General features: G+C 63.5%; 105 protein-coding genes, 2 pseudogenes and 1 riboswitch (1 of these 108 running past the window's edge). Of the genes and pseudogenes, 64 read left to right on the top strand and 43 right to left on the bottom strand.

Translation table 11 applies throughout. The features are described from left to right. From J7573_RS07365 to J7573_RS07345, 5 genes are all read left to right on the top strand, one after another. Positions 1 to 653 carry the 3' end of a VWA domain-containing protein gene (locus J7573_RS07365; RefSeq protein WP_294331811.1) on the top strand. It extends 958 nt beyond the left edge of the window, so the window shows 653 of its 1611 coding nt (coding positions 959–1611); its start codon lies beyond the left edge, outside the window; it ends in the stop codon at positions 651 to 653. Then, positions 650 to 1945, top strand: a complete 1296-nt coding sequence (locus J7573_RS07360; RefSeq protein ID WP_294331809.1) for a hypothetical protein — start codon at positions 650 to 652, stop codon at positions 1943 to 1945. The genes J7573_RS07365 and J7573_RS07360 overlap by 4 nt, the downstream gene beginning before the upstream one ends. 42 nt (positions 1946 to 1987) lie before the next feature. Beyond that, positions 1988 to 2983, top strand: a complete 996-nt coding sequence (locus J7573_RS07355) for an HAD family hydrolase (protein ID WP_294331806.1) — start codon at positions 1988 to 1990, stop codon at positions 2981 to 2983. 107 nt (positions 2984 to 3090) lie between these two features. Then, positions 3091 to 4659, top strand: a complete 1569-nt coding sequence (locus tag J7573_RS07350; RefSeq protein ID WP_294331804.1) for an arylsulfatase — start codon at positions 3091 to 3093, stop codon at positions 4657 to 4659. 145 nt (positions 4660 to 4804) lie between these two features. Then, positions 4805 to 7261 carry a fused MFS/spermidine synthase gene (locus J7573_RS07345; protein ID WP_294331891.1) on the top strand — a complete coding sequence of 819 codons (2457 nt, stop codon included), beginning with the start codon at positions 4805 to 4807 and terminating at the stop codon, positions 7259 to 7261. Here J7573_RS07345 and J7573_RS07340 read toward each other — a convergent pair whose 3' ends face one another. From J7573_RS07340 to J7573_RS07330, 3 genes are all read right to left on the bottom strand, one after another. Then, positions 7262 to 8560: an outer membrane protein transport protein gene (locus tag J7573_RS07340; RefSeq protein WP_294331801.1), complete on the bottom strand. Its 1299-nt coding sequence runs from the start codon at positions 8558 to 8560 to the stop codon at positions 7262 to 7264. It abuts the gene before it with no gap. An 18-nt stretch (positions 8561 to 8578) separates the two neighbouring features. Next, positions 8579 to 9388: a transporter gene (locus J7573_RS07335; RefSeq protein WP_294331799.1), complete on the bottom strand. Its 810-nt coding sequence runs from the start codon at positions 9386 to 9388 to the stop codon at positions 8579 to 8581. A 259-nt stretch (positions 9389 to 9647) separates the two neighbouring features. Beyond that, positions 9648 to 10598 carry an AraC family transcriptional regulator gene (locus J7573_RS07330; RefSeq protein WP_294331796.1) on the bottom strand — a complete coding sequence of 317 codons (951 nt, stop codon included), beginning with the start codon at positions 10596 to 10598 and terminating at the stop codon, positions 9648 to 9650. Between the two features lie 222 nt (positions 10599 to 10820). Between J7573_RS07330 and J7573_RS07325 the strand changes: the two genes are divergently transcribed. Beyond that, on the top strand, positions 10821 to 11849 hold the full coding sequence (locus J7573_RS07325; RefSeq protein WP_294331794.1) for an alpha/beta hydrolase: 1029 nt from the start codon (positions 10821 to 10823) through the stop codon (positions 11847 to 11849). A gap of 81 nt (positions 11850 to 11930) precedes the next feature. Next, positions 11931 to 13106 (top strand): MFS transporter, encoded by a 1176-nt coding sequence (locus J7573_RS07320; protein ID WP_294331791.1) that lies wholly within the window; start codon positions 11931 to 11933, stop codon positions 13104 to 13106. Here J7573_RS07320 and J7573_RS07315 read toward each other — a convergent pair. Next, positions 13103 to 13843 carry a carboxymuconolactone decarboxylase family protein gene (locus J7573_RS07315; protein ID WP_294331888.1) on the bottom strand — a complete coding sequence of 247 codons (741 nt, stop codon included), beginning with the start codon at positions 13841 to 13843 and terminating at the stop codon, positions 13103 to 13105. The genes J7573_RS07320 and J7573_RS07315 overlap by 4 nt on opposite strands. 55 nt (positions 13844 to 13898) lie before the next feature. Further along, complete coding sequence (locus tag J7573_RS07310) at positions 13899 to 14342, bottom strand: cupin domain-containing protein (RefSeq protein WP_294331788.1); 444 nt, start codon at positions 14340 to 14342, stop codon at positions 13899 to 13901. A 104-nt stretch (positions 14343 to 14446) separates the two neighbouring features. Between J7573_RS07310 and J7573_RS07305 the strand changes: the two genes are divergently transcribed. Then, positions 14447 to 15349 carry a LysR family transcriptional regulator gene (locus J7573_RS07305; RefSeq protein ID WP_294331784.1) on the top strand — a complete coding sequence of 301 codons (903 nt, stop codon included), beginning with the start codon at positions 14447 to 14449 and terminating at the stop codon, positions 15347 to 15349. A gap of 87 nt (positions 15350 to 15436) precedes the next feature. Here the strand turns inward: J7573_RS07305 and J7573_RS07300 are convergent, their stop codons facing one another. The 3 genes from J7573_RS07300 to J7573_RS07290 all read right to left on the bottom strand — a co-directional run bounded on the left by J7573_RS07300 (position 15437) and on the right by J7573_RS07290 (position 17919). Further along, complete coding sequence (locus J7573_RS07300; RefSeq protein ID WP_294331780.1) at positions 15437 to 16444, bottom strand: zinc-binding alcohol dehydrogenase family protein; 1008 nt, start codon at positions 16442 to 16444, stop codon at positions 15437 to 15439. A 135-nt stretch (positions 16445 to 16579) separates the two neighbouring features. After that, entirely contained in the window at positions 16580 to 17098 is a 519-nt protein-coding gene (locus J7573_RS07295; RefSeq protein ID WP_294331778.1) for a peroxidase-related enzyme, read from the bottom strand. A gap of 23 nt (positions 17099 to 17121) precedes the next feature. Further along, positions 17122 to 17919 carry an SDR family oxidoreductase gene (locus J7573_RS07290; RefSeq protein WP_294331776.1) on the bottom strand — a complete coding sequence of 266 codons (798 nt, stop codon included), beginning with the start codon at positions 17917 to 17919 and terminating at the stop codon, positions 17122 to 17124. 105 nt (positions 17920 to 18024) lie between these two features. Here J7573_RS07290 and J7573_RS07285 point away from each other — a divergent pair, with 105 nt between their 5' ends. Then, a complete protein-coding gene (locus J7573_RS07285) occupies positions 18025 to 18975 on the top strand; it encodes a GlxA family transcriptional regulator (RefSeq protein ID WP_294331774.1) in 951 nt (316 codons plus the stop codon). A 34-nt stretch (positions 18976 to 19009) separates the two neighbouring features. Here the strand turns inward: J7573_RS07285 and J7573_RS07280 are convergent, their stop codons facing one another. The 3 genes from J7573_RS07280 to J7573_RS07270 all read right to left on the bottom strand — a co-directional run bounded on the left by J7573_RS07280 (position 19010) and on the right by J7573_RS07270 (position 20842). Further along, positions 19010 to 19912: an alpha/beta hydrolase gene (locus tag J7573_RS07280; protein WP_294331769.1), complete on the bottom strand. Its 903-nt coding sequence runs from the start codon at positions 19910 to 19912 to the stop codon at positions 19010 to 19012. A gap of 119 nt (positions 19913 to 20031) precedes the next feature. Then, positions 20032 to 20256: a hypothetical protein gene (locus J7573_RS07275; RefSeq protein WP_294331766.1), complete on the bottom strand. Its 225-nt coding sequence runs from the start codon at positions 20254 to 20256 to the stop codon at positions 20032 to 20034. A 172-nt stretch (positions 20257 to 20428) separates the two neighbouring features. Next, on the bottom strand, positions 20429 to 20842 hold the full coding sequence (locus J7573_RS07270) for a hypothetical protein (protein WP_294331764.1): 414 nt from the start codon (positions 20840 to 20842) through the stop codon (positions 20429 to 20431). A 268-nt stretch (positions 20843 to 21110) separates the two neighbouring features. Here J7573_RS07270 and J7573_RS07265 point away from each other — a divergent pair, with 268 nt between their 5' ends. The 11 genes from J7573_RS07265 to J7573_RS07215 all read left to right on the top strand — a co-directional run bounded on the left by J7573_RS07265 (position 21111) and on the right by J7573_RS07215 (position 34229). Further along, entirely contained in the window at positions 21111 to 21722 is a 612-nt protein-coding gene (locus tag J7573_RS07265; RefSeq protein ID WP_294331762.1) for a class I SAM-dependent methyltransferase, read from the top strand. Between the two features lie 166 nt (positions 21723 to 21888). After that, positions 21889 to 23403: a glycosyltransferase family 39 protein gene (locus J7573_RS07260; RefSeq protein WP_294331759.1), complete on the top strand. Its 1515-nt coding sequence runs from the start codon at positions 21889 to 21891 to the stop codon at positions 23401 to 23403. Positions 23404 to 23812: 409 nt separating this feature from the next. Continuing rightward, the gene (gene arnB, locus J7573_RS07255; protein WP_294331755.1) at positions 23813 to 24964 is read left to right on the top strand and encodes a UDP-4-amino-4-deoxy-L-arabinose aminotransferase; all 1152 of its coding nucleotides are present in this window, start codon (positions 23813 to 23815) and stop codon (positions 24962 to 24964) included. Next, the gene (arnC, locus tag J7573_RS07250) at positions 24961 to 25983 is read left to right on the top strand and encodes an undecaprenyl-phosphate 4-deoxy-4-formamido-L-arabinose transferase (RefSeq protein WP_294331752.1); all 1023 of its coding nucleotides are present in this window, start codon (positions 24961 to 24963) and stop codon (positions 25981 to 25983) included. The genes arnB and arnC overlap by 4 nt, the downstream gene beginning before the upstream one ends. Then, on the top strand, positions 25980 to 27986 hold the full coding sequence (arnA, locus tag J7573_RS07245; protein WP_294331750.1) for a bifunctional UDP-4-amino-4-deoxy-L-arabinose formyltransferase/UDP-glucuronic acid oxidase ArnA: 2007 nt from the start codon (positions 25980 to 25982) through the stop codon (positions 27984 to 27986). The genes arnC and arnA overlap by 4 nt, the downstream gene beginning before the upstream one ends. After that, a complete protein-coding gene (arnD, locus tag J7573_RS07240) occupies positions 27986 to 28870 on the top strand; it encodes a 4-deoxy-4-formamido-L-arabinose-phosphoundecaprenol deformylase (RefSeq protein WP_294331747.1) in 885 nt (294 codons plus the stop codon). Before arnA ends, arnD begins: the two co-directional genes overlap by 1 nt. Then, on the top strand, positions 28867 to 30516 hold the full coding sequence (arnT, locus tag J7573_RS07235) for a lipid IV(A) 4-amino-4-deoxy-L-arabinosyltransferase (protein ID WP_294331745.1): 1650 nt from the start codon (positions 28867 to 28869) through the stop codon (positions 30514 to 30516). Before arnD ends, arnT begins: the two co-directional genes overlap by 4 nt. After that, positions 30513 to 30857, top strand: a complete 345-nt coding sequence (gene arnE, locus J7573_RS07230) for a 4-amino-4-deoxy-L-arabinose-phosphoundecaprenol flippase subunit ArnE (protein ID WP_294331742.1) — start codon at positions 30513 to 30515, stop codon at positions 30855 to 30857. Before arnT ends, arnE begins: the two co-directional genes overlap by 4 nt. Further along, entirely contained in the window at positions 30854 to 31267 is a 414-nt protein-coding gene (gene arnF / locus J7573_RS07225; protein ID WP_294331740.1) for a 4-amino-4-deoxy-L-arabinose-phosphoundecaprenol flippase subunit ArnF, read from the top strand. Before arnE ends, arnF begins: the two co-directional genes overlap by 4 nt. Next, positions 31264 to 32637 carry a UDP-glucose/GDP-mannose dehydrogenase family protein gene (locus tag J7573_RS07220; RefSeq protein ID WP_294331738.1) on the top strand — a complete coding sequence of 458 codons (1374 nt, stop codon included), beginning with the start codon at positions 31264 to 31266 and terminating at the stop codon, positions 32635 to 32637. The genes arnF and J7573_RS07220 overlap by 4 nt, the downstream gene beginning before the upstream one ends. After that, on the top strand, positions 32634 to 34229 hold the full coding sequence (locus J7573_RS07215; RefSeq protein WP_294331736.1) for a glycosyltransferase family 39 protein: 1596 nt from the start codon (positions 32634 to 32636) through the stop codon (positions 34227 to 34229). Before J7573_RS07220 ends, J7573_RS07215 begins: the two co-directional genes overlap by 4 nt. 3 nt (positions 34230 to 34232) lie before the next feature. Here the strand turns inward: J7573_RS07215 and J7573_RS07210 are convergent, their stop codons facing one another. After that, positions 34233 to 34508: a hypothetical protein gene (locus J7573_RS07210; RefSeq protein WP_294331733.1), complete on the bottom strand. Its 276-nt coding sequence runs from the start codon at positions 34506 to 34508 to the stop codon at positions 34233 to 34235. Between the two features lie 182 nt (positions 34509 to 34690). Here J7573_RS07210 and J7573_RS07205 point away from each other — a divergent pair, with 182 nt between their 5' ends. Continuing rightward, complete coding sequence (locus J7573_RS07205; protein ID WP_294331730.1) at positions 34691 to 35386, top strand: ATP-binding cassette domain-containing protein; 696 nt, start codon at positions 34691 to 34693, stop codon at positions 35384 to 35386. Beyond that, positions 35383 to 36177 (top strand): iron export ABC transporter permease subunit FetB, encoded by a 795-nt coding sequence (fetB, locus tag J7573_RS07200; RefSeq protein ID WP_294331728.1) that lies wholly within the window; start codon positions 35383 to 35385, stop codon positions 36175 to 36177. The genes J7573_RS07205 and fetB overlap by 4 nt, the downstream gene beginning before the upstream one ends. A 10-nt stretch (positions 36178 to 36187) precedes the next feature. Here fetB and paaX read toward each other — a convergent pair whose 3' ends face one another. Beyond that, on the bottom strand, positions 36188 to 37111 hold the full coding sequence (gene paaX / locus J7573_RS07195; RefSeq protein ID WP_294331724.1) for a phenylacetic acid degradation operon negative regulatory protein PaaX: 924 nt from the start codon (positions 37109 to 37111) through the stop codon (positions 36188 to 36190). Between the two features lie 77 nt (positions 37112 to 37188). Beyond that, positions 37189 to 37788 (bottom strand): phenylacetic acid degradation protein PaaY, encoded by a 600-nt coding sequence (paaY, locus tag J7573_RS07190; protein ID WP_294331718.1) that lies wholly within the window; start codon positions 37786 to 37788, stop codon positions 37189 to 37191. Positions 37789 to 38067: 279 nt separating this feature from the next. Here paaY and paaF point away from each other — a divergent pair, with 279 nt between their 5' ends. From paaF to J7573_RS07110, 16 genes are all read left to right on the top strand, one after another. Continuing rightward, complete coding sequence (gene paaF / locus J7573_RS07185; RefSeq protein WP_294331715.1) at positions 38068 to 38841, top strand: 2,3-dehydroadipyl-CoA hydratase PaaF; 774 nt, start codon at positions 38068 to 38070, stop codon at positions 38839 to 38841. 38 nt (positions 38842 to 38879) lie between these two features. Beyond that, entirely contained in the window at positions 38880 to 39671 is a 792-nt protein-coding gene (gene paaG, locus J7573_RS07180; RefSeq protein WP_294331710.1) for a 2-(1,2-epoxy-1,2-dihydrophenyl)acetyl-CoA isomerase PaaG, read from the top strand. 2 nt (positions 39672 to 39673) lie between these two features. Then, positions 39674 to 41191 (top strand): 3-hydroxyacyl-CoA dehydrogenase PaaH, encoded by a 1518-nt coding sequence (gene paaH / locus J7573_RS07175; RefSeq protein WP_294331705.1) that lies wholly within the window; start codon positions 39674 to 39676, stop codon positions 41189 to 41191. Continuing rightward, the gene (gene paaI / locus J7573_RS07170; RefSeq protein ID WP_294331703.1) at positions 41184 to 41639 is read left to right on the top strand and encodes a hydroxyphenylacetyl-CoA thioesterase PaaI; all 456 of its coding nucleotides are present in this window, start codon (positions 41184 to 41186) and stop codon (positions 41637 to 41639) included. The genes paaH and paaI overlap by 8 nt, the downstream gene beginning before the upstream one ends. Beyond that, complete coding sequence (pcaF, locus tag J7573_RS07165) at positions 41632 to 42852, top strand: 3-oxoadipyl-CoA thiolase (protein WP_294331700.1); 1221 nt, start codon at positions 41632 to 41634, stop codon at positions 42850 to 42852. The genes paaI and pcaF overlap by 8 nt, the downstream gene beginning before the upstream one ends. 113 nt (positions 42853 to 42965) lie before the next feature. Further along, a complete protein-coding gene (paaK, locus tag J7573_RS07160; RefSeq protein ID WP_159410491.1) occupies positions 42966 to 44285 on the top strand; it encodes a phenylacetate--CoA ligase PaaK in 1320 nt (439 codons plus the stop codon). A 203-nt stretch (positions 44286 to 44488) separates the two neighbouring features. After that, entirely contained in the window at positions 44489 to 45478 is a 990-nt protein-coding gene (paaA, locus tag J7573_RS07155; RefSeq protein WP_294331692.1) for a 1,2-phenylacetyl-CoA epoxidase subunit PaaA, read from the top strand. Between the two features lie 25 nt (positions 45479 to 45503). After that, the gene (gene paaB / locus J7573_RS07150) at positions 45504 to 45785 is read left to right on the top strand and encodes a 1,2-phenylacetyl-CoA epoxidase subunit PaaB (protein ID WP_004374528.1); all 282 of its coding nucleotides are present in this window, start codon (positions 45504 to 45506) and stop codon (positions 45783 to 45785) included. An 8-nt stretch (positions 45786 to 45793) separates the two neighbouring features. Further along, on the top strand, positions 45794 to 46552 hold the full coding sequence (gene paaC / locus J7573_RS07145; RefSeq protein WP_294331469.1) for a 1,2-phenylacetyl-CoA epoxidase subunit PaaC: 759 nt from the start codon (positions 45794 to 45796) through the stop codon (positions 46550 to 46552). After that, positions 46539 to 47072: a 1,2-phenylacetyl-CoA epoxidase subunit PaaD gene (gene paaD, locus J7573_RS07140; protein ID WP_294331467.1), complete on the top strand. Its 534-nt coding sequence runs from the start codon at positions 46539 to 46541 to the stop codon at positions 47070 to 47072. The genes paaC and paaD overlap by 14 nt, the downstream gene beginning before the upstream one ends. A 15-nt stretch (positions 47073 to 47087) precedes the next feature. Continuing rightward, positions 47088 to 48164, top strand: coding sequence for a 1,2-phenylacetyl-CoA epoxidase subunit PaaE (gene paaE / locus J7573_RS07135; protein WP_294331464.1), 1077 nt, complete (start codon positions 47088 to 47090; stop codon positions 48162 to 48164). Positions 48165 to 48345: 181 nt separating this feature from the next. Beyond that, positions 48346 to 48654, top strand: coding sequence for a DUF485 domain-containing protein (locus tag J7573_RS07130; protein ID WP_110637637.1), 309 nt, complete (start codon positions 48346 to 48348; stop codon positions 48652 to 48654). Then, on the top strand, positions 48651 to 50213 hold the full coding sequence (locus J7573_RS07125; RefSeq protein ID WP_294331461.1) for a cation acetate symporter: 1563 nt from the start codon (positions 48651 to 48653) through the stop codon (positions 50211 to 50213). The genes J7573_RS07130 and J7573_RS07125 overlap by 4 nt, the downstream gene beginning before the upstream one ends. A 27-nt stretch (positions 50214 to 50240) precedes the next feature. Beyond that, on the top strand, positions 50241 to 51473 hold the full coding sequence (locus J7573_RS07120; RefSeq protein ID WP_294331459.1) for an OprD family porin: 1233 nt from the start codon (positions 50241 to 50243) through the stop codon (positions 51471 to 51473). Between the two features lie 24 nt (positions 51474 to 51497). Further along, on the top strand, positions 51498 to 53546 hold the full coding sequence (gene paaZ / locus J7573_RS07115) for a phenylacetic acid degradation bifunctional protein PaaZ (RefSeq protein ID WP_294331456.1): 2049 nt from the start codon (positions 51498 to 51500) through the stop codon (positions 53544 to 53546). A gap of 214 nt (positions 53547 to 53760) precedes the next feature. Then, positions 53761 to 54060 (top strand): hypothetical protein, encoded by a 300-nt coding sequence (locus J7573_RS07110; RefSeq protein ID WP_159410483.1) that lies wholly within the window; start codon positions 53761 to 53763, stop codon positions 54058 to 54060. Here the strand turns inward: J7573_RS07110 and J7573_RS07105 are convergent. Further along, a complete protein-coding gene (locus J7573_RS07105; protein ID WP_294331450.1) occupies positions 54047 to 55708 on the bottom strand; it encodes a hybrid sensor histidine kinase/response regulator in 1662 nt (553 codons plus the stop codon). The genes J7573_RS07110 and J7573_RS07105 overlap by 14 nt on opposite strands. Positions 55709 to 55824: 116 nt before the next feature. On the opposite strand from J7573_RS07105, the gene J7573_RS07100 reads away from it, so the two are divergent. Together J7573_RS07100 and J7573_RS07095 are read left to right on the top strand one after the other, a co-directional pair. Next, positions 55825 to 56439: a response regulator transcription factor gene (locus J7573_RS07100; RefSeq protein ID WP_294331447.1), complete on the top strand. Its 615-nt coding sequence runs from the start codon at positions 55825 to 55827 to the stop codon at positions 56437 to 56439. A 147-nt stretch (positions 56440 to 56586) separates the two neighbouring features. Next, positions 56587 to 56757: a hypothetical protein gene (locus J7573_RS07095; RefSeq protein WP_294331445.1), complete on the top strand. Its 171-nt coding sequence runs from the start codon at positions 56587 to 56589 to the stop codon at positions 56755 to 56757. A gap of 4 nt (positions 56758 to 56761) precedes the next feature. On the opposite strand, the gene J7573_RS07090 is transcribed toward J7573_RS07095, so the two are convergent. Both J7573_RS07090 and J7573_RS07085 read right to left on the bottom strand, forming a co-directional pair. Continuing rightward, a complete protein-coding gene (locus tag J7573_RS07090; RefSeq protein WP_294331442.1) occupies positions 56762 to 57031 on the bottom strand; it encodes a DUF6555 family protein in 270 nt (89 codons plus the stop codon). Between the two features lie 138 nt (positions 57032 to 57169). Then, positions 57170 to 57385 (bottom strand): general stress protein, encoded by a 216-nt coding sequence (locus J7573_RS07085; RefSeq protein WP_103447403.1) that lies wholly within the window; start codon positions 57383 to 57385, stop codon positions 57170 to 57172. Positions 57386 to 57697: 312 nt separating this feature from the next. Here J7573_RS07085 and J7573_RS07080 point away from each other — a divergent pair. Then, positions 57698 to 61470 (top strand): annotated as a pseudogene (locus J7573_RS07080) (CheR family methyltransferase). Positions 61471 to 61502: 32 nt separating this feature from the next. Here J7573_RS07080 and J7573_RS07075 read toward each other — a convergent pair. Then, the gene (locus tag J7573_RS07075) at positions 61503 to 62054 is read right to left on the bottom strand and encodes an ATP-dependent Clp protease proteolytic subunit (protein WP_294331435.1); all 552 of its coding nucleotides are present in this window, start codon (positions 62052 to 62054) and stop codon (positions 61503 to 61505) included. Positions 62055 to 62076: 22 nt separating this feature from the next. Then, positions 62077 to 62451 (bottom strand): low affinity iron permease family protein, encoded by a 375-nt coding sequence (locus J7573_RS07070; protein WP_294331432.1) that lies wholly within the window; start codon positions 62449 to 62451, stop codon positions 62077 to 62079. 170 nt (positions 62452 to 62621) lie between these two features. Here J7573_RS07070 and J7573_RS07065 point away from each other — a divergent pair, with 170 nt between their 5' ends. From J7573_RS07065 to J7573_RS07055, 3 genes are read left to right on the top strand one after another with little or no spacing between them, the layout of a single operon-like run. Further along, positions 62622 to 63407: an endonuclease/exonuclease/phosphatase family protein gene (locus J7573_RS07065; protein WP_294331426.1), complete on the top strand. Its 786-nt coding sequence runs from the start codon at positions 62622 to 62624 to the stop codon at positions 63405 to 63407. Then, entirely contained in the window at positions 63404 to 64606 is a 1203-nt protein-coding gene (gene clsB / locus J7573_RS07060) for a cardiolipin synthase ClsB (protein ID WP_294331424.1), read from the top strand. The genes J7573_RS07065 and clsB overlap by 4 nt, the downstream gene beginning before the upstream one ends. After that, positions 64606 to 65553 carry a lysylphosphatidylglycerol synthase domain-containing protein gene (locus J7573_RS07055; protein ID WP_294331421.1) on the top strand — a complete coding sequence of 316 codons (948 nt, stop codon included), beginning with the start codon at positions 64606 to 64608 and terminating at the stop codon, positions 65551 to 65553. Before clsB ends, J7573_RS07055 begins: the two co-directional genes overlap by 1 nt. A gap of 25 nt (positions 65554 to 65578) precedes the next feature. Here J7573_RS07055 and J7573_RS07050 read toward each other — a convergent pair whose 3' ends face one another. Beyond that, positions 65579 to 66040: a phosphotransferase system, HPr-related protein gene (locus J7573_RS07050; RefSeq protein ID WP_294331419.1), complete on the bottom strand. Its 462-nt coding sequence runs from the start codon at positions 66038 to 66040 to the stop codon at positions 65579 to 65581. 126 nt (positions 66041 to 66166) lie between these two features. On the opposite strand from J7573_RS07050, the gene ligD reads away from it, so the two are divergent. The 5 genes from ligD to J7573_RS07025 are packed head-to-tail and all read left to right on the top strand — an operon-like array spanning position 66167 to position 71711. Then, on the top strand, positions 66167 to 68665 hold the full coding sequence (gene ligD / locus J7573_RS07045) for a DNA ligase D (RefSeq protein ID WP_294331416.1): 2499 nt from the start codon (positions 66167 to 66169) through the stop codon (positions 68663 to 68665). Next, the gene (locus J7573_RS07040; RefSeq protein ID WP_294331413.1) at positions 68662 to 69705 is read left to right on the top strand and encodes an acyl-CoA dehydrogenase family protein; all 1044 of its coding nucleotides are present in this window, start codon (positions 68662 to 68664) and stop codon (positions 69703 to 69705) included. Before ligD ends, J7573_RS07040 begins: the two co-directional genes overlap by 4 nt. After that, a complete protein-coding gene (locus J7573_RS07035; protein WP_294331411.1) occupies positions 69702 to 70457 on the top strand; it encodes a PIG-L family deacetylase in 756 nt (251 codons plus the stop codon). Before J7573_RS07040 ends, J7573_RS07035 begins: the two co-directional genes overlap by 4 nt. A 10-nt stretch (positions 70458 to 70467) precedes the next feature. After that, positions 70468 to 71067: a class I SAM-dependent methyltransferase gene (locus J7573_RS07030; RefSeq protein ID WP_294331408.1), complete on the top strand. Its 600-nt coding sequence runs from the start codon at positions 70468 to 70470 to the stop codon at positions 71065 to 71067. Further along, on the top strand, positions 71064 to 71711 hold the full coding sequence (locus J7573_RS07025; protein WP_294331405.1) for a glycosyltransferase: 648 nt from the start codon (positions 71064 to 71066) through the stop codon (positions 71709 to 71711). Before J7573_RS07030 ends, J7573_RS07025 begins: the two co-directional genes overlap by 4 nt. A 115-nt stretch (positions 71712 to 71826) precedes the next feature. On the opposite strand, the gene J7573_RS07020 is transcribed toward J7573_RS07025, so the two are convergent. The 5 genes from J7573_RS07020 to J7573_RS07000 all read right to left on the bottom strand — a co-directional run bounded on the left by J7573_RS07020 (position 71827) and on the right by J7573_RS07000 (position 75137). Beyond that, the gene (locus J7573_RS07020) at positions 71827 to 72666 is read right to left on the bottom strand and encodes a Ku protein (RefSeq protein ID WP_294331402.1); all 840 of its coding nucleotides are present in this window, start codon (positions 72664 to 72666) and stop codon (positions 71827 to 71829) included. Positions 72667 to 72757: 91 nt separating this feature from the next. Beyond that, entirely contained in the window at positions 72758 to 73348 is a 591-nt protein-coding gene (locus J7573_RS07015) for a nucleosidase (protein ID WP_294331399.1), read from the bottom strand. A 133-nt stretch (positions 73349 to 73481) separates the two neighbouring features. Continuing rightward, a complete protein-coding gene (locus J7573_RS07010) occupies positions 73482 to 73652 on the bottom strand; it encodes a KGG domain-containing protein (RefSeq protein ID WP_294331396.1) in 171 nt (56 codons plus the stop codon). A gap of 201 nt (positions 73653 to 73853) precedes the next feature. Beyond that, positions 73854 to 74045 carry a hypothetical protein gene (locus tag J7573_RS07005; RefSeq protein ID WP_294331394.1) on the bottom strand — a complete coding sequence of 64 codons (192 nt, stop codon included), beginning with the start codon at positions 74043 to 74045 and terminating at the stop codon, positions 73854 to 73856. A 210-nt stretch (positions 74046 to 74255) separates the two neighbouring features. Then, a complete protein-coding gene (locus J7573_RS07000) occupies positions 74256 to 75137 on the bottom strand; it encodes a Dyp-type peroxidase (RefSeq protein WP_294331392.1) in 882 nt (293 codons plus the stop codon). Between the two features lie 192 nt (positions 75138 to 75329). Here J7573_RS07000 and J7573_RS06995 point away from each other — a divergent pair, with 192 nt between their 5' ends. Further along, on the top strand, positions 75330 to 76217 hold the full coding sequence (locus J7573_RS06995; protein ID WP_159410454.1) for a bile acid:sodium symporter family protein: 888 nt from the start codon (positions 75330 to 75332) through the stop codon (positions 76215 to 76217). Here the strand turns inward: J7573_RS06995 and J7573_RS06990 are convergent. Beyond that, positions 76174 to 76647, bottom strand: coding sequence for a sterol desaturase family protein (locus J7573_RS06990; protein ID WP_103447428.1), 474 nt, complete (start codon positions 76645 to 76647; stop codon positions 76174 to 76176). The genes J7573_RS06995 and J7573_RS06990 overlap by 44 nt on opposite strands. A 385-nt stretch (positions 76648 to 77032) precedes the next feature. Here J7573_RS06990 and J7573_RS06985 point away from each other — a divergent pair, with 385 nt between their 5' ends. After that, entirely contained in the window at positions 77033 to 77746 is a 714-nt protein-coding gene (locus J7573_RS06985) for an MgtC/SapB family protein (protein ID WP_294331376.1), read from the top strand. On the opposite strand, the gene dksA is transcribed toward J7573_RS06985, so the two are convergent. After that, on the bottom strand, positions 77743 to 78150 hold the full coding sequence (gene dksA / locus J7573_RS06980; RefSeq protein WP_294331372.1) for an RNA polymerase-binding protein DksA: 408 nt from the start codon (positions 78148 to 78150) through the stop codon (positions 77743 to 77745). The genes J7573_RS06985 and dksA overlap by 4 nt on opposite strands. 110 nt (positions 78151 to 78260) lie before the next feature. On the opposite strand from dksA, the gene J7573_RS06975 reads away from it, so the two are divergent. Continuing rightward, entirely contained in the window at positions 78261 to 78770 is a 510-nt protein-coding gene (locus J7573_RS06975) for a GNAT family N-acetyltransferase (protein WP_294331369.1), read from the top strand. A 38-nt stretch (positions 78771 to 78808) separates the two neighbouring features. Here the strand turns inward: J7573_RS06975 and J7573_RS06970 are convergent, their stop codons facing one another. Next, positions 78809 to 79789, bottom strand: a complete 981-nt coding sequence (locus J7573_RS06970) for a DNA-binding protein (RefSeq protein WP_294331367.1) — start codon at positions 79787 to 79789, stop codon at positions 78809 to 78811. Positions 79790 to 80171: 382 nt separating this feature from the next. On the opposite strand from J7573_RS06970, the gene J7573_RS06965 reads away from it, so the two are divergent. Continuing rightward, positions 80172 to 83354: a trypsin-like serine protease gene (locus J7573_RS06965; RefSeq protein WP_294331363.1), complete on the top strand. Its 3183-nt coding sequence runs from the start codon at positions 80172 to 80174 to the stop codon at positions 83352 to 83354. Between the two features lie 197 nt (positions 83355 to 83551). Here J7573_RS06965 and J7573_RS06960 read toward each other — a convergent pair whose 3' ends face one another. Beyond that, positions 83552 to 83695, bottom strand: coding sequence for a hypothetical protein (locus tag J7573_RS06960; protein WP_294331360.1), 144 nt, complete (start codon positions 83693 to 83695; stop codon positions 83552 to 83554). 265 nt (positions 83696 to 83960) lie between these two features. Here J7573_RS06960 and J7573_RS06955 point away from each other — a divergent pair, with 265 nt between their 5' ends. Next, positions 83961 to 84155, top strand: a complete 195-nt coding sequence (locus tag J7573_RS06955; protein WP_294331355.1) for a hypothetical protein — start codon at positions 83961 to 83963, stop codon at positions 84153 to 84155. Between the two features lie 13 nt (positions 84156 to 84168). On the opposite strand, the gene tenA is transcribed toward J7573_RS06955, so the two are convergent. Together tenA and J7573_RS06945 are read right to left on the bottom strand one after the other, a co-directional pair. Then, on the bottom strand, positions 84169 to 84828 hold the full coding sequence (gene tenA / locus J7573_RS06950; RefSeq protein WP_110637991.1) for a thiaminase II: 660 nt from the start codon (positions 84826 to 84828) through the stop codon (positions 84169 to 84171). Positions 84829 to 84830: 2 nt separating this feature from the next. Next, a complete protein-coding gene (locus J7573_RS06945) occupies positions 84831 to 85478 on the bottom strand; it encodes a TenA family protein (protein ID WP_294331349.1) in 648 nt (215 codons plus the stop codon). A 30-nt stretch (positions 85479 to 85508) separates the two neighbouring features. Further along, positions 85509 to 85623: riboswitch (TPP riboswitch) on the bottom strand. Positions 85624 to 85875: 252 nt separating this feature from the next. Here J7573_RS06945 and J7573_RS06940 point away from each other — a divergent pair. From J7573_RS06940 to J7573_RS06920, 5 genes are all read left to right on the top strand, one after another. Continuing rightward, complete coding sequence (locus J7573_RS06940) at positions 85876 to 89265, top strand: multicopper oxidase domain-containing protein (protein WP_294331347.1); 3390 nt, start codon at positions 85876 to 85878, stop codon at positions 89263 to 89265. 66 nt (positions 89266 to 89331) lie between these two features. Then, a complete protein-coding gene (locus J7573_RS06935; RefSeq protein WP_294331344.1) occupies positions 89332 to 90318 on the top strand; it encodes an SCO family protein in 987 nt (328 codons plus the stop codon). 80 nt (positions 90319 to 90398) lie between these two features. Then, positions 90399 to 92726 (top strand): EAL domain-containing protein, encoded by a 2328-nt coding sequence (locus J7573_RS06930; protein WP_294331341.1) that lies wholly within the window; start codon positions 90399 to 90401, stop codon positions 92724 to 92726. After that, positions 92714 to 93586, top strand: coding sequence for a phosphate/phosphite/phosphonate ABC transporter substrate-binding protein (locus J7573_RS06925; protein ID WP_294331338.1), 873 nt, complete (start codon positions 92714 to 92716; stop codon positions 93584 to 93586). The genes J7573_RS06930 and J7573_RS06925 overlap by 13 nt, the downstream gene beginning before the upstream one ends. Positions 93587 to 93663: 77 nt before the next feature. After that, positions 93664 to 94644 (top strand): tyrosine-type recombinase/integrase, encoded by a 981-nt coding sequence (locus J7573_RS06920; RefSeq protein WP_294331335.1) that lies wholly within the window; start codon positions 93664 to 93666, stop codon positions 94642 to 94644. Here J7573_RS06920 and J7573_RS06915 read toward each other — a convergent pair. Then, on the bottom strand, positions 94634 to 95743 hold the full coding sequence (locus tag J7573_RS06915; RefSeq protein WP_363263358.1) for an SMP-30/gluconolactonase/LRE family protein: 1110 nt from the start codon (positions 95741 to 95743) through the stop codon (positions 94634 to 94636). The genes J7573_RS06920 and J7573_RS06915 overlap by 11 nt on opposite strands. Further along, positions 95723 to 96337 (bottom strand): annotated as a pseudogene (locus J7573_RS06910) (SDR family oxidoreductase); the annotation flags it as partial. The gene J7573_RS06915 and the pseudogene J7573_RS06910, both read right to left, overlap by 21 nt. Before the next feature lie 147 nt (positions 96338 to 96484). Between J7573_RS06910 and J7573_RS06905 the strand changes: the two are divergent. Next, positions 96485 to 97501, top strand: a complete 1017-nt coding sequence (locus J7573_RS06905) for a LysR substrate-binding domain-containing protein (RefSeq protein ID WP_294331332.1) — start codon at positions 96485 to 96487, stop codon at positions 97499 to 97501. On the opposite strand, the gene J7573_RS06900 is transcribed toward J7573_RS06905, so the two are convergent. Continuing rightward, positions 97439 to 98581: a glycerate kinase gene (locus J7573_RS06900; protein ID WP_294331329.1), complete on the bottom strand. Its 1143-nt coding sequence runs from the start codon at positions 98579 to 98581 to the stop codon at positions 97439 to 97441. The two genes, J7573_RS06905 and J7573_RS06900, sit on opposite strands and share 63 nt — an antisense overlap. Before the next feature lie 112 nt (positions 98582 to 98693). Beyond that, positions 98694 to 99791 carry a sugar diacid recognition domain-containing protein gene (locus tag J7573_RS06895; protein ID WP_294331327.1) on the bottom strand — a complete coding sequence of 366 codons (1098 nt, stop codon included), beginning with the start codon at positions 99789 to 99791 and terminating at the stop codon, positions 98694 to 98696. A gap of 163 nt (positions 99792 to 99954) precedes the next feature. Here J7573_RS06895 and J7573_RS06890 point away from each other — a divergent pair, with 163 nt between their 5' ends. The 4 genes from J7573_RS06890 (at position 99955) to J7573_RS06875 (ending at position 105347) form a co-directional block, all read left to right on the top strand. Beyond that, entirely contained in the window at positions 99955 to 101283 is a 1329-nt protein-coding gene (locus J7573_RS06890) for an MFS transporter (protein ID WP_294331325.1), read from the top strand. A 137-nt stretch (positions 101284 to 101420) separates the two neighbouring features. Next, positions 101421 to 102941: an FAD-dependent oxidoreductase gene (locus tag J7573_RS06885; RefSeq protein ID WP_294331321.1), complete on the top strand. Its 1521-nt coding sequence runs from the start codon at positions 101421 to 101423 to the stop codon at positions 102939 to 102941. An 80-nt stretch (positions 102942 to 103021) separates the two neighbouring features. Next, on the top strand, positions 103022 to 104032 hold the full coding sequence (locus tag J7573_RS06880; protein WP_294331318.1) for an aldo/keto reductase: 1011 nt from the start codon (positions 103022 to 103024) through the stop codon (positions 104030 to 104032). Between the two features lie 217 nt (positions 104033 to 104249). After that, a complete protein-coding gene (locus tag J7573_RS06875) occupies positions 104250 to 105347 on the top strand; it encodes an alkene reductase (protein WP_294331316.1) in 1098 nt (365 codons plus the stop codon). 147 nt (positions 105348 to 105494) lie between these two features. Here J7573_RS06875 and J7573_RS06870 read toward each other — a convergent pair whose 3' ends face one another. From J7573_RS06870 to J7573_RS06835, 8 genes are all read right to left on the bottom strand, one after another. Continuing rightward, positions 105495 to 106475: an LLM class flavin-dependent oxidoreductase gene (locus J7573_RS06870; protein WP_294331313.1), complete on the bottom strand. Its 981-nt coding sequence runs from the start codon at positions 106473 to 106475 to the stop codon at positions 105495 to 105497. Positions 106476 to 106574: 99 nt separating this feature from the next. Then, positions 106575 to 107486, bottom strand: a complete 912-nt coding sequence (locus tag J7573_RS06865; RefSeq protein ID WP_294331311.1) for a LysR family transcriptional regulator — start codon at positions 107484 to 107486, stop codon at positions 106575 to 106577. A gap of 63 nt (positions 107487 to 107549) precedes the next feature. Next, positions 107550 to 108224 (bottom strand): TraX family protein, encoded by a 675-nt coding sequence (locus J7573_RS06860; protein WP_294331309.1) that lies wholly within the window; start codon positions 108222 to 108224, stop codon positions 107550 to 107552. Positions 108225 to 108227: 3 nt separating this feature from the next. Then, on the bottom strand, positions 108228 to 109307 hold the full coding sequence (locus tag J7573_RS06855; RefSeq protein WP_294331307.1) for a metal-dependent hydrolase: 1080 nt from the start codon (positions 109305 to 109307) through the stop codon (positions 108228 to 108230). 94 nt (positions 109308 to 109401) lie between these two features. Beyond that, on the bottom strand, positions 109402 to 110652 hold the full coding sequence (locus tag J7573_RS06850) for an OprD family porin (RefSeq protein ID WP_294331304.1): 1251 nt from the start codon (positions 110650 to 110652) through the stop codon (positions 109402 to 109404). Positions 110653 to 110706: 54 nt separating this feature from the next. Then, on the bottom strand, positions 110707 to 111906 hold the full coding sequence (locus tag J7573_RS06845) for a benzoate/H(+) symporter BenE family transporter (protein WP_294331301.1): 1200 nt from the start codon (positions 111904 to 111906) through the stop codon (positions 110707 to 110709). A gap of 174 nt (positions 111907 to 112080) precedes the next feature. After that, positions 112081 to 112995 carry a catechol 1,2-dioxygenase gene (gene catA / locus J7573_RS06840; protein WP_294331296.1) on the bottom strand — a complete coding sequence of 305 codons (915 nt, stop codon included), beginning with the start codon at positions 112993 to 112995 and terminating at the stop codon, positions 112081 to 112083. Between the two features lie 38 nt (positions 112996 to 113033). Beyond that, positions 113034 to 113165, bottom strand: a 132-nt coding sequence (locus J7573_RS06835; protein ID WP_294331881.1) for a muconolactone Delta-isomerase family protein, incomplete at its 5' end; no start/stop codon positions are given.

Here is a 113165-nt window from a genome sequence, read left to right as displayed (position 1 = left end):
CGGTGTTGTGCGTGCGGCGCGGCTGGCGAGTGAACTGGCTGGCCATGCTGCTGTTTGCCAGCAGCCTGGCGGGCCTGCCGGAGTCGGCCCGCGCGGGCGCTTTGGCCGATCTGTTCTTCACCCCGGACCAGCAGGGCCGGTGGGCCTTCGAACAGGGGCATTACCCACAGGCCGCCGAGCGCTTCAAGGACCCTTACTGGAAGGGCGTGGCCGCCTATCAGGCCTCCGACTACAAGGTGGCACTGACGGCGCTGGCGCCGCTGAACACCGCCAGCGCCTGGTTCTACCAGGGCAACAGCTACGTCAGGTTGTTCAAGTTCCCGCAAGCCATCGCTGCCTACCGCCAGGCGCTGGCCCTGCAACCCGCGTTCCCCGAAGCCAGCGCCAACCTGGTCCTGGCCCAGGCATTGCAGAAGGACTACGAGGACCAACAGCAGGTCAACCCCGAGGTGAAACCCGACAAGGTGGTGGAGGACCAGACCCCCGTCGAAGGCGGCAAGGCGCAACAACAGAAGACCGCCATGGCAGCCTCCGATCAGCTCTGGCTGGACAACCTGAACACTTCGCCAGGGCAGTTCCTCAAGCGTAAGTTCCAGCTTCAGCAAGCCGCGAGCAAGCCGGTCGAGGAGCCGGTCGAGGAGGGTGCGCCATGAAACGCCTGTGCGCCTGGCTACTGGCCTGCCTGCCCACGCTGGTACTGGCGGCCGACCCCGAAGTGCGGGTGGACCAACGCCTGGTACCGGATACGCCGATCATGCTGGGGGCTACCGTCAGCCTGGAGGTCGACTTGCTGGTGGACACCTGGTTCACCGATGCACCGGTGCTGCCGGCGCTGGAGCTGCCCGGCGCCGTGGTCCAGCCACCGGCGGGCGAGGCGCAGCACCTCAACCGGCAGATTGACGGCAAGCCGTTCTTCGGTTTGCGCTACACCTACCAGATCACCCCGCAGGCCGCGCAGCGCTTTCAGATCCCGGCATTGGCGTTCCAGGTAACACCCGGGCCAGCCAGTACGCCTGTCACGCTGACCAGCCAACCGTTGACGTTCGAGGTAAAAGGCCAGGCGGGCGAGGCGGGCAGTGCGCAACCGGTTGCGCAGTCGCTCAGCTTCACCCAGCAGGTCGAACAATCGCATACGCCGTTGCGGGTGGGCGACAGCATTACCCGCCGCTTGCACATCGAGGCGCCTGGGGCGCAAGCCATGCTCCTGCACCCGCCTGAGCTGGTAGAGGTCCAAGGGTTCAAGCGCTATCTTCAGCCGCCTGCCGTCAAGCCGCTGAGTGATGGGCGTGGCGGCATCCTTGGCGGGCAGCGGGACGACAGCGCGAGCTATGTCATCACCAGCCCCGGCAAACACACATTGCCTGCCATCGCGTATTCATGGCGCGATGCAACAACGGGTGAGCTGCACCAGGCAAAGGTGCCGGAAGTGATCCTGCAGGCCAGCGCCGTCAGCTATCAGGCACCGTTCTCCATCAGTGACGACCTGCGCGCCATGGGCCATCAGGCGAGGTTGCGGGTGGGTGGCCAGGGCCTGCTGCTGGCCGTGTGCCTGCTGGCCTTCGCGCTGCTGGCCTGGACTGGCCGGGCGCGGGGCAGGCGGGCGTGGCGTCAGTTCCAGGCCTGGCGGGCACGGCGTCGGCAGGCGTGGCTGGACTCACCGGCCTATGCCTGGAAGCTCGCACGCCAGCAATGCGCCCAGTCGCCCGCGCGCCTGGACGCCCTGTACCTGTGGGCGCGCCGCAGCAGTGGCAACTACACCCTGGCTACCGTCGAAGGACAAATACCCGGCGTGAAGCGGAACCGTTTGCTAGCCTGTTTCAGGTCCCGCTACGGCGTTTCAGAGGCAGCAGGTCAATCCGCGCTCACGCTGGCCAGCCAACCACCAGCCAATCAATATGCGCAGCACCCTGGCGAGGGGCACGGCCTCAAGCCTCTCAACCCGTGATTTGCACCAGGCAGGCCCACGCCCTCAGGGAAGGACGGTCTCATGCGTCAGCAAGTCGGAACCTTACGTGCGTTGCTGTATCTGTTACTGCTGCTGCCGGTTTTGGCCACGGCGGCGGATTCCTTGCCGTCCTGGCGTGACGGGCCGTCGCGCAAGAGCATCGAGACCTTCGTCACTGCGGTGACCACCCAGGGCGGCAAAGACTACATCGAGCCGGCACAACGTATCGCGGTGTTTGACAACGACGGCACCTTGTGGAGCGAGCAGCCGTTGTATTTCGAAGTGTTGTTCTCTATCGATGAAGTCAAGCGCCTGGCGCCTGAACACCCTGAATGGAAGACCCAGCAGCCTTTCAAGGCTGTGCTGGAAAACGATCAGAAGGCCTTGGCCGAGCAGGGCATGGACGGTGTGATCAAGCTCGTTGCTGCCACCCACGCGGGCATCAGCACCGAGACCTTCATGGCCCGCAGTCAGGCCTGGCTGGCCGAGGCCCGGCACCCGAAAACCGGCAGGTTGTACACCCGCATGGTCTACCAGCCGATGCTGGAGCTGCTCGATTACCTGCGCGGCAACGGCTTCAAGACCTACATCGTCTCGGGTGGCGAAGTGGCCTTCATGCGGGCGTTCGCCGAAAAGGTCTACGGCATCCCCCCGGAACAGGTGATCGGCACCACCCTGGGCGCGGAATACCGTAACGAGGGCGGCCAGATCAGTATCCAGCGGCTACCCACGCTGCTGCACAACGATGATGGCCCGGGCAAACCCGTCAGTATCGAAGCGGTGATCGGACGGCGGCCGGTCCTGGCGTTCGGCAACTCCGACGGCGACCTGCAGATGCTGCAGTGGACCATGGCCGGGCAGGGCAGGCGCTTCGCCGGCCTGGTGCATCACACCGATGGCCAGCGCGAATGGGCGTACGACCGGCAAAGCAGCGTCGGGCGCCTGGACAAGGCGCTGGACGAGGCGCACGAAAAGGGTTGGACGGTGGTGGACATGGCGAAGGAGTGGCGCCGGGTCTACCCCGATGACAAGGAGTGACCACACCAGCACAGAGCCGCAGGCGCTCAGAAGCCAGTCAGCAGTCGGCCTCATGTGTGCACGTAGTCGTGGACTTACGACACTAACGTGATACGGAGGACGTACTCATGAAGTCCAGTAGAAGATGGTTGACGGCGCTTGCGATCGCGACGTCGGCGACCTTGGGAGCCGGCTGGGTCAGCGCTGCAGACAAGCCGAACATCCTGGTGATCTTTGGCGATGACATCGGCCAGACCAATATCAGTGCCTATGGCAAAGGCGTGGTCGGCTACCAGACCCCCAACATTGATCGGATTGCCAAGGAAGGCATGATGTTCACTGATTACTATGCCGAGAACAGCTGTACGGCCGGCCGCTCCACGTTCATTACCGGGCAGACGATCTTGCGCACCGGTCTGTCCAAGGTCGGCATGCCGGGCGTGCCGGTGGGCCTGCAAGCGCGCGACGTCACCATCGCCCAGGCGCTCAAGGCCCATGGCTATGCGACCGGGCAGTTCGGCAAGAATCACCTGGGCGACCGTGACGAGTACCTGCCCACCAACCACGGTTTCGATGAGTTCTTTGGCAACCTTTATCACCTCAACGCCGAAGAAGAACCGGAACGCCCGCGTTGGCCCAAGGATGATACCGAGTTCACCAAGGCCACTTCGCCGCGTGGGGTGATCAAGTCCAGTGCCGACGGCAAGATCGAAGACACCGGTGCGCTCACCAAGAAGCGCATGGAAACCATCGACGACGAGACCACCCAGGCCGCGATCAACTTCATCGAGAAACAGGCCAAGGCCGACAAACCGTTCTTTGTCTGGATGAATACCACGCGCATGCACGCCTTTACCCACGTGCGTGAGTCGATGCGCGGGCAGAGCGGGATGGTCGACAATGAGTACGCCGACGGCATGCTTGAGCACGACGGCGATGTCGGCAAGCTGCTCAAGACCCTGGATGACCTGAAGATCGCCGACAACACCATTGTCGTCTACACCACCGACAACGGGCCGAACCAGTGGTCCTGGCCGGATGCCGCCACCACACCGTTCCGCAACGAGAAGAACTCCAACTGGGAAGGTGCCTACCGGGTGCCGGCAATGGTCCGCTGGCCCGGCAAGATCAAGGCCGACACGGTCAGCACGCAGATGTTCTCGGGGCTCGACTGGTTCCCTACGTTGCTTGCCGTGGCTGGCGACACCGATATCAAGGAGCGGCTGCTCAAGGGGGCTGACGTAGGCGGCAAGAACTTCAAGGTGCACCTCGACGGTTTCAACCAGTTGGACTACCTGACCGGCAAGACCGACAAGGGGCCGCGTGACGAGTTCTACTACTTCAACGACGATGCCGAGCTTGTAGGCATGCGCTTCAAGGACCTCAAGGTGGTGTACTGCGAACAGCGTGCACCGGGTGGCCTGAAGGTGTGGAGTGAGCCGTTTGTCTGCCTGCGCGTGCCGAAACTGTTCGACCTGCGCCAGGACCCTTACGAGCGGGCCGATGTGGTTTCCGACCAGTATTACGACTGGCTGACGAAGAACGACTACCTGATCTTCCAGGCCACACAGAAGGCGGCCAAGTTCCTCCAGACCTTCGTCGATTACCCACCTAGCCAGCGGCCAGCGAGCTTCAGCATCGATCAGGTGCGCAAGGACGTCGACAAGAAGATTGATGAAAAAATGAAGGCCCAGTGATGTTCCTGCAGGCGTGCGCGACCGGCGCACGCCTGCTTTTCTTACTTCGCGGATGCCACTGGCGTCCTAAGGCAGTGAACTTATGGGGTCGTCGGGCAAACCGGTTTCGCTGGAGGTGGCCGTGCGAGGGCGCCTGGACACCTGGATGGCGTGCGCCCTGTTGGGGTTGTCGGGCGCTGCGGCGCTGGTTTACCAGGTGCTGTGGATCAAGCAATTGTCATTGGTGGTGGGCGTGGAAGTGCACGCGGTCACCACGGGCATCAGTGCGTTCTTTGCCGGCTTGGCGATCGGCGGGCTGCTGTTTGGCCGCTGGGCCGACCGGCTGCTGCGCCCGGTACGCCTGTACGCGGCATTGGAACTGGCGGTGGCGGGGCTGGGCATCTGCGCCACCCTGGCGCTGGCGCATTCGGCGTCGTTGTTTGCCCGGTGGGAGGACAGCGCGGGCTGGCTGGCCTGGTGCCTGCCGTTTGCCCTGGTCGGGCTGCCAGCACTGCTGATGGGCGGCACCTTGCCGGTGCTGATGCGCGCCCTGGCACCCGGCGACGGCACAACCGCCAAGGCAGGCGGCCAGTTGTATGCGGCCAACACGGCGGGCGCCATCATCGGCACTTTGCTCTGCGCCTTCGTGCTGTTGCCCCGCCTTGGTGTGACGGGCAGCGCGCTGGCGGCCGCAGCGATGAACCTGGTGGCGGGGGCATTGGCCTGGCAGATGCGAGGCAGCCACACCTTGCCTCGGCGCCAGGACCGGGAGGCAGGCCCCGCACGCACGCGCCACGCGCGCCTGGCCGTCGCGCTGTACTGCATCGCCGGTGGCGTGGCGCTGGGCTACGAAGTGGTGTGGAGCCAGTCGATCGTGCAGTTCATGAGCACCCGTGCCTATGCCTTTGCCGTGGTGCTGGCCACCTATCTGGGCGGCCTGGTGGTGGGCAGTGCCGTGCATGCCCGTTATGCCGACAAGCTACGGGACCCCTGGGGCATGTTCGCGCTGCTGATCACCTGTGCCGGGCTACTCGCCTTGCTGCAACTGGCCGGCCTGGGGCGTTGGCTGGTGGTGGCGCAGACCCAGGCGGAATGGCTGGTCATGCAGCTGACCGGCAACGAATTGGCGGGCATGTGCGCGCGCTTCGCCACGGTGGCCCTGAGCATGGTGTTCCTGCCGACCGTGTTGCTGGGGGCGGCATTCCCGCTGGCGGTCAGGCTTGCCGTCGATGGCGACCACGTGGGCCGCGATGTCGGCACCATCGTCGCACTCAATACCTTGGGTGGCATTGCCGGGGTGGCCTTGACCGGCTTCGTGCTGGTGCCGGGTATCGGCCTGGTGCGCACCTTGGCCGTGCTCGCCGTGGTCGCTGCCGTGCTTGGCCTGGTGGCCGTGTGGCGAGGGCCGGGGGTGGGGCGCCGCACCCAGGTTGCCGTGCTCGGGCTCGCCGTGGCCAGCGCCATGACGGCGGCGTTGACGCCCCCCCAGCGCCTGGCCGAACTGCTGCCCGGGGCCCGCAACGGCACCCTGGCCTACTACCGTGAAGGCCGCGGCGGTACCGTTGCCGTGGTCAGCCAGGAGCGCCAGGGGCAGGGGTTCAACCGCCTGTACATCCAGGGCGTTTCCAATACCGGTGACGCCATGCCGTCCCTGCGCTACATGCGCCTGCAGGCACTGTTGCCGCTGCTGATCCATGCAGGTGAGCCGCGATCGGCCCTGGTGATCGGTTTCGGCACCGGCATCACCGCTGGCGCCATGCTGCGCTATGCGGGCCTGGAGCGCCCGGTGGTGGCCGAATTGCTGCCCGAGGTGCTGCAGGCGGCCCCCTTGTTCAAGGGTAACTACAACGCGGTCAGCGACCCGCGCCTGGACATCCGCCTGCGCGATGGCCGCCGCGAGCTGCTGCGCAGCGCCGATCGCTATGACCTTATCACCCTGGAGCCACCACCCCCGTCGGCGGCAGGCGTGGTCAATTTATATTCGCGGGATTTCTACCAGCTGGCCGCCAGCCGCCTGCAGGCCGATGGGTTGGTTGCGCAATGGCTGCCACTGCCGACCCAGAACGATGAAGACAGCCGTTCGCTGGTACGCAGCTTCATCGACGTGTTTCCCCACGCCGCGCTGTTCACCACCGAGTTCCACGAAATGCTGCTGATTGGCTCGCCAGCACCGCTTCAGCTGGATGTGGCACGTATCAGCCAACGTTTCGCACAACCGGCGGTGGCGGCGGCGCTGGGCGAAGTCGGCATCGCTTCACCAGCGGCATTGCTCGCCACCTGGGTCACCGACCGCGATGGCCTGGCGCGTTATGCCGGGGCAGCGCCCGCAGTGACCGACGATCAGCCGCGCATCGAGTATTCGGCCTGGGTGCGGCCGCAGGAGATCACCCGGGTGTTGCCAGCCTTGTTGGCCTTACGTCAGCCGCCTCGGCTGCTGAATGCCGAGCCGGGGTTCGCTGTGGCGCTGAACGACCAGTGGCGCACGCTGCAGCTGTTCTACAGCCTGAGCTTGCATGCCTACAACGGCAACCGCCAGGCCTGGGCGCGAGAAGCGCAGGCACTGGCGCGGGTTGATGGCAGCAACCCGTATTACCGCTGGTTCCTTGGTAATCCGCAGCGCTGATCAGAACCGCCAGGTCGCACCGCCGCCAAGAATATGCAGGGCGGCGTTGCGGTAGGTGCCCGAGAGAGTATCGCCCGAGCGCGCCTTGGTCTGGTCGACATCCATGTCACCCAGCCAGACCAGGGTGTAGGCCATGTGCACGTCGAGCCCTTCCTGCAGTTGGTAGTTGACCCCGGCCGCCAGGCGCCAGGCTTCGCCCATCGGGTTGTCGACGGTGCGGTCGCTGTCGTCCACGGCCGAACTGTCGTAGCCCACGCCGGCACTCCAGCGCAGGCGCGGGGTGGCCTGGTACTGGGCACCCACCGAGGCATGCCAGGTGTCCTTGTACTTGCGGTTGACGCTGCGGCTGACATTACCCGCGGCATCGGTGTCGACCTCCACGCCAATATCGCCGAACTCGCTCCAGTCCTGCCAGCCGAGGCTGGCCAGCAGCTTCCATTGTGGGTCGAGGTCATGGGCAATGCTCAGCAGCACCGTTTGCGGCACGTTCATGTCCAGTTCCAGCGAATCGACGTCCAGGCGCCGCAACGCAGCATTGAGCAGCGGGTTGCTGACATTGCGCACGTGCGGTTTGTCTTCGAATTCCAGCTTGACCTTGCTGGTGTAGGCCAGGCCCACCTGGGTGGCAGGCGAAACGCGGTAGTGCACACCGAGGTTGACGCCCACACCGACATCGGTGTCCTTGTACTCGAGCTGGCCATCGGGCCGGTCGGCAAGGCCGAGCAGGTTGTTGTTGATCGCCATTTCGGTGCGGTAGTAGCCGTACATGATGCGCGGGCTGATGCCGAACGAGAGGTCGTCGGTGAACTTGTAGGCGATGGTCGGTTGCAAGGAAACGCCGATCACCGCCGCTTCCTGGGAGAAATAGCGCCCGGCCCAGTCATCGTCGTAGTCCAGTGCCAGGCCGAAGTTGCCGTACATGCCGAAACCGATGGCCGCGCGGTCGTCGATCTGGTGGCTGATGAACAGGCTGGCGCCCGGCAGGTACTGCAGCGCATTGCCGCCCTCGTTGCCGTCGAACTGATTGGCGCTGCCCCGGGAAAACCGGATGTCACCCAGAATCACCTGGGCGTTGGCGCTGATCTGTGTCCCCGCAAGCTGGGTGATCCCTGCAGGGTTGCTCATGAGCACGCTGGGGTCGGTAGCGAGCGCGGCGGCACCGGCATTGGCCAGGCCATTGCCTTCCTGGCCGGCCTCGTAGATGGAGATACCACCGGCCCAGGCGTTGCCGCTGCAGACGGCACCACAAAGCAAAAACGAGTACAGCCTGTGAGCAGGCAGGGTAACAGGTCGTTTCATCAATGCGTCCTCGCACGTTTATCGTGGATAGAGCAACACCAGGTTCAACCGCAGTGCCCAGCCTTCGGGCCCGGTATCGGTACTTTCCGCCCAATAGCGCACACCCGCGCCAAACTGCACCATCTGCCCGGCGATCTGGGTGACCTTGTTCAATTGCAGGTTGATCGGTACCGCGCCTTCGTGGGCCTTCCAGTCGTAGGTGGACTCGGTGTTCAGCCCCAGGGTGACGCCCTTGCCCAGCCCATAGGCCATGAATGGCTGCAGGAAGGTCGAGCGCACGTCTTCGCGGTTGTGATCGCCCGCCACCCCTTCGACATGGTTGACCAAGGCGCCATAGGTCCAGTGGCCGGTCTGTTTCAGCGCCACGGCGGTCGGCCCCACGCCCCATTTCTCGCCACCAAGCAGCTCGTCGGTGGCGGTAGGCAGCAGGAACACCGGGCCGGCGCCCCAGATCCAGCCGCTGTCTGTGGGCGCCTTGGGCGAGAAGAACAGGCTTTGCAGGGTATCGCCCAGGCCGGACTGGTTGCCCGAGCCCGGGGCGATGTCGGTCTGATCGATCACCGGCAGGATGGTGCGCGAGATCAGGTTCCAGTCCTGATTCAGGTCCATGGGAATCACGGGCTGGATATTGAGCGTATGGCGCGAACCCTTGTCATCAGGGCCGATGTTTTCATCGTAGTTGTACTGGAACGGCACGCTGATCAAGGCCGCGATCGGGTTGGCCAGTTGTTTGGCAAGCTCGTCGGCGCTGTGTTCGGCCTGTGCGGCTTGTGCAAGCGCGAGCAACGAACCGACGGTGAACCATTGCAATCTGTATGAGCCTGGCATCCCAATCTCCGCGTGGTGAATGCGCTGCGTCGGGCTTCCCCCCAGGCCGCCCGGCGCGGGTGAGTTCCAGGTCCTGGCGGCGCACGGCAAGCATGTATACCGAATCGAGCAGAGCGCGCTGCCAGGTGAAGATGTCCTGGCGCGGCAGCAGGCCTTTGCCTTCGGCTTCGCGGGCAGCAATCAGCGGTTGGTGCGCATTCCATACCTGCCTGGCAGTTGCGACGCCAGATTCGAAGCTAGATCAATCGTAGCCGGGTTTTCATGACGGAGCGCTGGGCGGGGCGGTTCCGTTTCTCTCGGCACCCTGGCGCAATTCGGCAACATCGCGCTTGGGCGGCGTACCGAACTGACGCCCATATTCGCGGCTGAACTGGGAAGGGCTCTCGTAGCCCACCTTGAAGGCCGCAGTGGCGGCATCCAGGTCTTCATTCAGCATCAAACGTTTCGCCTCGTTCAAGCGCAGCCATTTCTGATACTGCAAGGGGCTCATTGCCGTGAGCTGGCGGAAGTGCTGATGGAAGGTGGAAAGGCCCATTTGCACCTGGGAAGCCAGTTCCTCCACCCGCAGCGGCGCTGAGTAGTTGAGTTTTATCCAGTCGATGGCTTTTGCAATCCGGTGGCCCTTGCTCCCCACCGAAGCGATGTTGCGAAGCAGCGGTGCCTGGTCGCTAAGCAATAGCCGATAGTGGATTTCACGCTGCAGCAGGGGCCAGAGCACGGGTATCGCGTCGGTTTCTTCCAGCAGTTCAACCAGCCTGGTGAAGCTCTCCAGCAGCTTTGGGCTCAACGCACCCACTCCCGCGCTGGTGTGGAGGGTGTGCTCGCTGAGCGGTAGGCGACCATCTTGCGCGATCAGTTCCGCCAGTGTGCGCAGATCAAGCTTGAACACGAGACCCAGACAAGGTGCGGTTTCGCTGGCGACCGTAACCGCCGAATGGGCGGGTATGTTCAGCGAGGTGACCAGGAAACGGGTCGTATCGTAGGGGTAGGCGTGTGCACCGATGACCATTTCTTTCGCGCCCTGTACCACGAGCACGATGCTCGGCTCGACAATGCACGTGATCGGCGGGGCAGGGGCGTCGCGTCGATACACGCTCAGGCCCGGAATGCAGGTCGAGAAGTCTCCAGGCGTGTTCGCGCGGGCGCCGATGATCCTGCACAGCGTCGCCAGCGGGTTAGTCAAAGGAGGGGGTTGAATGGGGCTGGGCATGACAAAAGCTTCCGATCATCTCGTCGACCTACAGTATCTACGTGGCGCACCAGGTGTACATGCCCACTCAGCATGGCTGGACGTTTAGGCAAGAAAACCAACCGATTGCTCTACTGTTTTTCTCGTTTCTCCTTCGATCATGGATGGCAGTCGAGGGACCAGGATGCGTTGAGGCATCTGCACCTCTCACTCAATCCATTTCGAGCAGACAGGAAGATATGCATGAAGTCCTTGATCTTAGCGTTTGCCTTGATGGCCAGTTCACTTTCAGCCGGAGCTGCCGACATGTCCCATGGCGCCAACAATTTCTACAAGAGCGAACAGGTTTCGTCCGAACGGGTGGCCTTCAAAAATCAGTTTCAGATGACTACGGTTGGCAACCTCTTTGTTCCTGAAAACCTGAAGCCCGGCACCCGCTACCCGGCCATCATCGTCGGCCACCCAATGGGGGCGGTGAAGGAACAAAGTTCGAACCTCTATGCGCAGAAGCTGGCGGAGCAGGGCTTTGTGACCTTGGCAATCGACCTGTCGTTCTGGGGTGAAAGCGATGGCCGCCCGCGCAATCTGGTTGCGCCGGACATCTACGCCGAAGACTTCAGTGCGGCGGCCGATTTTCTTGGCGCCCAAGGAATGGTTGATCGCAACCGGATCGGTGTACTGGGCATCTGTGGCAGCGGCAGCTTCGTCATCAGCGCGGCGAAGATCGACCCTCGAATGAAAGCGGTCGCCACTGTCAGCATGTACGACATGGGCGCTGCCAACCGTAACGGCCTCAAGCATGGCGTGACAGTCGAGCAGCGCAAGCAGGCCATTGCCGCAGCGGCTGCTCAGCGCGATGTCGAGTACGCGGGAGGAGAAACGCAATACACCAGCGGCACGGTCGAGAAACTGACCGGGAGCTCCAATGCCATCGAACGAGAGTTTTTCGACTTCTACCGCACGCCTCGGGGTGAGTTTACGCCCAAGGGCACGTCGCCCTCGATGACGACTCATCCAACGCTGACCAGCAACGTCAGGTTCATGAACTTCTATCCCTTCAATGACATCGAGACGATCTCGCCACGTCCGATGCTGTTCATCGCGGGAGAACATGCCCATTCCCGAGAGTTCAGTGAAGAGGCCTATCGCCTGGCAGGTCAGCCGAAGGAACTGATGATCGTGCCCGGCGCCGGCCATGTCGATCTTTATGATCGTGTCGCGTTGATCCCCTTCGGCAAGCTGGCCGCTTTCTTCCGCGAAAGCCTCAAGTAACTGCCGCTCAGGCATCGGCTCAGCCCCTAACGGGCTGGGCCCAGCCATGCGCACGTTGTAGTTTGGAGATCGAGCACTGTCATGACGAGTTCAACCCTAACGCTGCCTAAATCCAATCGCCGGGTCTGGAGCGCAGTCCTGGCGATGTCGCTGTGTGCGTTCGCCCTGGTGGCGTCTGAATTTCTACCTGTGAGCCTGCTCACGCCGATTGCCTCTGATTTGTCACTGACTGAAGGCCAGGCCGGGCAAGCCATTGCCATCTCGGGCTTGTTTGCCGTAGTCACCAGCCTTCTACTCGCCAGCCTGACTCAAGGCATCGACCGCAAGCCTGTACTGTTGGTCACGACCGCCTTGATGATCTTATCCGGTGCAATGGTAGCGTTTGCTCCGGACTACCTTACCTTGATGGTGGGCCGCGCCGTGCTCGGGATCGCCATTGGTGGTTACTGGTCGATGTCCACTGCCGTCATGATGAGGATTGCGCCTGAAGCGCTCGTTCCCAAAGCCATTGCGCTCATGCAAGGTGGCACTGCCTTGGCCACCGCCATTGCTGCCCCGGTCGGAAGTTACCTGGGAGGTATCATCGGCTGGAGAGGGGCATTCGTCTGCGTTGTGCCTTTGGCTGCCATGGCGTTGATCTGGCAGGCGTTCACTTTGCCAAAGATGCCGAGCGAACGTAGCTCCGTCGGAGCGACCGAGGCCTTGCGCCTGGTGAAGGACAGCAAGGTCGCGCTTGGCATGGCAGCAGTAGCACTACTGTTCATGGGGCAGTTCACGCTGTTCACCTATCTACGACCGTTTCTGGAAACGGTTACGCTTGTCGATGCCTCAACGCTCTCGCTTGTGCTGCTGATCATCGGTGTTGCGGGCTTGCTGGGCACGATGTGGGTGGGGTCGCTTGTCAGCCGGCACCTATTCAGGGTGCTGCTCGGCATTCCACTGCTCATGGCCTTGTTAGCCTTCGCGGTCGTCGCAATGGGCACCTGGATCATTCCAACGGCGGTTCTATTGGGGGCCTGGGGCTTGATTTCCACCTGTGCGCCAGTGGGATGGTTCACCTGGCTGGCCAGGATCTTGCCCGAGGATGCCGAGGCCGGAGGCGGCTTGATGGTCGCTGTGATACAGCTGGCGATCACGACGGGCGCAACGTTTGGCGGGATGCTTTATGACCACGTTGGTTATCAGGCGACATTCATTGCCAGCGGGCTGATGCTGCTGGGCGCAACTGCTTTGACCAGCAGGGTAAGGCGAGGCTAGCGGGAGGGGCTAGCCATGTTCGCCAGGTGCCTCTCCAAGGCGCTCGTTGCTCGACTGCCTGTGTGTTCGTCGACGCCCACCTTCAGAATTTGGCAAAACCGCTCAAGCTGCGCCTGCGTGATCCCGGTATTCATACTGATTCGCATGTGTGCCTGAAGCTGCGGCTCCACCCCAATCAGCGCGGATAGCATACCCACCGTCGCCAGTTCTCGGGTTTGCCAATCCAGGTTGTCCCGCTCGAAGATTTCGCCAAACAAATGGGCGCGCAGATACTGATTGGCAATTGGCGCGAAGTCGAACAAAGGCCCTTCAACCCTCGACCCCGATAGCTTCGTCTGATTGGCTGTGCCTGCAGCCAGCAAGGCGTCGCCTTGTGGTATTGGACGGGCAGGCTCGCGACCTGGATCGTCAGTGATGCCACGCTGTTTGCGGGCTTCCAGTACTCGCATCAGTTCCGTCAGCGCATTGAGAGAGCGAGGAAAGCCGGCGTAGGCATAGAGCTGGACGAGCACTTCGCGCAGTTCGCTGACTGTCAGGCCCGTCTCCAAGGCCTTGTCCAGAGCGGTATTCAAGCGCGGCATGTCGCCAGCCGCGGCAAGTGCGGCCAGGACGACAACAGCCTGTTGTTGCTCGCTGAGCGAGGTAGAACTCAATGGGTGCGAAAATGATGAGGTCATTGAATTTTCCGTTCCGATAGCGTCAGACCAGGCCGTATCCGCAGTACCCAGTCCAATCATGAATGTGATCGCCATGGCGACTTGCCCCCAGTTACTGAGCACGTGGTTCATCGGCTCAGTCTCTTTTGGCTGGGCCGCTCAAATAGGCGTCATCAGTGACGGGCTCCAGCCAGTCCACGGCCTTGCCATTCAGAGACTCATTGATCGCGACATGCTGCATGGCGGTGGTGTCGGTCGCGCCATGCCAGTGACGTCGGCCACAGTTGCACCAGATCAGGTCGCCCGTCCGGATCTCGGTCTTCGGCCCGTCCTCGCACTGCGTCCAGCCTACGCCATCGGTGACGAGCAAGGCCTGGCCCAGAGGATGGGTGTGCCAGTGTGTACGAGCCCCCGGCTCGAAGTTCACCACCGCAACACCAACCCGTGCAGGGGCAGGGGCTGTGAAGACACGATCGATGCGTACCCGTCCCGTGAACCATTCGGCAGGCCCCTGGATGGCTTTGGCTGAACCTGCGCGGTGAATCTGCATATCAGCGCAGGGAAGGTTGTTATCAGTCATGGTGTTTAAAACCTCTCGAAAATCGGCTTGAGAGAACTGTACTCACCGCGTTTTAATTCGAATATTGGCAAAATCCAGAAATCGGTTTGAAGCTGGGCTTAATAATGAAGGCAGACAACTTGAGCGATCTGGCGGTTTTCGTGGCCGTGGCCAGGGAGCGTAATTTCACCCGGGCAGCGGCGCATCTGGGGGTCTCACCATCGGCCGTCAGCCAGATAATTCGGGGTCTGGAGGAACGCCTCGGGGTGCGGCTACTCACGCGCACCACCCGAAGCGTCACCAGAACCGAAGCGGGGGAGCGGCTGCTGCAAGAGATCGCGCCGCTGTTGGATCAGATTGACGGGTGCCTGGGCGCGCTGACGGAATTCGGCCAACACCCGTCAGGTACGGTGCGCATTACCGCTGACGAATTCGCCGCCCGCAACGTGATTTGGCCCAAGCTGCAGTCAGTAATCGAGTCCTATCCAGACATCACGATCGAGTTGGTGACCGACTACGGCCTGACGGACATCGTTGCCGAGCGTTTCGACGCGGGCGTGCGACTGGGCGGCATCATCGATGCCGACATGGTAGCGGTACCCATTGGGCCACCCATGCGCATGGTGACCGTCGCGTCACCTGCCTACCTGAGGCGATACGGCGTACCCCAGCGGCCTGAAGAGCTGATGACCCACCGCTGCATCAACCTGCGTTTGCCTACGCACGGAGGTCTTTACCCCTGGGAGTTCACCTGCGATGGCAACGAGTTCCGTGTCCGAGTACAAGGGCCCCTGATCATGAACAGTTCGCTGCAGATTCTCGACGCCTGCCTTGCCGGGGCAGGGCTGGCCCAGGTGACCGATGCCCATGTGCAGGCATACATCAGCAGCGGCGCGCTTGAGGAGGTGTTGGGTGAGTGGTCGGAAATGTTCCCTGGCTACCATCTCTATTACCCGACACGCCGGCAGCAAACAGCTGCATTCAAGGTGGTTCTGGATGCACTCCGGAGTGCGGGTGCGCCGACATGAGACCCTCGTCGTTTTCACGTTTGGGAAGGTGAGGGCATGAAGGCTGATGAGCCCGCGCTATCACGCGGGCGCTTGTGTGAGCCGTGATCAGAACCCTTCCAGGACAATCTTGCCTCGGGCCTTGCCGCTTTCGATCAAGGCGTGGGCACGTTTGAGATTGTCGGCACAAATGCTCCCAAAATGCTCCCCGACAGTCGTTTTCAGTATGCCGTCGTCGACCAGTTGCGAAACACGTTCGAGCAGTTGGTGCTGCTTGATCATGTCTTCGGTCTTGTACAGCGAGCGGGTGAACATGAGCTCCCAGTGCAATGACAGCGATTTGCGCTTGAGCGGCATGACATCCAGCTGTGCCGGATCATCAATCAGTGCGAGCTTGCCTTGTGGACGAAGCACTTCCACCAGTTGTGGCAGGTAGGTGTCGGTGTGCGTCAGGCTGATCACATAATCGATCGGATTAAGCTTTAGCTCTTCCAGCTGAAGTGGGATCGACTCGGCGTGGTCAATGACATGATGAGCGCCCAACGCTTTGACCCAGGCTTGAGTCTCAGGCCTTGAGGCAGTGCCTATGACGGTAAGCTGCGTCAGCTGCCTTGCCAGCTGTACCAGGATCGAGCCCACACCGCCTGCAGCTCCTACAACGAGCAGGCTCTGCCCTTTACCGCCATTTTCTTCGACGGCTAGACGGTCGAACAGCAACTCCCAGGCAGTGATGGAGGTGAGGGGCAGGGCGGCGGCACTGGCGTTGTCCAGGCTGCGAGGCTTGTGGCCGACAATGCGCTCATCCACCACATGGAGCTCGCTATAGCTGCCTGGTCGGTCAATGGCGCCGGCGTAGAACACCTCGTCCCCTGGCCTGAATAGCGTTACCTGTGGGCCAGTCTCGCGGACAACGCCGACAGCATCCCAGCCGAGAACCTGTGGTTGCTCCCCGCCACGGCTGGCCCGAATCTTCGTATCAACCGGGTTGACCGCAATCGCCTTGATCTCGATCAGGAGATCCCGGGCACCGGGCTTCGGTGATGGCAACTGCGCGTCGAACAGTGACTGGGGATCCTGGATCGGCAAGCCAGCCTGGGTGTAAACGACAGCCTTCATGGGTTCTACCTCTTTGGAAATCGAAAAGTGGGTGCAGGCTATTCGTTTTGATTCACGCAAAAAACAGCCTGAATGGAGTAAGACTTTCTCGATGGCGATGAAAATACTGTGAAGCGCGTGCGTCCGTGCCAGTCATCAATTGCCATTCGGTGGAAAATCAATCTCCGTCATGGCCACATTGTTGAGGTAGTTGGTCAGCGTCAGCAGGGAAACCTGGGCGATGATATCGACGATTTTCACGTCATCGAGCCCTGCTTCCCGTGCCGCCGCCAGCTGCGCATTGCTGACCTGGCCTCGACTCAGCGTAACCGCCCTGGCGAATGCAGCAACGCCGTCGAGTGTGCCGGCCCGTGCAGCCAGCAGCGCGTCAGCATCCAGACCAACGTTGCCGCCAAAGAAACTGTGAGCGGCGATGCAGTAGTCACAGCCATTCACCGCTGATGCAGCCAGGGCCGCTACTTCACGCTCGGCGGGGCTGAGGCTGTTCTTGTTCAGCGCTTGCGACAGCGCAAGATAGCCACCGAGGGCTGCAGGGGAATGGGCGAGGGTGGCGAAGGCATTCGGAATAAAACCCAAGCCTTTTTCCACGCCTTGCAAGGCGGTACGGGCAGCGGTGGGCGCCTGGTCGAGCGTCAGTGCAGCGATGCGAGTCATGATTGCGTTTCCTGTGCGGGTGATCACTTGGCGTTGTAGCGCGGGGCGAGCTGGTTGCTGGACAACTGGCTGAACAGTGCTTGCCGGCTGGACTCGTAGTGATAAAAAGCTTGCAGGTCATGCAGCGACGGGATGGAGAGCAGCACATCGTTGTCGAAATCCTGCAGTGCACCCTCGACCAGGTCATGGGCTGACATGACGATACTGGGGTCCAGGTTCTCGACAGGCAGGCCGCCGATCTGCCAAAAGTCGGTCGCGGTAGCGCCTGGCAAAACCGCCTGGACTTTGATGCCGCTGTCTGCAAGCTCTTTGTGCAGGGATTGGCTGAAGGCGGTGACAAAGGCCTTGCTGCCGCCGTATACACCGTTGAGCAACTCTGGAGCCAAACCTGCGATGGACGAGATGTTGATGACGGCGCCTTGCTGGCGGGCGACGAAACCTGGAACGGCTGCGTAGGTAAGGCGGGTCAAGGCGGTGATGTTGAGGCTGATCATTTCGGCCATGCGTTCGACATCACTTTCCAGCAGGCTTGTGTGAGTGCCGATGCCGGCATTATTCACCAGCAGCCTGATGCTGACGTCTTCACGTAGTTTGCGCTCGACCTTCACCAGGTCATCAGTTTTGGAAAGATCAGCCGGAAAAACCTCCACGTTCTGCTGGGTCTCGGTGGTGATCCGGCTGGCCAGGGCGTTGAGGCGCTCCCGGTTGCGGGCCACCAGCACGAGGTCATAGCCCCGGCGAGCCAGGCGCTCTGCGTAGATCGCGCCGATTCCGCTGGAAGCGCCGGTGATGAGCGCGGTGCCTTTGGATTGCTGCGTCATGGTCATGCTCCGTTGTGTGGGTGTGGCGCCATGATGCAGAAGGTCGCTTTCGTCTTAAACGACACATAAGATACGTTTTCAGGACATCGCATAAGGAGTCATTCGATGCACCGGGTCGGCTATCTGATAACCGAAGGTTTCCAGGTCATGTCTTTGGCCACGCAATCCGTGTTCGAGTTTGCCAACATCGTTGCCGGCGAAACGGCTTACAAGATCCAGAATTTTTCCATCAAGGGTGGAACGGTGCGCTCCTCACTGGGGATGTACATCGACACGCTTCCCTTGGGCGCGCCCGGCTTGGCCGACACCTGGATGATTACCGGGACGTTTACGCCGCTCACGCCGCCGAGTGAGGAGGTACTTGCCAGTGTGCGAGGTTTTGTCGACGGGGCGCGGCGCACGGCAGGCCTGTGCACGGGCTGCTTCGTGTTGGCGCAGGCAGGCGTCCTCGACAATCGGCGAGCAACGACACACTGGGCCTATGCCAACAAGCTGCGCGAGCACCACCCGAAAATAGAAGTCGAAGAAGACCGGATTTTCATCGTGGATGGGCCCATATGGACGTCTGCAGGCATGACCGCCGCCCTGGATATGGCGTTGGGCATGGTGGAAAAAGACTTGGGAGCCGACATGGCCCGGTCGGTGGCGCGCAAGTTGGTGATGCATCAGCGCCGCTCCGGTGGGCAATCCCAACACTCCGAGTTGCTGTCGCTTTCGCCGAAGTCGGATCGCATTCAGACGGCGCTGGATTACGCCCGCAAGCACTTGAACCGTCAGTTGAGTGTCGATGAACTTGCTGAAGTCGCGCACTTGAGCCCCAGGCAGTTCACTCGCGTATTCACCGCAGAAACTGGGCAATCACCGGCCAAGGCAGTGGAAAGCCTGCGTCTGGAGGCAGCTCGGTTGATGATCGAGCAAAGCCGACACAGCCTGGATGTGGTGGCCAAGGAGACAGGCTTCAGGGATCGCCGACACATGCGAGAAGTGTTTGTTCGCGGTTTTGGCGTGCCGCCTCAGGCAGTACGCAGGGATGCCAGGCGAGTAGTAGTCGGCTGATAAAAGGGGCCACTCGTGTGGCCCCGCGAGTAGCCTATGCCGAGATGAAAGCGGCAATGTGACCAGCCGCCGCCTCCGGGTACTGCATGTGAGGCCCGTGGCCAGCGCTTGGGAAGCTCACGAGAGTCAGCGTCGGCAGCTGGCTGTTCAGGGCGTACCAGTTCTCGACCGGGAATACGATGTCGTGGTCGGCGCCCAGGTGGAGTAGGGGGACAGTAGTACTTTTCAGTGCATGTAACACCGCTTCGACTGGAAAGACTGGGTTTTTGGGCCCGTCTCCCAGTTGCTGGGCCGCCCACTCGACAGGCACTTGGGGGCTGCGATCCGCCATGCGTGAAGCCAGTCGTGCCCAGGCCCTCTCGGCTGCTGCTCGGCTGGTATCCGAGGCTGGCTCGAAGAAAAGGCTTACGAAATCCTCGAAGTCATTCTCTCGACGAGCCAGTTCATAGAACAGGGCTTCACCGGGTATGGCCAACTGACCGGGTGGCGTCGTACCCATCAGTACGGCATGGCTTACCAGTTGTGGCGCCTGCGCCAGTACCACCTGAGCGGCAATTCCCCCGAGTGACCACCCACCAATCACAACTTTGCCAAGCTCCAGCGCCTGGATGAGCTCAATTGCATCCTTGGCCAGTGCTCCCGGATTGTAGCTAGGCGTGCCGCTTGATTGGCCCAGTCCGCTGTAGTCAAAGACAGTCACCTGAAAACCGCGCTCGGCCAGCTTGTCGAGGAACAGCGGGTCCCAATCGTCCATCGTGCCGCGGTATCGAACCAGCAGTACCAGCGGCTGGCCGCTACCGATCGTTCGATAAGCCAGGCGACGGTCATTCACTTCAACAAATTGGGTTGGAGCGGTAATGGCAGTGGCTGAAGCGTTCATGATTTGCACATCCTGGATGAGGTTGTCTGCAATCCTGACCTCGACACGACGGTCCATAAACGTCGTTTAGGGGTGTGATTCAGGACGCGTGATTGCAAACAACCTGTCGCTGGCATCCGAACGAAGTGAGCCAGCGGCGAGTGAAACGCTCAGGAGGTGGTAGAGGCAGTGCTCATTCAATCGTCGTGCAGCAACCCGGAACTGTACTCGCCAAAGCTGTTGCTCAACGCGTTACCGTGGAAATTCATCTGCTTGCCACTGTTCGTCGGCCCCGGACCAAACCCCGCCGGCGCCACGGAGTCGACCGAGTAATCGTTTCGGGTACTCACACCCGAAGCCGAGCAGGCGCTCAACAACACAGCACTGGCCAGCAGTGAAACTTTGACGAGGTTAGCGATCATTTTTGAATTCCTGTGGAGTTGAGGCGCGGGAACATGACCCTTTGGTGCTTATCGTAGGCCTCGCGGTGGCGGTTCATCATGAAACTTTTCCTGGCTCGAGCCAGTTCTGATTTACCTGCCGATGCACAGCTATAAACGGAGGCTCGATCCACCGACAGGCTCTCGTGGAGGCTTAACACCGCCGCATGTAATCCAAGAGTGTGGCGACGATGAATAGAGTGCGCTCGTGCCGCTCTGGCTCATCCTGGGCCATCCGTTCAGCGGTCACCAGCACGTAGTCCCACTGCAAGGGCGTCAGGGCGCGATTGGAGCCTTCTTCTTGCGGCGCTCCACGGTTGAGGGTGCGCTTCTTGATCATCCGGAAAGGGTTAGCCGCAGCTGTCCCGTCTTCGATTATGTATTCAAAGAACCGACTGCAAATCGTGTAGATCTGGTTGAGGGTGCTCGGAGATGGCTTGTAACGAGCCACGCTCAAGGCCACGCCAGGCTCTGTATCCAGGGAGGTGGCGTCTGGCTTTAACTTCAGGTCATTCGGTGAGACTTTGAATTGCTTCAGACTGAATGGCCTCCATTTCTCATTGGCCATGACAGGATCACCCCAAGCGGATTCAGTCTGATCGCTGGTCACGAAACGGTCGCAAACCTTCAAAACGCGATTGGCGCATCATAGCTTTGCGAAATCTCGTTCGTAGGTAAGTGAAAACAGACACGAGCGGGCGAATCTACCTAATACTCAATTTAACATAATATGCATTATGCGCAGATTCATGTATCCCTCACGGGCCACACCTGGGGTACATTTCAAATCCGCAGACGTCGCCCAGGCCGTTCAACTAGCCATTCAAGGATGCCCCATGGCTCACCACCCATCAGCCGACCAGATCATCGATCTTTACCACCGCCACGCTTCGGCTTGGGATCGACTGCGCGGTAATCATCTGACTGACCACAAATGGATCGAACGTTTTCGTGCGTTGCTGCAGCCATCTGATGTGGTGCTTGATCTGGGCTGCGGTTCTGGCCAGCCCGTTGCGCGATTCCTGATCGAGGCTGGCTTGTCGCTTGTCGGTGTGGATGCTTCCGCGAAGATGCTTGCCATGTGCCGCGCACGTTTCCCCGAACAGCAATGGATTCACGCAGACATGCGCACGCTGCAACTTGATCGACAGTTCGCTGGCATCCTGGCCTGGAACAGCTTTTTCCATCTCAAGCCCGACGACCAGCGCCGGATGTTCCCGACATTTCAGAAGCACGCTGCGCCGGGCGCTTATCTGATGTTCACCAGCGGCCCGTCCCATGGCGAGGCGTTGGGCGAATTCGAGGGTGAAACCCTTTATCACGCCAGCCTGGATCCAAAGGAATATGTAAGCCTGCTGCAGAGCCATGGTTTTGAAGCCCTGGATCACATCGTGGAAGACCCGGCCTGTGGCGGCCTGACGGTGTGGCTTGCCCGCTCCTGCTATTGAATGTCATCGCTTTTTGGTTATAACTACACTAAATGTTCATTTAGTGTAGTTATATAAAGAGTGTGCTCCGCCCACTGCTTTGCAACTTTTTCACCAATTCTTCACTGCCCTCGCACTTTTTGCTGCCTAGGATTCGCCGACAATTTGCCTGCCCGCAGAGTCAGCCATGCATCAGAGAAGAACCGATCAACGCGCGCTGCTGTTACTACTTGCCACTACCGCTGTTTTATTGATGCTGGGCCTGGGTAGTCGCGAACTTTGGGGCGCGGAAACCCGCTGGGCGAACATCACCCTGCAGATGCTGCAAAGCGGCGACTACTTTGACCCGTATCTCAAGGGTGGCGCCTATTACGACAAACCCCTGCTGTCCTACTGGCTGATCACTGCCAGCGCCTGGTTGACCGGTGGCCTGGGCCCTTGGTCGCTGCGCCTGTCCTCCGTCATCGCCGCGTGGTTCAGCGTTTGGCTGGTCTACCTGCTCGGAGAGCGGTTGTTCCGCAAAGGCACTGGACTGGTAGCCGGCTGGATGCTGGCCACGACCTTCTACTTCGTGTTCTGGGCACGGGTCGCCACCGCCGATATCCTGACGGTGTGCGGCGTGCTGGCGGCGGTCTGGTGGTACTGGCGTGGGCCGGACGATACGCGTTTCTGGCGCTATGTCGGCTTCTTCGGGCTGTTGGCTTTGACCTCGCTGTTCAAGGGCCTGATCGGCTTCATCCTGCCAGGCCTGGTGTTGCTGCCGCACCTGCTGAGTGAAGGCCGTTGGCGCCGCCACCTGAACCTGCGCCTGCTGGCTGCGCTGTTGCTGGCCGGAGCGCTGTACATGCTGCCGTTTCTACTCTCGCACCTGTACGGCGCGCCCAACTACGGCGAAAGCGGCCTCGGGCTGGTACTGCGGGAAAACGTGGTGCGGTTCTTCCAGCCATTCGACAACCTCGGGCCGATCTACACCTACCTGGTGTACCTGCCGGTCTACACCCTGCCCTGGGCGCCCTGCTGGATCATTGCCGTGTGGGTCGCCCTGCGCCACTGGCGGCAGATCGAGCCGGATACCCGCTGGCTGATTCAGGGGCTTGGCCTGCTGATGCTGTTCTTCACCGCCAGTGGCAGCAGGCGCAGCTACTATGTGCTGCCGCTGGTGCCGTTCGCGCAACTGCTCGGTGCCTGGTGGATCACCCGCCGCATGGCCCTGCGCGAGGCCGCCGGGCGGCGTCTGCAGGCCGGCTTCGCGGTCACCGCCGTGTTGCTGCTGGCGGTGCTGGGCATCCTGGTGCCCTGGAGCAATGGCGGCGGCGGCGTGATCCGCTTCGGCGAGGCCGTGCGTGAGCAGGCGAGCCGCCAGGCACCGCTGGCGCAATGGCAAATGGTCATGGTCGAGGTGGATAACAAGGTGCCGATGTACCTCCAAACGGGTGGTGCCCCCTTCTACTATGTGGCGCAAACCGAGGATTACCCCCGCAGCGGCGACACCGCCACCTTGATGGCCTGGCTGGAGCGTACCAGCGGCAAGCACTGGGACCCGCAGCGTACGATCATCGTCGCGCATTACCTCCACGGCGAGGCGCCGCCCTTTGGCTACCTGGAGAGCGATCACCAGATCGTCACCACCCAGCCCAGCCGTGGCGAGCAGTGGCTGCACGCCCGTGATGAGCAAAGCGTGGCCTATATTCCCAAGGCCTGAGCCAGGGCTCTCGCTCGGCTGTAAACCTGCAACTAATGGCGGCTTTTCGGTCAACTACCAGCACAGTGTTACAGCCATCCGAATGGATGTTTAAACGTATTAAATTTGTTGGTAGGTTCACACTTCGTTCAGCAACCTGAACCTTAGCTGTCTGTGTTTGCAATGTAATGATTACGCGACCCTTTTTTTATACTTCTTTCACAAAATCAAGCATAACCTTGGGCGGATAAGCCCCTGACAATCACGACGGCATGGATGACTGAGCCCCTGCAGAAAAAACCTGACCTGGCGCAACACAACAACTTTTAGCCTGTGCAGTCGATGCAAAAAACTTCTTTGCGTCTACGCTGGCAATTGAACCAATGAAATCAATGGGTTCTGTCATTTTTCCTGTATCACCGAGGTGCTCATGAGTGAGGCGTTTCTCCCCTTCTCTCGTCCTAGTATGGGCGAAGAAGAAATTGCGGCCGTCGAAAAAGTCCTGCGTTCGGGCTGGATCACGACCGGGCCACAGAACCAGGCACTTGAAGAGCAGTTCGCGCAGTACGTCGGTTGCCGCCATGCGGTAGCCCTGTCATCGGCCACTGGCGGTATGCACATCGCCTTGCTGGCACTGGGTATCGGCCCGGGGGACGAAGTCATCACCCCGTCGCAGACCTGGGTGTCCACGGCCAACATGATTTCCCTGCTCGGTGCCACGCCGGTATTCGTTGATGTCGATCGCGACACCCTGATGACCGACGCGTCGCGCATCGAGGCAGCCATCACCCCGCGGACCAAGGCCATCATTCCGGTGCACTACGCCGGCGCTGCCTTCGACCTCGACCCGCTGTACGCACTCGCCGACAAACATGGCATTGCCGTTATCGAAGATGCCGCCCATGCCGCCGGTACCCGTTACAAAGGCCGCCATGTCGGTGCCCAAGGCACAGCGATCTTCTCGTTCCATGCCATCAAGAACATGACCTGCGCCGAAGGTGCGATGTTCGTCAGCGACGACGAAGCCCTGGCCAGCCGCGTGCGCATGCTCAAGTTCCATGGCCTGGGTGTCGATGCCTATGACCGCCTGACCCACGGCCGCAAGCCCCAGGCCCAGGTCATGGAGCCAGGCTTCAAGTACAACCTTGCCGACATCAACGCCGCCATCGCCCTGGTGCAACTCAAGCGCCTGGATGCGATCAACGCCCGCCGTACCGAGCTGGCCGCCCGCTACCAGCAACGCTTCGAAGGCCTGCCAGTGCAGCCCCTGGCCGTGCCGACTGCCTACCCGCAGCAGCACGCCTGGCACCTGTACATCCTGCGCATCGACAGCGAACGCTGTGGGCTGGACCGCGAAGCCTTCATGAAAGGCCTGCAGGAGCGCGGCATCGGCACCGGCATCCACTTCATCGCCACCCACCTGCATACCTGGTACCGCCAGCGTGATCCACAGCTGTCGCTGCCGAACACCGAATGGAACTCGGCGCGGCTGTGCTCCATTCCGTTGTTCCCCGACATGACCGACCAGGACCAGGACCGGGTCGTCACTGCCATTGAACAGGTTGTGGGGAAACGCCCGTGAGACCGTACCCAATCAACTGCGTGTCCATCGTCATCCCGGTCTACAACGAGCAGGAAAGCCTGCCCGAGCTGCTGCGCCGCACCGGCGCAGCCTGCCAGCAACTGCGTCACCCCTATGAAATCGTGCTGGTCGACGACGGCAGCCGCGACAACTCGGCGCAAATCCTCGAAGACGCCGCCCAGGCCGAGAACAGCCCGTTCGTGGCGGTCATCCTCAACCGCAACTACGGCCAGCACGCGGCGATCATGGCCGGTTTCGAACAGTGCAAGGGCGACGTGGTGATCACCCTCGACGCCGACCTGCAAAACCCGCCGGAAGAAATCCCGCGCCTGGTCGCCGAAGCCGAACGCGGTTTCGACGTGGTCGGCACGGTGCGCAGCAATCGCCAGGACTCGGCCCTGCGCCGCTGGCCGTCGAAGGTCATCAACTACGCGGTCAAGCGCTCCACCGGCGTTGCCATGAGCGACTACGGCTGCATGCTGCGTGCCTACCGGCGTACGGTGATCGACGCCATGCTCGCCTGCCGCGAGCGCAGCACCTTCATTCCGATCCTGGCCAACAGCTTCGCGCGCCACACCACCGAGATCCTGGTGACCCACGCCGAGCGTGAACACGGCGATTCGAAGTACAGCCCGATGCGCCTGATCAGCCTGATGTTCGACCTGATCACCTGCATGACCACCACGCCGTTGCGCCTGCTGAGCATCGTTGGTTTCAGCATGGCCGCGCTTGGCGTGCTGTTCGCCTTCGGGTTGATCGTGCTGCGCCTGGCGTTTGGCCCGGGCTGGGCCGGTAATGGCCTGTTCGTGCTGTTCGCCGTGCTGTTCGTGTTCACCGGCGGCCAGTTCATCGGCATGGGCCTGCTTGGCGAGTACCTGGGGCGCATGTACAGCGACGTGCGCGCCCGCCCGCGGTTCTTCATCGAAAAAGTGCTGCGCAGCGGTCCACCGCCTGTGCCGGCACAAAGCGTCACCGTTGATGGTTTCAATTCCACTACTTCTGGTCAGGTTCACTCATGAGTGCAAAAACGGTTGTCTTCGCGTACCACGATATCGGCTGCGCCGGCATTGAAGCCCTGCTCGACAGCGGCTATGACATCGCAGCAGTGTTCACTCATGCCGACGATCCCAAGGAAAACACCTTCTACGCTTCGGTCGCACAGCTGTGCGCCCGCAAAGGCATCCCGGTGCATGCGCCGGAGGATGTCAACCACCCGCTGTGGGTCGAGCGCATCAGCCAGCTCAACCCCGACTACCTGTTCTCGTTCTACTACCGCAACCTGCTGAGCGAACCGCTGCTGGCTACCGGCCGCAAAGGCGCGTTCAACCTGCACGGCTCGCTGCTGCCGCGCTACCGCGGCCGCGCCCCGGCCAACTGGGTGCTGGTCAACGGTGAAACCGAAACCGGCGTGACCCTGCACCGCATGGTCAAGCGCGCCGATGCCGGCGCCATCGTCGCCCAGCTGCGGGTGGCCATCGAACGCAGCGACACCGCGCTGAGCCTGCACGGCAAGCTGCGCGCCGCCGCCGCCGACCTGCTGCGCGACACCTTGCCGAACCTGCGCCAGGGCAAGGTCAGCGAAACCCCACAGGATGAATCGAAGGCCACGGTGTTCGGCCGTCGTACCGCGGCCGATGGCCGCCTGGACTGGCAAGCGCCTGCCGAAACCCTGTTCAACCTGGTGCGCGCGGTGACCCAGCCCTACCCTGGCGCCTTCTGCCAGGTCGGCGAGCACAAGCTGATCGTCTGGAGCGCCGAGGTGGTCAAGGGTAACGATGGCCTGGCCCCAGGCCGGGTGATCAGCACCGACCCGCTGCGCATTGCCTGTGGTGAGGACTCGCTGGTGATCAGTGCCGGCCAGCGCAACGACAACGGCCTGTACCTGAGCGGCTCGCAACTGGCCAATGAACTGGGCCTGGTCGAAGGCTCGCTGCTGCGTGGCACCGACGCCCGCCGCAGCGTTCGCCGCACCCGGGTATTGATCCTTGGCGTCAACGGCTTCATCGGCAACCACCTGTCCGAGCGCCTGCTCAGCGACGAGCGCTACGAAGTCTACGGCCTGGACATCGGCTCCGACGCCATCGAGCGCCTGCGCAACCACCCACGCTTCCACTTCGTCGAAGGCGACATCAGCATCCACTCCGAGTGGATCGAGTACCACATCAAGAAGTGCGACGTGGTGTTGCCACTGGTAGCCATTGCCACGCCGATCGAATACACCCGCAACCCGCTGCGCGTGTTCGAGCTGGACTTCGAAGAGAACCTGCGCCTGGTGCGCTACTGCGTCAAGTACAACAAGCGCGTGATCTTCCCGTCGACCTCGGAAGTCTACGGCATGTGCCAGGACACGAACTTCGACGAAGACACCTCCAACCTGGTGGTCGGGCCGATCAACAAGCAGCGCTGGATCTACTCGGTGTCCAAGCAGTTGCTCGACCGGGTCATCTGGGCCTATGGCCAGAAAGGCCTGAACTTCACCCTGTTCCGCCCATTCAACTGGATGGGCCCACGCCTGGACCGCCTGGACTCCGCGCGTATCGGCAGTTCCCGGGCCATCACCCAGCTGATCCTGAACCTGGTGGAAGGTACGCCGATCCGCCTGTTCGACGGCGGCGAGCAGAAGCGTTGCTTCACCGACATCGCCGACGGCGTCGAGGCCCTGGCACGGATCATCGACAACGACAACGATGCCTGCAACGGCCAGATCATCAACATCGGTAACCCGGAAAACGAAGCCAGTATCCGCCAGTTGGGCGAAGAACTGCTGCGCCAGTTCGAAGCCCACCCGCTGCGCAGCCACTTCCCGCCGTTCGCCGGTTTCCGCGACGTCGAGAGCAAGGCGTTCTACGGCGGCGGCTACCAGGACGTGTCCCACCGCAAGCCGAGCATCGCCAACGCCAAGCGCCTGCTGAACTGGGAGCCGACCGTGGAGATGCGCGAAACCATCGGCAACACGCTGGACTTCTTCCTGCGTGAAGCAATGCGTGAGCTCGAGGCCCGTCCGGCAGAAGAAGCACGCTGATGCAGGCAGGTTTGCGCATCGATGTCGATACCTACCGCGGCACCCGTGAAGGTGTGCCGCGCCTGTTGGAGCTGCTCGACGAGGCGCAGGTCAAGGCGACGTTCTTCTTCAGTGTCGGGCCAGACAACATGGGGCGCCACTTGTGGCGCCTGATCCGCCCGCAGTTCCTGTGGAAGATGCTGCGCTCCAATGCCGCCGGGCTGTACGGCTGGGACATTCTCCTGGCCGGCACCGCCTGGCCCGGCAAGCCGATTGGTCGCGACCTCGGGCACCTGATGCGTCAGGCCCGGGACGCCGGCCACGAGGTCGGCCTGCACGCCTGGGACCACCACGGCTGGCAGGCCAATGCCGGGCACTGGAGCATGGCGCAGCTGACCGAGCAGATCCGTCAGGGCGTCGACACCCTCAGTGACATCCTCGGCGCGCCAGTGGACTGTTCGGCCGTCGCCGGTTGGCGCGCGGACGAGCGGGTCATCGAGGCCAAGCAGGCGTTCGGTTTTCGCTACAACAGCGATTGCCGGGGCACAAGCCTGTTCCGCCCTCGCCTGGCCGACGGCTCGCCAGGGGCACCGCAGATACCGGTGGACCTGCCGACCTTCGACGAGGTCGTCGGCCCACAGGTGGCTGCCGCGCAGTTCAACGCATTCATCCTGGGGCGCTTCCGCCCACAGGCACTCAACGTCTACACCATCCATGCAGAGGTAGAAGGGATTCTGATGGCTCAGGACTTCCGCCAGTTGCTGGCCGATGCACGCCAGCGCGAGATTACGTTCAAACCCTTGGGCGAGCTGCTCCCCGCCCCGCTCGACTCCTTGCCCGTTGCCAGTGTGCAACGCGGCACCCTGCAAGGCCGTGAGGGCTGGCTGGGAGTGCAAGGCTCATGAGCAGACGCTGGACGCTACCGCTGCTGCTCGGCCTGTTCGTACTGGCCTTCCTGCTGCCACTGGGCGGCCATGGCTTGTGGATCCCCGACGAAACCCGCTACGCCCAGGTCAGCCAGGAGATGCTGCTGACCGGCAACTGGGTCTCGCCCCATTTCATGGGGCTGCGCTACTTCGAAAAACCCGCAGCCGGCTACTGGATGATCGCCCTCAGCCAAGGGCTGTTCGGCCAGAACCTGTTCGGCGTGCGTTTTGCCTCGGCACTGAGCGTCGGCCTGAGCCTGATCCTGTGCTACCTGGTGGCACGCCGGCTGTGGAACGACCCGCGCAAGAGCCTGGTCTGCACCCTGATCTACATGAGCTTCTGCGTCATGGTGGGCCAGGCCGTCTATGCCAACCTCGATCCGCAGTTCACCCTTTGGGTCAACCTCAGCCTGGTGGCCCTGTGGTTTGCCGTAGACAGCCGCAGCAACGGCCAGCGGCTTGCCGCCTGGGCGGTACTGGGGCTGGCGTGTGCCATGGGCTTCATGACCAAGGGTTTTCTCGCCTGGCTGCTGCCGGTGCTGATCGCGTTGCCGTGGATGCTCTGGCAGAAGCGCTGGCGCGAACTGTTGGTGTACGGGTCGGTGGCCGTGGTGGTGGCGATCGTCGTCAGCCTGCCCTGGGTACTGGCGGTGCATCTCCAGGAACCGGACTACTGGCGGTTCTTCTTCTGGCATGAACACATCCGCCGGTTTGCCGGTGACGATGCCCAGCACAGCGCGCCCTTCTGGTACTACCTGCCGCTGCTGGTGGCCTACAGCCTGCCCTGGATCGCCATACTGCCGCCGGCCCTGAAACAGGCCTGGCAGAGCCGTACCCAGGCCAAGGTCGTGTTCCTGCTGCTGTGGCTGCTGTTGCCATTGCTGTTCTTCAGCCTGAGCAAGGGCAAGCTGCCGACCTACATCTTCCCGTGCCTGCTGCCATTGGCCCTGCTGATCGGCCACGCCGTGGAAGAACGGCTGCGCCTGCATCAAGGCCGCGTGCTGGGCATCAACGGCTGGCTCAACGTGGTGATGGGCGTGGTCGCCCTGATCGCACTGGCCTGGCTGCAATTGAAGAAGCCCGTGTACGACCACGAACTGACCGGCTTGCTGCTGATGTGCGTGGCCCTGGCGGGGTGGACTGTCGCCAGTCTGGCCCAGGCCCTGTCGCCGCTGCGCTGCTGGGCGGCTCCGGTGCTGGGCAGCCTGCTGTTGATGGCCCTGCTGCCGGCGGCAATGCCCAAGTCGGTGGAAGGCAACAAGATGCCCGACCAGTTCATCCTGCAGCACCTCGACGAACTGGCAGGCGCCACTCACCTGATGAGCAACGACCTCGGCGCGGCATCGGCACTGGCCTGGCGCCTGAAACAGCCGAACGTGGCGTTCTACAACACCATCGGCGAACTGAAGTACGGCCTGGCTACCCCGGAAGGTCAGGGGCGCCAGCTGAACGACAAGAACGTTCGCCAGTGGATCGATGACGCCCGCCGCAGTGGCACGGTTGCCGTGGTGATGCGGGTCAAAGGTGAGGACGAGCAACGTGAGCTTGCCTTGCTGCCTGACGATGGCACCCGCTATCACCAAGGCAAGATGGTGATCCTCATTCTGCCCAGAGTATCGCCATGAGCTGGCTGCTGCTGTTGACGGCCTGCCTGCTGACCTGCCTGGGCCAGGTGGCGCAGAAGTTCGCCGTGGAAGGCTGGCGTGGGCAAGTGGGGCCGTGGACGGACAAGTTGCGTTCGCCCTGGCTGTGGCTGGCCCTCCTCGCCCTCGGCAGCGGTTTGCTGGTCTGGCTGCTGGTACTGCAGCGCATGGAGGTGGGTATCGCTTATCCGATGCTCAGCCTGAACTTCGTGGTGATCACCCTGATCGCCCGCTTCGGCTTCCATGAACCGGTCGATCGCCGTCACTGGCTGGGGGTGGCCCTGGTCATAGCCGGTGTGGCACTGCTGGGGCAGCAATCATGAGTCAGCGCCTTGGCATCGCGTTCGCCCTGGGCAGCGTGCTGCTGGTCAGCGGCGCCCAGTTGGCCATGCGCTGGAGCATGACCCGCCTGCCGCAGCCTGGGCAGTGGCTATCGGCGCTGACCGGCCAGGGCATCGATGCCCTCGCCGTGGCCGTGGTGTTGGCGGCGATCGCCGCCTATGGCCTGTCGATGCTCTGCTGGCTGTTGGCCCTGCGTGATCTGCCATTGGGCCGGGCCTACTCGCTACTGAGCCTGAGCTACGCCTTGGTTTATGTGTTGGCGGCCAGCCTGCCGCTGTTCGATGAATCATTCAGTTTGAGCAAATCACTGGGCGTGGCACTGGTCATGCTCGGCGTCATTACGATCAATACGCGTCCGGCCCGTTCGCCCGCATTAAGGAGTGCTCCATGAAAATTACAGTGTTTGGTAGCGGGTACGTCGGCCTGGTGCAAGCCGCGGTCCTGGCCGAAGTCGGCCATGATGTGGTGTGCATGGATGTCGATGAGAAAAAAGTCGAGTTGTTGCGCCAAGGCCATGTCAGCATCTTTGAACCGGGCCTTTCGAGCCTGGTGCGCGAAGGCCTGGATGGCGGCCGGCTGCAATTCACCACCGATGAAAAGCTGGCCGTCGAGCATGGCCGCGTCGCCTTCATTGCCGTCGGCACCCCTTCCTGCCCGGATGGCTCGGCGGACCTCAAGTATGTGCTGTCGGTCGGCGATGCGGTCGCCCGCCACCGCCAGCAACCGTTGATCCTGGTCGAAAAATCCACCGTGCCGGTCGGCACCGGTGACACCCTGCGCGCGCACATCACCACCGCGCTCGATGGCCGTGAACTGCGCATCGATATCGTGTCCAACCCGGAGTTCCTCAAGGAAGGCTCGGCCGTCGCCGATTGCCGCCGGCCAGACCGTATCGTCATCGGTTGCGAGGGTGAAGACGTGCGCGATGTCATGCGCGACCTCTACTCACCGTTCAACCGCAACCATGACCGCATCATGTTCATGGACCTGCGCAGCGCCGAACTGACCAAGTACGCCGCCAACTGCATGCTCGCCACCAAGATCAGCTTCATCAACCAGATCGCCGAGTTGGCCGAGCACCTGGGTGCCGATATCGAATCGGTGCGCCAGGGCATCGGTGCCGACACCCGCATCGGCTACCACTTCATCTACCCAGGCTGCGGCTATGGCGGCTCGTGTTTCCCCAAGGACATGCGTGCGCTGATCCACAGTGCCGGGCAGGTGAATTGCTCCAGTGACCTGCTGCAGGCGGTCGAGGCGATCAACGAGCGCCAGAAGCACAAGCTGTTCGAGCGCATCCATGCGTTCTACAACGGCGACCTTGCCGGCAAGACCTTTGCCGTGTGGGGCCTGGCGTTCAAGCCCAACACCGACGACATGCGCGATGCCCCCAGCCGCGTGCTGCTTGAGTCACTGTTTGCCGCCGGTGCCAGCGTGCGTGCCTTCGACCCGGAGGCCATGCAGGAAACACAGCACCTGTATCCGGATGAAGAGAAACTGATGCTGATGGGCACCCCGGAATCGGTGCTGTCCGGTGCCGACGCGTTGATCATCTGCACCGAATGGCAGCAGTTCAAGGCGCCGGATTTCGAGCTGATCCAGCAACGCCTGAAGGCACCGGTGATCTTCGACGGGCGCAACCTCTATGACGCCGAGCGCCTGTCGCGCAAAGGTTTCAAGTACTTCCCGATCGGTCGTGGCGATTCCTGCCAGCTGCCGGTTTCCCCGCAACTGCCCCGCCAGGGTTCGAAAGCAGCGTGAAGACACTGCCTCTCACCGTTCGCCGGCAGTCCCTGCTTGCAGGGCTGCTGGCACTGCTGCTGTTCTGCGCCGGGGTGTACGGGCAGGCGCCGATCGGCTTCGACTCACGTTTCGTGCTGTTTGCCCAGGAGATGCTGCGCCATGGGCCGACGGTGTTCCCGACTACCTACGGGCAGCCCTATGCCGACTACACGTCGCTCTCGACACTGTTCATCTGGCTGCTGTCACTGCCCTTCGGGGTGGTCAATGGCCTGAGCGCATGGCTGCCCAGTGCCATCGCCGGCGCGGTGATCGTGACCCTGATGTACCGGCTGTTGGCGCCGTTTTCGCTACGCTGGGCATGGAGCAGCATTGCCCTGCTGCTGCTGACCGTCACTTTCGTCAGTGAAGTCCGGGCCGTGTCGCAGGACCTCATGCTGGCGGCCGTCGCCTTCAGCGTGTTCTACCTGGGTTACGCCCACGACCAGCATGCAGCCGGGCGGCGCTGGCCGCTGGTGTTCGCCTTGTTGCTGTTGGGGTTCGGCATTCGCGGGCCGATCGGCCTGGTGGTGCCGACCGGCATGCTGTGCAGTTATTACCTGCTGACGGGTCAATGGCGGCGGATGCTGCTGTTTGGTGTGCTGGCCAGTCTGCTGCTGGTCGCCAGTGTCGGCCTGCTGCTGTGGATGGCCAAGGCCAGCGGCGGCCAGGCGTTTCTGGATGATGTGATTCGCATGCAGTTCATGGGGCGCATGGACGGCAGCGAGGGCGCCAGTAGCCCGCTGTACTACTTCACCAGCGCAATGGGCAACTATGCGCTGGCCTATCCATTGGCGCTATTGGCCTTGATCGCCGCATGGCTGGGCCGTGCGCAACTGCAGGGGCCGGCGCTGCGTCTGGTCGGTTACTGCGCGGCTGCCGCGTTGCTGGTCATGGTCGGGCTGTCGATCCCCCTGGCGAAGAAGGCCCGCTACCTGCTGCCGATGTTGCCGATGGTTGCGATCATCGCCGCCTACCCGTTCCAGGTGGCACAGGGGCGGTTGTTCGCCTGGCTGCGCGGTGCAATCCAGGGGCTATGGCTGCTGATGCCGGGGCTGATGATGATTGCCTTGCTTGTGGCTCAGCGCCGTTTCCCCGAGGAAACCGGTTCCATCACGGTGCTGATGGTGGTACTGGCGGCGTTGCAGTTGTGGGCGCTGTCGCGCCTCGTGCAGCCACGCTGGCGTGCCGAGGTCAGCGCCGGCTGTGCGGTGATGGCGTTGTGGCTGGTGTATGTCGCGGTGTTCGAACCAGTGGAGCGCCGTCTGTATGACACCCGCAGCTTCACCCAGGCCGTGCTCGCACAGGTTTCGCAGCAACCTGCCCCGCTGGTGCTGCACCGTCTGGGTCAGGATGCCAAGGCCATCAAGTTCATGGTCAACCTCGACCAGGACCTGCGACCGCAGTTCACCGAGACCCCCACACAACTCCAGGCTGTACAGGGGCCGGCGTGGCTGATGATGGATCGACACGACTTTCAAGCCCTGCAAGGCACGCCGATGCAAGCCCTGCAGCCGCAAATCAGTGGACGCTTCGACAACAACGACTATGTGCTCGTGTACCTCGGGCACTGAAGATCAGGATTTGCGAGCGCGCAAGCGCTCGTGATACCGGCCGCCCAATGCTCCGCCCCAGGGCATGATCAGGCCGATCACCAGTAGCACGATCAACAGCGTGACCCCCTCGAACGGGCTGAAGAATTCCAGCACGGCGCAGCCCAGGGTCAACAGCAGCCCCAGGACCGTCAAGGCGTCCGGTTTGAGCACCGGACAGTCGCTGCTTGCCACTGAAGGGTGCAGGAAGCCCACCAGCCACAGGTAAAGCCAGCTGACGACGGATGCAATGAACAACATCAGAAACATCAAGTGATGACCAAACATCGAAGTGTGCATGATGGGCAGCCCTGCTCAAGTATGCGTGTTGCGTTAGCGCTGGTTTAAGCCATTCAAAGTGAAAGTTCTGTCAAAAAAACCTGACCTCATGACTGGACTGCTTAAAATGTCGTTTTCCCATTCGGCGTCAAGGAATCCCACCATTGAAAGGCCCGCAGAACTCTCACGCCGAAGCGGTCTTGCTCGAGGCCAGGCAGCTGGGCCGTGTCGATCTGCAGACCCAGGCCACCTTGCTGGCGCCGACCGACCTTTCACTGCACGCTGGCGAACGCCTGGCACTGATCGGTGCGTCGGGTTCGGGCAAAAGTGTCTTGTTGCGCGCCCTGGCCCTGCTGGATGCGCCCAGCTCAGGTGAAGTCCTGTGGCTTGGCGAGCCGGTGCCGCCGTCACGAGTTCCGCATTTTCGCTCCCGCGCCTGCTACCTGACCCAGCGTGCCGCGCTGGTGGAGGGCAGTGTCATGGACAACCTGCGGCTGCCCTTCACGCTCAAGCACAACCGTCAGTACCGCTTCGACGCCGCCACGGCGGCGCGCCTGCTGGCGCTGGCCGGCAAGCCGCACAGCTTTCTCGACAAGGCTGGCACCGACCTGTCCGGCGGCGAGGCACAGCTGGTGGCGCTGGTCCGTGCCCTGCTGCTGGCGCCACAGGTGATGTTGCTCGACGAACCGACCTCCGCGCTCGACCCGCAATCGGTGGCCGCCGTAGAAGCGCTGGTCATGAACTGGCTCGACGAATCACCCAGGGGTCGCGCTTTCCTGTTGATCACCCACGATTACGCTCAAGCCCGGCGCATCAGTACGCGCACCTTGACGATGCACCAAGGCGCCTTGTCGCAATGAACTACCACAACCTTGCCTACACCGACGTGGCGATTGCCGCCGCGCTGATTCTGGTCAACGGCCTGCTGTCGCTGCTACTGAAGCTGCAACTGGAGCGCCAGCTGCTCTGGGCGTCGCTGCGCACCATCACCCAGCTGCTGGCCATCGGCTACATCCTCGGCTGGGTGTTCCAGCATGCCCAGTGGTACATCGTGTTGCCGCTGATGCTGAGCATGACCCTGATTGCCGGGTTTTCAGCGGCCGGCCGGGGCCAGCATCGCCATCGTGGGCTGTTGGCCGACAGTGTCATCTCGGTCGGGCTGAGTGCCTGGCTGGTCACCGCCATCGGCCTGTTCGTGGTGCTGCGCGTGCGCCCCTGGTACGAGCCCCAGTACGCCATCCCCATTCTCGGCATGATCCTCGGCAATACCCTGACCGCCGTAGCCCTGGGGATCGACCGCATGACCCGTGAGTTGAGCGCCCAGCGGCCGGTCGTCGACATGATCCTGTCGCTGGGTGGCACGCGCTGGGAGGCGGCACGCGCCGCAGCCAGCCAGGCACTGAAGGCCGGCATGATGCCGACACTGAACCAGATGTCGGTGGTGGGCATCGTCAGCCTGCCGGGCATGATGACCGGCCAGATACTGGCTGGGCAGGCGCCAGGGGACGCCGTGCGTTACCAGATCGTGATCATGTTCCTGATTGCCGCCGCATCAGCACTGGGCACCGTGTGTGCCGTGCTGCTGACCTTCAACCGGCTGTTTTCCCCCGCCCACCAGTTCATGGCGCACAAGCTGGCCCGGCGCAGCTGAGCGACCAGGGTCAGGCCAGGCCACCAAAACGCTTGTAGAAGTTTTCGTTCACATCGGGCAGTGGCCCGTCGGCGGTTTCCAGGGCGCTGTTGAGCCAGGATTCTGCCTTGGCGCAGACCAGACGATACAGGTTGCGGCACAGCTGGCGAGCGGCACGGCCCTCCCAGTCGCCGGGCAGCAGCTCGTCTGGCAGTTGCGGGTCGCGTAGCAGCAAGCGGCGGTATTCGTGGATCAACAAGGTCCGCGCCAGGAAGCAATCCTGGGCATCGAGCTCGTCCTGCTCTTTCAGGCTCTGCCACAACGGTCGGAACAGCTGGATGAACTCGCTGTACTGCTGGCCCAGTTCGTCGATGCGCCAGCTTTCCCGCACCTGGGCGCGCATGGCCCTGGAGGCCAGCACTTCCTGGGTATGGGTTTCAAAGACGATGCTGTCGTCGCTGGCCTCCAGCTCGCGCAAGGTGGCGGCCAGGTCGCCGCGATCGGCCCGTGGGCAGCCCAGCAGGTTCGGCGCCATGGCACCGAACCCTTGCCATTCAAGCTCTTCGCGCACGGCCTTGCGCTTGCCGGCGTCAAGCTGAGACAGCAGCACCAGCGTCCAGGCACCGTCCCAGGCCGGCTGATTTGGGCTGTACACGCGCTTGAAGGCCTTTTCGAAGCGCCGCCGGCCGGTGCCGGTCAGGCTGTAGTAACTGCGCCGCCCTACCTTCTCGGCGGTCAGCCAGTCTTCCTTGGTCAGGCGGAAGATCGAGGTGCGGATCAGCCGTTCGTTGATGCCGATCGGCTCCAGCAGGTTGATCAGGCTGCCCAGCCAGACTGTGCCGCCGTGGGGCTCGATGGCATCACCGTAAAGGGTGATGATCAGCGAGCTGGCGCGGATCGGGGTCTGCTCCTGAAAGCGGGTGATCAGGTTGTTCAGCGGAACGAGGTTGCTCATGGACGAACTGCGCGCATTGAAAGCACCGACTATACCTGTGCGACGGGGAGCCTGACCATGGCGCGATGCAGCCAGGCTCATGCGCCCGCCTCGCCTTTGGGCCTGAAACCACCGTCACCCATGCGCGGGCGCTGTGCTTCGGCCTGGGCCAGCGGTGGGCATTCCACCATCGTCGCCATGCAGCGCTGGCTCAGGTGCTGGTACTCGGCAGTACCGCGCTGCTTCCAGCTCAGTTCCTGCTCGGTCAGCGGGCGCTTGACCTGGGCTGGCGCGCCCATCACCAGGCTCTGTTCGGCGCACGCGAAGCCCGCTTTGACGAACGCCGTGGCGCCGACGATGCAGCGTGGCGCGATGTGTGCACCGTCCATGACCACGGCATTCATGCCGATCAGGGCGTCTTCGCCCACGCGGCAGCCATGCAGCACGGCGCCGTGGCCGACATGGCCATTGCGCTCGATCACCGTATCACCGCCTGGGAAACCATGCATGACGCAGGTGTCCTGCAGGTTGGCGCCCTCTTCCAGGACGATGCGCCCGAAGTCGCCGCGCAGGGACGCCAGCGGGCCAACGTAGCAGCGCGGGCCGACGATGACGTCACCGATCAGCACGGCGCTCGGGTGCACATAAGCAGTGGGGTCGACCACCGGAGTCAGGCCGTCGAGTCGATAGCAAGGCATGTCTTTTCTCCACAAAATTCTATATTGATACATTTTTGTGTATCACAACCGGATGCGCTGCAAAACCGAGCATAAGCCGCATGCTATATGGTTCTCAGCCATGACTTCATAGCGCCCAACATAAAACGAGATACACAAAAACACAATTGCTATTGCATTAGTGTATCGCATGGTGCTTATACTGATTGCACCTGGGCAGGCGCCCCCGCCGCCCCTGAAAACAATTCCAATAAATGCCGGCCTCCCGAAGTGCCGTGCGAGCAGCCTGAGGACCCCGACATGCCTCGTTTCATCGATGTGCAGGCCCCTGAACACGGCGTTCGCCTGCTCACCCTGCAACGCCCGGAAGCGCTCAATGCCCTGTGCACCGAGCTACTGGCGGAGCTCGCCGTCGCCCTCGCCGAAATAGAGGCCGACCCCGCTACTCGCGCCGTGGTCATCACCGGCAGCCGCAAGGCCTTTGCCGCCGGCGCCGACATCCGCGAGATGGCCGAGCACGATCTGGTCGGCATTCTCAATGATCCCCGTGTCGCCCACTGGCAACGCATCGCGGCGTTTTCCAAGCCCTTGATCGCCGCGGTAAACGGCTATGCCCTGGGCGGTGGCTGCGAGCTGGTGATGTGCGCCGACATCGTGATTGCCGGCGACGACGCCCGTTTCGGCCAGCCCGAGATCAACCTTGGCATCATGCCCGGTGCGGGTGGCACCCAGCGCCTGCTGCGCGCGGTGGGCAAGCCGCTGGCCATGCAGATGGTCCTGACCGGTGAGGCCATCACTGCCCGACATGCCTTGCAGGCCGGCCTGATCAGCGAAATCACCCAACCTGAACTGGCCGTCGAACGTGCGCTGCAGGTCGCCCGTAGCATCGCTGCCAAGGCACCGCTGGCCGTGCGCCTGGCCAAGGAAGCACTGCTCAAGGCCGGCGACAGCGACCTCGCCAGCGGCCTGCGCTTCGAGCGCCATGCCTTCACCGTGCTGGCCGGCACCGCCGACCGAGACGAAGGCATCCGCGCCTTCCAGGAAAAACGCCCGGCGCAGTTCAAAGGCTTTTGAGCCGCCCACTTCCCATCGACTGATCGAGCGAGTCCGTCATGACTTTCGAGCACATTGTGTTTTCCATCGAGGACGGCGTGGCCTTCCTCGCGCTGAACCGCCCCGAGCAGCTGAACAGCTTCAACACGCAGATGCACCTGGAAGTGCGCGAAGCCCTCAAGCAGGTGCGCCAGAGCAGCGAGGCCCGGGTCCTGCTGCTGACCGGGGAAGGCCGCGGCTTCTGCGCCGGCCAGGACCTGTCCGACCGCAACGTCGCCCCAGGTGCGGCCATGCCCGACCTGGGCGAGTCCATCGACAAGTTCTACAACCCTCTGGTGCGTACCCTGCGCGACTTGCCGCTGCCGGTCATCTGCGCCGTCAATGGCGTGGCTGCCGGTGCCGGTGCCAACATCCCGCTGGCCTGCGACCTGGTGCTGGCCGCCCGTTCGGCCAGCTTCATCCAGGCCTTCTGCAAGATCGGCCTGGTGCCGGACTCCGGCGGTACCTGGCTGCTGCCACGGCTGGTCGGCATGGCGCGGGCCAAGGCGCTGGCCATGCTTGGCGAGCGCCTGAGCGCGGAGCAGGCCGAGCGCTGGGGCTTGATCCACCGCGTGGTGGACGATGCCGAGCTGCGCGACGAGGCCCTTGCCCTCGCCCGCCACCTGGCCAGCCAGCCGACTTACGGCCTGGCCCTGATCAAACGCAGCCTCAACGCCAGCTTCGACAACAGTTTCGACCAGCAGCTGGAGCTTGAGCGCGACCTGCAAAGGTTGGCCGGGCGCAGCGAGGATTACCGCGAAGGCGTGAGCGCCTTCATGAACAAGCGCACACCTGCATTCAAGGGCCGCTGACCATGAGCGCACTCAGCAGCAACGCCCTGGTAGCAGTCATCGGCGCAGGCGCCATGGGGGCAGGTATCGCCCAGGTCGCCGCCCAGGCCGGTCACCCGGTAAAACTCTATGACAACCGCCCAGGTGCTGCGGCCCAGGCGGTCGCCGGCATCGATCGACAGCTCGGGCGCCTGGTAGAAAAAGGCAAACTGCAGCCGCAAGCACGCGAAGCCATCAGCGCCCGCCTGCAGCCGGTAGAGGCGATCGAAACCTTGGCCGACGCCCGCCTGGTGATCGAGGCCATCGTCGAGAACCTGCAGGTCAAGCAGCAACTGCTGCAGCAACTGGAAGGCCTGTGCGCCGAGGACTGCATCCTCGCCAGCAACACCTCGTCGCTGTCGATCACCAGCCTTGCGGCCGGTCTGCAGCGGCCGCAACAGGTGGTCGGCATGCACTTCTTCAACCCGGCGCCGCTGATGGCGCTGGTGGAGATCGTGTCGGGCCTTGCGACCGCGCCCGGCATTGCCAGCACGCTCTATGACACCGCCAAGGCCTGGGGCAAGAAGCCCGTGCACACGCGCTCTACCCCGGGTTTCATCGTCAACCGCGTGGCTCGGCCGTTCTATGCCGAAAGCCTGCGGCTGCTGCAGGAAGGCGCCGCCGATTGCGCGACACTGGATGCCCTGCTGCGGGATGCCGGCGGTTTTCGCATGGGCGCGTTCGAGCTGACCGACCTGATCGGCCACGACGTCAACTACGCCGTTACCTGCTCGGTATTCGAGGCCTTTTATGGCGACTTCCGTTTCCAGCCCTCGCTGGTGCAGAAAGAGCTGGTGGATGCCGGGCGCCTGGGACGCAAGACCGGCCAAGGCTTCTATAGCTACGCCGAGGGCGCCGAACGCCCGCCGGCCGCTGAATTGCACAGCCAGGCAAGTACCGAATGCTGCGTGGTCGAAGGCCACCTGGGTGCCCTCCACCCTCTGGTCGCGCGCCTGCGTGACAGCGGCCTGGCCATCACCGAGCGGGCGGGCACCGGCCTGCTGCGCGTTGGTGACGCCACCTTGGCCCTGTCCGACGGCCGCCTGGCCAGCCAGCGTGCCCGTGAAGACGGCCTGCGCAACCTGGTGCTGGTCGACCTCGCGCTGGACTACCAGGCCGCCACACGCATCGCCATCAGCTGGTCGGCCGACACCACGGCCGAGGCACGTGACCAGGCGGTGGCCCTGCTGCAGCGCGCCGGCCTGAAGGTGACCGGCATCGCCGACCTGCCCGGGCTGGTGGTGCTGCGCACCGTTGCCATGCTCGCCAACGAAGCGGCCGATGCAGTGTTGCAGGGCGTTGGCAGCGCCGCCGACATCGACCTGGCCATGTGTGCCGGGGTCAATTACCCCCGCGGCCCGTTGGCCTGGGCCGAGCAGCTTGGCGTCGGTTACACCCTGCGCGTGCTGGAAAACCTGCAAGCCAGTTACGGCGAAAGCCGCTACCGGCCTTCCCTGCTGCTGCGCCGCAGCGCCGAACAAGGAGCGAACCTGCATGACTGACCTGCAGCGCAATCCCGCTGAGCTGGCCCAGGCCTGTGCCGACGCCCTGTATTCCCGCGACCAGGCCACACAGGGCCTGGGCATCGCCTTGCTCGACGTAGGGCCCGGCCGGGCGCGCCTGAACATGAAGGTGCGCGCCGACATGCTGCAGGGCCATGGCACCTGCCACGGCGGCTTCCTGTTCGCCCTGGCCGACTCAGCCTTCGCCTTTGCCTGTAACAGCCAGGACAAGGCCACGGTCGCCCAGGGCTGCAGCATCGACTACATCGCCGCAGCGCTGCCGGGTGACTTGCTCGTCGCTTCGGCCATCGAGCTCAGCCGTAAAGGCCGTACCGGCGTGTATGACGTGCGCATCGAAAACCAGCGCGGCGAGCTGATCGCCCTGTTCCGCGGCAAATCCTACCAAGTGCGCGGCACCGTGCTCGCGCAGGAGACCCCAGATGATTGAAGCCAAGCCCCTCGATGCCCTGATCATCGATGCCGTGCGCACCCCCATCGGTCGTTACGGCGGCGCGTTGAGCAGCGTCCGTGCCGACGACCTGGCCGCCGTGCCGATCAAGGCCCTGATCGCACGTCACCCGGCGCTGGACTGGCAGGCCATCGACGACGTGATCCTTGGCTGCGCCAACCAGGCCGGTGAAGACAACCGCAACGTTGCGCGCATGGCCGGCCTGCTGGCCGGGCTGCCGATCAGTGTGCCGGGCACCACCATCAACCGCCTGTGCGGCTCGGGCCTGGACGCCATCGGCAATGCTGCCCGTGCCCTGCGCTGTGGCGAGGCCGGGCTGATGCTGGCCGGTGGCGTCGAGTCGATGTCGCGCGCACCGTTCGTCATGGGCAAGTCGGAGCAAGCGTTCGGCCGCAGCGCCGAGCTGTTCGACACCACCATCGGCTGGCGTTTCGTCAACAAACTGATGAAGGCCGAGTACGGCATCGACTCGATGCCGGAAACTGCAGAGAACGTCGCTGAACAGTTCGGTATCTCCCGTGCCGACCAGGACGCCTTTGCCTTGCGCAGCCAGCACAAGGCGGCAGCCGCCCAGGCCATTGGCCGCCTGGCACAGGAAATCGTGCCGGTCGAGATCGCCCAGCGCAAAGGCCCGGCCATTCGGGTCGAGCAAGACGAGCACCCGCGTGCCGATACCACCCTGGAACAGCTGGCGAAGCTGGGCACGCCGTTCCGCCAGGGCGGCAGCGTCACGGCTGGCAACGCTTCCGGCGTCAACGACGGCGCCTGTGCCCTGCTGCTGGCCAGCAGCGCAGCTGCCCAGCGCCACGGCCTCAAGGCCCGCGGGCGTATCGTCGGCATGGCCGTAGCCGGTGTCGAGCCACGCATCATGGGCATCGGCCCGGTACCGGCAACCCGCAAGGTGCTGGAGCTGACCGGCCTGGCGCTGGCCGACATGGACGTCATCGAGCTCAATGAAGCCTTCGCCGCACAAGGCCTGGCCGTGCTGCGCGAACTGGGCCTGGCCGACGACGACCCACGGGTCAACCCCAATGGCGGCGCCATCGCCCTGGGCCACCCGCTGGGCATGAGCGGTGCGCGGCTGGTCACCACTGCCCTGCACCAGCTTGAACAAACCAGCGGCCGCTATGCCCTGTGCACCATGTGCATCGGCGTTGGCCAAGGCATTGCCATGGTCATCGAGCGTCTCTGACCAAAGGCTTGTTACCGAACGCGACGCGGCCCGTTATGCTGCGTCCATGACACTCACGATAAGCCGCTTGCCCTGGCAAGCGGCCGACGTACAAGAACAATTCGAGTGAAGCCATGAACATGTACCATGATGCCGATCGTGCCCTGCTGGACCCGATGGAAACCGCCAGTATCGATGCCCTGCGCCAGCACCAGCTGGAGCGGCTGCGCTGGAGCCTGAAGCACGCCTACGACAACGTGCCGCTGTACCGCAAGCGCTTCGACGAGTCCGGCGCCCACCCGGATGACCTGAAATCCCTCGACGACCTGGCGAAGTTCCCCTTCACCGGCAAGAACGACCTGCGCGACAACTACCCCTACGGCATGTTCGCCGTGCCCCAGGAAGAGGTGGTGCGCCTGCACGCCTCCAGCGGCACTACCGGCAAGCCGACCGTGGTCGGTTACACCCAGAACGATATCGACACCTGGGCCAACGTGGTTGCCCGTTCGATCCGTGCCGCGGGCGGGCGCAAGGGCGACAAGGTGCATGTGTCCTATGGCTACGGCCTGTTCACCGGCGGCCTGGGTGCGCACTACGGCGCCGAGCGCCTCGGTTGCACGGTGATCCCCATGTCCGGCGGCCAGACCGAGAAGCAGGTCCAGCTGATTCGCGATTTCCAGCCCGACATCATCATGGTCACGCCATCCTACATGCTCAACCTCGCCGACGAGATCGAGCGCCAGGGCATCGACCCCCATGACCTGAAGCTACGCCTGGGCATCTTTGGCGCCGAGCCGTGGACCGACGAGCTGCGCCGCTCCATCGAGCAGCGCCTGGGCATCGATGCCCTGGATATCTATGGCCTGTCGGAAATCATGGGCCCGGGCGTGGCCATGGAGTGCATCGAGACCAAGGATGGGCCGACCATCTGGGAAGACCACTTCTACCCCGAGATCATCGACCCGGTGACCGGTGCGGTGCTGCCGGACGGGCAACTGGGCGAGCTGGTGTTCACCTCGCTGAGCAAGGAGGCGCTGCCAATGGTGCGCTACCGCACCCGCGACCTGACCCGCCTGCTGCCAGGCACGGCGCGGCCGATGCGGCGTATTGGCAAGATCACCGGGCGCAGTGACGACATGCTGATCATTCGCGGGGTGAACGTGTTCCCGACACAGATCGAGGAGCAGGTGCTTAAAATAAAACAGCTTTCAGAGCTTTATGAGATTCATCTGTATCGCAATGGCAACCTGGACAGTGTCGAGGTGCATGTGGAATTGCGTGCGGAATGCCAGCACCTTGATGAGTCGCAGCGCAAGCTGGTGGTCGGGGAGCTGAGCAAGCAGATCAAGACCTATATCGGCATCAGCACCCAGGTGCTCCTGCAGCCCTGCGGCACGCTCAAGCGTTCCGAAGGCAAGGCGTGCCATGTGTTCGACAAACGGTTGGCCAGCTGAGTCATCGGCTGCCTTTTCGGCCCCGGCACCGTCCGGGGCTTTTTTTTGCCTGGTTTCCGGGTCGACGCGATCCCTGTGGGAGCGGGCGTGCCCGCGAAAGGGCCCGAATGTGATACATAAATCTTATTTGATACACATAAAACTGTTTGACGTTGTGTTTTGTATCGCTTACAAATGACTCATGCCTTAGCAGGAGTCGGAACATGTACGCACAGCTAGTGGAAACCGGAGTCAAGCGCGTCAAGTCGCTGGAAGAGATGTCGCCCGAAGAGCGCAACTTCCAGGAAAAGATCGACGCCGAAATCAAGATCGAAGCCAAGAACTGGATGCCCGAGGCCTATCGCCAGACCCTGATCCGGCAGATCTCCCAGCACGCCCACTCGGAAATCGTCGGCATGCTGCCTGAAGGCAACTGGGTCACCCGTGCCCCCAGCCTCAAGCGCAAGCTGCAGCTGATGGCCAAGATCCAGGACGAAGCCGGCCACGGCCTGTACTTGTACAGCGCCATGGAAACTCTCGGCGCCGACCGCGACGAGGAAGTCGCCAAGCTGCACAGCGGCAAGGCCAAGTATTCGAGCATCTTCAACTACCCGACCTTGAGCTGGGCCGACATGGGCGCCGTGGGCTGGCTGGTCGATGGCGCTGCCATCGTCAACCAGGTGGTGCTGCAGCGCACCTCCTACGGCCCCTACTCCCGCGCCATGATCCGCATCTGCAAGGAAGAGAGCTTCCACCAGCGCCAGGGCTACGAACTGCTGCTGACCATGATGCGCGAGGGTACCCAGGCGCAGAAGGACATGGTCCAGGACGCCATCAACCGCCTCTGGTGGCCGGCGCTGATGATGTTCGGCCCGAGCGACGAGCATTCCCCCAACAGCGCCCAGTCGATGGCCTGGAAGATCAAGCGCCAGACCAACGACGAGCTGCGCCAGCGTTTCATCGACCAGACCGTACCCCAGCTCGAACTGCTCGGCTGCACCGCCCCCGACCCCGACCTGAAGTGGAACGCAGAGCGCGGCCACTACGACTTCGGCGAAATCCAGTGGGACGAGTTCTACGAAGTCATCAAGGGCAACGGCCCGTGCAACCAGGAGCGCGTCGCCACCCGGCGCAAGGCCATCGAGGATGGCGCCTGGGTACGCGAAGCGGCCGTGGCCTATGCACGCAAGCAACAGAACAAGAACGCCGCCTGAGCGGCGATTGATGCGGAGATCGAAAATGTCTGTCTGGACCCTCTACGAAGTGTTCGTGCGCAGCAAGCACGGCCTTAACCACAAGCATGTCGGCAGCGTGCATGCCGCCGACGCCGCCATGGCCATCGAGAACGCCCGCGAGCTGTACACCCGCCGCAGCGAAGGCGTGAGCCTGTGGGTGGTGCCGTCGGCACTGATCACCGCCTCCTCGCCCGACGAGAAAGACCCGCTGTTCGCCCCTTCGGACGACAAGGTCTACCGCCACGCCAGCTTCTACGAACTGCCCGACGAAGTCGGGCACATGTGAGGTTGGCCATGCACAAGCACGATCTGATCCCGTATTTGCTGCTGCTTGGCGACAGTGCCCTGATCCAGGGCCAGCGCCTGTGCGAATGGTGCGGCCACGCGCCGGCCCTGGAAGAAGAACTGGCGCTGATGAACGTCGGCCTCGACCTGGTGGGCCAGGCGCGCAACTGGCTGGATTACGCCGCCGAGCTGCTGGATGACGGCCGCGACGCCGATGCCCTGGCGTTCCGCCGCGACGAGCGCGCATTCCGTAACTTGCTGCTGGTCGAACAACCCAACGGCGACTTCGCCGTGACCATGACCAAGCAGTTCCTTTACGACGCCTGGCACCATGCCGTGCTGCAGGGGCTGGTCGAGTCGAACGACGAGCGTATCGCCGGCATTGCCGCCAAGGCCTTGAAAGAAGTCACCTATCACCTGCGCCGCTCCGCCGAATGGGTGCAGCGCCTGGGTGGCGGCACCGACGAAAGCCGCCGGCGCATGCTGGAAGCGATCCCCGCCGTGTGGCGCTTCACAGTCGAGCTCAGCGCTGGCAGCGACAACGAGGTGCAACTGGCACAGGCCGGCATTGCCGCTGACCCGGCGGCGGTTGGAGCGGCGTGGCTGAAACAGGTGAGCGCGACCTTCGAATCGGTCGAGCTGCCGCTGCCCAAGGCCGCCAGCCACTTCTACCTGAACGGTCGCCAGGGCTTGCACACCGAGCACCTGGGCCTGCTGTTGGCCGAGATGCAGTTCCTGCCAAGGGCCTACCCCGATGCAACCTGGTGAACTGATTGCCGGTGACCGCGGCGCCCGTGCGCCGCGCGGCGACGACCTGGCGCGGGCCTGGGAGGTGCTGGGCCAGGTGATGGACCCGGAAGTGCCCGTGGTCAGCGTGGTCGACCTGGGGATCGTGCGTGACCTGGACTGGCGTGCAGGCCACCTGCACCTGGTCGTCACGCCGACCTACTCCGGCTGCCCGGCCACCGAGGTGATCGAGGGCGATATTCGCCAGGCGCTGGAACAGGCCGGGTTCGTCGCGCCAGACCTGGAGCGCAGGCTGACCCCGGCCTGGAGCACCGACTGGATCAGCGCACTGGGCCGCGAACGCCTGCGTGCCTATGGCATAGCCCCGCCGCAAGGCAGCGCCAGCAAGCGCAGCCTGCTCGGCGAGGCCCCCGAGGTGTGCTGCCCGCAATGCGGCAGCCACCACACCGAATTGCTCAGCCAGTTCGGCTCCACGGCCTGCAAGGCGCTGTACCGCTGCCGCGAGTGCCTGGAGCCGTTCGACTATTTCAAATGCATTTGAGCCGTGGAGACCACCATGAGCCAGTTTCACAGCCTGACCATCAAGCAAGTGCGTAACGAAACCCGTGATGCGGTGTCGATTGCCTTCGACGTACCGGCGCACCTGCAGGAGGCTTTCCGCTTCACCCAGGGCCAGTACCTGGTGATGCGCACCCAGCTGGACAACGAAGAAGTCCGCCGCTCCTACTCCATCTGCAGCGCCGTGCAGGATGGCGAGCTGCGGGTGGCCGTCAAGCGCGTGCCCGGCGGGCGTTTCTCGGTCTTTGCCAACGAAGTGCTCAAGGCCGGCCAGCAGCTGGAAGTGATGCCGCCCTCCGGCAGCTTCTTCGTGCCGCTGGACCCGGCGCGCCAGGGCAACTACCTGGGCGTGGCCGCTGGCAGTGGCATCACGCCGATCCTGTCGATCATCGCCACCACCCTGGCCAGCGAGCCACACAGCCGCTTCACCCTGCTGTACGGCAACCGCTCCAGTTCCGGGGCGCTGTTCCGCGACAAGCTCGAAGACCTGAAGAACCGTTACCTCGACCGCCTCAACCTGATTTTCGTGTTCAGCCGCGAGCAGCAGGATGTCGACCTGTACAACGGCCGCATCGACGCCGACAAGTGCGGCCAGCTGTTCTCGCGCTGGATGGACGTTTCCAGCCTGGATGCCGCGTTCATCTGCGGCCCCCAGGCGATGACCGAGACGGTGCGTGACAGCCTGCAGGCCAACGGCCTGGCCAAGCAGCGTATCCACTTCGAGCTGTTCGCTGCCGCCGGCAACGAAGCCCGCCGTGAAGCCCGCGAGGCCGCCCGCCAGGTGGACTCGGCGCTCAGCCACGTGACCGTGATCAGCGATGGCCGGGCACTGAGCTTCGACCTGCCGCGCAATACCCAGAACGTGCTGGATGCCGGCAATGCCATCGGCGCCGAACTGCCCTACTCGTGCAAGGCCGGCGTGTGCTCGACCTGCAAGTGCCGGGTGATCGAGGGCGAAGTGGAGATGGACAGCAACCATGCCCTGGAGGACTACGAAGTGGCGGCCGGGTATGTGCTGTCGTGCCAGACCTACCCGGTGAGCGACAAGGTGGTGCTCGACTTCGACCAGCTCTGATACCGCGTCGCCTGCTTCGCGGGGCAAGCCCGCTCCCACAGGTACAGCGCCGCCCTCAGGCCTTGCATATTACCTGTGGGAGCGGCGGTGCGGCGATCCGACTTGCCCCGCGAAGAGGCCATCAGCAACACCCCAAAGTGACCTGATTACAACAATTACAAGACAAAAGAGATCGCTTGCCATGACCCCGGAACACATCGAAAGCATCAGCAACCACCCCGATTTCCAGCACCTGGTGCGGCGCAAGCGCCGCCTTAACGGCAGCCTGACCCTGGCCATGCTGGTGATCTACTACGGCTTCGTCCTGCTGGTGGCGTTCTCCCCCAGCACCCTTGGCCAGTCCCTGAGCGGCGGCGTGACCACCGTCGGCATGCTGGTCGGCGTGCTGATGGTGCTGCTGTCCTTCGCCCTTACCGGCATCTACGTGCACCGCGCCAACAACGTGCTCGACCCGCTCAATGACAAGCTCAAGCAGGAGTGCGCGCAATGAACTGGACTGCTATCTCGATGTTCATGGTGTTCGTCTGCTTCACCTTGCTGGTGACCCGCTGGGCAGCCCTGCGCACCCGTTCGGCCAGTGACTTCTATACCGCCGGCGGCGGCCTGACCGGCATGCAGAACGGCCTGGCGATTGCCGGGGACATGATCAGCGCGGCGTCATTCCTTGGCATTTCCGCCATGATGTTCATGAACGGCTACGACGGCCTGCTGTACGCCCTGGGTGTGCTGGCCGGCTGGCCGATCATCCTGTTCCTGATCGCCGAGCGCCTGCGCAACCTGGGCAAGTACACCTTCGCCGACGTGGTTTCCTACCGCCTGGCACAGACTCCGGTGCGCCTCAGCTCGGCCTTCGGCACCCTGGTGGTGGCACTGATGTACCTGGTGGCGCAGATGGTCGGCGCCGGCAAGCTGATCGAGCTGCTGTTCGGCATCAGCTACCTGTATGCGGTGATGCTGGTCGGCGTGCTGATGGTCGCCTACGTCACCTTTGGCGGCATGCTCGCCACCACCTGGGTGCAGATCATCAAGGCGGTGATGCTGCTGTCCGGCACCAGTTTCATGGCCTTCATGGTGCTCAAGCACTTTGGTTTCAGCACCGAAGCGATGTTCGCCAGCGCCGTGGCGGTGCATGCCAAGGGCCAGGCGATCATGGCCCCGGGCGGCCTGCTGTCGAACCCGGTGGATGCGATTTCGCTGGGCCTGGGCATGATGTTCGGCACCGCTGGCCTGCCGCATATCCTGATGCGCTTCTTCACCGTCAGTGATGCCAAGGAAGCGCGCAAGAGCGTGTTCTACGCCACTGGCTTCATCGGCTACTTCTATCTGCTGCTGATCGTCATCGGCTTCGGCGCCATCGTCATGGTCGGTACCGAACCTGCGTATCGCGACGCGGCGGGCGCGATCATCGGTGGCGGCAACATGGTCGCCGTGCACCTGGCCCAGGCTGTGGGCGGCAACCTGTTCCTCGGCTTCATCTCCGCCGTGGCCTTCGCCACCATCCTGGCGGTGGTTGCTGGCCTGGCGCTGTCCGGTGCTTCTGCGGTGTCCCACGACCTGTATGCCTGCGTGGTACGCAAGGGCCAGGCTACCGAGCAGGAAGAAATGCGCGTATCGCGGATCGCCACCTTGGTGATCGGCCTGCTCGCGGTGGTGCTGGGCCTGGTGTTCGAGTCGCAGAACATCGCCTTCCTGTCCGGCCTGGTGCTGGCCGTGGCGGCCTCGGTCAACTTCCCGGTGCTGCTGCTTTCGATGTTCTGGAAGGGCCTGACCACCCGTGGCGCGGTGTGCGGCAGCATGGCCGGGCTGGTGTCGGCCGTGCTGCTGGTGGTGCTCGGCCCTGCGGTGTGGGTCAACGTGCTGCACAACGAAACGGCACTGTTCCCCTACAGCAACCCGGCGCTGTTCTCGATGAGCCTGGCATTCCTCAGCGCCTGGGCGTTCTCGGTCACTGACAGCTCGGAGCGGGCCAAGGAAGAACGCGGCCGCTACCTGGCGCAGTTCATCCGCTCCATGACCGGTATCGGCGCCGCCGGCGCCAGCAAGCACTGATCTTTGACTCTGTCGGGTATAACAACAATGAACCGAACGCACCTGAAATCGGCCGCCTGGTTGGCCACCCTCGCCCTGCCGCTCCCGGCCCTGGCGGACTTCATCGACGACAGCCACGCACGGCTGGAGCTGCGCAACCACTACATCAACCGCGACTTCCGCCAGAGCAACGCGCCCCAGGCCAAGGCCGAGGAATGGGCCCAGGGCTTTACCGCGAAAGTGGAATCGGGCTTCACCGAGGGCATGGTCGGCTTCGGCCTTGATGCCATGGGCCAGCTGGGCGTCAAGCTCGACTCCAGCCCTGACCGGCGCAACACCGGCCTGCTGCCGTTCGGCCCGGACAGCCATGAGCCGGTCGACGACTACAGCGAGCTGGGCCTGACTGGCAAGGTGCGCGTGTCCAAGAGCACCCTGCGCCTGGGCACCCTGCAGCCGATCCTGCCGGTGGTGGTGTACAACGACACCCGCCTGCTGGCCTCGACCTTCCAGGGTGGCCAGCTGACCAGCCAGGACATCGACGGCCTGACCGTCAACGCCGGGCGCCTGAGCAAGGTCAACCTGCGCGATTCGTCCGGCCGCGACGACATGGGCTATGGCGCCGCGACCAGCGACCACCTCGACTTCGGCGGTGGCAGTTACGCGCTCACCCCGCAGACCAGCGTCAGCTATTACTACGCCAAGCTTGAAGACATCTACCGCCAGCAGTTCGTCGGCCTGATCGACACCCGCCCGCTGGGCGAAGGCCTGAGCCTGCGCAGCGACCTGCGCTACTTCGACAGCCGCAACGACGGCGCCGAACGCGCCGGCAACATCGACAACCGCAACTTCAACGCCATGTTCACCCTCGGCGTACGGGCCCATAAGTTCACCGCCACCTGGCAGCAGATGTCCGGCGACAGTGCGTTCCCGTTCGTCAATGGCGGCGACCCGTTCACCGTCAACCTGGTGACCTACAACACCTTCACCCGCGCCGGGCTGGACTCGTGGCAGCTGCGCTACGACTACGACTTCGTCGCCATGGGCATCCCCGGCCTGAGCTTCATGACCCGCTACACCGACGGCCGCCATGCCGAAACCGCCACGGTCAGTAACGGCCGTGAGCGCGAACGCGACACCGACCTCACCTACGTCATCCAGAGCGGCCCGTTCAAGGACGTCAGCCTGCGCTGGCGCAACGTCACCTTCCGTTCCGGCAATGGCCTGACCAACGCCGTGGACGAAAACCGCCTGATCATCGGCTACACCCTGGCGCTGTGGTAACAGCGCCCACAAGAGGAAAACAGCATGTCTGACGCCCCAACCCTGCAGAGCTTCATTGCTGGCCGCTGGATCGGCCAGCACGGCGCCCAGGCCCTGCGCAGCGCCCTGGACGGCCATGTCCTGGCCTACAGCCACGAAGAACGCCCGGATTTCGCCGAAGCCGTGGACTTTGCCCGCGCACGCGGCCTGGCCGAGCTGATGGCCATGGACTTCCAGCAGCGTGCACAGCGCCTCAAGGCCCTGGCGCTGTACCTGGCCGAGCGCAAGGAACAGCTCTACGCCCTGTCGCACCACAGCGGTGCCACCCGCGCCGACAGCTGGATCGACATCGAGGGCGGCAATGCCACGCTGTTCAGCTACGCCGGCATTGGCAGCCGCGAACTGCCGTCGGGCAACCTGGTGCACGAAGGGCCGGCGATCCCGCTGGGCAAACAGGGCCACTTCGCCGGTAGCCACATCCTGGTGCCGCGCGCCGGCGTCGCCGTGCACATCAACGCCTTCAACTTCCCGATCTGGGGCATGCTCGAGAAGTTCGCGCCGACCTTCCTGGCCGGCATGCCGTGCATCGTCAAGCCAGCCACCTCGACCAGCTACCTGACCGAAGCCGTGGTGCGCCTGATGAACGACTCCGGCCTGCTGCCGGCGGGCAGCCTGCAACTGGTGATCGGCAGCACCGGCGACCTGCTCGACCGCCTGCAGGGCCAGGATGTGGTGACCTTCACCGGCTCCGCCGACACTGCCGCGAAACTGCGCATCACGCCCAACCTGATCCGCAACTCGGTGCCGTTCACCGCCGAGGCCGATTCGCTCAACTGCGCCATCCTCGGCCCGGATGTCAGCCCGGACAGCGAAGAGTTCGAGCTGTACATCAAGGAAGTGGTGCGGGAAATGACCACCAAGGCCGGGCAGAAGTGCACCGCCATCCGCCGCGCCATCGTCCCGGCCAGGCACATCGATGCGGTGGCTAGCCGCCTGCGCGAGCGCCTGAGCAAGGTCGTGGTCGGTGATCCATCGGTAGAAGGCGTGCGCATGGGCGCCCTGGCCTCCCATGACCAGCAGCGCGACGTCGGTGAGCGTGTGCGCAGCCTGCTGCTGAGCTGTGATCAGCTTTTCGGCGCCAGCGATGGCTTTGCCCCGCGTGGTGAAGGCGTCGCCGAAGGCGCGTTCTTCGCCCCGACCCTGCTCCAGGCCCGCGACCCGCATGCCGAGGGCGGCGCCCATGACATCGAGGCGTTCGGCCCGGTCAGCACGCTGATGGCCTATGACGACCTGGATGAAGCGTTGGCCCTGGCCGCCCGCGGCAAAGGCAGCCTGGTGGCGACCCTGGTCACCGCCGACCGCGCCGTCGCCGCCAAGGCCATCCCGGTTGCCGCCGCTTGGCACGGGCGCCTGCTGGTGCTCGACAGTGAAGCTGCCAAGGAATCCACCGGCCACGGCTCGCCGTTGCCGCAGCTCAAGCACGGCGGCCCGGGCCGCGCCGGGGGTGGCGAGGAGCTGGGCGGCCTGCGGGCGGTCAAGCACTACCTGCAGCGCGCCGCGGTGCAAGGCTCGCCCAGCATGCTGACCGCCGTCACCGGCGAATACGTGCGTGGCGCCGAAGTGATCGAGACCGAAGTGCATCCGTTCCGCCGTTACTTCGACGACCTGCGTATCGGTGAATCGCTGCTGACCCACCGTCGCACCGTGACCGAAGCCGACCTGGTCAACTTTGGCTGCCTGTCGGGCGACCATTTCTACATGCACTTCGACGAGATCGCGGCCAAGGAGTCGCAGTTCGGCAAGCGCATCGCCCATGGCTACTTCGTGCTCTCCGCCGCAGCCGGGCTGTTCGTCTCGCCAGGCGCCGGGCCGGTGCTGGCCAACTACGGGCTGGACACCCTGCGCTTCATCAACCCGGTCGGGATCGGTGACACGATTCAGGCGCGGCTGACCTGCAAGCGCAAGATCGACCAGGGCAAGACCAGCCCGCTGGGGCAGCCGCAAGGGGTGGTGGCCTGGGATGTGGAAGTCACCAATCAACTGGGGGAGTTGGTGGCCAGCTATGACATTCTGACCCTGGTGCTGAAGAAGTAACAAATGGGTTGGCTGTGCCGGCCTCTTCGCGGCTAAAGCCGCTCCCACAGGGTATGTGCGGTCCCTGTGGGAGCGGCTTTAACCGCGAAGAGGCCAGTACAGGCGCCACATAAAGGCACATAGCCACCTCGTACATCCGCCCTAATGCCCTGCCCGCTCCTCGGCGCTATAGTCCGGCCATCCGCCACACCCCACGCCAAGGAAGCCATCCACCATGAAACCCGCCAAGCTCCTGCTGAGCGCCGCTGTCCTGTTCGCCGTCGCCGGCTGCCAGACCATCAAACCTTCCGACCAGACCCTCAAGGAACGCGCCGAATTCGCGCTCAATACCCCGGTCAGCAAAGTCGCCAACGTGCGCAGCGACAGCACCCTCACCTACTACACCGTTACCACCGCCAAGGGCGAATACAACTGCCAGATGCCCAGCGGTGCCATCGTCGCGGTCGGCAGCATGGGCCTCTATGAGCCCACCCCGTCCTGCCTGAAGGAAGGCCAGGCGATCATCCTGCAGTGATGCTGCCGCTGCCCCCGGCGCCACGCTCCAGCACCGGCGCCGCCGGCACCTCGCGCAAGGCCCGCAGGGCCGCGCGCAATTCCGCCGGGCGCACCGGCTTGGACAGGATTGCGATATTGCGCCCCCGCACGATCGCCTGGATCTTCTCCAGGTCATGCCCGGTCATGATCAAGGCCGGCACTTCCCAGCCCCGCTGCGCCCGCAAGCTGTCGATGCAATCGACCCCGGTGGCCTCCTGGCCCAGGTCGTAGTCGGCGACGACCACGTCACATTCGCTGACCAGCCCCATGGGTGAGCCATGCGCTTCAACTTCGCAGCCCCAACGCTGCAGCAGCGCCGAGGTCGCACGCAACACGTTGTGATCATCTTCCACCAGGCACACCTTCAGGCCGCCGAGCATGGCACCCTGCAACCCGTGCTGTTCGCTACGTTGGGGCAATGGTTGTGCGGCCAGCCGCGGCAAGCCCTGCAGGCTGACGGCCGTACCATGGCCGACACGAGAACGCAGCTGCACCTGCAAACCCATCAAATGGCCCAGGCGCTTGATGATCGAAAGGCCCAGGCCAACTCCTTCGACGTCCTTGTCACGCACCTGCCGAACCCGGTAGAACTCTTCGAAGACCAAGCCCTGATGCACCTCATCGATCCCGCGCCCCTGGTCATAGACCACGATGGCCAGCGCTTCACCCTGACGCCGCACACCGATCAGCAGCGGCCGCTGGGCGGCGTACTTGAAGCTGTTGGACAGCACGTTCTGCACCATGGTCGCGAGCATGCCGCGGTCGGCGCGGGTCCAGTGCGCGCAAGGACGCAAGCGCATCTCGACGCCGGCCCAGCGCGCCGCTTCGGCATTCTCGCGCAGCAGTTCGGCGAGAAAATCATGCAATGCAAAGGCCTCGTACTTCGGTTGCACGCGGCCATTGTCCAGCGTGTACAGGTCGAGGATCGAGCGGAACAGCTGCGACACGTTGAGCAGCGAGCGGTCGATGCTGTCCACCAGGCGCCGTTCCTGCTCGGCCAGCGGCGCTTCGCGCAGGCAGGCGGTGAACAGGCCGATGGAGTGGATCGGTTGGCGCAGGTCATGGCTGGCCTGGGCCAGAAAGCGCGACTTCTCCCGGGTGGCGGCCATCGCCAGCTCCGAGGCCTTGCGCGTGCGCTCCAGCAGCATATGGGCGTAGAGCGGGATGACCGTACTGGTGGTGAGCAGCATCAGCACCATGAACGGGTTGGCCTGCCAGTACGGGTTGAGCTGGTACACCGCCACCAGCGCGGTCAACGCCAGCACCGTGGCGATGGCCAGGTAGCGGGTGCCGAAGCGCATGCCGTTGCCCAAGTTGACCCAGACCATCACCGCATACAGCGGCAGCGCCGCTTCGCCGCCAAGTACCAGGCCGAAGCAGGTGCCGGTGTAGTCGTGCACGATGCCCAGCACCCGCCGCCACGGGTAATGCCCCGGCCAGCGGGCGATGGCCTGGCGCAGGCCGATCGACAGCACGATGAAGCTGATGATGTAGTAGATCACCGGCAGGTAGCTGTCGATCGATTCACCCGGCAGGAAACCCAGTACGGTGATGTAGACCAGCGCGCAACTGGCGACGATGACGCGCAGGTTGGCCTGGTCGAGTTCGTTGTTCTTGTTGTAGTCCATGGTGTACGTCCTTGTGCACGGGGTCGCATAACCGCCCGTTTGGCGCAGCGCTTGCCGTTGGCGAATGCTAACTTAGCATGGTCGGAACAACCGCCGTTCACAGGGAGTATCAGGACGTGACGTGCCGCATCATCGTGGCGGACGACCATCCATTGTTCAGGGAAGCGATGGTCCGCACCGTGCAAAGGGTATTGCCACAGGCGCAGCTCGAGGAAGCTGGCGACCTGCAGCAGGTGTTGGCGCTGGCCCGCGAGGGCGAAGCACCGGACACGCTGATTCTCGACCTGCGCTTCCCGGGGCTCGACTGCATCGAGCGGCTGGCCGAGCTGCGCCAATTGTTGCGCCGTACCACCCTGATCATCGTGTCGATGGTCGACGATCCGGCGCTGATCGAGCATGTCATGGCCAGTGGGGTCGATGGCTTCATCGGCAAGAGCGTCGCCCCTGACGAGCTCGGTGCGGCGATCCTGGCCATCCGCGAGGGCGAGGTGCTGGTCAGGTACAGCCCTTCGGGGTTGTTGCCGTGCCTGGGCAGCGCCAGCGAGCTGGAACAGCTCACCCACCGCCAGCACGAGGTGCTGCGCCTGATCGCCCAGGGCAAGACCAACAAGGAAATCGCCCGCGCCCTGGACATCTCGCCGTTCACCGTGCGCATTCATGTGTCGTCTTTGCTCAAGGCGCTGAATGTCACCACGCGTACCGCCGCTGCGGTCAAGTACAGCGGTACCTGATGCCGTTGGTCGGTATCGCCTGCGTCTGGACTGATCAGGTCAGGGTGCCAGCCACTCTCAGTCAATGAGGGGTGGTCGATGGCTTTGCCTCTCACGCCTGTACCTGGCCCACCCAGGTGGGCCCTTTCCACGAACGAGGGCGCCGTCATGAACAGACGACTGCACATGGGCGGAGGTAGCGCCCAGGACGACTGGCCGGAGCTGGACCCGGACCAACGCAACGACCGGACAGACGACCCGGATGCCGACTCGAACCAGACCGATGACGATCAGAACCGGCCTGGGGTGCCTGCCAGCGACCCCGAGTCCGGTGCATGAGGCACTAGCTGGTCACACTGGAGTCGCTTACCGCCTGGCTGGGCTTGCCACCTGATTCGCGCCAACTCACTGCGGTTATCCCGTAACGCTCAGCCATCGGCCGGCTCACCTTCCTGATCTTCTCTCGCCCGAATTTGGGGATGATGCCGATCCCTGCATCACAACTTGCCCAGTGCCAAGCCTCGGCGTTATCGATTTTCTCGAGCCGGATGATGAAGCTGCGCGGCTCGCCGTGCAGCAGGTAATCGATAATGTAAAGCTGCGGACTCGGCATCACGCGGCCCTCCTCTTCTCCATGGATGACTTCTTCATTGAGTGATGCCGTCCGCGAAAGATTCAAAAAGATTGTCGAACAATTGAAGGAGCCGGCAGGCGGCCCGCCAGCCAAACGGGCGGGCCTTGGCGAGCGCCGCTATTGCTGATGCGGGCGGCCCCCGCCGTGGCTGTTCTGCCCGCCCTTGCGGCCGGCCTCCGAGGCCCGTTGCCGATCGTTGGCGAAGTTGCCGCCAGACGCCTGGCCGCCTTTGTGGCCGGCACGGGAGGCGCGTTCGCGATCGTTGGCGAAATTGCCTGGGTTGGTTTCCTTGGTGCCGCCACGTTGTCCGGTCCGTTGTTGATCACCAGCCATGTCGTTTCTCCTTGCGATGCGGATGGGTTGGGTGCATGAAACGGTGCCATGCCTTAGTTCCGAACCGGCGATGGGCGGGTCTGCTCAATCGGATTGCGTGCGGCTGACCGGTGGCACGAAAGGTTCTGGCTGCAAATGCTTGTGCGGCAGGTATTGGCAAGGCAATTTTTCTGCAGGGCGACGGTCACAACTTCAAACGGCCCCCACCCTTGCAATGCCTCGCAGCAGAGCCGACGAGCGGCCTATAATGCTCGTTCAGCTGCCCGACGATGCGTCGATGGGCCATCATCCAGGTCTGCACAAGGCAACTCCATGACGTCGTCCCCTGAGCAACCCGCATCGCCGCAAAACCCAGCGCTGAGCCCCAGCCACCTGGATTTCCCGGTGGTCGGCATCGGCGCTTCGGCCGGCGGGCTGGAAGCCATCCGCACCTTCTTCCAGCAGATGCCTGGCGATTGCGACATGGCCTTCGTGGTGGTGCTGCACCTGTCGCCCGACCACCAGAGCGTGGCCGACCGGATCATCCAGGAGGCCACGTCGATGCCGGTGCGCCAGGTCACCGAGCCCGTGCCGATCGAACGCAATCACGTCTACGTGATATCCCCGGCCAACCGCCTCTCCACCAACGACGGCTACCTGCGGGTCACCCCGGCCAACCGCCGGCGCGGCGACCACGTGGCCATCGACCTGTTCTTCCGTGACCTTGCCGACGTGCACAAGGACCACGCCTTCTGCGTGGTGCTGTCGGGCACCGGCGCCGATGGCGCGGTGGGCCTGTCGCGGATCAAGGAGCAAGGTGGCGTGACCCTGGTGCAGACCCCGGACGACGCGCAATACGACAGCATGCCGCGCGCCGCCATCGAAACCGGCATGGTCGATCTGGTGCTGCCAGCTGCGGAAATGCCGCAAAAGCTCATGGAGCTGTGGCGTACTGCACGCCAGGTGAAGCTGCCGGAAATCGAAGACGACACCCTGCCGCCGCCCCTGGGCACCCGGGCCGGCGATGCCCAGGCCGCAGAACCCTTGCTCGAAGAGATCCTGCTGCAACTGCGCAGCGCGACCGGCCACGATTTCCAGCATTACAAGCGCGCCACCGTGCTCCGGCGGATCGAGCGCCGCCTGCACGTGACCGGGCAGACCGACCTGGGTGGTTACCTGCGCTACCTGGAGCAGCACAGCAGTGAAGCCACTGCCTTGCTGGGCGACATGCTGATCGGCGTTACCAACTTCTTCCGCGACCGTGAGGCGTTCGAGTCGCTGGAGCGTCATGTGCTGCCGCAACTGGTCAGCGAAGGCGAGGACAATCGCGAGATTCGCGTCTGGTCGGCCGGCTGCTCCACGGGCGAAGAGGCCTACAGCCTGGCGATGCTGGTCAGCGAGCAACTGGCGCTGGAACAACGTGCCAGCAAGGTTCAGGTGTTCGCCACCGACCTGGACGAGCGCGCCATCGGCGTTGCCCGCATGGGTTCCTATCCGGAAGCGATTTTACCGACGTGCCGCCCACCCGCCTGCGCCAGTTCTTTATCAAGGAAGATCAGCATTACCGGGTGCGCAAGGAAGTCCGGGAAAAGGTCCTGTTCGCCCGTCACAACCTGCTGTCCGACCCGCCGTTCTCGCAGATCGACCTGATTGTCTGCCGCAACCTGCTGATCTACCTGGACCGCGAGGTGCAGGAAGATATCCTGCGGATGTTCCATTTCGCCCTGCGCAGCGGCGGCTACCTGTTCCTTGGTACCTCGGAATCTGCCGACGTGGCCAATGAGCTGTTCACCCCCGTGGACAAGCGCAACCGGATTTTCCGGGCCCGCGACGTCAGCCCGGCTGGCCGCAGCTCAGGCCGGCAACTGCCCGCCGCAGGCATGGCCAACCTCGCCCAGGGCGCCCAGGCCAAGGCCAAGCCAGGCCGCAAGCCGTCCTATGCCGAAGTGCACCACCGCGCCCTGGCCCGGCGTACGCCGCCCAGCCTGATCGTCGACAGCGAAGGCAACATCCTGCATATGAGCGAAGGTGTCGGGCGTTACCTGCAACTGGCCGGTGGCGAGCCGAGCCGCAACCTGCTCAACCTGGTGCTGCCAAGCTTGCGCCTGACCTTGCGCAGTACGCTGTTCCAGGCCCGTCAGGGCATCGAGGCCGTGACCTCGCGCCCAATCGACCTCGGCGAAGGTGAGCACAGGCAGCAGGTGGAAATCACCGTGCAACCCTACAAGGACGAGCTCAGCGACAACGAGTGCCTGCTGGTGGTGTTCGAAGAGCGCGCGCCCGACCCGTCGTTGCCGCTGCCCGGTGTCATCCGCCAGACCGACAGCATGGTGCTGCACAACCTGGAACGCGAACTGCAACGAACGCGCCTGCAACTGCAGGAAACCATCGAGCAGTCGGAGATATCCAGCGAAGAACTGACCGCCTCCAACGAAGAAATGCAGGCGATCAACGAAGAGCTGCGTTCGGCCAGCGAAGAACTGGAAACCAGCAAGGAAGAGCTGCAGTCGATCAACGAGGAACTGCTCACCGTCAACTACGAGCTCAAGAACAAGGTCGAGGAAACCGACAAGGTCAACGACTACCTAAGCAACCTCATCGCCTCGACCGACATCGCCACGGTATTCGTCGACCGCAACCTGCACATTCGCTGGTTCACCCCGCGCGCCACCGACCTGTTCAACATGCTGCCAGTGGATACCGGCCGCTCGCTGCTGGACATCACCCACCGCCTCGACTATCCGGCCCTGGCCGATGACGCCCGCGCCGTGGCCAAGGGCGAAACCATCATCGAACGCGAAATCGGCGGCCACGGCGATCACTGGTACCTGGCACGCCTGCTACCCTACCGCTCCAGCGAGCAGAAAATCGACGGCACGGTGCTGACCTTCATCGACATCAGCAAGAACCACGCCGCCGAAGAGCGCGTGCGCCTGGGTGAGGAGCGGCTGAGCAAGCAGCTGGCCGAATCGCAGAGCTCCAGCCACATGAAGGACGAGTTCTTCGCGGTGATGTCCCATGAGCTGAAGCACCCGCTGAACCTGATTCAGCTCAATGCCGAAATCCTCCGCCGGCTGCCCACGATCAAAAGCATCGGCGCCGCCAGCAAGGCCGTGACGACCATTTGCGAAGCAGTGTCCAGCCAGGCGCGGATCATCGATGACCTGCTGGATGTGGCACGCATTCGCACCGGCAAGCTCAAGCTCAAGACCGAGCCGGTCGACCTCGGCGCCATTGTCCAGGGCATCCATGCCGTGGTACAGAGCGAGCAGCACCCTTGCCCGGTGCGCCTGGAGCTGCCTGCCGACAACCTGCCGCTGATCATCGAGGGCGACGTCACGCGCCTGGAGCAGATCATCTGGAACCTGCTGAACAATGCGCTGAAGTTCAGCCCGCCCGGCAGCGAGATTCGCCTGGTGCTGAGCCACGACGAGCTGCAGGCGCGGCTGCAGGTGATCGACCAGGGCGTGGGGCTGAACCCCGACAGCCTGGAGCACATCTTCGACCTGTTCAGCCAGGCGGCTCCGCAGTTGGCCAACCATGGCCGGGAAGGTCTGGGCATCGGCCTGTCACTGGTGCGCCAGCTCGCCGAAGCCCATGGTGGCAGTGTCGAGGCCAGCTCGGCGGGGCTGGGCAAGGGCTGCACCTTCACTGTGCGCCTGCCGTTGTGCGACCCCGGTTTGCAACCGCGTGCCGATGGGCCCGAACCGTTCAGCGAGGGGCGGTTGCAAGGCACCACCATCTTGCTGGTCGACGATTCACTCGAAGTCCTTGAGGTCATGCAAGAACTGCTGGAGATGGAGAGCGCCGAAGTCATGGCCTACAGCGACCCGCTGAAGGCCCTGGAGGCGGCTGCCGACGGGCACTATGACGTGATCATCTCGGACATCGGCATGCCGGGCATGGACGGTCATGCGCTGATCAAGGCCCTGCGTGGCCATGCCCACCTGCGCAACACCCCTGCGATAGCTCTCACCGGTTACGGTGCCAGCGCCGATCAGTACAAGTCGCGCCAGTATGGCTTCGATCGTCACCTGAACAAGCCGGTGGGCTATGACGAACTGGTCGAGGCAATCGAGGCACTGAACGGTTCGGTGCCTTACTGAAAGGCCGGGGCTGCAGAGCAGCACCCCGCAATTCAGGCGTGCACGCTCCACTGGGTGCTGTCGGCCTCGATCGGCAGTTCATCGATGGCATGGATCATCCCGCTCTCCAGCGCCTCGCTGGGGCCGAGGATCCGCGGATACGCCATCAGGTAGCGCGGCACATCCAGCACTTCGCGGCTGCCCTCGGTACGTTCGGCGACAATCTGCGCATACAGGCGCAAGTCATAGTCCAGGCTCATGGCGTATTCCGCCATGCGCGCATGGTCTACCGAACCGTGCAGCGTCCAGTGGAACGGGTGGAACAGGAACTTGCTGTAGCTGCATGCCGTGCGGTGCTCGCCCGCCAGAAACAGGATATTGCCCATGGACTCGACGGTGCCGAGGTTATGGGTGTGCACGCTGACCGGCAGCGCACGCAGGAAGTTGTACAAGGTAAAGCCGTAGCTGCATTCGCCGCCCATGGTGGCGATGTTCAGCTGCAGCACGTCGGCACCCTGCTGCAGGGCGCGCGAGCAGGTGTTGATCAGGTTGCCGCAGGTGGATGAATTGATCGGCCCGGTGAAGTGGATGATATGTCTGGCCATGCTTGCCTCCAGTCTTGGCGGGTCATTCCTTCGATGTTTGCCCATCATCGCCGCGCTCGGCCATCTGCTGGTACTGCTTGCGCAAGGCATGCAACTCGGCCGGGTCCATGTCCTCCAGGTCAAGCAGCGCCTTGTGCGCCTTGTGGGTGGTGCGCAGCAATTCGTCGATCTTGATATGCAGCTCGTCGTTGTCGCGGTTCTGGGTGTTCTGGATCAGGAACACCATCAGGAAGGTGATGATGGTGGTCGAGGTGTTGATCACCAGTTGCCAGGTGTCGTTGAAATCGAACAACGGCCCGGTGATGCCCCATACCAGTATCAACAGGAAGGCGACGCCGAACGCCATCGGCCGCCCGCTCCAGTTGGCCAGCCACTGACAGAAGCGATCGAATTTCATCCCGACGATCTCCTGCGTTGCATATCCGCTATGCGGTGGAATCGCTGGCGCCGGCAAAGTTCAACTCCCGCCTGCAACATGGCCTTCGATCATCTGCGCTGAACCCTCGCAGCCCCGCTCCGGTCGCACGTTGACTGATGTTCAAAGGATCAGGCCATGAGGACAGCTGCGTGAACAAGACCTTGCCCGTCCCCCGCTGCATCATCGACAAGGTGACGGCGGTGCACCGCCTGAATGTGCTGACAATCAACGTGCACAAGGGCTTCACGCTGTTCAACCGGCGCTTCATCCTGCCCGAGCTGCGCGACGCGGTGCGCGCCACCAACGCCGACCTGGTGTTTCTCCAGGAAGTGCACGGCAGCCACCAACAGCATGCCGTGCGCCACCCGACCTGGCCCGAAACACCACAGTACGAATTCCTTGCCGACAGCATGTGGCCGCAGTTCGCCTATGGCCGTAACGCGGTGTATCCCCAGGGTGACCACGGTAATGCCCTGCTGTCGAAATTCCCGATCGCGCATTACCAGAATCTCGACGTGTCGATCCATGGCAACGAACAGCGTGGCCTTCTGCATTGCCGCCTGGAGGTGCCAGGCCATGAGCAGGTGCATGCGATCTGCGTGCACCTGGGGCTGCGCGAGGCGCACCGGCAAAGCCAGGTACAGCTGCTGCTGAAGCTGCTCGACAGCCTGCCGGCGCAGGCTCCGGTGATCATCGCGGGCGACTTCAATGACTGGCGTCTAAAGGCCGATGCGGTGCTCTCCCAACGCCTGGTCGAAGCCTTCGGCGAGCATTTCGGCAGCCCGGCACGTAGTTTCCCGGCACGCCTGCCGCTGCTGCGCCTGGACCGCATCTACCTGCGCAATGCCATGCCGACCAAGGCCCAGGTACTTTCCATGTACCCCTGGTCGCATCTGTCCGACCATGCGCCACTGGCTGCGGAGATCAACCTGTGAACAGACCTTGGGTAGAGGGCAACAGCGTCCAGTTGCTGATCAATGGCGAGGCCTATTACCCACGGGTGTTCGAGGCGATGGCCCGGGCGCGGGAAGAGATTTTGCTGGAAACCTTCATCATCTACGACGACAAGGTCGGCCAGCAGTTGCAGCAGGTGCTGATCGATGCCGCCGGGCGCGGGGTACGAGTGGAAGTCGCGGTGGATGGCTACGGCACCGCCGACCTGCCCGACAGTTTCGTTGCAGCGCTGACCGATGCTGGTGTCAGTGTTCATGCCTTCGACCCGCAGCCCAGGCTGGCCGGTATGCGCACCAACCTGTTCCGCCGCCTGCACCGCAAGATTGTGGTCATCGATGGCGAACAGGCATTTATCGGCGGCATCAACTACAGCGCCGACCACCTGAGTGATTTCGGCCCAATGGCCAAGCAGGATTACGCCGTTGAGGTGACCGGGCCGGTGGTGGCGCAAGTGCATGCCGCCAGCCGCAGGCTGATGGCCCCGGTGCTGGAACCGCCCAGTGAGGTACGCCCGCTGACGCAGCCGACCGGCCGCAGCACGGCGGTGCTGGTCGAGCGCGACAACCGGCTGCGCAGCACCGACATAGAGACCCACTACCTGCAGGCCCTGCGTGGGGCACGGCGGCGGGTGGTGGTGGCCAACGCCTACTTCTTCCCCGGTTACCGCCTGCTGCGCGAGTTGCGCAATGCGGCGCGGCGCGGCGTCGAGGTCACCCTGATTCTCCAGGGCCAGCCGGACATGCGCTGGGTGCGCGCCCTGTCACGTCTGCTCTACAACTACCTGCTGCGCGACGGCGTGCGCATCCGCGAGTATTGCCAGCGGCCGCTGCACGGCAAGGTGGCGCTGGTTGACGACCAGTGGGCCACGGTCGGTTCTAGCAACCTCGACCCCCTGAGCCTGTCGTTCAACCTGGAAGCCAACCTGTTCATCCGTGACCCGGCCTTCAATCAGCAACTGTTCGAACACCTGCAGCAACTGGCCGTCGAACAGTGCAAACCGGTGACCCTGGAACGGATGGTGCGCGGCTACTGGTGGCGAGCACCGCTGATCTTCGTGTGCTTCCACGTCATCCGGCATTTCCCAAGGATCGCCGGCTGGTTTCCCGCTCACCGCCAGCGCCTGCATTCGGTGCAGCCGGAGGTCGAGGCCCAGGGCGACCTGCATGAGGGCAAAACCTGATGGCACAGAAAGCCTGGCAAATCTGGGGCAAGCGGTTGTTCACCGTGGCGTTCCTGATCCTGATCCCGGTCTTGCTCTATGTGCTGGCCCGCAACCTGGAGTGGAACGAGGTACGCCAGTCGCTGCTGGCCTACAAGCCGGGCACGCTGGCCATCGGCTTGTTTCTGGCGCTGTGCAGCTACCTGATCTTCGCCAGCTACGACCTGCTGGCAAGGGCTTACACCGGCCACAACCTGCCGGCCAGGCAGGTGCTGCCGGTAGCGTTCGTGTGCTACGCCTTCAACCTCAACTTCACCACCTGGGTGGGTGGCGTTGCCTTGCGCTACCGCCTTTATAGTCGCCTGGGCCTGGACACACCGACCATTACCCGCATCCTCACCCTTGGCCTGCTGACCAACTGGATGGGCTACATGCTGCTGGCCGGCAGCGTGTTCGCCCTGGGCCTGGTCGAATTGCCGGCGAACTGGGCGGTCGGCGCCAGTGGCCTGCGATTGATCAGTGTGCTTTTGCTGGCCATCGCCGTCGGCTACCTGCTGGCTTGCGGCTTTGCGAAAAAGCGGACCTGGCGCTGGCGTGAGCACGAAGTCACGCTGCCCTCGCTGCGCTTGGCCCTGTGCCAGGTGGCGCTGGGTGCCAGCAACTGGGCCATGATGGCCTTGCTGATTTTCTGGCTGTTGCCTGGCGATGCGTTCTACCCCTCGATCCTCGGCATCCTGCTGATCAGCTGTGTGGCGGGGGTAGTCGCCCATATTCCTGCCGGCCTTGGTGTGCTCGAAACCGTGTTCCTCGCCCTGCTCCACGGTCAGATCGGCCAGGGCACCCTGGTGGCGGCACTGCTGGGGTACCGGACGTTGTACTACCTGGTTCCACTGGTAGCTGCTGTGGTCACCTATCTGATCCTGGAAAAGCGCGCCAAAGCCATGCGCCGGCGCGACAAACCGGCGTGAGTGGCCCGGTAGGTAACTTACTCGCTTATGGTGTCTTGCCCTCGTCATCCTCGATCACGTCATCTGTCCACGGCTCCCCGTCCAGCGGCGCGGAGCGTGCAAGCTCTGCTTCGTCCAAGCCGATGCCGCCGCCAATTTCATCGGCACCCACGCGGCGCAGGGCCTGGTCAGCCGGCCCGCCGCTGCCGGGCTCATGCGGGTCGCGGGCGCCGGTTTCGTCCAGCAGCGTGTCCGGGCTCAGGTCATCATAGGTAACGCCGTCTTCATGCAGGCTGTCGCTCAAGGCTTCGCCGCCGGTCATGCCGCTTTCTGCAACGCGGCGGGCCGGGAACTCTTGCGCCACCTCTACAGCCGGCCGTTCATCACCGGCCCGACCTTCGTGGTCGTCTTGGTCATTGAAGTCAAGTTCATGAACGCTGCCCATGCGGTCTTCGGTGGTGTCGATTTCGCTCGGTGCATAGGGCTTGGGGTCATCGGGTCGGGTCATTGCCGTTCTCCATCGGTGCGGTACACACGGTCGACTCCGCCAAGCTGCGTATGATTCAGAGTTTTTTGAACTACCGAGCAGGCGGCCGCCTCCCAATCTACAGACAGCGAATGCCCGGAGGCCGCCATGGTCAAGCCCCTTGCAGAATACGAGCGCAAGCGTGACTTCAACGCCTCGCCGGAGCCCAGCGGCCAGCGCAAGCGGGGCAAGCGCGCCCACGCCTTGCAGTTCTGCATCCAGAAGCACGACGCCAGCCACCTGCACTACGACTTCCGCCTGGAACTGGATGGCACGCTGAAGAGCTGGGCCATCCCCAAAGGCCCGTCACTCGACCCGAAAGTGCGGCGCCTGGCGGTGCATGTCGAAGATCACCCGCTGGACTACGCGGACTTCGAGGGCCATATCCCCGAGGGCCATTATGGCGCCGGCGATGTGATCGTCTGGGACCGGGGTGTCTGGGAGCCCGAAGGTGATGTCCGCCAAGCCTACGCCAACGGCAAGTTGCGCTTTCGCCTGCAGGGCGAAAAGCTCAACGGTGTGTGGAACCTGTTCCGTACTCACTTGGCGGGCAAGAAAGAGCAATGGATGCTGGTGAAGTCGCACGACGAACAGGCGCGTAGTGAAGACGAATACAGCATCGTCGAGGCCCAGCCGGACAGCGTGCTCAGTGACCGCATGCTGTTGCCCCGGCGTACGGCAAAAGCCAAGGCCTCGCCAACCCGGACCAACCGCAAGCGAACCGGGAGCGCAGTCAAGGCTGCACTGCCCGAGCACCTGCAGCCGCAGCTCGCAACCCTGGTCGATTCGCCGCCCGACGGCGACTGGCGTTACGAGGTGAAATTCGACGGTTATCGCATGCTCGCCCGGATTGATGGCGACGACATCCGCCTGTTCACTCGCAATGGCCATGACTGGAGCGCCAGGATGCTTGGCCAGGTTGCCGCACTACGAGCGCTGGGTGTCGATTCGGCCTGGCTCGATGGCGAGATGGTGGTCAACGACGAGCACGGCAAGGCGGACTTTCAGGCCCTGCAGAATGCCTTCGACACCGAGCACGACGAGCAGATCAGCTACTACCTCTTCGACCTGCCCTATCTGGGCGGCCAGGACTTGCGCCAATTGCCGCTGCGAAAACGTCGCGAAGCCTTGCGCCGGCTGCTAGAGCACAGCGAGTCGGACAGGCTCAGGTATTCCGAAGACTTCGACCAGCCCGTCGAGTCGCTGCTGGACAGCGCCTGCCGCCTTGAACTCGAAGGCCTGATTGGCAAGCGCGCGGACAGCCCCTACGTGGGCCGCCGCAGCGCCGACTGGGTCAAGCTCAAGTGCAAGCAGCGCCAGGAGTTCGTGATTGTCGGCTTCACCGACCCCAAAGGCAGCCGCAGCGCCTTTGGCGCGCTGTTGCTGGCCCTGCACGACAACGACAGCGGCGAGCTGCGGTACGCAGGCAAGGTCGGCACCGGCTTCAGCGCCACCACGCTGGACAGCATCCATGCCCGCCTCAAGCCGCTGGAAATCGCCCGGCCCGCACTGCCCAAGCCGCCGACCGGCGTTGAAGCACGTGGCGTGCACTGGCTCAAACCGCAGCTGCTGGCCGAGGTTGCCTATGCCCAGATGACCCGCGACGGCGTGGTGCGCCATGCGGTGTTCCATGGGCTGCGCGATGACAAGCCCGCCACTGCCATCGATCTGGAGCGCGCCATGCCCGGCAAGAACCTGCCCAAACGCCAGCAATCCGACCTTCCGGACGACCTTGGCGAGCTGCGTTTGACCCATCCCGACCGGGTGATCGACGCTACGATCGGTGCCACCAAGCGGCAGGTCGCCGAGTACTACGCCGAAGTCAGCCAGTGGCTACTGCCGCAACTCAAGGACCGCCCCGTGGCGCTGGTGCGGGCACCGGACGGCCTGGCTGGGGAACTGTTCTTCCAGAAGAACGCCGGGCAGTTGCACATCCCCCATGTGCTCACCTACGACAAGGCCGAAGCCGGTCAGGCGGCCATGGTCATCAACCGCGCCGATACCCTGCTGGGCGCGGTGCAGATGAACATGCTCGAACTGCACACCTGGAACGCCACCGACAAGGATTTCGACAAGCCCGACCGCTTCGTGCTCGACCTCGACCCGGACCCGGCGCTGCCGTGGAAGGCCATGCTCGAAGCCACGCAACTGGCCCTCACCCTGCTCGACGAGTTGGGCCTGAAGGTGTTTCTGAAGACCAGCGGCGGCAAGGGCATGCACCTGGTTGTCCCCCTCACCCGTCGTGCCGGTTGGGACGAGGTGAAGGATTTCAGCCACGCCATCGTCGACTACCTGGCCAAGCTGTTCCCCGATCGGCTCAGCGCTGTTTCAGGGCCGAAGAACCGAGTGGGCAAGATCTTCATCGACTACCTGCGCAACGGCAAGGGCGCCACCACGGCGTGCGCGTATTCCCTGCGCGCCCGGGAGGGCCTGCCGGTATCGGTGCCGATCTGGCGCGAAGAACTGGCTCAGCTCAAGGGCGCCAACCAGTGGCATATCGGCAACTTGCATGAACGCTTGGCCGAAGCCGACGATCCGTGGGCCGACATGGCCAAGACCCGCCAATCGATCACCGCGCGCATGCGCAAGCAAATGGGGATGGCATGAGCATCGTCCAGGATTTCGACCTCAACAACCTTGACCGGCTGTTGCGCACCTTTGGCGAGCGGCCGCTGCCGCTGAACCTCGACACCCAACTGCCGCAACTGATCCAGGCCCTGCAGGCCGACCACCTCGACCTGCTGCCCCTGCCCGGCCAAGGCAACACCTTGCGGCGCTGGCAGACCTTGGCGCGGGTGGCCGGTTGCGACCTGGCATTGGCCAAGCTTTACGAGGGGCATACCGATGCCCTGGCCATCCTCGCTGAATGTGGCGCAGCGCACCACGTCGACGAAGGCATCTGGGGCGTCTGGGCAGCAGAGCCGCCAGATGCCCGCGCACGCATCGTCGCCCGTGACGGCGACCAGGTGCGCCTGGCCGGGCGCAAGGCCTGGTGCTCCGGCGCCCTGCAGATCGACCGGGCGCTGATTACCGCCTGGACCGCAGACGACCAGCCGCAACTGGTAGCGATCGAGCTGGCGCAGCCGAGCCAGGGCTTGAGTATCGACAGCTGGCAGGCCGTTGGCATGGCAACCACCGCGAGCATCGAGGTGAAATTCGACCATACGCCCGGCATCGCCATTGGCCGCCCCGGGCAATATCTGTCGCGCCCCGGCTTTTGGCACGGCGGCGCCGGTATTGCCGCGTGCTGGTATGGCGCCGCCGAGGCCTTGGCCGACTACCTGCGGGCGCATTGCCGCAAACCGCGGCCCGATGCCCACGCCGATGCCCACCTGGGTGCGGTGGACGCCGCCTTGTTTGGCGCACGCGCTGCGCTGCGCGAGTGTGCGGCATGGATCGACCGGCAGCCCGAGGCCGACGCCAGTTTCGAAGTGCGGCGTACCCGCGCCCAGGTCGAGCACGCGGTCGAGCAGGTGATCCACCACGTCGGCCGGGCGCTGGGGGCTACGCCCTTCTGCCGCAACAGCCACTTCGCCAGGCTCAGCGCCGACCTTCCGGTCTACTTGCGCCAGAGCCATGCCGAACGTGATCTGGCGGCATTGGGCGCGCAACTGACACAAGTACCGGCAGGAGCCTGGAAGCTATGAACACCAACCTGATCCAGTCCAGCGACGGTACCCCCTGGGCCGAATGGCAGCAGGCCGCCCACCTGGCGCGTGCCACCTGGATAACGCCGCAACAACTGTGCCCGCCCGGGCGACGCCTGGTGCTGATTGCGCCGCACCCGGACGACGAGGTGCTGATGGCCGGCGGGTTGCTGACCCATTTTCAAGGTCGCGAAGACGAACTGCTGCTGATTTCCGCCACTGACGGTGAGGCTAGCCACTCTGACTCCGAACACTGGACCGAGCATCGCCTGCGCAGGCAGCGCCCGCTTGAGAGCCGGCAAGCCTTGCAGCAGCTCGATCTGGACCTGAACCGCCTGGACTGGCGCCGGCTGAACCTCAAGGACGGCGCCTTGCCCCGCGAAGAAGCGTTCCTGGTCAACCACCTGACCCAGGTGCTGCGGCCTGATGACGTGCTCATGGCGACCTGGCGCAGCGATGGTCATGGTGACCACGAGGCGGTCGGCAGGGCCGCTGCGCAGGCCGCGCAGGCGCGCAAGGCGCAATTGATCGAAGTGCCGGTGTGGGCCTGGTACTGGGCTCAGCCGGACGATCCGCGCCTGCCCTGGCCACGCGCCCATCGCATTGCGCTGGACGACACCGCCCTGGCGCGCAAACGCAAGGCCCTGGCCGCGCATGTCAGCCAGCTGGAGCCGGATGGCCCGCGCGCTCCGGTGCTGCCGGCCCGGTTGCTGGATTGCCTGCTGCAACCTTTCGAACTGGTGTTCCTGTAACGGAGTGATCATGAGCCTTGATGCGCAGTATTTCGCCGACCTGTATGCCCGCAACGAAGACCCGTGGGCCTTCCGCACCCGCTGGTATGAGAAACGTAAACGCGAGCTGGTCGCGGCCAGCCTGCCACGCCAGTGCTACCAGCGAATCTTTGAGCCAGCCTGTGCCAATGGTGAACTGAGCGTGCTGCTGGCCGAGCGCTGCGCCGAACTGCTGTGCCAGGACCTCGACCCTACAGCAGTGGGCCTGGCCCGAGAGCGCCTGGCCGATGTGCCGAATGCTTCGATCGAGCAGGCCAGGTTACCCGGTGACTGGCCGGGGGGGCGCTTCGACCTGATCGTGCTCAGCGAAATCGGGTATTACCTCGACCCTACCGATTGGCTGCAGGTCATCGAACAATCGGTCGCCAGCTTGACTTACGACGGCGGCTTGCTCGCTTGCCACTGGAAGCATCCCATCGCCGGCTGTCCGCAAGATGGCCGTGAGGTGCACCAGTTGCTGGCCAAGCACCTGCCGCTTTATCCGGTTTATCGCCACGAAGAGGCCGACTTCCTGCTCGAATACTGGTCGTGCCAGCCCAGCGTGGTCGACCTGGACGAGACCTGTCCATGATTGGCGTGGTGATTCCTGCGCACAACGAAGCCAGGCGCCTGGGGCGCTGCCTGAAGGCCATGGGGGCCGCCGTGGTCAGTGCTGAACAGGCAGGCCATCGAGCGCGTGTGCTGGTGGTCCTCGACCGCTGTGTCGATGGCAGCGCCCGAGTGGCCGCTCGGCATGCTGTCGATGTGCTTGCGGTCGACGCCGGCAATGTCGGCATGGCACGCCGCCTGGGGGCCGAATGGATGCTTGAGCGGGGCGCCGACTGGCTGGCCTGCACCGATGCTGATAGCCAGGTGCCAGCGCACTGGCTGCTCTCTCAACTGGCCTGCACTGCAGAGGTGGTGTGCGGCACGGTGCACATCGTCCATTGGCAGCCCTGGCAACGGGCGGCGCTGCGCAGGTTGTACCTCAGCCTCTATGAAGCGCGGGAGGGCCACCGGCATATCCATGGCGCCAATCTGGGCGTTTGTGCCCGGGCTTATGAGCGGGTGGGCGGGTTTCAGCCACTGGTGGCGCATGAAGATGTGCAGCTGGTACGTGACCTTGAGGCCGATGGTGCGCAGATCGTGTGGACGGCCAGGCACAGCGTGGCGACCAGCAGCCGGATCGACAGCCGGGCTCGGGAAGGGTTCGGGGATTATCTGGCGAGTCTGTAATTACCTGTTCCGGCCTCTTCGCGGGTAAACCCGCTCCCACAGGTATATCACCGCCCTTGAGGCTTGTGTGGTACCTGTGGGAGCGGGTTTACCCGCGAAGAGGCCAGAGCAGGATTCAGGAGGCCTTGCGGCTACGCTTGGCCGGTTTTTTCTCGGCAGCAGCTTTCTTGCCACCCAGGCTGCGCTTAAGCAGTTCGGTAAGGTCGATGATGTCGGCCCCTTTCTCGCCAGCCCCACCCTCGCCGTTTTCCACCACCGAGATTTTGCCTTTGCTGGCCTTCTCCTCCACCAGGTCCATGATGGTCTGGCGGAACGCGTCGTGGTACTCACCGGGCGCCCATGGCCCGCTCATGTCTTCGACCAGCCGCTTGGCCATGTCCAGCTCGCGCTTGTCGGGCTTGCTGTCGGTCACGCTGTTGTCCAGCTCCAGCGTTTCCAGGCCCCGCACTTCCTCCGGCCAGCGCAAGGTGATCATCACCAGCGCATCGTCGAGCGGGCGCAGCAGCGCCAGGTGTTGGCGGGTATGTAGCACCACGGTGGCCAGCGCCACCTTGCCGGTTGCTTCCAGGGTTTCGCGCAGCAAGGCATAGACCTTGCCGCCGCGCTTGTCGGGGCTCAGGTAATACGGTGTGTCGAACTGCTGCAGGGGGATGTCCTGCGCTTCGACGAACGAGAAGATATCGATGGTCTGGGTGGCCTCGGGGCGGGCCTTGCGGATCTCTTCCTCGCTGATCACCACGTAGCGGCCCTTCTCGTATTCCACACCCTTGACGATGTTGTCCTTGTCGATGTCCTTGCCGGTGACCTTGTTCACCCGCTTGTAGCCCACCGGCTCCATGCTGCGCTTGTCGAGCCAGTCGAAATCGACACGCTCGGTGCGCACCGCAGTATTGAGCGACACCGGGATATGGACCAGACCGAAACTGATCGCGCCTTTCCAGATAGCCCTGGCCATGGCCTGCACCTCCCAGGCCCGAAGATGGGCCTCCTACCAGAAGTGACTGCGTGGCGCCGCGAAGGTTTACTCGATTCGCCCTGCGGGTGGGTCAGACCGCCTGGGTGAACAGCACCCGCTTGAACGCCTCGGCCGCCAGGTGCACCTGCACTGCCCAGTCCCCCGCCGCATCGCTGCCGGCATCATCGGAGATGTACTTCAGGCACACGAACGGAATGCCCTCTTCGCGGGCAATCAGCGCGAACACGTAGGCCTCCATGTCGACCACATCGTAAGGGGCGTCGCCATGGTTGATTTCGAAGCTGTCCCCGCTGCCGCAGGTTTCCACCGGCAAGCCGGGGATTACCTGGCCATGCTCCAGCAGTACCGGGATGTTCGACAGCGGCGTTTCATAGCGGGCGAAGCCCAGCGGGGTCACATCCATGTCGCGCTGCACGAAGCACGTGCAGCACACCACCTCGCCCTTGCCGTGGCGCTGGCTGCCGGCCGAGCCGAGGTTGACGATCAGCTTGGGGCGCTGCTGCTGGATGGCCCGGGTCAGGGCAATGGCGGCGTTGACCTTGCCGATGCCGGTGAACACGGTCTTCACCTCGGTGAAGACGTCGCCGGCCTCAGCCTCCAGGGCGAAGACGAACAACGTATCGGCGAGGGAAATGTCAGGGAATTGCTTGATCAGCATCATGGCGCGGGTGGTCCGAATGGCTTGCGATGGGCGCAGCCATTTTCGGTAATCGCCACCTGATTGCAACCCCCATCGCGGTCCGGATGGAGGGTGTTTGCAGTGCCAGGAAGGCCCGGCACTGCGTTGCCGTCACTTACGAGCGGCCGCCCTTGCGGCCCGACTCGCGGTCCTGGTGCAGATTGCCCCCCGAGGACTGGCCGCCCTTGCGCCCGGCATCGGACGCCTTTTGCCGGTCATTGGCGAAATTGCCTGGGTTCTTGTTACCACCCTGGCTGCCAGTGCGGCTGTTCTCTTTGTTGGCCATGGTCTCTAACCTCATGTGACTTCGGAATGCACGGCAATGCGCCGTACATAGGTTCGGAGTTCGGCCATTTCGGGGGATTCGGTTTATTGCGAGGGGTTCGGACCGGTGGCGTTAAATAATTGGCAGGGATGTATTTGGTGCGCCAATGGTAGGTGGGAGCTGACGAGGTAGGCCTCGTCAGCTATGGGCACGCTTGACCGGTCAACCCTCGTCGTCAGTGTCTTCTTCATCATCTGCCTGCGGGGAGGCCGGCGCCTGCGGAGCAGCCGTTTTTTCCAGCGCAGCCACAACGTTGTCTGCCCGGATCACTGCGCTTGATTGAGATACGTGGGCAAAACTGAAATTGCTCAGCAACAGGCAGCCGATCAGGCACAGCATTCTTTGAATGGTCATTTCCATACTCTCCATGATCTGAAAGACATGGCCGAGCGCAAGCGCGACCGGCTCGCTGATTAGTACCCATCAAGGCAGCAGCCACAACTGGCAAAAATATCAGGTGCGGGCGACGGGGCCAGGCTCCGTTGCCCTGCGCGGATGTCGCCTGCCGAGCCATAGGCCCGTCGCACTCCATTGGCAGGTGATCCTGTATCTGGATGTTTGTAATCAGGCCTGCAGTAGCGCGCGCAGGTCCAGACCCGCCTCGGCCATCGGTGGACACCAGTAGTAGCCGCCGGTCAGCGGCCGGCTGAAGCGGTACAGGCCGTCGATGATGCCGTCTTCCAGGCCGCTCATGCGCCGCAGCTGAACTTCGAAGGCATCGAAGCTGTGGCCCAGGGCGACGAACGCCAGGCCGGCGCCACGGCTGTCGGCCCAGGCGACCGAACGGCGCACCATGAAGGCTTCCGGCTCGAAGCTTTCCTGGGCGGTGCGTTTGACGTGGGCCGATTCCGGCGCGTCGTCGAGTTCTTCGTTATCGCTCAGACGGCGGCCGATGATGTTGTCCTGGTCAGCCTGGGGCAGCGACTTGAAGTACTTCAGGTCATGCTTCCACAGCTGGAAGGCGGCGAAGCTGGAACCGGCCAGGCCTGGCTGCTCGCCGGCAACAATGGCAGCGTCCACGGCATCCTGATCCACCGGGTTTTCGGTGCCGTCTTCGTAACCGGTCAGGTCGTGGCCACCGCGGTGCAGGAAGCCATCGACGCTATCAGCCAGGCGCAGTGCCGGGGCCAGCGCCTGTTCCAGTGCCTGGGCCTGGAGCAGCAGGTCGCCGCGTTCGTTGCCGCGCAGCCACAGCCACAGGGCGTGCTGGGTGCTCGGGTTTTCCACCGCGGCATCGAGTTGCGGGAAGGCGCGCAGGCCAGGGATGTCGCGGCCAAGGGCTTTTACCAACGGCGCACCGATACCGAGGATCAGACTCTGGCCATCCACCTGCGGCAGCAGTGCATCCAGAACGGCAGACAGCGCCTCGGGCGAATGCAAGGCGAAGAACAGGTGACGGGCGTGGGCCGGCACGGGGGTGGCAAGCAGACCTTGCTGGAACGGCATGACAGACTAATCCTCGGCAAAAGCGGAATGCTACTGCGCCGGGGCGTCTATCGCAACGCGGCAGGGAGACGCTGTGAGCCAAGGTCTGCCGGTTATCCGGTAACAAACGGTTACCAAGTACTGGCGCATTGCGATTAGCCAGCCCGCAAGGCCGGCCTAGACTGCCTGCATCCCTTGCCCGAGTGCCTGCCCATGACCGCCTCACCCTTGTTGACTGCGTTCCTCCCCCTGGCGCTGGGCATCATCATGCTCGGCCTCGGCTTGTCCCTGACGCTGGCCGACTTCGCCCGCGTGGTGAAATACCCGAAACCGGTGGTGGTTGGCCTGTGCTGCCAGATTCTGCTGTTGCCGCTGGTGTGCTTCCTGATCGCCAATGGCTTTGGCCTGGAATCGGCGCTGGCGGTCGGCCTGATGCTGCTGGCCGCGTCCCCGGGCGGCACCACGGCCAACCTGTTCAGCCACCTCGCCCATGGTGATGTGGCGCTGAACATCACCCTGACGGCGGTCAATTCGCTGATCGCGATCCTGACCATGCCGCTGCTGGTGAACCTGTCGCTGGCCTGGTTCATGACGTCGGACCAGGCAATTCCACTGCAATTCGCCAAGGTCATGCAGGTGTTCGCCATCGTCCTGCTGCCGGTGGCCCTGGGCATGCTGATCCGCCATTGGGCACCGCGATTTGCCGCACGCATGGAAAAACCGATGAAACTGGTGGCAGCGCTGTTCCTGGCATTCACCATCGTGCTGGCGTTGGCCAAGGACTGGCAGACCGTCGTCGAATATGCCCCGGTGGTGGGCCTGGCAGCCTTGCTGTTCAACCTGATCAGCCTGACGCTCGGCTACTGGGTACCGCGCCTGCTGAGCATTCCCAAGCGCCAGGCCATCGCCATCGGCATGGAAATCGGCATCCACAACGGGACCTTGGCCATCGCCCTGGCGCTGAGCCCATCGCTGCTGAACAACGCCACCATGGCCGTACCAGCCGCGCTGTACAGCCTGATCATGTTCTTCACCGCAGCAGGGTTTGGCTGGTGGGTCAGCCGCGGTCGCGTGGCACCCGCGCCTGCAGCTGGCGCTTGAGCACCTTCAGCGGCGGCGCATAGAAAAAGCCGAACGATACGCTGCCCGTGCGCCCCTTCACGGCGTGGTGCAACTGATGGGCACGGTGCAGGCGCTTGAGGTAGCGGTTGACCGGCCGCGGCTTGCGCGGCCAGTGCCGGTGAAAGAAGCCGTCGTGGGCCAGCACATACAGCACCCCATACCCGGCCACGCCAGCGCCTACCCACTGCAAGGGCGCATGGCCGGCCTTGCCCAGGGCGATCAGCGCCGTGGCGATCAGCCCCAGGGCCACCAGGTACAGGTCGTTGGTTTCCAGCATGCCCAGCTGCGGCTCGTGGTGTGAACGGTGCAGCCACCAGCCCCAGCCATGCATGATGTACTTGTGAGCCAGCGTGCCGACACCTTCCATGGCCACCAGGGTGCCGAGCAGCACGGCGAGATTGAACAGCATGTAACGGTCCGGGGTATGGCGGAGAATGGCGCAAGGGTACCGATTACCCAGGCTTATTTCCATGCAGGTGTGACCGGCTGTAGGGCTTTTCCTGATGAATCCCTTGTCATGTTTCTGCCCTTGACCCCGTGTGGACGGCGGCGTAAGGTCCGCGACGCAATTTCGCATCCTTGAACAGGAGTCCTGCTTTGGACAGTAGCCCCAGTCGCTTGCGACAGGCCCACACGGCGAGCTAGTCCGGCAGCTTCCTGCCACTGTCTCGCCATTGGCCAGGCGGTGGAATTCTCCAGCCTTTGAAGGCTTTCCCCCCCTCTTCCCTTTCGTGGTCCTGCGCATTTTCTGGTTATTCAACCGTGCGGGCGTGTGCCCGTGGAAGAGGTTTGCTATGGATTGGAAAGTCTTTCTGCTGCGCGTCGGCATTGCCCTGCTGCTCGGCGCCCTGATCGGTGCCGAGCGCCAACTGCGTCAGCGCCTGACAGGGCTGCGCACCAACGCACTGGTCAGCACCGGTGCCTGCCTTTTCGTGCTGATGACCCAGGCGGTACCTGGCATGGCACCCAACGATGCCTCGCGGGTGGCCGCTTACGTGGTGTCGGGTATCGGGTTTCTGGGTGGCGGGGTCATCATGCGCGACGGCTTCAATGTGCGTGGCCTGAACACCGCCGCCACGCTCTGGTGCACTGCGGCCGTTGGTGTATTGTGCAGCCTCGGGCTGCTGCTCGAGGCTGCGATCGGCAGCCTGATGGTGCTGTGTGCCAATATCCTGCTGCGCGATATCGCCCAGCGTCTCGACCGCCAGGAGGTGTTGCCAGCCAGCGAGGTCGAACAACGTTTCGAGGTGCGCATCGTCTGTCGCGCCGAAGATGAGATCCAGGTGCGCAGCCTGATGCTGCATAGCCTGGGCGACCCACAGTTGCGCCTGCAGTCGCTGCACAGCGAAGACCTGGCCAACCCGGCCCGCCTGGAAGTGCGTGCAGAGCTGCTCGGCAACCCGCAGGCGCCGGCGCAACTGGAGCGGCTGGTAGGCCGGGTGAGCCTGGAGAAAGGTGTCAGCTCGGTACGCTGGCAATTGCAGGCACAGGCACTGGCAGCGGACTAACGCTCTTCGCGCAGGTGCCGCTCCTTTTGCTCCTGGCGCTCCTTGGCTTCGATGCACAGCGTTGCCGTGGGGCGCAGCAGCAGGCGGCGCAGGCCAATCGGCTCACCGGTTTCCTGGCACCAGCCATATTCACCCCGGGCCAGGCGCTCCAGCGCCTGGTCGATCTTGTCCAGCAGCTTTTTTTCCCGCTCCAGCGAGCGCAGCCGCCACTGTCGTTCTTCCTCGGCGCTGCCGATGTCGGCCGGGTCGCTGTGCACTTCCTGCTCGCGCAGGGCCTGGAACTCGACATCGATACGGGCTTGCAGGTCGCTACGCTGACCAAGCAACAGCGTGCGGAAAAATTGCTGTTGAACCTCGTTCATGTAGGCTGCGGGCGCCTGGCGCAGCAGTTCTTCTTCAGTCATCAAGGCAGTCTCGCGTAGCTGGGGAAGCGAGAATGTTACGTTATAACCCGCTCATTGCAAGCCCTGCTCAAGTCACCGCAGACTATTGCCAGCTCATCGAGGAACATCCAATGCCCATACGCCCCGCCTTGCTTCCAGACATCGCCCAGCTGATCGCAGTCGAGCAATCAGCCGCACAAGCGTTCTTGCAGCTGCCGGAACTGGCCTGGCTGGCAACGGCCGAGGGGCTGGACGCAAGGGCGCACAAGGCCTTCATTGACGATCAGGGCAGCTGGTTGGCCGAGGATGATCAGGGTCAAGCCCTGGGCTTTATATGCCTGAGCCTGGAAGGCCAGGCACTGCATGTGCACGAGCTTTCGGTATGGTTGCAGTCGCAGGGGCAAGGTATCGGCAGGCAGTTGCTGGACCAGGCATGTGCCGTGGCGCGGCATCGGGGTGCTGTGGAGTTGACCTTGACCACCTTTGCGCAGGTGGCCTGGAATGCGCCCTTCTATGTGAGGTACGGGTTTGAGGTGCTCGATGAACAGCACCTCGGGGCCAGGTTGCAGGGCATCCTGGCAACAGAGCGCGCCCATGGGTTGTCAGGGCGCTGCGCGATGCGCATGCCGCTGCACGGTTAACACTGCCTAAGGCTGAAGGCTGCCAATGCAGGCAGGCACTAACCCGGCTGTTTCTGAGCCAGGCAGGCAGCGAGCGCTTCACCGCGCTTGCGCAGTTCATCCTGTAGATACTGCAACTGCCTGCCCTGCTCCGTGCTGATAGCGCGGTTGTCTTCCAGGCTTTGGGTTTGTACCTGCAGTTGCCGGCGCATTTCATCACTGGCGCCTTGCGCTTGCGCGAGGATTGTCCGCAAGCCCTGGATCTGCGCGTCGCGCTGCTCGAGCAGTTCGTCCTTGACCTTGCATTCGCTGTTGGCCTGGCGGTGTTCGCCGAGCATCCGTTCGTTGTCGCGGTGCAGGCGGGTCAGTTCGTCCTGCTTGACGATCATGCCTTGCTGCAACTGGCGCAGCTCCACTTGCAACTGCTGGGTCTGCGCTTCGTGGCGGCGCTGTTCCTGCTCGCGTTGCTCGCGGCTGGCGCTGCGGTAATGCTCCAGCGCTTCACGGGCATGGCGGTGCTTGTCCTCCAGCGAGCGTACTTGCTCTTCCTTGTCGGTCAGGCGCACCTGCAGTTCGCCAAGCGACTGATTGAGGCTGGCGCTGCGCAACTGTTCGGCCTGAAGCGAGTTCTGTGCAGTCACCAGACGCTCCGACTCGGCAGCCAGCGCAGCAGCCTGGATCTGCTGTTGCTGGTGCGCGGCGGCTAGCGCCTGCTGCGCCAACTGCAACTTCGCCTCCAGCTGCTCGCACTGTTCGTTGAACGCGGCTTCGGCCTGCTCGACGCGGGCGTCACCTTCTTCCTGCACCTGGGCGGCCAATTGCGATACCAGCCGGGTCAGTGAATCGCTCAGCGCAGCCTGCCCCTGCAGTGCTACAGGCTTGGGTCCTTCAAGTTCTTTCAGGTAGCGATGGATGGTGGTCTTCGATCCTGTATTACCCAACTCGATACGTACCGCATCGATGCTGGGGTACTCGCCCCGGGCGATCAGCACCTGCCGCGCCTGCTGCACTACCGCCTTGTTGATACCGCCCCGGGCCATGTCTGCTCCTACGATTTCATAACATGATACGTACCATGTATTTACGTGGGGATTTTGTTCCTTGCCAGGTAATATTTCAAGTTAAATCTAAGGATTAATAATCACGGCTTATCGCATGTTACAGATGAATAGCTGCGCTATTCGATCGCTGATCAGCGCTAGGAACCAACGCTGTAACGATCCCCTTCGCACAGCAAACGCTGCATGACTCCCAATAGCCTCAACTAAACTCCACTCAGGGCGAAGCTTTGATCGACCAGGTGGCTTGACGTAACCACCTCGATCCTCTGCAGTCGGCGCGCCGAGGATGACTGCCGGGCTGCTTCCTCGCAGCTGCAGCAGGCCTGATCACTGACGCGCAGAGGTTGAGCAATTGAGTGACATGCCACGACTGCCACGCATTCTGCTGCTTGCACTTACCATCACCGCGTTGCCGGTGAGCGCAGGCATGGACGAGGCAGCAAAAGCGTTCGATGAAGGCAATTTTGACGCTGCCTTGGAGCAATACCTCCCACTTGCGCAGCAAGGTGACGTCGAGGCCCAGGCCCAGGCTGGATACATCCTGATTACGGGTAAAACGGGGGTAGTCGACACCGAGCAAGCAATGCAGTGGCTGACTAAAGCGCAGATGCAGGGAAACACCCGATCAGCGTATATCCTCGGCCTGGCCTATCTGCATCGACTAAAGGGTGAGAAGAACGCCAAAGAGGTGAAGCTCGACGCCGCACGCGCCGTAGAGCTTCTTTCCAAGGCGTCAGAGGATCCAGATCTGCGAACCTTGGCAGCGAAAGAACTGCAGGCGGTCTATGCAAAAGGCAGCGGTGATGTACCTGCCGATTTCGAAAATGCGGTGTACTGGTGGGAGATGGAGAAAAACCTGATTGCCACCCAAGCAGCAGCAAATCGTGGTGACGCCAAAGCAGCAGAGAAACTCGGACTTGCGTTCGTGGACTTCGACCCCGCTTACCCGAGCATGTTTAAAGACTCACCACTACTGAAATTTAAAAATGAAAAGATCGAGAAGTGGCTGTCCGAGGGATTGAAGAATAATGCAGCCTCCAGCAAAGCTCGCGAGGTCTACGGCTGCTTATACATCGACAATACAGGCATACCGGAAAATCCAAACAAGGCAAGAAAATGGGTAGAGTCTGCCCACAACCTTGAAACCCTTCTATCCAAGGCGTCGTCAGGCGATACCGATGCCATGCTCTACATTGGGGATATTTATTACGAAACGTGCCTGAAAAATAAATTCCATGATGAAGCCTTCCCATGGTACGAAAAGGCTGCTGATGCTGGGAATATTAAGAGAACATGGCGCCTGGTCGAGCACAGCGAGGACATGGCTGCAAAACAGCACTGGGCAGAGATCGCAGCAGCCCTCAAAAGCCCCGACGGCACGCCGAACAATCAAAAATATGGCGGCACAGTCCTGTTTGATAACATCGACCACGGCTCGGACATCCCATGGGGCTTCCGGCACGCACCAGGCACCAGATATTTGAGTTTGGGAGTCGTTCAGGTACATGCAAAACCCGATGCAGACTCACCCATTCTGCATGACATCGGCAGCCTACGCTTGGTTTACGCTTCTGAAGCAGAGGAAAAGGGGTGGCTCGGCGTGATCGCGGTCAGCCGACGGCGCTACCCTGATGAATTTAGTTACTACAAGATAATTGACAGCGACGCTGTCGAAGACTTCCTCGACAACAAGAGAACCTATCGTCCGAATCGACAGTATTTGTACAGCATTGTCGGTTTCGTAAAAAAATCTGCATTGGCTTCTCTCGACGAAAGCCCTGCCCTGCCTTTACCTGCCGAAGGGCTCATCCCCGTCCCTTCAACCTGGAAGGACATAGCGATACAGGAGGATCGCCAATTCATCACGAAACTGGACATCCAACCTTATGACGCCCTGGTGCATATAAAAATTGGAGACAATACGTGCAGTGGCGCATTTGTCCTCAGTTCAAGCCTTGTTGCAACAGCTGGGCACTGCTTCAAAAGCGACCATGATGCAATTAGCGTGATCATTGAGCGATCCGCCACGACCAAGGAAGTCATACCCGCCACCATCATCAAGCGAACCAAAAAGGGGAATGATGACTGGGCGATCATCCACCTGGAGCACCCCCCAAAACTGCCAGTCACTCCACTGGAGTTTGCGGACGACCTTGAGCTCTCAAATTACAGCCACCTTGCTATCGCAAGCATTGGTTATCCAGGTGACTTGGAAAAAGTCTCGATGAAGCGCGTAGGTTTCGCCGCGCCCTCCATAAAGACTTGCGCTTTGGAACTCGGCAGTCACGAATACTCGGCGGAACAACAAAATATTGTCTTCTCGCACGCTTGCCACACGTGGTTTGGCGACTCAGGCGGGCCGCTACTGGTTTGGAATCCCGAAAAGAACCGGTTCGAGGTTATGGGGATAAACGACTCCATTGAAACGGGATACCAAGGCAGTTCACAAAAGCTACTATTTCAAAGCCAAAGATTCAAGGCGCTGATGTATGAAAAATACAAGGATACAATGGCCCCTCTTCTGAAAGAAAACGAATCTTTTTTAACATCGCAAAAGTACTTCAAGAATGAAAGGGTATCCAACCCAGGCGTCTCCACAGTTGCGCGAGCATTCAGGGAGCAGGTTGAAAGCTTATACAGCGACACGGGCTCATTAAGCCTGGAAATGATAAAGACCGCCCGCAGCGCCGCAGGGCGCTCTCCAGAAAAAAGCCCGTACGCGGACACTCCAAGTAAATTAGGCTTTTGGAAGAAGGACTTCGACGAAACATACGATTTCATCAGGAGCGTGGAGCAGGCTCGCGAGTCCTGCATTACAGAATGCGACAAAGCCATTCTTCAGGAGAGCAGTTGGACGTTGAGTTACCTCCAGAAAATTGACCTCAAGTCGCTCGCTAAACGTGACGACACAATGGTCATGCCCAAGCTTAATGCTATTGTTGTGGGCGGCGACTTGTTCGAGGTGGATGAGCGCAACCGTGTAATCAATGTTTCTCGGAAGTTCATGAACCTGACCGAAAGCGGAAAGGCATTTAACGACTTTTTCCGTTACACCTATTCAGCAGACCTGGACGCGCTGCAGGATTCGGACTTCCCGGAGTCTGACGCCGTACCAACCTCCTCCCTGCATGCCGGCCCCAACTACGGTGGCGACACTCCTGCGTCCATCCCTGGCGGGAATGTCATTGGAACAAAAGAGCTGTCAGGCAAACTCAATGGGCCCAACCCACCTGTTGTGATCTCCTCGATTCGCACGCAAACCGGCATCCCAACTGCCATAGACCTGAGCTATTCGGCTGAAGGAGGTGATTTCAGCGATGCAGTCCAGCAACGATTCAGCACAGACTTGAGCAGGCTCACGCACGGCAACAAGGCTGCAGAGCTCGTTTTCTATTGCCACAACAGCAGTTGCTGGATGAGCTACAACAGCGCGCTCAGGGCCATCCAGCTCGGATATCACAATGTGTTCTGGTACCGAGGTGGCATCAAGTCATGGATCATCTCAAGCGCCCCACTCGACTGGTTGGCGGCTCCCGCACAATAGCCCAGGCCCATAAGCAGACTCGATATCCCATCAAGCATTTCCCAGAGGCGCCCGCTGCCGGGCGCGCCTTACAGTCAGCTGCCGCCGAAACCCGGCCAGATGGTTCTCCTTCAGGACTATTCACCACTACAAGAACAAAAGGTGATCCCCATGCTCAAGCCCACTGTCGACTCCAGCGTCGACCTCAAGGCACTGAATCAGTTGACCTGCTGCGCCACCTGCAACAGCCCGCGCGGCAGCCTGCAGTCCTTGAACGGTTGTTGGGTGATGGGGTCAAACGCTTTTTCGGCATTCAACCGATAGCGCATCACTCCATCGCCGGCACGGAAGCTCAAGTCCACGCTGCTCTCGGTACGCCCATTGAGCGCTCCGCGGCTATCTGCAGGAGGGAGATACTGGCTGGCAAATTGAATGACAGGCCACACAACGCGCCAGCCAGGAGAGCGGCAAGTCAGGATTTTTCTCCCTGGCTGATAAAAGCTTGGGCTGCCTGCAGCAGCCCAATCACTCAAAACATTGACCAAAATCGCTAGACTTCGCCTTTATCCCCTGACAAAGTAGGGAAAGTCTCACGGACGAGAGCCCATAATCATGCAAGGCGATTCCATGGCAATCGATCCCGTTCTGATCCGCATCCTCCGTGCTTTCACATCATTCAACCAACGCCTGTTCCTGCGTCGCCTGAACAAGGAAGAGGCCAACCTCATCGACCACTACCGCACCCTGCCCGAACGCGATCGAATCGCCGTGCGGTACATGTGCACGGCGATTCACAAAACCTCAATGAAGCAGCCTGACTGAAGCCAGCCGGCACTCAGTCAACGCCATCCAGCCCCATCTGCCAGAAATCAGCCTCCAGCCGCGAAGCCTGGCCAAAGATCTGTGCCAGCTCCACAAACCGCTGCTCGGTCATGCTCCGCGCCGCCAGTTCATCCAGGTGCTTGCGCGCCGCCGCTGCCACGCCCTGGTAGCCCTCGCCGGCATACTCGCCAATCCATTCCCGGTAAGGGTGGTCGCTCAGGTCACCAATGCGCTCCGCCAGCGTGCGGCCGATCTCGGCGTAGCCGATCACGCACGGCGCCAACGCCACATGCAGTTCGAGCAGGTCACCGGCCGCGCCGCAGTCGAGCACGTAACGGGTGTACGCCACGGTCGCCTGGTGCTCGGGGGCTGCCTGAATATCGGCTTGCGACAACCCCCAACGTGCGCACAGGCGCAGGTGCAGCTCGGTCTCGTCGAGAATGGCTGCCAGGCCGGCCTGGGCGGCGCGGATGTCCGCCGGCAGGCGGCTCTTGTAGGCCGCCAGGGCCCAGGCGCGGGCGAACTGGATGAGGAACAGGTAATCCTGGATCAGGTAGGTGCGGAAGGCTTCTTCCGACAACGTGCCCTCGCCCATCTGCCGCACGAAGTCGTGATCGACATAGCTGTTCCATTGGCCAGCAGTGGCGGCCTTCAAACGCTCGAAAATATCCATGCTCACGCCTCCTCGGTGTAGATGGCGTCGAAGAAGGCAAGCTCCAGTTCAACAGTCCGTGCGTAGAAATCTCTGGCCAATGCGGCCTCCTCGGGGCCGACACGGTCCAGTTCGGACTTCAGGAACGCAACGAAATCGCAGAACGCCGGGTTGTCGTGCAGGGTGATCCATTCGGCGTAGACGAAGTTGGCCGGCAACGGCTTCGGTGCCTTGAGGGCCCAGTCCAGGTACAGGCCTTCGGCAACGTTCAGCACGGCCAGCGCGGCGGCGTAGGAACGGGTGGCCGCGGCCTCGCGCATGATGGCCTTGAAGCCGGCGGTAGGTGCTGTGTCTGCGGGCTCGGTGCGTTGCGCCGGGCTGACGTCCAGTGCCTCGAAGGCTCGCAGGAAATAGGTGTTCTCGTCGCTGGAGATCATCCCCGCGAAGCGGCCGAAGCGCAGGCGGGCCTCATAGGTGTCGGCGGTGGCGATAGCGGCGCCGAGCAAGGTCAGGAAGCTGTCGAGAAAGCGGTGGTCCTGGACCAGGTAGCGGACCATGATCGGGTCGGCGACGCTGCCTGCGCAGAGTTCGGTGACGAAGCGGTGGCCGACGGCGGCCGACCAGGTCGGTTGATTCTGGCGTTGCAGGGTTTCGCTGAAGCGTTCGGTCATGGTGTGGCCTCACAGTGAGGCCGGCAAAAGGCAGGTCGGCAGTCCCATCCCTTCGCCGGCATTATCCGGATCAGGTTCGAAGGGTCACCGCGCTACAGCTGTCAGCGGTTTCTCAGCCCGTTGCCGGGCTCCCCTTGGTGGGCAACAGGTATACAGCGCCCATCACCAATTGTCACCCACTCCATCACCGGAGTTGGGCCCCAACCCTGCCCAGTTTCGGGGGCCTACACCCGGTCTTTGACACCCTGTTATTTAGCGCGCCTCAGGCGCCGCAAGGAGTTGTTTAACAAAGTATTACCGAAACATCTGTTGGCACAGCCGTTGCTCAGGCCATTAAAACCCGGCAATACGCCATTGATGGCCCATAGCCATTTAGCCGCGAGCGAGGCACCAGGCAATGAAAACACCTGCCGTGATCAACCCCAACAGCCACGCCTTCAAACTGTCTGCCGTGACCGCGCTGATGCTCAGCTTCGGGCTGATCTCAGCCATGGCCTCTTCGCTGGATGATGTCAGCCAGCCGCCGCCGACGGACCCCTCGCATTTCGATGACCAGCCAGCAGACCCCAGCCCGGCGCTGCTCAACCTGTTCAACCTGCCCGAAGCCAACGAAGGTTCGCTGGAACTGCAAAACGGGGTATACGGCACTCGCGCGACCAACCGCGTCGACAACGTGCTGCCGCCCGCTCTGCAGACTTCACGCAATTACCCTACCAACGGCAAGCCGAGCCCGTTGTTCGGGGCGCAGCCGTTCACCCAGCAGTTGCTGCTGTTCGAGGAATTCGGCCCGGAGAAACTCGACCCCAACCTGCCGCCCCCTTCGCTGACCTTCCCGGTCCCCACACTGGGCCCAGAACCTGCTCAAGACCCCAATGTGGTCGCCCGCAGCAGCCCCAACGGCAATGCCCTGGAAGCCTTCCTCAAGCAACCGGGGCTGTACCCGTTCCCGTCCCAGTACGCCAACACCCTCGACCGCAACCCGTGGAAGGCGCAGATCGAGCTGTTCCTCAACCGCAACTCGGTTGGCTCGCCTGCTGAAGGCCGGCCACCAGGAAAAGGCTGGTCGCACCAGCGCTGGAACGAGTTCTACCCCCAGGCGGCGTTCAAGACTGCGCAGGCAGGTGCGCGCATTAACCAGGGGCTGCGTGACCGCAAACAGCTGCACAACTATGCTGTCGGCGAGTTCGCGCCAGGCGGGCTGTATTACCAGACCTCGGACATCCCGACCACCCTCGGCACCACCAAGGGTATCGACACCCGCTTCCACCCGAACTTCCCGCTGCAGAACCACAAGTCGCTATGGACCTTCGACGGCACCTTCCCGCCGAAACTGCTGATGGTTCGCTATGGCCAGCCGGTGCTGATGCGCCACTACAACGCGCTGCCAATCGACCCGGCGGCCAACGCCGGCTTCGGCTTGCACACCATTTCAACCCACGAGCACAACGGTCACTCGCCGGCCGAGAGCGATGGCTTCGCCAACGCCTACTTCTTCCCTGGCCAGTACTATGACTACCGCTGGCCGATCCAGCTGGCCGGCTACGACACCATCAACACCCGTGCCGAAGACCCGCGCGCCGCCTTCCCCTGCTCGCCGGGTGAAACCCTGTTCGTCAACGACGCCAACCCGGGGCTGAAGACCTGCGAGAACGGCAGCATCAAGATTCGTGGCGACTGGCACGAAACCATGAGTACCCACTGGTTCCACGACCACATGATGGATTTCACGGCGCAGAACGTCTACAAGGGCAACGCCGTGATGATGAACTACTACAGCGCCATCGACCGCGGCAACGAAGCGCTGCAGGACGGTGTCAACCTGCGCTTCCCCAGCGGCTCGGCCATGCCGTGGGGCAACCGCGACTACGACGTGAACCTGGTGATCGCCGACAAGGCCTGGGATCAGAACGGCCAGCTGTGGTTCAACCCGTTCAACACCGACGGCTTCCTCGGCGACCAGGTGCTGGTCAACTGGCAGTACCAACCCAAGCTCAAGGTCCGCGCCCGCAGCTACCGCTTCCGTATCCTCAACGGCTCGGTGTCGCGCTACTTCAAGTTTGCCGTGGTGCGTGAAATCGCCGGCAACGGTGGTGAGTTCAAGGGCCCTTCCGGCTCCAACGTGTCGTACGCCCGGGTGCCGTTCCACATGATTGGCAACGACGGCAACATCATGGAACACGCCGTGCCGTTCGACGGCACCATGGACCTCAACGGCGACGGCAAGACCGACGACAACAACGCCATCCTGCCGCTGCAAGGCATCGCCGAGCGTTACGACATCATCATCAACTTCGCCAAGAACGGCATCAAGGTCGGCGACAAGCTGTACATCGTCAACATCATGGAGCACGAAACCGGCAAGGGCCCGAAACAGCCCATCTCGCTGGCCGATGTGCTGTCCGAGAAGTACAAGGCGGTGATCAAGCAGACCAGCAACGGGCCTGAATGGGACAAGGGTGACCCGGTAGTCGGCAAGGTCATGCAACTGGTCGTGCAGCCCTACAGCGGCCAGGATGTCAGCATGGACCCGAGCGCCTACGAACCGGCCAAGCCGGGCAAGGCCGAAGGCCTGAAGATGATCCCGCTGACCATCGACCGCACCGCTGCCGCCGACCAGACCAAGATCAAGGCCGCCCGCCACCGTGAGTTCATCTTCGGCCGCTCCGACGGCACCGATACCACCCCCTGGACCATCAAGACCGACGGCGGTTTCGGCTACAGCATGGACCCACGGCGCATCTCTGCCGCGCCACAGCTGGCCAGCGAAGCGACCCAAGGCGGCTTCAGCGGCGACGGCACCCTGGAAGTGTGGAAGATCAAGAACGGCGGCAGCGGCTGGAGCCACCCGGTGCATGTGCACTTCGAGGAAGGCGTGATCCTCAGCCGTGACGGCAAGGCGCCGCCAGAGTGGGAAAAATGGGCACGCAAGGACGTCTACCGCATCGGCCCGGACGCCGACTCTTCGGGTGAAGTGGAAATGGCCATTCGCTTCCGCGAGTTCGCCGGCACCTACATGGAGCACTGCCACAACACCCAGCATGAAGACTCGTCGATGCTGCTGCGCTGGGACATCGAGCACCCGGGGCAATTCCAGGTGATGCCGACACCGCTGCCGGGTTGGGATGGCGTGCAATACATGGCTTCGGTGGGCCTGCCAACCTTCCGTACTGCCAGCAACAACACCGACACTGCCAACAAGCCACCGGTGGCCGTGAACGACAGCGCCGCGACCACGGCCGGCAAGCCGATCGTGATCAACGTGCTGGCCAACGACACCGACCCCGAAGGCAATCTGCCGCTGACCGTCAAGGACCTCAACCAGCCTGATTCCGGCAAGGGTACGGTCAGCACCGATGGCACCACCGTGACCTACACCCCACCGGCCACGGTCGACACCCCGTTCACCGCCAGCTTTGCCTACACCGCGCGTGACGCCAAGGGTGCCGATTCGCTGACACCGGCCACGGTCAGTGTGGCGGTGAGCCCGGCAGTCGTGGCGGACCAGATCCAGGTCAGCAGCGCCGTGGTGCAGGTACGCAGCAACAACCGCTACACCTGGGACATCTCCGGCACCACCTCGGTGGCCACCGGCAACAGCATCAGCGTGACCGCAGCCACCACCAGCGGCCCGCTGAACCTGGGTACGGCGACGCTGACGACGGCCTCCAGCGGGGCGCGCTGGCGGCTGTCGGTGACCACCACCGGTGGCAGCCTGGCGACACCGGCGACGATCACCGTGAAGTCGGCACTGGGGCAGAGCGTCACGGCGCCCATCAGCGTCAAGTAATACGCGTTGCACAGGGGCCGCTCTGCGGCCCTTTCGCGACTCACCGCAACTCAGAGGACGTAAATCATGGCCCTGTCATGGCGTGTTCTGCTCGCACTTACCCTGTTCGCCGCCGGTACCCATTACTGGCCGATAAAATCGGCACAATCGATGCAAACGGCCGAAGCGGCCACCCCATGGGGCGCCGACTACTTCCCCAACACACCACTGGTCACCCAGGACGGCAAGCAGGTGCGGTTCTTCGACGACCTGATCAAGGACAAGGTGGTGGCGATCAACTTCATCTTCACCGGCTGCTCCGACTCCTGCCCGGTGGAAACCGCCCGCCTGCGCCAGGTGCAGAAGATCCTCGGGGACCGGGTCGGCAGGGACATCTTCCTCTACTCCATCAGCATCGACCCCTACAACGACACCCCCGCCACGCTCAAGCGCTATGCCGAAAAGTTCGGCATCGGCCCCGGCTGGACCCTGCTCACTGGCGAGCCTGAAGACATCGAACAGCTGCGCCGGCGCCTGGGCCTGTACATCGAAGGCCTGGAGAACGGCCGCTCCAAAGACCACAACCTGAGCCTGATTATCGGCAACCAGGCCACTGGCCGCTGGATGAAGGCCTCGCCCTTCGAAAGCCCGTACATCCTCGCCGACCGCCTGGGCAACAGCCTGCACAACTGGAAACAGGCCAGTGCCATGGCCAACGACTACGCCAGCGCACCGCAAATCCGCCCGCCCAGCAGCGGCGAACAGATCTTCCGCACCCGCTGCTCCTCCTGCCACACCGTGGGCAACACCGAACCCGGCCAACCCGGCATCGGCCCCGACCTGCTCGGCGTGACCCAGCAACGCGACCCCAGCTGGCTGATACGCTGGCTGAAGGAGCCAGACCAGATGCTCGCCGAGAAGGAGCCGCTGGCCACCCTGCTCTATGAACAATACAACCGCCTGGCCATGCCCAACATGCGCCTGGGCGAGACCGAGATCACCGCGTTGATCACCTACCTGCAGGAAGAGACCTCGCGCATACAGGCGCCCCTGGCGGATCGGGGGAAACCTTAAAGGCAATTAGCCACTAGTCATGAGGCTGTCATCTGCCTGTCGTATTTTTCGACCTTCACCCAGGGTCGGGAAAAACAGCAGTGATCCGTCGCTCTCTCTCCTCCGCAAGCCTCCTGCGCTTGCTGATCCTGATGCTCTGTGCAGCCACCCTGACCTTCCTCTGGGGGCTGCATGTCACCCAGAAGGCCGCCTCGCGCCAGGATGCACTGGCGGCCAAGGCGGCCGAGCATCTGAACCTGGCCAGCATCGTTGCCGAAAGCCTGCGTCAGCTGGTCGACCGCGCCCAGGCCGTGGGCCGGGTAACCCAGGACGACATGAAAACCTTGCGCGAGGGCAGCTTGAGCCTGGCCAGGCTGCTCGCTGAGGACCCGGTGTTCAAGCGCATGAGCCTGTATGACCGCCAGGGTCGGCTGCTTTCAGCCAGCCACAGCGACGAGGCCGCGCAGCTGCCAGCGCAATGGCTGGATCAATTGAAGGTGCATGTCGCCCACTACGGCTTCAAACCTTTCCTGCCACGGATCGCCCCCGATACCTCGTCACCGACCATGCCCAACTGGCGCCTGCCCTTCCTCTTGCCCTTGACCGACCTGCCGGGCCGGGAGATCGACAACATTCTCGTGGTGCAGCTCGACATTGGCTACCTGGCGGTGCTCTTCCAGCACATCGACCTTGGCGACAGCGGCTTGATGCGCCTGATCCAGGACGATGGCCAGGAGCGCCTGCGCATCGATACCAGCGGCGTGGTGGTGGCAGGCGACAGCTTCGAACCGGACATGGCAGATGCCGACGAGACGGCCGGGCAATTGACCCAGTACGCGTCCGGAGTCCCGTACCAGAGCCTGTACCGGCGGGTGCCCGAGCGTGGCTTCAGCGTGGTGGTCAGTCAGCGTTACGACGAGATTCTCGCCCCTTCCACGTTGGCCTATTCGCGGCAATTCTGGCTGAACCTGAGCATGACCCTGATGATCCTCGCCAGCCTGGCCTGGACCTTGCGCCTGCTACGCAAGCGCCAGGAGGCGTTCAGCGCCCTGGAGCACGCGCAGCAGGTCAACCAGCAATTGATCGGTCGCCTGGAAGACGAACACCGGCGCAGCAGCCACGCCGCCGCCACCGACCACCTCAGTGGCCTGCACAACCGCCGCCAGTTCGTCGAAGTCGCCGGGCAGGCGCTGACCCGGCAACGCGGCAAGCGCCGCTTGATGGCCATCCTGTTCATCGACATGGACCGTTTCAAGTCGATCAACGACTCGCTCGGGCACAAGATCGGCGACCTGTTGCTGCAGGCGGTGGCCGGGCGCATCCAGCGCCTGCTCGAACCCGGCGACGAGGCTTCGCGCTTTGGCGGTGACGAATTCGTCGTGCTGCTGGCAGGCGAACGCAGCGAGGCGCAGATCAACAGCTGGGTGCGCACGCTGGTGCAGAAACTCTCGGCCACCTACGCCCTCGACGGCCAGGAGGTCAACACCAGCCCCAGTGTCGGGGTCAGCATCTGCCCGCGTGATGGCCAGGACATCGACAGCCTGATCCGCTGTGCCGATGCCGCCATGTACTCGGCGAAGCAGGCCGGGCGCGCCCAGTATCGTTTCTTCGACCCCTCGCTCAACCTTTCCGACATCCAGGCCTTCACCCTCGAGCAAGCCTTCGGCACGGCCCTGACCGAGCGCCAGTTCGTGTTGCACTACCAGCCGCAGATCCGCCTGGATAGCCACCGAGTACTGGGCTATGAAGCCTTGGTGCGCTGGGATCACCCCGAATTCGGGCTGCTCTACCCAGACCGTTTCATCAGCCTGGCCGAACGCAGCGGCTTCATCATCGAGCTGGGTTGGGAAGTGCTGCGCCTGGCCTGCGAAGAACTGGCCCGCTGGGATGCACAAGGCCGTGAGGCACGGCTGGCCGTGAATGTCTCGGCCATGCAGTTGCGCCAGGCCGACTTCAGCACCCGCCTGCTGGCCAAGCTGCAGCTGTACGGCATCAATCCGCAGCGCCTGGAGCTGGAGATTACCGAAACCACCATCCTCGACCCGGAAGGCACCGCCGTCGATCACCTGCATCGCCTGCGTGCCGCCGGCCTGGGCATCAGCCTGGACGACTTCGGCCGCGGCTATGCCGGCTTCGCGCACCTGCAGTCACTGCCGCTGAGCAAGCTGAAGATCGACCGCTCGCTGATCGCACCGTTGTCCAACAGCTATGACGACAGCCCGATCGTGTCCTCGACCATCATCCTGGCCAAGCGCCTGGGCCTGGAAGTGGTGGCCGAAGGCGTCGAGACCCGCGAGCAGGTGGTGTGCCTGAAGCTCGCCGGGTGTGATATCGCCCAGGGCTATCACTTCAGCCGGCCGTTGTCGCCGGCGCAGTTGCGTGACTACCCGCCCTTCAACGGTATCGAGGAAAAGCCATGCGTGTTGTGAAGACCCTGGCCGCGCTGTTGCTGGCCAATCTGTTGGCCTCTGCCGCCCTGGCCGATTGCACGCCGCGCAGCCTGCGCCTGGCGGTGATCCCGATCAAGAGCAGCGAGGACATGGTCCGCGAGCATCAGCCGCTGCTGCAACGCCTGAGCCAGGCAGCGGGCGTGCCGGTGGAGCTGGTGATTGCCGCCTCCTACGAAAGCGTAGTGGACGCCATCGTCTCCGGCGGCGCGGATATCGCCCGGCTTGGGCCAGCGTCGTTTGTCCTGGCCAACCGCCGCGACCCCGGCATCGAACCGTTCGCCACCTTCACCTTGAGCGCTGGCCCTTACACACCGGCCGGCAGCCATTACCAGGCGCTGCTGCTGACCCGTGGCAACAGCGTCGAAAACATCGAGCAACTGCGCGGCAAGCGCGTGGCCCTGAGCGACCCGGCCAGCACCTCTGGCAGCCTGGTGCCGAGTGTCGAGTTCCCGGCCGAAGTCGGCTCGCCGTTGCCACAGTTCTTCGGCGCGCTGGTGTATGCCGGGACCCACGACAAGGCGCTGGAGGCGTTGCTCGATGGGCGGGTCGATGCCGCCTTCGTCGCCAGCGAGCGGGCCGATGCCTACCTCGCCCGGCATGCGCTGAGCCCGGCTGCACTCAAGGTGCAATGGCGTTCACGACCGATCTACTACGACCCCTATGTGTTCAGCGCCAGCCTGTGCCCGGCACTGAAGGAACGCATTCGCGCAGCGATGCTGGACGACCCCAAGGCCATGGCCGCCTTTGTCGCGTCCCAGGATGCCAGCGGGCTGGTGCCGGTGAGCCAGGCTGAATATGCGCCGCTGCGGCAATTGATGGATGCCTCTTTACCCCGCTGATCCGGTGTCACCTGATACGGCCTCTTCGCGGCTAAAGCCGCGAAGAGGCCGGGACAGGCGGACCAATTAGCTTTATCGTGTCACGGTCTCTCACCAACCTGCCAGCCATGACCGACATCGAGCGCTACGTCCGCGCCGCCACCCGCGACAACACTCGGCGCAGCTACCAGGCCGCCATCGAACACTTCGAGGCCCATTGGGGCGGGTTCCTGCCGGCCACCGCCGACAGCATCGCCCGTTACCTGGCCGATCACGCCGAACAGCACGCAGTCAGCACTCTGCGCCAGCGCCTGGCAGCACTCAGCCAGTGGCACATCAGCCAGGGCTTCCCCGACCCGACCAAGGCGCCGCTGGTGCGCCAGGTGCTGCGCGGCATCCGTACCCTGCATCCGACACCGCCCAGGCAAGCCGCCCCGCTGTTGCTGCAACACTTGCAGGCAGCCGTCGAGCGTTTCGAAGCAGAAGCCACCCAGGCCCGCGAGTGCCACGACCTGCCGGCCCTGCGCCGCGCCCGCCGTGACAGCGCCCTGCTGTTGCTGGGCTTCTGGCGCGGCTTTCGCGGCGACGAACTGGCGCGCCTGCGTGTCGAGCACATCCAGGCTGAAGCCGGCGTTGGCATCACCCTGTTCCTGCCGCGCAGCAAGGGCGACCGCGAAGCACTGGGCGTGCAGCACCGCACCCCGGCACTGAAGACACTGTGCCCGGTCAATGCCTACCTGCAATGGATCGAGGTGGCGGGCATCGCCCACGGCCCGGTATTTCGCAAGCTCGACCGCTGGGGCAACCTCAGCGACACGCCGCTCAACAGCAACAGCCTGGTCGGCCTGCTGCGGCGCATGCTGGCACGTGCCAGCGTACCCGCCGCGCTGTACACCGGCCATTCCCTGCGCCGCGGCTTTGCCACCTGGGCAACGGCCAATGGCTGGGAGCTGAAGGCCCTGATGAGCTACGTGGGCTGGAAGGACGCCAAGTCGGCATTGCGCTATATCGATGCCGCGCAACGCTTTGGCGAGCTGGCCGTGCTACCGGCCAATCAAGGGCAGGTGCTCATTCCTTGAAGGCATAGCGTGCAATGCCACCCACCTCCGGGCGGATCGCGTAAAGGTCGCCCGCATCCGGGTAATGCCGCAATTGCGCCGGTGCCATGCCGACCCGTGCGGTGGTGATGTACAAGGTATCCAGGTCCTCGCCGCCAAAGCAGCAACTGGTCGGGCGCGGTACCGGCATCACCACCTGATCGGTCAGGTGGCCATGACGGTCGTAATGCAGCAGGCAGCTACCATTGAACTGACAGACCCACAGCCCACCTTCCCGGTCCAGCGCAATGCCGTCCGGCCGGCCCAGTTCCGCTGGCGTCTCGGCGAACAGGCTGACCTGCTCCAGGCGCCCTTGTGCAAGGTACTCGGCGCGGTAGATCTTGCACTCGGCGGAGTCGACGATGAACAACGTCTGGCCGTCGGCCGACCAGGCCAGGCCATTGGGCAATGTCAGGCCGCAATGGATCACCTCGTCATGGAGTTCGCCATCGAAGCGGAACAGCGCCCCGGTCTGGCCGCTCGGGGCTTCGTCCATCAGGCCGGTGACGAAGCGCCCCTGCGGGTCGCAGGCGCCATCGTTGAAGCGATAGGTCGAGCGCGGATGCACAGGTACCGAGTACTGGCGGATCCGACCGGTGGCCAGGTCGAGCAGCACGGCGCTGGCGTCTTCGGTGAAGATCAGGTTGCCGCGGTCGGTCAACGCCAGTGCGCCAATGCGTGCGGCCGACTCATACAGCCGCTCCACCTCGCCATCGGGCAGCAGCCGGTTGATGCGCCCGCCGGTGATATCGACGAAGTACAACGCCCCCGTCTGCGCATCCCAGACCGGGCTCTCACCCAGGTCGGCACGGGTATTGGCAACTTTAACCGGTTGGTAGTGGCATTCCTTGATGCGGCTCCAGCGCGCAGCAACTTCGGCCAGGCTGGCAGCCTCCACCCGCGCCAGGTCGCGCGGGTAGCTGACGCCGCTGTTCTCGCACAGGCGCGTGGCGGTGAACTGGCCGTTGCTGGCCCGCAGGATATAGCCAGTGTCGTGGCACAGCGCGCTGGCCAGGTACAGCACACCCGGGGTCACCCACTCCGGCTTGAGCTCTTGTGGTGCCTGGCTGACGCCCCACATGCGGGTCTTGGCCACGGGCGAGATCGCATTGACCAGGATGCCGTGCTCCTGCCCTTCCATGCTCAGGGCGTTCATGATGCCGACCTGGGCCATCTTGCCCGCCGCATAGGCCACCAGCCCCGGCTGGGCGTAACGCTGGTACATCGCACGGTCGGAAGTGGTCAGCACGATGCGCGGTGCCGCTGAGCGCTTCAGGTGCTTCCAGGCATGCTTGGCCAGCCACACCGGCGCATGCACGCTGATGCCCAGGGCCCGGTCGAGGAATGCCTGTTCCTGGGTCTCGATGCCCTGGTAGTCCACCCAGCCGGCGTTGTGGATGAGGATGTCCAGTGCGCCAAAGTGTTCGATGGCCAGCTCGACCAGTTGCCGGCAGGCGTCTTCATGTTCCAGCTGGCCGATATGCGCGACCACGTCGAAGCCCCTGCCGCGCAGGGTTTCGAACGCAGCGCTGACGGCCGTCGGGTCCTGCCCTTCACCTGACCGATCGGTGCCCAGGTCACTGATGACGACCCGGGCGCCACGGGCTGCAAGCGCCATGGCGTAGTCCAGGCCAAGGCCCTGGGCAGCACCGGTGACGATGGCGACTTTGCCCATGAATGGGTCTGTAAATGGCATTGTAGAGCCCTTGCGATTCTCCTTTTTACGATAACAACAAAAAAATCAATGACTTAATATTAAAAGCATGCAACTTTGATATCTCTGGGATATCACCGCCGTCCCGGCTCGTCGAAGGAATTGGGAATGATCGAGACACGCTTGCTCAGGCAGTTCATTGCCGTCGCCGAGGAGCTGCACTTTCACAAGGCAGCCCTGCGCCTGCACATGGCCCAGCCGCCCCTGAGCCAGGCGATCAGCCGCCTCGAAGACAAGCTGGGTTTCAGCCTGTTCCTGCGCAACAAACGGGCGGTCAAGCTCACTGCTGCCGGCGTGGCGTTTCTGGAAACGGCCTACCGCACGCTCAGGGAACTGGAGCAAGGCATCGAGTACGCGCGCAATGTCTCCCAAGGCATCAGCGGCAAACTGACCATCACCGCCATTTCCATCGCCTATTACGCGTCGCTGCTCACCACCCTGAAGCAGTTTCGCGAAACCTACCCGAACGTGCGCCTGACCATCCGCGAAATGCCCTCTGCCTCCCAGGCCAAGGCATTGCTGGCCGGGGAAGCGGACGTCGGCTTCATGCGCAAGCTGCCACTGCCGGCAGACACCCTCGAATCACGCCTGATGCTCAGCGAGCAGATCGTCATGGCCTTGCCGGCCCACCATCCCGAAGCGCGGCAGCCTGTGGTCGACCTGCGCAATTTTGCCGATGAGGATTTCGTCTTCACCCCGCAGGCGCTGGGCAGCGGCTATCACGGCCAGCTGATCGCCCTGTGCGCGTCGGCCGGTTTCCACCCCAGGATCGTCCAGGAGGCGGCGCAGATCCACACCCAGGTCGGGCTGGTGGCCTGCGGCTTCGGTGTCGCCCTGGTACCGGAATCGATCGCCTACTCAAGCTTGCGCGACCGCGTGCAGTTCCGCCCGATCCGGCCAATCAAGGGCCAGCCCACGCCAAGCATGGGCCTGTACATGAACTGGAACACCGAGAACGCCTCGCCAGCGCTGGGCAGTTTCATTGCCATGCTCCAGCAGGGCGCGCCTCGGCGCTTTGCCGATACCCTGCAGAGCCCGCTGCTGCAGGAGGGCTGCGACGTATCAGCGCTGCTGCCTGGCGCATTGCCAGACACGGGCGATATCGCCGGCACGGTCCTGCAATAGCTGCGCGGCATTCACGCACGCCTGCTCCAGGGTCATCGGCCCGTTGGCCAGGGCAAAGGCTGCGTCGATACCGTGGGCATACAGCTGTTGGTAGCCTTCGCCCAGGGTGCCCGCCAGCACCACCACCGGCACCCCGTGACGCTTGGCCACCCGGGCGACACCCATGGGCGTCTTGCCGCGCAGGGTCTGGGCGTCGAAGCGCCCTTCACCGGTAATCACCAGGTCGGCGCCTTGCACCAGCGCGTCCAGGCCAGCCAGCTCGGCGACCACTTCCACGCCCGGGCGGAAGCGCGCCCCCATGAAGGCTTTGGCCGCAAAGCCCATGCCCCCGGCCGCACCGCACCCTGGGAAGTCGCGCACGTCTTCACCCAGCAACTGTGCACAGTGGTCGGCAAAATGGCCCAGGGCCTGGTCCAGCGCCTGCACCTGCTCGGGGTTGGCGCCCTTCTGTGGGCCGAAGATCGCCGAAGCGCCATTGGCGCCACACAGCGGGTTGTCGACATCCGCCGCCACGTCGACCTGCACCTCGGCCAGCCGTGGGTCCAGGTCACTGGCGTCGATACGGGCCAGCCGGCCCAGGGCCAGGCCACCCTCCTCCAGCGCTTGCCCGTCGGCGTCCAGCAGGCGCAGGCCCAGCGCCCGCAGCATGCCGCTGCCGCCATCGTTGGTGGCGCTGCCGCCGATAGCCAGGACGATACGTTGCGCCCCGGCCGCCAGGGCGGCGGCGATCAGCTCGCCGGTGCCCCAGGTGCTGCTGCGGCAGGCATCGCGCTGGCCGCTGGGTACCAGCTGGATGCCGCTGGCCTGGGCCATCTCGATGACCGCGGTGCGGCTTTCTGCCAGCCAGCCCCAACCGGCTTCCACCCGCTGCCCCAGCGGCCCGCGCACAGTCAGCCGGCGCAGCTCGCCATGGCTGGCAGCGACGATCGCCTCCATGGTGCCTTCGCCGCCATCGGCCATCGGGCATTCGACCAGTTCGGCAGCCGGCAGCGCCTCGCCCAGGCCGAGGGCAATGGCACGGGCGACACCGGCAGCGTCGAGGCTGTCCTTGAACGAGTCGGGGGCGATGACGATTTTCATGGGGATTCTCCTGTCCTGATAACAGGCATGCTGACAGCTGTCTGGCGCCGCGGCCTCAGTCGGATGCACAAAAGGCCGGCGGGGTTGTTTGGGCAAATGCCTTTGGCGGCGCTCAATCGACCGGCAGCAGTTGCAGCCCCAGGTACAAACTGAGCATGCCCTCCAGCCGCAACGGGTCTACTTCGCCCAGTTCGGCGATGCGCTCCAGGCGGTAGCGCAGGCTGTTGCGGTGGATGCCCAGAGCATCGGCACAGGCTTGGCTCTGGCCATCGTGCGCGCACCAGGCGCGCAAGGTAGTCAACAGCTGGCCACTGGCATCCTTGGCGCGGATGCGCTGCAACGGTTCGAGCAATTCATCCAGCGCGTCTTCGTTGCGATGGCGCCAGAGCAACGCCGGCAGGCGATAGCGGCCAAGGCACAGCAGCTGCTCTTTCGGCAGCACTTCGCGGCCGTAGGCCAACAAGTCGCGGACACGCCGATAACCGCGGCGCAATTGCTCCAAGCTCTGCGCCACGCTGCCCAGCGCCAGGCGTTCGACCTCCCAGCCGTGGCGCCGCAGGCGTTCGATCAGGCGTGCTTCATCCAGCACCAGCCCCGCCGGGCGGCACCACAGCAGCGACTCACGCGCCGGGCTGACACACCAGCTTTCCGGGTAGCGGCTCATCAACCAGGTCGACAGGGTTTCGGCAGGTGGCCCTGAGCGCAACTCGAACAGGCATGGGATACGTGGCAATTGCGGCTTCAGGCCCAACTGCTGGGCCTCGTCCAGCAACCGTGGCGAATCACCGCTGCCGCCGAGCAGCAACGCCAGCAGGTCATCGCAGCGCTGGCGTCGCCACTGCTGTTCGACCTGCAGATGGCGTTGCGCCAGAAGCATCTCGGCGGTCATGCGCACCAGCTCGCCGTAGGTACGCAGTTGCTGCGGGTCGCCGGTCAGGCCGAGCACGCCGATCAGGCGCCCGTCGAGCATCAACGGCAGGTTGACCCCGGGCTGCACGCCCTTGAGGCACTTGGCCGCGTCGACGTCCAGCTCGACCACCCGGCCATTGGCCAACACCAGCTGCGCCCCCTCGTGGCGGGTGTTGATGCGCTCCGGCTCGCCACTGCCGAGAATCAGCCCCTGGCTGTCCATGACGTTGACGTTGCAGGGCAGAATGGCCATCGCCCGATCGACGATATCCTGCGCCAGGTCATGGTCCAGTTCGAACATTCAGCGATCCTTAATCGTGTCAGCTTTTGTACGGCGGCACAGCGCCATCCGCGATACGCTGTGCAAAAGCACAAAGACAGGCGCGCCGCCGTCCCCGAGACTCGTCAGGGCGAGCGCCGGCACAGGCGACGCGGCGACAACCATAACAACAGAGACCACGATCATGGCACACAGCCCCGCCCCTGACCAAGGCACCGATATCACCCGCAACGCGCTGTACCGGCGCATCACCCTGCGGCTGATCCCGTTCATTTTCATCTGCTACCTGTTCAACTACCTGGACCGCGTCAACGTCGGCTTCGCCAAGCTGCAGATGCTCGATGCACTGAAGTTCAGCGAAACCGTGTACGGCCTCGGCGCCGGCATCTTCTTCATCGGCTACGTGCTCTGCGGCCTGCCGAGCAACCTGGCGCTCAACCGCTTCGGCCCGCGGCGCTGGATTGCGGCGATGATGATCGCCTGGGGCAGCCTGTCGACCTGTCTGCTGTTCGTCACCACCCCCACCGAGTTCTACACCCTGCGCCTGCTCACCGGCGCCGCCGAGGCAGGTTTCTTCCCCGGCGTGGTGCTGTACCTCTCGCGCTGGTTCCCGGCTGACCGCCGTGGCCGCATCATGGCCTTGTTCATGTCGGCGATTCCGGTGTCGGGCCTGCTCGGCGGGCCGTTCTCCGGCTGGATCCTCCAGCACTTCGCCGCCGGCCAGCATGGCCTGGCCGGCTGGCAGTGGATGTTCCTGATCCAGGGCCTGCCAACCGTCGCCCTCGGTGTACTGGCCATCAAACTGCTCAGCGACGGTTACCAGAAAGCTGCCTGGCTGAGCCCGGCCGAACGCCAATTGATCGCCGCCGACCTTGAGGCCGACGCCGCCAGCAAGCCCAACACCACCGGCGACAGCGTGATGGCGGTGCTGACCAACCCGCTGATCTGGACCTTCGGTTTCGTCTACTTCTGCATCCAGAGCGGCGTGTACGCGATCAACTTCTGGCTGCCGTCGATCATCAAGAACATGGGCTTCGAAAACCCGCTGCTGATCGGCTGGCTCAGCGCCATTCCGTACCTGCTGGCTGGCGTGTTCATGATCCTCTGTGGCCGCTCGGCGGACCTGCGCAATGAACGGCGCTGGCACCTTGTGGTACCAATGTTGATGGGCGCCGTCGGCCTGCTGATCGCGGTCAACTTCGCCAGCAACCCGACCATCGCCATCCTCGGCCTGTCGATCGCCACCATGGGCGCCCTCACCGGCCTGCCGATGTTCTGGCCGATGCCGACCGCGCTGCTCAGCGCCAGTGCCGCGGTGGCGGGCCTGGCGATCATCAACTCGGTGGGCCAGATGGCCGGCTTCCTCAGCCCGTACCTGGTCGGTTTCATCAAGGACCAGACTGGCTCTACCGATGCTGCGCTGTATTCGCTGGCCGCGCTGATCGTGCTGGGTAGCCTGGTGGCCCTGCGGGTTACCCGGGCCGGTGCGCTGAGTTCTGCACGGGCCGATTAAGGCATTCGCGGCGGTTCGGGGTACCGAACCGCCGTGATAGAGGCAAGAGCCCATACCCCCACCGATCGTCAGGTCAACGCATCCCTCTCCCACCTCAGGCGTCAAATGGTTCCAAAGGCCCCCTTTGGAGAAGCCCCATGACCCAGCACGCCGTGGCCCGCCTCGAACAGCTCGACCCCAAGCGCCCCTTGCGCGTCCAGGCCGGCAACGAAGACATGATCCTCATCCGCCAAGGCGATCAGGTCCATGCTTACCAGGGCAACTGCCCGCACGAAGGTGCGCCGCTGGAAGAAGGCGTGATCTGTGGCGGCCTGCTGGTCTGCCCCTGGCACAAGGCCGCGTTTGCCGTCGATGAAGGCGCGGTGTGCGAACCACCGGCGTTGACGGGCCTGCGCAGGTACCGGGCATGGGTCAAGGACGGTGAAGTGTGGGTCGATGACCAACCCTTGCCACAGAACGAGCCACCACGCCACAGCGATACCCGCACCTTCGTGGTGATCGGTGCCGGTGCTGCCGGCTCGGCGGCTGTGGCCACGTTGCTCGACCACGGCTTCGGCGGGCACCTGATCTGGCTCGATCAGGAACGCCAGCCCGCTTACGATCGCACCGCCTTGAGCAAATTTGTCATTGCCGGGGAGATGGCGCCCGACGAGGTGTCCGCCTTGCTGGAATCCGATCAGCTGCGCAAGGGGCATCTGGACCGGCGCTTCGGCAAGGTCCGTGCGCTGGATGCGAAAAAGCGCCAGATCACCCTCGCCGACGGCCAGCACATCGACTACGACGCCGCCCTGCTGGCCACCGGCGGCAAGCCGTTGCGCCCGCAGCTGCCGGGTGTCGACCTCCCCGGCATCATGACCTTGCGCTCGCGCGAGGATGCCGCGCGCCTGCTCGATGCCGCCGAACCTGGGCAGCCGGTGGTGATCGTTGGTGACGGCTTCATTGGCCTCGAAGCCGCTTCGGCACTTCGCAAGTATGGCGCGCAGGTGCATGTGGTCACGCGTCACGAAGTACCGTTGGCCAAACAGCTGGGCGAGCGGATCGGGCGCTGCATTCGCGAACTGCATGAGCGCAAGGGCGTGGTGTTCCATGGCCCGACCGAAGTCGAGCGTTTTTTGGGCGAAGACAAGGTCGAAGCCGTGCAACTGGCCAATGGCGAGCAGCTGAGCACCCCTCTGGTGCTACTCGGAACGGGCGTAAAGCCGGCCACGGCGATCGTGCAAGGTGTGCAATTGGCCAAAGACCAGTCAGTGTCGGTCGATGCCGAACTGCATGCCGCCGATGGGTTGTGGGCCGCTGGCGATATCGCCACTTTCCCCCACGCAGGGCAGCCGGTGCGCATCGAGCACTGGCGGCTGGCCCAGCAGCACGGAGTGATTGCGGCGGCCAACATGCTGGGTGAGCAACGCCGCTACAACGATGTGCCGTTCTTCTGGACCTACCAGTACGGCCGCACTTACGAGGTGCTGGGACACGCCCGGGACTGGGACCGCATCGAGTTCGTCGGTGAGCCGGAGAAAGGCGATTTCATTGCCCTGCAGTGTGTCGGGGAGCAGGTCGAGGCGGTGGTTGCCAAGGGCTATTCAGATGCCATGGCGACGCTGTCACAACGGCTGAAGCGGCCCTTGAGCCTGGATGAAGCCCTCGAGCTGATTGGCTGAATTCACCGCCCCTGCGGCCTTTCAAACCCCGTCGGTTCTGTGTAAAACAAGCGGATCATTCCCCGCAAAGGATACTCGGCATGATCTACCGTCCCCTGGGCCAATCCGGCCTGCAAGTCTCCGCCCTGACCCTGGGCAGCATGATGTTCGGCGAGCAGACCGGCACCGAGGATGCACTGCGGATCATCGACAAGGCCTGGGACCAGGGCATCAACTTCATCGACACCGCTGACGTGTACAACGCCGGCCGCTCCGAGGAGATCGTCGGCGAAGCGGTGGCGCGCCACCGCCAGGACTGGATCGTCGCCTCCAAGGTCGGCATGGGGCCTACCGATGGCCTGCCCAACCGCAGCGGGTTGTCGCGCAAGCACATCTTCAATGGCATCGATGCCACGCTGACGCGCATGCACCTGGACTACCTGGACATCTACTACCTGCACCGTGAAGACCACAAGGTGCCGCTGGAAGAGACCGTGCGGGCCATCGGCGACCTGCTGCAGCAGGGCAAGATCCGTTACTGGGGCGTGTCCAACTACCGAGGCTGGCGCATCGCCGAGATCTGCAACCTCGCCGAGCGCCTGGGTGTGGCCAAGCCGGTGGTAAGCCAGCCGCTGTACAACATCGTCAACCGCCAGGCCGAGCCTGAGCAAATGACCGCCGCCGCACATCACGGCCTGGGCGTGGTACCGTTCAGCCCACTGGCCCGTGGCGTGCTCAGCGGCAAGTATGCGCCGGGGGCCGAGCCCGAGGCCGGCAGCCGTGCTGCGCGTCAGGACAAGCGCATCATGGAGGTGGAATGGCGCCAGGAATCACTGGCCATTGCCCGGCAGCTGCAGGATTACGCGCAGGCCAAGGGCGTGGGCCTGGTTGAGTTCGCGATTGCCTGGGTGCTCAACAGCCAGCTGGTCAGCTCGGCCATCGTCGGGCCGCGCACCGAGGCGCAATGGGATACCTATGGTGGGGCGCTGGAGGTGAAGATCACGGCAGAGGACGAGGCATTCATCGATTCGCTGGTGACGCCGGGGCATGCGTCAACGCCAGGGTTCAATGACGTGGCGCATTTTGTCAGTGGGCGGTTGGCTCGGCGCTGAGTGTTCTCCTGTACCGGCCTCTTCGCGGGCTTGCCCGCTCCCACAGGTTCATCACCCTCCTCAAGGAAATGATCCCCCTGTGGGAGCGGGCAAGCCCGCGAAGAGGCCGGGACAGGCGGCATCCATTGGGGAGCTCTACGCCGGGATCCCGGTCCCCCCTTTCCCCAATCATCCCGGTATCGTTCGCGCCATTGGTTTACCTACCTCTGGAGCAGCAATGAAACTCTTGCAACCCTTGAAGATCGGCCCGTTGAACCTGCCCAATCGCGTGTTCATGGCCCCGCTCACCCGCCTGCGCAGCCTGGAACCTGGCGACGTGCCGACGCCGATGATGGCCGAGTATTACCGCCAGCGCGCCAGTGCCGGTCTGATCATTACCGAAGCCACGCAGATTTCCTTCCAGGCCAAGGGCTACTCCGGCTCCCCTGGCATCCACAGCGCCGAGCAAATCGCCGCCTGGAAAGTCGTGAACGAAGGCATCCACGCCGACGGCGGCCACAGCGCCGTGCAGGTCTGGCACACCGGCCGCGTTTCGCATACCTCGCTGCAGCCCGACGGTGAAGCACCGGTTGCGCCATCGGCCCTGCCGGCCAATGCCCGCACCACCCTGCGTGACGAACAAGGCAACCTGATGCGGGTGGAAACCTCCACACCCCGCGCCCTGAGTGAAGGCGAGATTACCGCCATCGTTGCCGACTTCGGCCAGGCGGCGATCAACGCCCGTGAGGCCGGTTTCGACTTCATCGAACTGCACGCCGCCCACGGTTACCTGCTGCACCAGTTCCTTACCCCGAGCGCCAACCAGCGCGAAGACCGTTACGGCGGCAGCGTCGAGAACCGTGCGCGCATCGTCCTCGAAGCCGTGGACGCTGCGATCGCCAGCTGGAGCGCCGAGCGCATTGGCATCCGCGTGTTCCCGCTGGGTGGTTTCAATGGCGTGGACAACGGCGAGGATCAGGAAGCCGCCGGCTTGTACCTGATCAAGGAACTGGCCAAGCGCAACCTTGCCTACCTGCACCTCTCCGAGCCGGACTGGGCAGGCGGCAAGCCGCTGCGCGATGAATTCCGTGAACAGATTCGCGCCGCGTACCCGGGGGTGATCATCGCTGCTGGCGCCTATACCGCCGAGAAAGGGGAAGACTTGATCAGCCGTGGCCTGATCGATGCCGTGGCTTTCGGCCGCAGCTACATTGCCAACCCGGACCTGGTTGAGCGGCTGCGGCTGCAGGCGCCGTTGAACGAGCATCGGGCGCAGTTCGACTATGCCAACGGACCTGAGGGGTATACCGACTATCCGTTCCTCAAGCAGGCCTGATATTGAAAAGGGAGCCCGATGGCTCCCTTTTTTGTTGCCTGTTCTGGCCTCTTCGCGGGCTTGCCCGCTCCCACAGGTATTGCACAAACCTCAAGCACTGTGCAGAACCTGTGGGAGCGGGCGTGCCCGCGAAGAGGCCAGTGAGGTTTAACGCAATTCGGCCAACGCCCGCGCCGCATAGGCATGGGAGCGCAATCTGGCCAACGGATCATGGATCCGGCAATCGATCATCAACTCATCCGCCCCGGTCTGCTCGATCAACGAGCGCAGCCCTTCCCGCACCCGCTCCGGGCCACCCGCAATGGTGCACGCCATCACTTGCTCCAATACCGCGCGTTCGTGCCCCGGCAGACTCTGCACGTAGCCTTCCTGCGGTTTGGGCAGCAGCCCGAAGCGCCCGACGTGCAGGTCCAGCATCCACTTGCGGTGCGAGCTGGCCTGGTAATCGGCCTCGGCATCGCTGTCGGCGGCGAACAGGTTCACGCCCACCATCACATACGGCTTGGCCAATTGTGCAGAAGGCTGGAAGTTTGCCCGGTAATGGGCGATCGCCTGCAGCAGGTAACGCGGTGCGAAATGCGAGGCAAAGGCATACGGCAGCCCCAGCTTCGCGGCCAGGTCAGCACCGAACAGGCTGGAACCGAGGATCCACACCGGCACATCGTGTGCGCCCGGCGCACCGCGGACCTGGCGCTTGCCGTTGTCGGCCAGGTAGTCGCGCAGTTCGGCGATGTCCTGGCTGAAGTCGCGCTCCGGCGCTGCACCGCGCAAGGCGCGTACGGTGGGCCCCGAGGTACCGGGCGCACGCCCCAGGCCCAGGTCGATACGCCCCGGATGCAACGTGTCGAGGGTGCCGAACTGCTCGGCGACCACCAGCGGCGCATGGTTGGGCAGCATGATGCCGCCGGCGCCGACACGAATGTGCTGGGTGGCGTTGGCGATTTCGTTGATCACCAGCGAGGTGGCAGCCGAACCGATGCCGGGCATGTCGTGATGCTCGGCGATCCAGTAGCGGCGGTAGCCATGCTGCTCGACGTGGCGAGCCAGCTGGCGGGATTCTTCGATCGCGTCGGCGAAGGTCTTGCCTTCGCCGATCATGACCAGATCCAGTACGGACAGGGCAGTCATGGGGTCTCCAGAGGGATTATCAGTGACGCCAGTTTCTGCGCTGCGGCGCCAGGGATAAACCCGACCTCAGGCCCCACATAGGGGCCTGGCAGTCCCCAATCAGTCTTCCCAGGGTACGCCCTGCTCCCAGGTCGCTACCAACAGGTCGATGAACCCGCGTACCCGTGGCGACAGGTGCCGCTTGCTCGGATAAACCACACGGATCGGATCTGCTGGCGGGCGATAGTCATGCAGCACCTCCACCAGCGTACCGGCGCGCAGGTCATCGCCAGTGATGTAGGTCGGCAGGTGAATCAGGCCGAAACCGGCCCGGGCGCCATCGACCATCGCCTCGGAACTGTCAATGTTCAACCGCCCGGGCTCCTCGCACAGGTGCAGCCCTTCGTCGGTGTGAAAGCGCCACGGCATCGACTTCTCGCCACTGAGGAAGGCGATCTTGTCATGCCCGTAGAGGTCCGCCGGCACCTGCGGCACGCCGTGCTGATGCAGGTACTCGGGCGAGGCGCAGGTAACGAACTGCTGCCAGGCGACCGTGCGGGTCAACAGTTGCGAATCCTCCTTGGGCGCACCGATGCGCACGGCGACGTCGACGCCCTCTTCCACCAGGTCGACAAAACGGTCGGTGAAGCGAATATCGGCACGCAGCTCCGGCCACTGCTTGAGGTAGGCATCCAGGATCGGCAGCACATGACGCTGGCCGAACGACAACGGCGCGGTCAGGCGCAAGGTGCCAGTTGGCTTGCCCCGACGCAGGGCCATGGTGCTCTCGACCTCGTCCAGGTCATCGAGGATCTGCCGCCAGCGCTCGAAGGCCACCTGGCCCTCGTCGGTCAGGCTCAACTTGCGCGTGGTGCGGTTGAGCAGGCGCACGGCCATGCGTGCCTCCAGGCGGGCGATGCTCTTGCCCACCGCCGAGCGGGTCAGGCCGAGGCTGGCCGCTGCGGCGGTGAAGCTGCCGGCCTTCACCGCACTGACGAAGGCGGCGATATCGCCGAAGCGGTTGGGTTCCATGGCGGGCTCCTGCGGATACGAAAGACCCGCTTAGATGGGTGCGATTTGCGCCATTGCAAGGGTTCACACCAGGACTTTGATGAGCAACAGATGCACAGGGTAGAACAGATAGCCCCAGCGCCGCACCGCTGGCACCGGCCAATGCTCGGCCCGCAGCAGCAGGCAGCCGATGGGAATCGCCAGCGCCGCAGCGGCCATGGTGCTCAAGGTCACCGGGGCCCCGAGGTGCCCGCGCAGCCAGCTGTTGGTCAGGTTGCCCGCCACGGCCAGCAGGCAAGGCAGCAGCCAGGCCAGCCCGCCCTGCCGACGCGCCAGCAGCCAGCCGGCCGGTAGCAACACACCGGGCAGGCCGTACATCAGACGCTCGCTGTAGAGCGCGGCGAGCAGAACGGCAGCAAGCCCGCCCAGCCGGACCCAAACCTGCTGATGATGTACACCCCATGCAACCAGCAGCCCCAGGGTCAACGTGGGAATGATGCTGAAGGTCTGCGAGTCTGGGTCCAGCCAGCGATAGGGCGGTTCGGACAATACGGCGAACGCCAGCAACCAGCCGAGGTAGCGCAGGTTGATGTCGCCAGCACGCGCCACGTTGACCGCCATGGCCAGGCAGAACAAGGGAAATGCGAACCGGCCAACGATGAACAAGCCTTGCGCTTCAGGCCAGATGAACCGCACATGGTCGGCGACCATCGTCACGATCGCCACCCACTTGACCAGGTCCAGCCCCGCCGAGCGCACGCTTTAGTGCCCAGGCTCGCTGGCCTGCCCCAGGTACTTGCTGGTCCAGGCTGCCAGTGGCAACGGCGGTTGCTGGTCGAGGATGCGCCGCCAGATCAGCGCCAGGTCGTCACGGTTGAACATCGCGCCGCTGCCCTGCCACAAGCTTGGCCGGTCGACGATCCAGTGGCCCTGGCTGCCACGGTGGGCCATTTTGAAGCGGAAGGTGTAGTTGCCCGGGATGCCCATGCGCAGGTCGGTGACTACCAACGCGTCACCCACCTCGTCATAGCGCAGCCAGTCGTCGCTGAACCAGCGCAAACGCTGGAGCAACGCAGAACCGCTGAGCGCCTTCGCCGCGTCCAGGTTCAGCGGCAGGCGCTGCATTTCCGGTGGTTCGCGGTCGAATGCGCTGCTGATGCCTTCGTAGTAAAAACCATCCGGGGTCTTCGCCAGCACCCGCCAGACCAGGCTGTTGAAGGCCATCGGCACTGCGCGCACTTCGCTCACGACAATGCCCTGCGTATCGAGCGCGGTCTGCAAGCGCTGTTCGGCGGCCATGCGCCCGGCCAGGCCGAAGCCCAGGTAGGCCGTGCTGAACAGCAGTGACAGGCCCAACCACCGTATCGCCCTGCCCTGCAAGCCCTTGAATGCCGCGTAGACCACCGCCGCCAACAGCGGCACGGTATAGACCGGATCGATGATGAACACCGCCGCCCAGCTCAGCGGCGTGAATGCCAGCGGCCAGAACAGCTGGGTGCCGTAGACCGTGAATGCATCGAGGATCGGGTGGGTCACCAGCACCAGCCAGAACGCCAGGAACAGCCGGGAAAAGGTGTAGCCCTTGTCGGGCCAGCGCGTTCGAGCGAGCCAGTTGACCAGCCAGGCCAGCAGCAAGGCCAGGCCCGTGAGGACGAAGAGCGAATGGGAGAAGCCGCGGTGATAGGTCATCTGCGACACCGGATCGGCATAGCGGATAACCACGTCGAGGTCTGGCACGGTGCCCAGCGCGGCGCCGCAGATGAGCGAGCGACGGCCCTGGATGCGGCCGAGAACCGTGCCTTGCAGCGCTGCGCCAAGCACGGCTTGGGTGATGGAATCCAAAGGTCAGGCTTCCTCAGTGGCAATGAGGAAACCTAACCCTCCACACCCAGGTGGCGCAATCGCTGCTGTGTGACAACAAATGGCTGACGATGCCTCAGAACAACTGCCAGGTGTACACCAGCGTCAGCCGGTTTTCATCGATGTCACTGCGATAGTTGGAGCGCGCCATGGCATTGCGAACCCTGATGCCCAGCCCCTTGAGTACGCCGCTCTGCACGGCATAACCAATGTCCAGGTCACGCTCGCGGTCCTTGCCTTCGTACCCCTGGCCCGTGTCGACATTGTTACCGGTGATATAACGCACCGTCGCCGTCAGCCCAGGAACGCCCATCGCCGCAAAGTTGTAGTCATAACGCACCTGGTACGAACGCTCGTCGGTATAGGCGAACTCATAGGTCGGCACTTCGTTGCCCAACGGTGAGATGTTGGCAAACACCCGTGGGAACGGGCTGTCGCCATAGATGCCCTGGTAGCCAGCGCCAAAGCTGTGGCCGCCATGCCGGGCAGTGAACATCGAGAAGAACGCCTGGTTGTCGATCTTGCCCAGCAGCGCATCACCATCCTCGTGGGCGGTGAAATAGCCAAGGTTGGCGCTCAGCACCCAGTCCCCCACCGGCTTGCTGTGCTTCAGGCCCAGGAAACCCTGGTGGTAGATGTCTTCAAGCTGCCCGTACCAGAGGCTGACGCTGCTCTGGTTGGCGTTGAACGCATAGTCACCGCCCACATAGTTGAAGGCATCGCTCTCGGCCTGGCGCTGGGGTACATGGCCAAGCATGGCGTTCATCTTGCCGTCGCCACCCTCGTTACGCAGGTGGGTGCTGGTCAGGTGCCCGGCCTGTACGGTCAGCCCGTCGATTTCTGCCGAACTGATGCTGGTGCCCTGGTAGGTCGGCGGCAGCAGACGGATATCACTGAACGTCAGCACTGGCAGGTTGGGCTGCAATTCGCCCACGCGCAGCTCGGTCTTCGACAGCCGGGCCTTGAAGGTAGGGCCGAGGCGGCTGTACTCGTCGGCCGCACGGCCATCGCCGTGCACCGGCAGCAGGCCGGTGTTGACCCGGTCCGGGCTGCTGTCGAGCTTGATGCCGAGCAGGCCCAGCGCGTCGACGCCAAAACCGACCGGGCCCGGCGTATAGCCAGACTTGAAGTCGAGGATGAAGCCCTGGGCCCACTCCTCGGCCTTGGACTGCTGGTTGGCCCCGACAATGTCGGAAAAATCACGGCTGAAGTAGTAGTTGCGGGCGCTGAGGCTGGCTTTGGCGTCTTCAAGGAAGCCGCCTTCTGCCGCGAGCAAGGAGGGGCTGAGCAAAGTCAGCCCGATGGCGACGCAAGGGGTGTGGTTCATTCCGAAGCTCTCTTGATCTTGTTGTTATGGATAAAGCGCGGGGAACACGGGTTTTCAGGGTGTGCGGCGCAGCACCTCGCTGGGTTGCGGGCGACGCAGGCGCAGCAGCCCATGGGCCAGCAGGCCGAACAACAGCCCCCAGAACGCGGCCGACAGGCCCAGGAAGGACACCCCCGAGGCGGTGACCAGGAAGGTGAACAACCCGGCATCGCGTTCGCTGGGTTCGGCCAGGCTGCGCGCCAGGGCCTCGCTGATGGCGCCGTACAGGGCAAGCCCGGCCAGCGCGGCGATCAACGCGGCAGGGAACGCGGCGAACAGCGACATCAGCGTCGCCCCGGCAATCCCCAGCAGCAGGTACAGGGCACTGCCGGCGACCGCCGCGATATAACGCCGGCGCGGGTTTTCATGGGCTTCATGCCCGGTGCACAGGCTGGCGGTGACGGCTGCGAGGTTCAGGCCATGGCAACCGAACGGTGCGAGCAGCGCGCCGGCCAGTGCGCTGGCACTGATCAGCGCACTGGCCGGCGTGGCGTAGCCTGCGTTGCGCAACACCGCCATGCCCGGCATGAACTGCCCGGTCAGTGCGACCAGCACCATGGGCAGTGCCAGGCTGAAGGTTGCCGCCAGGCTGAACTGCGGGGTGATCCACTGCGGCGAGGCCAGTTCCAGCACCAGCGCCTCGCTGCGAAAGGCACCACTGGCCACGGTCACCATGGCGCCGACACCCAGCACTGCAGCCACGGCGTAGCGTGGTTGCAGCCTGCGCATCAGCACGTAGGTGGCGAACATCGCCAGCACCAGCAGCGGCTGCAGCGGCAGTGCCCGGAACACCTCGGTGCCGAAGCTGAACAGGATGCCGGCCTGCATGCCGGCCGCGATGGAGCCAGGCAGGTGCGCAATGATGCGGTCGAAAGCCCCGCTGATGCCGATCAGCAGCAGGACCAGGTTGGCGACCAGGTAGGCACCTACGGCCTGCTCCAGGCCGAGTTGGGGCAAGGCGGTAACCAGCAACGCCGAACCCGGGATCGACCAGGCGATCACCACCGGTACCCGGTAATGCAGGCTGAGCACCGCACCGAGCACGGCGCTGCCCATGGACACGGCCCAGACCCAGGACGACAGCATGCCGTGGGACAGGCCGGCGGCTTCGGCGGCATGGAAGATGATCACCAGGGGGCCTGCGTAGGAAATCAGGGTCGCGATGCAGCCGGCGACCAGGGCTGACAGGGAGCAGTCCTTGATCAGGGTTTTCATGAGACGTCTCGCAAGGCTTCGGCCGGCCTTGGTGGCTGGCTCTTGTTTTGTGTTGGCTTCTTCGCGGGTGAACCGGATCGCCGCACCGCCGCTCCCACAGACTCACCACAGGTCTCAAGGTTTGCGCCGTACCTGTGGGAGCGGGCTTGCCTGCGAAGAAGCCAGCGCGGTGTATCAGGCCTCCTGCAACGCCCGCGGCCGCCCGCTGCGCTGTTCATCCTCGGTCCCGTGCGCCTTCTGCAACTGGAAGTCGAACTTCAACTCGGCATGGCGGCCCTCAGCCCCTTCATGGAACACCACCTCGCCCACCAGCCCGTCACGGGTGGCGTAGGCAAAGTCATCCCACAGGTACTTGTCCCCGGCCAGGTTGATCTGGGTGGTCAGGTGCCGGTGCCCCGGCGCCGAGATGAAGAAGTGCACATGGGCTGGACGCTGGCCATGGCGGCCGAGCAGGTCCAGGCACTCCTGGGTCGGGCCCTGCGGGTCGCAGCCATAACCGGACGGCACGATGGAGCGGGCGCGATAACGGCCTTCGGCATCGGTGACGATGCGCCGGCGCAGGTTGTACTCGGACTGGCTCTGGTCGAAGAACGAATAGGTGCCACGGGTATTGGCATGCCACAGGTCAACGATGGCCCCGGCCAGCGGCTGACCTTGCGGGTCGAGCACCTGGCCCTCGAGCAGCATGACGGTAGCCACGCCCTCCTCGCTGCCGTCGTCCATGCGCACTTCACCCTGGGCCAGCGGCGCGCCGGCCACGTACAGCGGGCCTTCGATGGTGCGTGGCGTGCCCCCGGTCAAGCCGGCTTCGGCATCCTTGGCATCCTGCAGCAGGTCGAGGAAGTGCTCGATGCCCAGGCCCGCCACCAGCAGCCCGGCCTCACCGCGCCCGCCCAGGCGGTTGAGGTAGTCGACGGCGTGCCAGAATTCGTCCTCGGTGATTTCCAGGTCTTCGATCAGGCGTGCGGTGTCCTGCAGCACGCGCTGGATGATGCGTTTGAGGCGCGGGCTACCTTCGTCATTGCCAAAGCCGGCGGCTTCTTCAAAGAATTTCTGGATATCGGCAGTTTGGGAAATCTTCACGGTCATGATGGATACCTCATCTTGTTCTTGTGCAAAGGGTTGGATCAGCGGTCGTCGCTGTGGATCGACGACGGGTGGCGGCACAGGCCGTCGACTTCGATGTCCATGTACGGGAACAGCGGCAGCTGCATCAGCGTGTCGTGCAATGCCTCGACGCTGGGCACGTCGAATACGCT

Origin of the sequence: Pseudomonas sp., from assembly GCF_017744435.1 — a bacterium.
In the GTDB taxonomy this organism is placed as follows: domain Bacteria; phylum Pseudomonadota; class Gammaproteobacteria; order Pseudomonadales; family Pseudomonadaceae; genus Aquipseudomonas.
Note: the sequence above shows the minus strand (reverse complement) of the source record. Positions and strands in the feature narration are given on the sequence as shown.

Bases quoted from the DNA above. Each gene is read 5' to 3' on its own strand.
- J7573_RS07340 (WP_294331801.1), bottom strand. From the start codon at position 8,560: ATGAAACGACCTGTTACCCTGCCTGCTCACAGGCTGTACTCGTTTTTG.
- J7573_RS07345 (WP_294331891.1), top strand. From the start codon at position 4,805: ATGGCGTGCGCCCTGTTGGGGTTGTCGGGCGCTGCGGCGCTGGTTTAC.
- J7573_RS06895 (WP_294331327.1), bottom strand. From the start codon at position 99,791: ATGTTCGAACTGGACCATGACCTGGCGCAGGATATCGTCGATCGGGCG.
- pcaF (WP_294331700.1), top strand. From the start codon at position 41,632: ATGATTGAAGCCAAGCCCCTCGATGCCCTGATCATCGATGCCGTGCGC.
- J7573_RS07050 (WP_294331419.1), bottom strand. From the start codon at position 66,040: ATGACCCGACCCGATGACCCCAAGCCCTATGCACCGAGCGAAATCGAC.
- paaB (WP_004374528.1), top strand. From the start codon at position 45,504: ATGTCTGTCTGGACCCTCTACGAAGTGTTCGTGCGCAGCAAGCACGGC.
- paaE (WP_294331464.1), top strand. From the start codon at position 47,088: ATGAGCCAGTTTCACAGCCTGACCATCAAGCAAGTGCGTAACGAAACC.
- J7573_RS06935 (WP_294331344.1), top strand. From the start codon at position 89,332: ATGGCCCTGTCATGGCGTGTTCTGCTCGCACTTACCCTGTTCGCCGCC.
- arnE (WP_294331742.1), top strand. From the start codon at position 30,513: ATGAGCTGGCTGCTGCTGTTGACGGCCTGCCTGCTGACCTGCCTGGGC.
- J7573_RS07010 (WP_294331396.1), bottom strand. From the start codon at position 73,652: ATGGCCAACAAAGAGAACAGCCGCACTGGCAGCCAGGGTGGTAACAAG.
- arnA (WP_294331750.1), top strand. From the start codon at position 25,980: ATGAGTGCAAAAACGGTTGTCTTCGCGTACCACGATATCGGCTGCGCC.
- J7573_RS07270 (WP_294331764.1), bottom strand. From the start codon at position 20,842: ATGGCCAATGAGAAATGGAGGCCATTCAGTCTGAAGCAATTCAAAGTC.
- J7573_RS06925 (WP_294331338.1), top strand. From the start codon at position 92,714: ATGCGTGTTGTGAAGACCCTGGCCGCGCTGTTGCTGGCCAATCTGTTG.
- J7573_RS07355 (WP_294331806.1), top strand. From the start codon at position 1,988: ATGCGTCAGCAAGTCGGAACCTTACGTGCGTTGCTGTATCTGTTACTG.
- J7573_RS07265 (WP_294331762.1), top strand. From the start codon at position 21,111: ATGGCTCACCACCCATCAGCCGACCAGATCATCGATCTTTACCACCGC.
- paaY (WP_294331718.1), bottom strand. From the start codon at position 37,788: ATGCCTTGCTATCGACTCGACGGCCTGACTCCGGTGGTCGACCCCACT.
- J7573_RS06875 (WP_294331316.1), top strand. From the start codon at position 104,250: ATGAAACTCTTGCAACCCTTGAAGATCGGCCCGTTGAACCTGCCCAAT.
- paaF (WP_294331715.1), top strand. From the start codon at position 38,068: ATGCCTCGTTTCATCGATGTGCAGGCCCCTGAACACGGCGTTCGCCTG.
- J7573_RS07285 (WP_294331774.1), top strand. From the start codon at position 18,025: ATGCACCGGGTCGGCTATCTGATAACCGAAGGTTTCCAGGTCATGTCT.
- paaD (WP_294331467.1), top strand. From the start codon at position 46,539: ATGCAACCTGGTGAACTGATTGCCGGTGACCGCGGCGCCCGTGCGCCG.
- J7573_RS07020 (WP_294331402.1), bottom strand. From the start codon at position 72,666: ATGGCCAGGGCTATCTGGAAAGGCGCGATCAGTTTCGGTCTGGTCCAT.
- paaI (WP_294331703.1), top strand. From the start codon at position 41,184: ATGACTGACCTGCAGCGCAATCCCGCTGAGCTGGCCCAGGCCTGTGCC.
- J7573_RS07035 (WP_294331411.1), top strand. From the start codon at position 69,702: ATGAACACCAACCTGATCCAGTCCAGCGACGGTACCCCCTGGGCCGAA.
- paaZ (WP_294331456.1), top strand. From the start codon at position 51,498: ATGTCTGACGCCCCAACCCTGCAGAGCTTCATTGCTGGCCGCTGGATC.
- catA (WP_294331296.1), bottom strand. From the start codon at position 112,995: ATGACCGTGAAGATTTCCCAAACTGCCGATATCCAGAAATTCTTTGAA.
- J7573_RS06990 (WP_103447428.1), bottom strand. From the start codon at position 76,647: ATGCTGTTCAATCTCGCCGTGCTGCTCGGCACCCTGGTGGCCATGGAA.
- paaK (WP_159410491.1), top strand. From the start codon at position 42,966: ATGAACATGTACCATGATGCCGATCGTGCCCTGCTGGACCCGATGGAA.
- J7573_RS06880 (WP_294331318.1), top strand. From the start codon at position 103,022: ATGATCTACCGTCCCCTGGGCCAATCCGGCCTGCAAGTCTCCGCCCTG.
- J7573_RS07325 (WP_294331794.1), top strand. From the start codon at position 10,821: ATGAAGTCCTTGATCTTAGCGTTTGCCTTGATGGCCAGTTCACTTTCA.
- J7573_RS06850 (WP_294331304.1), bottom strand. From the start codon at position 110,652: ATGAACCACACCCCTTGCGTCGCCATCGGGCTGACTTTGCTCAGCCCC.
- J7573_RS07320 (WP_294331791.1), top strand. From the start codon at position 11,931: ATGACGAGTTCAACCCTAACGCTGCCTAAATCCAATCGCCGGGTCTGG.
- paaG (WP_294331710.1), top strand. From the start codon at position 38,880: ATGACTTTCGAGCACATTGTGTTTTCCATCGAGGACGGCGTGGCCTTC.
- arnD (WP_294331747.1), top strand. From the start codon at position 27,986: ATGCAGGCAGGTTTGCGCATCGATGTCGATACCTACCGCGGCACCCGT.
- J7573_RS07000 (WP_294331392.1), bottom strand. From the start codon at position 75,137: ATGCCGTTCCAGCAAGGTCTGCTTGCCACCCCCGTGCCGGCCCACGCC.
- J7573_RS07110 (WP_159410483.1), top strand. From the start codon at position 53,761: ATGAAACCCGCCAAGCTCCTGCTGAGCGCCGCTGTCCTGTTCGCCGTC.
- J7573_RS06845 (WP_294331301.1), bottom strand. From the start codon at position 111,906: ATGAAAACCCTGATCAAGGACTGCTCCCTGTCAGCCCTGGTCGCCGGC.
- paaX (WP_294331724.1), bottom strand. From the start codon at position 37,111: ATGAGCAACCTCGTTCCGCTGAACAACCTGATCACCCGCTTTCAGGAG.
- J7573_RS07210 (WP_294331733.1), bottom strand. From the start codon at position 34,508: ATGTTGTTCATTGCATCCGTCGTCAGCTGGCTTTACCTGTGGCTGGTG.
- J7573_RS06865 (WP_294331311.1), bottom strand. From the start codon at position 107,486: ATGGAACCCAACCGCTTCGGCGATATCGCCGCCTTCGTCAGTGCGGTG.
- J7573_RS07360 (WP_294331809.1), top strand. From the start codon at position 650: ATGAAACGCCTGTGCGCCTGGCTACTGGCCTGCCTGCCCACGCTGGTA.
- J7573_RS07295 (WP_294331778.1), bottom strand. From the start codon at position 17,098: ATGACTCGCATCGCTGCACTGACGCTCGACCAGGCGCCCACCGCTGCC.
- J7573_RS07015 (WP_294331399.1), bottom strand. From the start codon at position 73,348: ATGATGCTGATCAAGCAATTCCCTGACATTTCCCTCGCCGATACGTTG.
- J7573_RS06870 (WP_294331313.1), bottom strand. From the start codon at position 106,475: ATGACTGCCCTGTCCGTACTGGATCTGGTCATGATCGGCGAAGGCAAG.
- J7573_RS06955 (WP_294331355.1), top strand. From the start codon at position 83,961: ATGGCAATCGATCCCGTTCTGATCCGCATCCTCCGTGCTTTCACATCA.
- J7573_RS06975 (WP_294331369.1), top strand. From the start codon at position 78,261: ATGCCCATACGCCCCGCCTTGCTTCCAGACATCGCCCAGCTGATCGCA.
- J7573_RS07005 (WP_294331394.1), bottom strand. From the start codon at position 74,045: ATGACCATTCAAAGAATGCTGTGCCTGATCGGCTGCCTGTTGCTGAGC.
- J7573_RS06885 (WP_294331321.1), top strand. From the start codon at position 101,421: ATGACCCAGCACGCCGTGGCCCGCCTCGAACAGCTCGACCCCAAGCGC.
- J7573_RS07330 (WP_294331796.1), bottom strand. From the start codon at position 10,598: ATGCCCAGCCCCATTCAACCCCCTCCTTTGACTAACCCGCTGGCGACG.
- tenA (WP_110637991.1), bottom strand. From the start codon at position 84,828: ATGGATATTTTCGAGCGTTTGAAGGCCGCCACTGCTGGCCAATGGAAC.
- fetB (WP_294331728.1), top strand. From the start codon at position 35,383: ATGAACTACCACAACCTTGCCTACACCGACGTGGCGATTGCCGCCGCG.
- J7573_RS07025 (WP_294331405.1), top strand. From the start codon at position 71,064: ATGATTGGCGTGGTGATTCCTGCGCACAACGAAGCCAGGCGCCTGGGG.
- J7573_RS06985 (WP_294331376.1), top strand. From the start codon at position 77,033: ATGGATTGGAAAGTCTTTCTGCTGCGCGTCGGCATTGCCCTGCTGCTC.
- J7573_RS07105 (WP_294331450.1), bottom strand. From the start codon at position 55,708: ATGGACTACAACAAGAACAACGAACTCGACCAGGCCAACCTGCGCGTC.
- J7573_RS06995 (WP_159410454.1), top strand. From the start codon at position 75,330: ATGACCGCCTCACCCTTGTTGACTGCGTTCCTCCCCCTGGCGCTGGGC.
- arnF (WP_294331740.1), top strand. From the start codon at position 30,854: ATGAGTCAGCGCCTTGGCATCGCGTTCGCCCTGGGCAGCGTGCTGCTG.
- J7573_RS07280 (WP_294331769.1), bottom strand. From the start codon at position 19,912: ATGGACCGTCGTGTCGAGGTCAGGATTGCAGACAACCTCATCCAGGAT.
- J7573_RS06915 (WP_363263358.1), bottom strand. From the start codon at position 95,743: ATGTGGGGCGTCAGCCAGGCACCACAAGAGCTCAAGCCGGAGTGGGTG.
- J7573_RS07305 (WP_294331784.1), top strand. From the start codon at position 14,447: ATGAAGGCAGACAACTTGAGCGATCTGGCGGTTTTCGTGGCCGTGGCC.
- J7573_RS07030 (WP_294331408.1), top strand. From the start codon at position 70,468: ATGAGCCTTGATGCGCAGTATTTCGCCGACCTGTATGCCCGCAACGAA.
- J7573_RS07085 (WP_103447403.1), bottom strand. From the start codon at position 57,385: ATGGCTGGTGATCAACAACGGACCGGACAACGTGGCGGCACCAAGGAA.
- J7573_RS07315 (WP_294331888.1), bottom strand. From the start codon at position 13,843: ATGATTGGACTGGGTACTGCGGATACGGCCTGGTCTGACGCTATCGGA.
- J7573_RS07075 (WP_294331435.1), bottom strand. From the start codon at position 62,054: ATGGCCAGACATATCATCCACTTCACCGGGCCGATCAATTCATCCACC.
- J7573_RS07095 (WP_294331445.1), top strand. From the start codon at position 56,587: ATGAACAGACGACTGCACATGGGCGGAGGTAGCGCCCAGGACGACTGG.
- J7573_RS07120 (WP_294331459.1), top strand. From the start codon at position 50,241: ATGAACCGAACGCACCTGAAATCGGCCGCCTGGTTGGCCACCCTCGCC.
- dksA (WP_294331372.1), bottom strand. From the start codon at position 78,150: ATGACTGAAGAAGAACTGCTGCGCCAGGCGCCCGCAGCCTACATGAAC.
- J7573_RS07055 (WP_294331421.1), top strand. From the start codon at position 64,606: ATGGCACAGAAAGCCTGGCAAATCTGGGGCAAGCGGTTGTTCACCGTG.
- J7573_RS07040 (WP_294331413.1), top strand. From the start codon at position 68,662: ATGAGCATCGTCCAGGATTTCGACCTCAACAACCTTGACCGGCTGTTG.
- J7573_RS06965 (WP_294331363.1), top strand. From the start codon at position 80,172: ATGCCACGACTGCCACGCATTCTGCTGCTTGCACTTACCATCACCGCG.
- J7573_RS07260 (WP_294331759.1), top strand. From the start codon at position 21,889: ATGCATCAGAGAAGAACCGATCAACGCGCGCTGCTGTTACTACTTGCC.
- J7573_RS06900 (WP_294331329.1), bottom strand. From the start codon at position 98,581: ATGAAAATCGTCATCGCCCCCGACTCGTTCAAGGACAGCCTCGACGCT.
- arnT (WP_294331745.1), top strand. From the start codon at position 28,867: ATGAGCAGACGCTGGACGCTACCGCTGCTGCTCGGCCTGTTCGTACTG.
- paaH (WP_294331705.1), top strand. From the start codon at position 39,674: ATGAGCGCACTCAGCAGCAACGCCCTGGTAGCAGTCATCGGCGCAGGC.
- J7573_RS07290 (WP_294331776.1), bottom strand. From the start codon at position 17,919: ATGACGCAGCAATCCAAAGGCACCGCGCTCATCACCGGCGCTTCCAGC.
- J7573_RS07220 (WP_294331738.1), top strand. From the start codon at position 31,264: ATGAAAATTACAGTGTTTGGTAGCGGGTACGTCGGCCTGGTGCAAGCC.
- J7573_RS07275 (WP_294331766.1), bottom strand. From the start codon at position 20,256: ATGATCGCTAACCTCGTCAAAGTTTCACTGCTGGCCAGTGCTGTGTTG.
- J7573_RS06890 (WP_294331325.1), top strand. From the start codon at position 99,955: ATGGCACACAGCCCCGCCCCTGACCAAGGCACCGATATCACCCGCAAC.
- paaA (WP_294331692.1), top strand. From the start codon at position 44,489: ATGTACGCACAGCTAGTGGAAACCGGAGTCAAGCGCGTCAAGTCGCTG.
- paaC (WP_294331469.1), top strand. From the start codon at position 45,794: ATGCACAAGCACGATCTGATCCCGTATTTGCTGCTGCTTGGCGACAGT.
- J7573_RS07335 (WP_294331799.1), bottom strand. From the start codon at position 9,388: ATGCCAGGCTCATACAGATTGCAATGGTTCACCGTCGGTTCGTTGCTC.
- J7573_RS07300 (WP_294331780.1), bottom strand. From the start codon at position 16,444: ATGAAGGCTGTCGTTTACACCCAGGCTGGCTTGCCGATCCAGGATCCC.
- J7573_RS06940 (WP_294331347.1), top strand. From the start codon at position 85,876: ATGAAAACACCTGCCGTGATCAACCCCAACAGCCACGCCTTCAAACTG.
- J7573_RS06970 (WP_294331367.1), bottom strand. From the start codon at position 79,789: ATGGCCCGGGGCGGTATCAACAAGGCGGTAGTGCAGCAGGCGCGGCAG.
- J7573_RS07350 (WP_294331804.1), top strand. From the start codon at position 3,091: ATGAAGTCCAGTAGAAGATGGTTGACGGCGCTTGCGATCGCGACGTCG.
- ligD (WP_294331416.1), top strand. From the start codon at position 66,167: ATGGTCAAGCCCCTTGCAGAATACGAGCGCAAGCGTGACTTCAACGCC.
- arnB (WP_294331755.1), top strand. From the start codon at position 23,813: ATGAGTGAGGCGTTTCTCCCCTTCTCTCGTCCTAGTATGGGCGAAGAA.
- J7573_RS07310 (WP_294331788.1), bottom strand. From the start codon at position 14,342: ATGACTGATAACAACCTTCCCTGCGCTGATATGCAGATTCACCGCGCA.
- J7573_RS07125 (WP_294331461.1), top strand. From the start codon at position 48,651: ATGAACTGGACTGCTATCTCGATGTTCATGGTGTTCGTCTGCTTCACC.
- J7573_RS06905 (WP_294331332.1), top strand. From the start codon at position 96,485: ATGATCGAGACACGCTTGCTCAGGCAGTTCATTGCCGTCGCCGAGGAG.
- J7573_RS06945 (WP_294331349.1), bottom strand. From the start codon at position 85,478: ATGACCGAACGCTTCAGCGAAACCCTGCAACGCCAGAATCAACCGACC.
- J7573_RS07090 (WP_294331442.1), bottom strand. From the start codon at position 57,031: ATGCCGAGTCCGCAGCTTTACATTATCGATTACCTGCTGCACGGCGAG.
- J7573_RS07130 (WP_110637637.1), top strand. From the start codon at position 48,346: ATGACCCCGGAACACATCGAAAGCATCAGCAACCACCCCGATTTCCAG.
- J7573_RS07070 (WP_294331432.1), bottom strand. From the start codon at position 62,451: ATGAAATTCGATCGCTTCTGTCAGTGGCTGGCCAACTGGAGCGGGCGG.